Source organism: Pseudomonas abieticivorans (assembly GCF_023509015.1).
Classification (GTDB): Bacteria; Pseudomonadota; Gammaproteobacteria; order Pseudomonadales; family Pseudomonadaceae; genus Aquipseudomonas; species Aquipseudomonas abieticivorans.
The window spans coordinates 1,145,505-1,259,727 of the sequence record NZ_CP094975.1 but is presented as its reverse complement, the minus strand read 5'-3'; the positions used below and the strand labels follow the sequence as shown (position 1 = coordinate 1,259,727).

Annotated in this window: 101 protein-coding genes, 4 tRNA genes and 2 pseudogenes (2 of these 107 only partly in view); 60 read left to right on the top strand and 47 right to left on the bottom strand. The window is 61.5% G+C overall.

The window, feature by feature from the left end; genetic code table 11:
• Positions 1-1,055 carry the 5' portion of a TrkH family potassium uptake protein gene (locus L9B60_RS05595; protein ID WP_249677065.1) on the bottom strand. Its footprint begins 400 nt before the window's first position, so 1,055 of the gene's 1,455 nt are visible here — the first part of the coding sequence; its start codon is at positions 1,053-1,055; its stop codon lies beyond the left edge, outside the window.
• A gap of 121 nt (positions 1,056-1,176) precedes the next feature.
• On the opposite strand from L9B60_RS05595, the gene L9B60_RS05590 reads away from it, so the two are divergent.
• A complete protein-coding gene (locus L9B60_RS05590; protein ID WP_249677063.1) occupies positions 1,177-1,734 on the top strand; it encodes a nitroreductase family protein in 558 nt (185 codons plus the stop codon).
• Positions 1,735-1,745: 11 nt separating this feature from the next.
• On the opposite strand, the gene L9B60_RS05585 is transcribed toward L9B60_RS05590, so the two are convergent.
• Together L9B60_RS05585 and L9B60_RS05580 are read right to left on the bottom strand one after the other, a co-directional pair.
• On the bottom strand, positions 1,746-2,930 hold the full coding sequence (locus tag L9B60_RS05585; RefSeq protein ID WP_249677062.1) for a catalase family protein: 1,185 nt from the start codon (positions 2,928-2,930) through the stop codon (positions 1,746-1,748).
• Entirely contained in the window at positions 2,927-4,732 is a 1,806-nt protein-coding gene (locus L9B60_RS05580) for a di-heme-cytochrome C peroxidase (RefSeq protein WP_249677061.1), read from the bottom strand. Before L9B60_RS05580 ends, L9B60_RS05585 begins: the two co-directional genes overlap by 4 nt.
• A gap of 372 nt (positions 4,733-5,104) precedes the next feature.
• Between L9B60_RS05580 and L9B60_RS05575 the strand changes: the two genes are divergently transcribed.
• From L9B60_RS05575 to nirD, 3 genes are all read left to right on the top strand, one after another.
• Positions 5,105-9,136 (top strand): bifunctional nitrate reductase/sulfite reductase flavoprotein subunit alpha, encoded by a 4,032-nt coding sequence (locus L9B60_RS05575; protein WP_249677059.1) that lies wholly within the window; start codon positions 5,105-5,107, stop codon positions 9,134-9,136.
• Positions 9,137-9,472: 336 nt separating this feature from the next.
• Positions 9,473-12,031, top strand: a complete 2,559-nt coding sequence (gene nirB, locus L9B60_RS05570; protein WP_249677057.1) for a nitrite reductase large subunit NirB — start codon at positions 9,473-9,475, stop codon at positions 12,029-12,031.
• Entirely contained in the window at positions 12,031-12,390 is a 360-nt protein-coding gene (nirD, locus tag L9B60_RS05565) for a nitrite reductase small subunit NirD (RefSeq protein ID WP_249677056.1), read from the top strand. Before nirB ends, nirD begins: the two co-directional genes overlap by 1 nt.
• A 78-nt stretch (positions 12,391-12,468) precedes the next feature.
• Here the strand turns inward: nirD and L9B60_RS05560 are convergent, their stop codons facing one another.
• The 4 genes from L9B60_RS05560 to L9B60_RS05545 form a co-directional block, all read right to left on the bottom strand.
• Positions 12,469-13,764: a virulence factor family protein gene (locus L9B60_RS05560; RefSeq protein WP_249677055.1), complete on the bottom strand. Its 1,296-nt coding sequence runs from the start codon at positions 13,762-13,764 to the stop codon at positions 12,469-12,471.
• Complete coding sequence (mprF, locus tag L9B60_RS05555) at positions 13,764-16,406, bottom strand: bifunctional lysylphosphatidylglycerol flippase/synthetase MprF (RefSeq protein ID WP_249677053.1); 2,643 nt, start codon at positions 16,404-16,406, stop codon at positions 13,764-13,766. Before mprF ends, L9B60_RS05560 begins: the two co-directional genes overlap by 1 nt.
• Before the next feature lie 258 nt (positions 16,407-16,664).
• Positions 16,665-16,741 (bottom strand) — tRNA-Met (locus L9B60_RS05550).
• Between the two features lie 174 nt (positions 16,742-16,915).
• Positions 16,916-16,992 (bottom strand) — tRNA-Met (locus L9B60_RS05545).
• Between the two features lie 258 nt (positions 16,993-17,250).
• Here L9B60_RS05545 and dinB point away from each other — a divergent pair.
• A complete protein-coding gene (gene dinB / locus L9B60_RS05540) occupies positions 17,251-18,309 on the top strand; it encodes a DNA polymerase IV (RefSeq protein WP_249677052.1) in 1,059 nt (352 codons plus the stop codon).
• Between the two features lie 61 nt (positions 18,310-18,370).
• Here the strand turns inward: dinB and L9B60_RS05535 are convergent, their stop codons facing one another.
• The 3 genes from L9B60_RS05535 to L9B60_RS05525 all read right to left on the bottom strand — a co-directional run bounded on the left by L9B60_RS05535 (position 18,371) and on the right by L9B60_RS05525 (position 22,580).
• A complete protein-coding gene (locus L9B60_RS05535; RefSeq protein ID WP_249677051.1) occupies positions 18,371-19,321 on the bottom strand; it encodes a hypothetical protein in 951 nt (316 codons plus the stop codon).
• Positions 19,322-19,334: 13 nt separating this feature from the next.
• A complete protein-coding gene (locus L9B60_RS05530; protein ID WP_249677049.1) occupies positions 19,335-21,050 on the bottom strand; it encodes a proline--tRNA ligase in 1,716 nt (571 codons plus the stop codon).
• 174 nt (positions 21,051-21,224) lie between these two features.
• Positions 21,225-22,580 carry an OprD family porin gene (locus L9B60_RS05525; protein WP_249677048.1) on the bottom strand — a complete coding sequence of 452 codons (1,356 nt, stop codon included), beginning with the start codon at positions 22,578-22,580 and terminating at the stop codon, positions 21,225-21,227.
• Positions 22,581-23,528: 948 nt separating this feature from the next.
• Between L9B60_RS05525 and L9B60_RS05520 the strand changes: the two genes are divergently transcribed.
• Both L9B60_RS05520 and L9B60_RS05515 read left to right on the top strand, forming a co-directional pair.
• Positions 23,529-23,960, top strand: a complete 432-nt coding sequence (locus L9B60_RS05520) for an HIT domain-containing protein (protein ID WP_249677047.1) — start codon at positions 23,529-23,531, stop codon at positions 23,958-23,960.
• On the top strand, positions 23,957-24,163 hold the full coding sequence (locus L9B60_RS05515) for a SlyX family protein (RefSeq protein WP_249677044.1): 207 nt from the start codon (positions 23,957-23,959) through the stop codon (positions 24,161-24,163). The genes L9B60_RS05520 and L9B60_RS05515 overlap by 4 nt, the downstream gene beginning before the upstream one ends.
• Before the next feature lie 53 nt (positions 24,164-24,216).
• Here the strand turns inward: L9B60_RS05515 and L9B60_RS30455 are convergent, their stop codons facing one another.
• Positions 24,217-24,822: a cold-shock protein gene (locus L9B60_RS30455; protein ID WP_283780569.1), complete on the bottom strand. Its 606-nt coding sequence runs from the start codon at positions 24,820-24,822 to the stop codon at positions 24,217-24,219.
• 338 nt (positions 24,823-25,160) lie between these two features.
• Between L9B60_RS30455 and L9B60_RS05505 the strand changes: the two genes are divergently transcribed.
• The 18 genes from L9B60_RS05505 (at position 25,161) to L9B60_RS05420 (ending at position 39,044) form a co-directional block, all read left to right on the top strand.
• Entirely contained in the window at positions 25,161-25,634 is a 474-nt protein-coding gene (locus L9B60_RS05505) for a Dps family protein (protein ID WP_249677042.1), read from the top strand.
• A 309-nt stretch (positions 25,635-25,943) separates the two neighbouring features.
• On the top strand, positions 25,944-26,264 hold the full coding sequence (locus tag L9B60_RS05500; protein WP_249677040.1) for a ribbon-helix-helix domain-containing protein: 321 nt from the start codon (positions 25,944-25,946) through the stop codon (positions 26,262-26,264).
• Between the two features lie 168 nt (positions 26,265-26,432).
• A complete protein-coding gene (locus L9B60_RS05495; protein ID WP_249679667.1) occupies positions 26,433-26,654 on the top strand; it encodes an FmdB family zinc ribbon protein in 222 nt (73 codons plus the stop codon).
• A 95-nt stretch (positions 26,655-26,749) separates the two neighbouring features.
• Positions 26,750-28,525 carry an aspartate--tRNA ligase gene (aspS, locus tag L9B60_RS05490; RefSeq protein WP_249677037.1) on the top strand — a complete coding sequence of 592 codons (1,776 nt, stop codon included), beginning with the start codon at positions 26,750-26,752 and terminating at the stop codon, positions 28,523-28,525.
• A gap of 153 nt (positions 28,526-28,678) precedes the next feature.
• Positions 28,679-29,425 carry a YebC/PmpR family DNA-binding transcriptional regulator gene (locus L9B60_RS05485; protein ID WP_249677035.1) on the top strand — a complete coding sequence of 249 codons (747 nt, stop codon included), beginning with the start codon at positions 28,679-28,681 and terminating at the stop codon, positions 29,423-29,425.
• A gap of 119 nt (positions 29,426-29,544) precedes the next feature.
• Positions 29,545-30,069 carry a crossover junction endodeoxyribonuclease RuvC gene (gene ruvC, locus L9B60_RS05480; RefSeq protein ID WP_249677033.1) on the top strand — a complete coding sequence of 175 codons (525 nt, stop codon included), beginning with the start codon at positions 29,545-29,547 and terminating at the stop codon, positions 30,067-30,069.
• A gap of 74 nt (positions 30,070-30,143) precedes the next feature.
• The gene (gene ruvA, locus L9B60_RS05475; protein WP_249677031.1) at positions 30,144-30,752 is read left to right on the top strand and encodes a Holliday junction branch migration protein RuvA; all 609 of its coding nucleotides are present in this window, start codon (positions 30,144-30,146) and stop codon (positions 30,750-30,752) included.
• Complete coding sequence (gene ruvB / locus L9B60_RS05470; RefSeq protein ID WP_249677030.1) at positions 30,753-31,799, top strand: Holliday junction branch migration DNA helicase RuvB; 1,047 nt, start codon at positions 30,753-30,755, stop codon at positions 31,797-31,799. It begins immediately after the preceding gene.
• Between the two features lie 145 nt (positions 31,800-31,944).
• Entirely contained in the window at positions 31,945-32,400 is a 456-nt protein-coding gene (ybgC, locus tag L9B60_RS05465) for a tol-pal system-associated acyl-CoA thioesterase (RefSeq protein WP_249677028.1), read from the top strand.
• A gap of 2 nt (positions 32,401-32,402) precedes the next feature.
• Positions 32,403-33,098 carry a protein TolQ gene (gene tolQ, locus L9B60_RS05460; protein WP_249677026.1) on the top strand — a complete coding sequence of 232 codons (696 nt, stop codon included), beginning with the start codon at positions 32,403-32,405 and terminating at the stop codon, positions 33,096-33,098.
• 13 nt (positions 33,099-33,111) lie between these two features.
• The gene (tolR, locus tag L9B60_RS05455) at positions 33,112-33,564 is read left to right on the top strand and encodes a protein TolR (RefSeq protein ID WP_249677024.1); all 453 of its coding nucleotides are present in this window, start codon (positions 33,112-33,114) and stop codon (positions 33,562-33,564) included.
• Entirely contained in the window at positions 33,561-34,640 is a 1,080-nt protein-coding gene (tolA, locus tag L9B60_RS05450) for a cell envelope integrity protein TolA (RefSeq protein ID WP_249679666.1), read from the top strand. Before tolR ends, tolA begins: the two co-directional genes overlap by 4 nt.
• Complete coding sequence (gene tolB, locus L9B60_RS05445) at positions 34,637-35,938, top strand: Tol-Pal system beta propeller repeat protein TolB (RefSeq protein ID WP_249677021.1); 1,302 nt, start codon at positions 34,637-34,639, stop codon at positions 35,936-35,938. Before tolA ends, tolB begins: the two co-directional genes overlap by 4 nt.
• 52 nt (positions 35,939-35,990) lie before the next feature.
• Positions 35,991-36,488 (top strand): peptidoglycan-associated lipoprotein Pal, encoded by a 498-nt coding sequence (gene pal / locus L9B60_RS05440; protein ID WP_249677019.1) that lies wholly within the window; start codon positions 35,991-35,993, stop codon positions 36,486-36,488.
• Positions 36,489-36,494: 6 nt separating this feature from the next.
• Entirely contained in the window at positions 36,495-37,316 is an 822-nt protein-coding gene (ybgF, locus tag L9B60_RS05435; RefSeq protein ID WP_249677017.1) for a tol-pal system protein YbgF, read from the top strand.
• Between the two features lie 163 nt (positions 37,317-37,479).
• On the top strand, positions 37,480-38,127 hold the full coding sequence (gene queE / locus L9B60_RS05430) for a 7-carboxy-7-deazaguanine synthase QueE (protein WP_249677015.1): 648 nt from the start codon (positions 37,480-37,482) through the stop codon (positions 38,125-38,127).
• Positions 38,128-38,230: 103 nt separating this feature from the next.
• Entirely contained in the window at positions 38,231-38,905 is a 675-nt protein-coding gene (gene queC / locus L9B60_RS05425) for a 7-cyano-7-deazaguanine synthase QueC (RefSeq protein WP_249677013.1), read from the top strand.
• A 63-nt stretch (positions 38,906-38,968) separates the two neighbouring features.
• Positions 38,969-39,044, top strand: a tRNA-Lys gene (locus L9B60_RS05420).
• Between the two features lie 139 nt (positions 39,045-39,183).
• Here L9B60_RS05420 and L9B60_RS05415 read toward each other — a convergent pair.
• Positions 39,184-41,388, bottom strand: coding sequence for a TonB-dependent receptor (locus L9B60_RS05415; protein ID WP_249677011.1), 2,205 nt, complete (start codon positions 41,386-41,388; stop codon positions 39,184-39,186).
• 218 nt (positions 41,389-41,606) lie between these two features.
• On the opposite strand from L9B60_RS05415, the gene cydP reads away from it, so the two are divergent.
• The 5 genes and pseudogenes from cydP (at position 41,607) to L9B60_RS05390 (ending at position 44,938) form a co-directional block, all read left to right on the top strand.
• Positions 41,607-41,804, top strand: coding sequence for a cytochrome oxidase putative small subunit CydP (gene cydP, locus L9B60_RS05410; protein WP_249677008.1), 198 nt, complete (start codon positions 41,607-41,609; stop codon positions 41,802-41,804).
• Positions 41,801-43,391: pseudogene (locus L9B60_RS05405) on the top strand (cytochrome ubiquinol oxidase subunit I). Before cydP ends, L9B60_RS05405 begins: the two are co-directional and overlap by 4 nt.
• The gene (gene cydB, locus L9B60_RS05400) at positions 43,391-44,533 is read left to right on the top strand and encodes a cytochrome d ubiquinol oxidase subunit II (RefSeq protein WP_249677006.1); all 1,143 of its coding nucleotides are present in this window, start codon (positions 43,391-43,393) and stop codon (positions 44,531-44,533) included. The pseudogene L9B60_RS05405 and the gene cydB overlap by 1 nt, the downstream one beginning before the upstream one ends.
• 11 nt (positions 44,534-44,544) lie before the next feature.
• The gene (cydX, locus tag L9B60_RS05395) at positions 44,545-44,661 is read left to right on the top strand and encodes a cytochrome bd-I oxidase subunit CydX (RefSeq protein WP_249677005.1); all 117 of its coding nucleotides are present in this window, start codon (positions 44,545-44,547) and stop codon (positions 44,659-44,661) included.
• A complete protein-coding gene (locus L9B60_RS05390) occupies positions 44,651-44,938 on the top strand; it encodes a cyd operon YbgE family protein (protein ID WP_283780567.1) in 288 nt (95 codons plus the stop codon). The genes cydX and L9B60_RS05390 overlap by 11 nt, the downstream gene beginning before the upstream one ends.
• On the opposite strand, the gene L9B60_RS05385 is transcribed toward L9B60_RS05390, so the two are convergent.
• The gene (locus L9B60_RS05385) at positions 44,928-45,830 is read right to left on the bottom strand and encodes a glycosyltransferase family 2 protein (protein WP_249677004.1); all 903 of its coding nucleotides are present in this window, start codon (positions 45,828-45,830) and stop codon (positions 44,928-44,930) included. The genes L9B60_RS05390 and L9B60_RS05385 overlap by 11 nt on opposite strands.
• A gap of 329 nt (positions 45,831-46,159) precedes the next feature.
• Here L9B60_RS05385 and nadA point away from each other — a divergent pair, with 329 nt between their 5' ends.
• Positions 46,160-47,218, top strand: coding sequence for a quinolinate synthase NadA (gene nadA / locus L9B60_RS05380; RefSeq protein WP_249677002.1), 1,059 nt, complete (start codon positions 46,160-46,162; stop codon positions 47,216-47,218).
• On the opposite strand, the gene L9B60_RS05375 is transcribed toward nadA, so the two are convergent.
• From L9B60_RS05375 to L9B60_RS05360, 4 genes are all read right to left on the bottom strand, one after another.
• On the bottom strand, positions 47,204-48,352 hold the full coding sequence (locus tag L9B60_RS05375) for an OpgC family protein (RefSeq protein WP_249677001.1): 1,149 nt from the start codon (positions 48,350-48,352) through the stop codon (positions 47,204-47,206). The two genes, nadA and L9B60_RS05375, sit on opposite strands and share 15 nt — an antisense overlap.
• A gap of 304 nt (positions 48,353-48,656) precedes the next feature.
• Complete coding sequence (locus L9B60_RS05370; protein WP_249677000.1) at positions 48,657-48,968, bottom strand: DUF3077 domain-containing protein; 312 nt, start codon at positions 48,966-48,968, stop codon at positions 48,657-48,659.
• Positions 48,969-49,481: 513 nt separating this feature from the next.
• The gene (locus L9B60_RS05365; RefSeq protein ID WP_249676999.1) at positions 49,482-51,101 is read right to left on the bottom strand and encodes an FMN-binding glutamate synthase family protein; all 1,620 of its coding nucleotides are present in this window, start codon (positions 51,099-51,101) and stop codon (positions 49,482-49,484) included.
• A 247-nt stretch (positions 51,102-51,348) separates the two neighbouring features.
• Entirely contained in the window at positions 51,349-55,614 is a 4,266-nt protein-coding gene (locus tag L9B60_RS05360; protein WP_249676998.1) for a DEAD/DEAH box helicase, read from the bottom strand.
• A gap of 73 nt (positions 55,615-55,687) precedes the next feature.
• Between L9B60_RS05360 and L9B60_RS05355 the strand changes: the two genes are divergently transcribed.
• Entirely contained in the window at positions 55,688-56,086 is a 399-nt protein-coding gene (locus L9B60_RS05355; RefSeq protein ID WP_249676997.1) for an NUDIX hydrolase, read from the top strand.
• Positions 56,087-56,198: 112 nt separating this feature from the next.
• Here the strand turns inward: L9B60_RS05355 and metR are convergent, their stop codons facing one another.
• A complete protein-coding gene (metR, locus tag L9B60_RS05350; RefSeq protein ID WP_249676996.1) occupies positions 56,199-57,116 on the bottom strand; it encodes a transcriptional regulator MetR in 918 nt (305 codons plus the stop codon).
• A 108-nt stretch (positions 57,117-57,224) separates the two neighbouring features.
• Here metR and metE point away from each other — a divergent pair, with 108 nt between their 5' ends.
• Positions 57,225-59,534, top strand: coding sequence for a 5-methyltetrahydropteroyltriglutamate--homocysteine S-methyltransferase (gene metE / locus L9B60_RS05345; RefSeq protein WP_249676994.1), 2,310 nt, complete (start codon positions 57,225-57,227; stop codon positions 59,532-59,534).
• 126 nt (positions 59,535-59,660) lie between these two features.
• A complete protein-coding gene (locus tag L9B60_RS05340; protein ID WP_249676993.1) occupies positions 59,661-60,653 on the top strand; it encodes an alpha/beta fold hydrolase in 993 nt (330 codons plus the stop codon).
• A gap of 26 nt (positions 60,654-60,679) precedes the next feature.
• Here the strand turns inward: L9B60_RS05340 and L9B60_RS05335 are convergent, their stop codons facing one another.
• From L9B60_RS05335 to L9B60_RS05315, 5 genes are read right to left on the bottom strand one after another with little or no spacing between them, the layout of a single operon-like run.
• Positions 60,680-62,059: a sigma-54-dependent transcriptional regulator gene (locus tag L9B60_RS05335; protein WP_249676992.1), complete on the bottom strand. Its 1,380-nt coding sequence runs from the start codon at positions 62,057-62,059 to the stop codon at positions 60,680-60,682.
• Positions 62,056-63,813, bottom strand: coding sequence for a sensor histidine kinase (locus tag L9B60_RS05330; protein WP_249676991.1), 1,758 nt, complete (start codon positions 63,811-63,813; stop codon positions 62,056-62,058). Before L9B60_RS05330 ends, L9B60_RS05335 begins: the two co-directional genes overlap by 4 nt.
• Positions 63,814-63,847: 34 nt before the next feature.
• On the bottom strand, positions 63,848-64,669 hold the full coding sequence (locus L9B60_RS05325) for an alpha/beta hydrolase (protein ID WP_438866127.1): 822 nt from the start codon (positions 64,667-64,669) through the stop codon (positions 63,848-63,850).
• Positions 64,670-64,686: 17 nt separating this feature from the next.
• Entirely contained in the window at positions 64,687-66,084 is a 1,398-nt protein-coding gene (locus L9B60_RS05320) for an aspartate aminotransferase family protein (protein WP_249676989.1), read from the bottom strand.
• Positions 66,077-66,787 carry an MtnX-like HAD-IB family phosphatase gene (locus L9B60_RS05315; RefSeq protein ID WP_249676988.1) on the bottom strand — a complete coding sequence of 237 codons (711 nt, stop codon included), beginning with the start codon at positions 66,785-66,787 and terminating at the stop codon, positions 66,077-66,079. The genes L9B60_RS05320 and L9B60_RS05315 overlap by 8 nt, the downstream gene beginning before the upstream one ends.
• Before the next feature lie 235 nt (positions 66,788-67,022).
• On the opposite strand from L9B60_RS05315, the gene L9B60_RS05310 reads away from it, so the two are divergent.
• Positions 67,023-67,757: a MipA/OmpV family protein gene (locus L9B60_RS05310; protein WP_249676987.1), complete on the top strand. Its 735-nt coding sequence runs from the start codon at positions 67,023-67,025 to the stop codon at positions 67,755-67,757.
• Positions 67,758-67,807: 50 nt separating this feature from the next.
• Here the strand turns inward: L9B60_RS05310 and aauR are convergent, their stop codons facing one another.
• The 10 genes from aauR to L9B60_RS05260 all read right to left on the bottom strand — a co-directional run bounded on the left by aauR (position 67,808) and on the right by L9B60_RS05260 (position 79,561).
• Entirely contained in the window at positions 67,808-69,130 is a 1,323-nt protein-coding gene (aauR, locus tag L9B60_RS05305) for a two-component response regulator AauR (RefSeq protein WP_283780566.1), read from the bottom strand.
• On the bottom strand, positions 69,127-71,037 hold the full coding sequence (aauS, locus tag L9B60_RS05300; RefSeq protein ID WP_249676986.1) for a two-component sensor histidine kinase AauS: 1,911 nt from the start codon (positions 71,035-71,037) through the stop codon (positions 69,127-69,129). Before aauS ends, aauR begins: the two co-directional genes overlap by 4 nt.
• A gap of 63 nt (positions 71,038-71,100) precedes the next feature.
• Complete coding sequence (locus tag L9B60_RS05295; protein ID WP_249676984.1) at positions 71,101-71,835, bottom strand: amino acid ABC transporter ATP-binding protein; 735 nt, start codon at positions 71,833-71,835, stop codon at positions 71,101-71,103.
• A complete protein-coding gene (locus tag L9B60_RS05290) occupies positions 71,832-72,500 on the bottom strand; it encodes an amino acid ABC transporter permease (RefSeq protein WP_249679663.1) in 669 nt (222 codons plus the stop codon). The genes L9B60_RS05295 and L9B60_RS05290 overlap by 4 nt, the downstream gene beginning before the upstream one ends.
• On the bottom strand, positions 72,497-73,243 hold the full coding sequence (locus tag L9B60_RS05285) for an amino acid ABC transporter permease (RefSeq protein ID WP_249676983.1): 747 nt from the start codon (positions 73,241-73,243) through the stop codon (positions 72,497-72,499). Before L9B60_RS05285 ends, L9B60_RS05290 begins: the two co-directional genes overlap by 4 nt.
• Positions 73,244-73,337: 94 nt before the next feature.
• Positions 73,338-74,243, bottom strand: a complete 906-nt coding sequence (locus tag L9B60_RS05280; RefSeq protein ID WP_249676982.1) for a glutamate/aspartate ABC transporter substrate-binding protein — start codon at positions 74,241-74,243, stop codon at positions 73,338-73,340.
• 281 nt (positions 74,244-74,524) lie between these two features.
• Positions 74,525-76,063 (bottom strand): glycerol-3-phosphate dehydrogenase, encoded by a 1,539-nt coding sequence (gene glpD, locus L9B60_RS05275; RefSeq protein ID WP_249676981.1) that lies wholly within the window; start codon positions 76,061-76,063, stop codon positions 74,525-74,527.
• Between the two features lie 252 nt (positions 76,064-76,315).
• The gene (locus L9B60_RS05270) at positions 76,316-77,071 is read right to left on the bottom strand and encodes a DeoR/GlpR family transcriptional regulator (protein WP_249676980.1); all 756 of its coding nucleotides are present in this window, start codon (positions 77,069-77,071) and stop codon (positions 76,316-76,318) included.
• A gap of 78 nt (positions 77,072-77,149) precedes the next feature.
• Positions 77,150-78,652 carry a glycerol kinase GlpK gene (gene glpK / locus L9B60_RS05265; RefSeq protein ID WP_249676979.1) on the bottom strand — a complete coding sequence of 501 codons (1,503 nt, stop codon included), beginning with the start codon at positions 78,650-78,652 and terminating at the stop codon, positions 77,150-77,152.
• A gap of 60 nt (positions 78,653-78,712) precedes the next feature.
• Positions 78,713-79,561, bottom strand: coding sequence for an MIP/aquaporin family protein (locus L9B60_RS05260; RefSeq protein ID WP_249676978.1), 849 nt, complete (start codon positions 79,559-79,561; stop codon positions 78,713-78,715).
• A 376-nt stretch (positions 79,562-79,937) separates the two neighbouring features.
• On the opposite strand from L9B60_RS05260, the gene ybaK reads away from it, so the two are divergent.
• Positions 79,938-80,408 carry a Cys-tRNA(Pro) deacylase gene (ybaK, locus tag L9B60_RS05255; protein ID WP_249676977.1) on the top strand — a complete coding sequence of 157 codons (471 nt, stop codon included), beginning with the start codon at positions 79,938-79,940 and terminating at the stop codon, positions 80,406-80,408.
• Positions 80,409-80,435: 27 nt separating this feature from the next.
• Positions 80,436-81,218 carry a PhzF family phenazine biosynthesis protein gene (locus tag L9B60_RS05250; RefSeq protein WP_249676976.1) on the top strand — a complete coding sequence of 261 codons (783 nt, stop codon included), beginning with the start codon at positions 80,436-80,438 and terminating at the stop codon, positions 81,216-81,218.
• A gap of 35 nt (positions 81,219-81,253) precedes the next feature.
• Here the strand turns inward: L9B60_RS05250 and L9B60_RS05245 are convergent, their stop codons facing one another.
• A complete protein-coding gene (locus tag L9B60_RS05245; protein ID WP_249676975.1) occupies positions 81,254-82,300 on the bottom strand; it encodes an ABC transporter ATP-binding protein in 1,047 nt (348 codons plus the stop codon).
• Positions 82,297-83,217: an ornithine carbamoyltransferase gene (gene argF / locus L9B60_RS05240; RefSeq protein WP_249676974.1), complete on the bottom strand. Its 921-nt coding sequence runs from the start codon at positions 83,215-83,217 to the stop codon at positions 82,297-82,299. Before argF ends, L9B60_RS05245 begins: the two co-directional genes overlap by 4 nt.
• Positions 83,218-83,507: 290 nt before the next feature.
• Here argF and plzR point away from each other — a divergent pair, with 290 nt between their 5' ends.
• The 3 genes from plzR (at position 83,508) to grxD (ending at position 86,485) form a co-directional block, all read left to right on the top strand.
• Positions 83,508-83,801, top strand: coding sequence for a PlzR type 4 pili assembly inhibitor (plzR, locus tag L9B60_RS05235; RefSeq protein ID WP_249676972.1), 294 nt, complete (start codon positions 83,508-83,510; stop codon positions 83,799-83,801).
• Between the two features lie 137 nt (positions 83,802-83,938).
• Positions 83,939-86,053, top strand: coding sequence for a molybdopterin oxidoreductase family protein (locus L9B60_RS05230; RefSeq protein WP_249676970.1), 2,115 nt, complete (start codon positions 83,939-83,941; stop codon positions 86,051-86,053).
• Positions 86,054-86,146: 93 nt separating this feature from the next.
• Positions 86,147-86,485 carry a Grx4 family monothiol glutaredoxin gene (grxD, locus tag L9B60_RS05225; protein ID WP_249676969.1) on the top strand — a complete coding sequence of 113 codons (339 nt, stop codon included), beginning with the start codon at positions 86,147-86,149 and terminating at the stop codon, positions 86,483-86,485.
• A gap of 67 nt (positions 86,486-86,552) precedes the next feature.
• Here grxD and bfr read toward each other — a convergent pair whose 3' ends face one another.
• Together bfr and L9B60_RS05215 are read right to left on the bottom strand one after the other, a co-directional pair.
• The gene (gene bfr / locus L9B60_RS05220) at positions 86,553-87,029 is read right to left on the bottom strand and encodes a bacterioferritin (protein WP_249676968.1); all 477 of its coding nucleotides are present in this window, start codon (positions 87,027-87,029) and stop codon (positions 86,553-86,555) included.
• A gap of 201 nt (positions 87,030-87,230) precedes the next feature.
• Entirely contained in the window at positions 87,231-87,449 is a 219-nt protein-coding gene (locus L9B60_RS05215) for a bacterioferritin-associated ferredoxin (protein ID WP_249676966.1), read from the bottom strand.
• A gap of 169 nt (positions 87,450-87,618) precedes the next feature.
• Between L9B60_RS05215 and L9B60_RS05210 the strand changes: the two genes are divergently transcribed.
• The gene (locus L9B60_RS05210) at positions 87,619-88,221 is read left to right on the top strand and encodes a peroxiredoxin (protein ID WP_249676965.1); all 603 of its coding nucleotides are present in this window, start codon (positions 87,619-87,621) and stop codon (positions 88,219-88,221) included.
• A gap of 59 nt (positions 88,222-88,280) precedes the next feature.
• On the opposite strand, the gene rnt is transcribed toward L9B60_RS05210, so the two are convergent.
• The gene (rnt, locus tag L9B60_RS05205; RefSeq protein WP_249676964.1) at positions 88,281-88,955 is read right to left on the bottom strand and encodes a ribonuclease T; all 675 of its coding nucleotides are present in this window, start codon (positions 88,953-88,955) and stop codon (positions 88,281-88,283) included.
• Complete coding sequence (gene pyrC, locus L9B60_RS05200) at positions 88,952-89,998, bottom strand: dihydroorotase (RefSeq protein ID WP_249676963.1); 1,047 nt, start codon at positions 89,996-89,998, stop codon at positions 88,952-88,954. Before pyrC ends, rnt begins: the two co-directional genes overlap by 4 nt.
• A 128-nt stretch (positions 89,999-90,126) precedes the next feature.
• Between pyrC and L9B60_RS05195 the strand changes: the two genes are divergently transcribed.
• Complete coding sequence (locus tag L9B60_RS05195; protein WP_249676962.1) at positions 90,127-91,068, top strand: flagellar protein MotY; 942 nt, start codon at positions 90,127-90,129, stop codon at positions 91,066-91,068.
• Positions 91,069-91,197: 129 nt separating this feature from the next.
• Positions 91,198-92,415 (top strand): argininosuccinate synthase, encoded by a 1,218-nt coding sequence (locus L9B60_RS05190; RefSeq protein WP_249676961.1) that lies wholly within the window; start codon positions 91,198-91,200, stop codon positions 92,413-92,415.
• A 539-nt stretch (positions 92,416-92,954) separates the two neighbouring features.
• Here the strand turns inward: L9B60_RS05190 and L9B60_RS05185 are convergent.
• A pseudogene (locus L9B60_RS05185) lies at positions 92,955-93,168 on the bottom strand (hypothetical protein); the annotation flags it as partial.
• 496 nt (positions 93,169-93,664) lie between these two features.
• On the opposite strand from L9B60_RS05185, the gene L9B60_RS05180 reads away from it, so the two are divergent.
• Positions 93,665-94,300 (top strand): response regulator transcription factor, encoded by a 636-nt coding sequence (locus tag L9B60_RS05180; protein ID WP_249676960.1) that lies wholly within the window; start codon positions 93,665-93,667, stop codon positions 94,298-94,300.
• A 124-nt stretch (positions 94,301-94,424) separates the two neighbouring features.
• Here the strand turns inward: L9B60_RS05180 and L9B60_RS05175 are convergent, their stop codons facing one another.
• On the bottom strand, positions 94,425-94,751 hold the full coding sequence (locus tag L9B60_RS05175; RefSeq protein WP_249676959.1) for an Arc family DNA-binding protein: 327 nt from the start codon (positions 94,749-94,751) through the stop codon (positions 94,425-94,427).
• 375 nt (positions 94,752-95,126) lie between these two features.
• Between L9B60_RS05175 and phnN the strand changes: the two genes are divergently transcribed.
• The gene (phnN, locus tag L9B60_RS05165; protein ID WP_249676958.1) at positions 95,127-95,717 is read left to right on the top strand and encodes a phosphonate metabolism protein/1,5-bisphosphokinase (PRPP-forming) PhnN; all 591 of its coding nucleotides are present in this window, start codon (positions 95,127-95,129) and stop codon (positions 95,715-95,717) included.
• Here the strand turns inward: phnN and L9B60_RS05160 are convergent.
• The gene (locus L9B60_RS05160; protein ID WP_249676957.1) at positions 95,692-95,877 is read right to left on the bottom strand and encodes a PA3371 family protein; all 186 of its coding nucleotides are present in this window, start codon (positions 95,875-95,877) and stop codon (positions 95,692-95,694) included. The genes phnN and L9B60_RS05160 overlap by 26 nt on opposite strands.
• Positions 95,878-95,893: 16 nt before the next feature.
• On the bottom strand, positions 95,894-96,133 hold the full coding sequence (locus L9B60_RS05155; RefSeq protein WP_249676956.1) for a hypothetical protein: 240 nt from the start codon (positions 96,131-96,133) through the stop codon (positions 95,894-95,896).
• A gap of 325 nt (positions 96,134-96,458) precedes the next feature.
• Between L9B60_RS05155 and L9B60_RS05150 the strand changes: the two genes are divergently transcribed.
• Both L9B60_RS05150 and L9B60_RS05145 read left to right on the top strand, forming a co-directional pair.
• Positions 96,459-96,535: transfer RNA gene (locus L9B60_RS05150), tRNA-Arg, on the top strand.
• A gap of 297 nt (positions 96,536-96,832) precedes the next feature.
• Entirely contained in the window at positions 96,833-98,200 is a 1,368-nt protein-coding gene (locus L9B60_RS05145; RefSeq protein ID WP_249676955.1) for an MFS transporter, read from the top strand.
• 52 nt (positions 98,201-98,252) lie between these two features.
• Here the strand turns inward: L9B60_RS05145 and L9B60_RS05140 are convergent, their stop codons facing one another.
• The 4 genes from L9B60_RS05140 to flgA form a co-directional block, all read right to left on the bottom strand.
• On the bottom strand, positions 98,253-99,002 hold the full coding sequence (locus L9B60_RS05140) for a flagellar brake protein (RefSeq protein ID WP_249676954.1): 750 nt from the start codon (positions 99,000-99,002) through the stop codon (positions 98,253-98,255).
• An 80-nt stretch (positions 99,003-99,082) separates the two neighbouring features.
• Positions 99,083-99,550 (bottom strand): flagella synthesis protein FlgN, encoded by a 468-nt coding sequence (locus tag L9B60_RS05135; protein WP_249676952.1) that lies wholly within the window; start codon positions 99,548-99,550, stop codon positions 99,083-99,085.
• Between the two features lie 49 nt (positions 99,551-99,599).
• Entirely contained in the window at positions 99,600-99,917 is a 318-nt protein-coding gene (gene flgM, locus L9B60_RS05130) for a flagellar biosynthesis anti-sigma factor FlgM (RefSeq protein WP_249676951.1), read from the bottom strand.
• Positions 99,918-100,065: 148 nt separating this feature from the next.
• The gene (gene flgA, locus L9B60_RS05125; RefSeq protein ID WP_249676950.1) at positions 100,066-100,818 is read right to left on the bottom strand and encodes a flagellar basal body P-ring formation chaperone FlgA; all 753 of its coding nucleotides are present in this window, start codon (positions 100,816-100,818) and stop codon (positions 100,066-100,068) included.
• Positions 100,819-100,894: 76 nt separating this feature from the next.
• On the opposite strand from flgA, the gene L9B60_RS05120 reads away from it, so the two are divergent.
• The 13 genes from L9B60_RS05120 to L9B60_RS05060 form a co-directional block, all read left to right on the top strand.
• Positions 100,895-101,827: a chemotaxis protein CheV gene (locus L9B60_RS05120; protein ID WP_249676949.1), complete on the top strand. Its 933-nt coding sequence runs from the start codon at positions 100,895-100,897 to the stop codon at positions 101,825-101,827.
• A gap of 45 nt (positions 101,828-101,872) precedes the next feature.
• Entirely contained in the window at positions 101,873-102,700 is an 828-nt protein-coding gene (cheR, locus tag L9B60_RS05115) for a protein-glutamate O-methyltransferase CheR (protein WP_249676948.1), read from the top strand.
• Between the two features lie 220 nt (positions 102,701-102,920).
• Positions 102,921-103,328 (top strand): flagellar basal body rod protein FlgB, encoded by a 408-nt coding sequence (gene flgB, locus L9B60_RS05110; protein WP_249676947.1) that lies wholly within the window; start codon positions 102,921-102,923, stop codon positions 103,326-103,328.
• 3 nt (positions 103,329-103,331) lie between these two features.
• The gene (gene flgC / locus L9B60_RS05105) at positions 103,332-103,781 is read left to right on the top strand and encodes a flagellar basal body rod protein FlgC (protein WP_249676946.1); all 450 of its coding nucleotides are present in this window, start codon (positions 103,332-103,334) and stop codon (positions 103,779-103,781) included.
• A 15-nt stretch (positions 103,782-103,796) separates the two neighbouring features.
• Positions 103,797-104,498, top strand: coding sequence for a flagellar hook assembly protein FlgD (locus L9B60_RS05100; RefSeq protein ID WP_249676945.1), 702 nt, complete (start codon positions 103,797-103,799; stop codon positions 104,496-104,498).
• A gap of 27 nt (positions 104,499-104,525) precedes the next feature.
• Positions 104,526-105,869, top strand: coding sequence for a flagellar hook protein FlgE (gene flgE, locus L9B60_RS05095; RefSeq protein ID WP_249676944.1), 1,344 nt, complete (start codon positions 104,526-104,528; stop codon positions 105,867-105,869).
• A gap of 259 nt (positions 105,870-106,128) precedes the next feature.
• Positions 106,129-106,869 (top strand): flagellar basal body rod protein FlgF, encoded by a 741-nt coding sequence (locus tag L9B60_RS05090; RefSeq protein ID WP_249676943.1) that lies wholly within the window; start codon positions 106,129-106,131, stop codon positions 106,867-106,869.
• Positions 106,870-106,918: 49 nt separating this feature from the next.
• The gene (gene flgG, locus L9B60_RS05085) at positions 106,919-107,704 is read left to right on the top strand and encodes a flagellar basal-body rod protein FlgG (RefSeq protein ID WP_249676941.1); all 786 of its coding nucleotides are present in this window, start codon (positions 106,919-106,921) and stop codon (positions 107,702-107,704) included.
• 49 nt (positions 107,705-107,753) lie between these two features.
• Entirely contained in the window at positions 107,754-108,431 is a 678-nt protein-coding gene (gene flgH, locus L9B60_RS05080; RefSeq protein WP_249676940.1) for a flagellar basal body L-ring protein FlgH, read from the top strand.
• Between the two features lie 12 nt (positions 108,432-108,443).
• A complete protein-coding gene (locus L9B60_RS05075; RefSeq protein ID WP_249676939.1) occupies positions 108,444-109,553 on the top strand; it encodes a flagellar basal body P-ring protein FlgI in 1,110 nt (369 codons plus the stop codon).
• Positions 109,554-109,563: 10 nt separating this feature from the next.
• Positions 109,564-110,787 (top strand): flagellar assembly peptidoglycan hydrolase FlgJ, encoded by a 1,224-nt coding sequence (flgJ, locus tag L9B60_RS05070; protein ID WP_249676938.1) that lies wholly within the window; start codon positions 109,564-109,566, stop codon positions 110,785-110,787.
• 10 nt (positions 110,788-110,797) lie between these two features.
• The gene (gene flgK, locus L9B60_RS05065; RefSeq protein ID WP_249676937.1) at positions 110,798-112,843 is read left to right on the top strand and encodes a flagellar hook-associated protein FlgK; all 2,046 of its coding nucleotides are present in this window, start codon (positions 110,798-110,800) and stop codon (positions 112,841-112,843) included.
• 13 nt (positions 112,844-112,856) lie between these two features.
• On the top strand, positions 112,857-114,223 hold the 5' portion of the coding sequence (locus L9B60_RS05060; protein ID WP_249676936.1) for a flagellar hook-associated protein 3. The gene runs 196 nt beyond the window's last position; 1,367 of the gene's 1,563 nt are visible here — the first part of the coding sequence; its start codon is at positions 112,857-112,859; its stop codon lies beyond the right edge, outside the window.

Below are 114,223 nucleotides of genomic sequence, written 5' to 3'. Positions count from 1 at the left end.
ATGCCGCCCGCCGTAGACCCGGAACAGCCACCGACAAACCCCAGGTAGAAAAACAGCATCAGCGAGAAGTTGCCCCACAGGCTGTAGTCACCCAGGGCGAAGCCGGTGGTGGTGACCACCGACGTCACGTTCAAGGCCACGTGGCGTATTGCGTCCCACCAGGGCAGTTGCGTGGTCCACCAGTACCAGGTGCCCAACACCAACCAGGTCACCACCAGCATGCCGAGCAACCCCTGCACCTGTTGGTCCTTGAACAATGCCCGACGGTTGCCGCGCAGGGTGGCCACGTACAAGGTGAATGGCAGGCTGCCGAGGATCATCACTACCACTGCCACCCAGTGCACGGCCGGTTGCGTCCACTTGGCCAGGGATTGATCAGAGGTGGAAAACCCCCCGGTGGAAATCGCCGACATCGCGTGGTTGATCGCATCGAACAGGTTCATGCCAGCGGCCCAGAACGCCAGGCTGCCCAGCGTGGTAATGCCCACGTAGACCAGCACGATGGACTTGGCGACCATGTGCGAGCGCGGCATGACTTTCTCTGAGCGGTCCGAGGATTCGGTCTGGAACAGGCGCATGCCGCCGATGCGCAGCAACGGCAAGATGGCCACGGCCATGCCGATAAAACCGATGCCACCCAGCCAGTGCAGCAGCGAGCGCCACATCAAAATGCCCGGGGACATGCTGTCCAGGCCGCTGAGCACCGTGGAGCCGGTGGCGGTGATGCCCGACATGCTTTCGAAAAAGGCGTCGGTGTAGCTGATGTGCTGGGTGAGCAGGAAGGGCAGGGCGGCGAACACGCACACCACCATCCAACTGCTGACGGTCAGCAGGTACATGTCCCGGGGGCGCAATTGCACCTGTTCCGGGCGGCCAGGGATCACCAAGGCCAGGCCCGCGATAAAGGTGATCAGGCTGGCCCAGAGAAACGACGGCAGGTCGCCGGTGCGTTCGAAAATCACCAGGGTCACCATCGGGATGACCATGCTGACCGCCAGGGTGATCAGGAAGATGCCGAGAATGAAACCGATGATGCGCAGGGTCGGCAACGCCATTGAGTCAGCTCTAGCTTAAAATGAAGGGCGCCATTCTACCTGCGGGGGGTGGCATGTAAACCCGGCAAGGTTTTACGGGTTAGGTCTAGAATAGCCGCACATACTTATCAGGAGAGAGCCGATGCAGGCGATCGAAGCGTTGCTCAACCGTGTTTCCGTCCCCCGTCTGGTCGAACCGGCCCCTACTGCAGAGCAGCGCGAAGTGCTGTTCCAGGCGGCGCTGCGTGCGCCCGATCATGGCCAATTGCGGCCTTGGCGGTTCATCACGGTGGAAGGCGAAGCCCGTGGGCAGTTGGGCGAGGTATTGGCCCAAGCGGTTCGGCTCAAGGGTGATGCTACGGACGGTGCCCTGGAAAAAGCCCGCGGCATGCCCCTGCGCGCCCCGCTGGTGGTGGTGGTTGTGGCCCGCTTGCAGGACCACTTCAAGGTACCCAAAAGCGAACAACTGCTGGCCGCTGGCTGCGCGGCGCAAAACATTTTGCTGGCCTCGTTTGCCCAAGGTGTCGGTGCGGTCTGGCGCACGGGCGAACTGGCCTATGCGCCACACGTCGCCCAAAGCCTGGGCTTGAGCGAAGGCGAGGAAGTGATTGCCTTCCTCTACCTGGGCACCCCGTTGAACCCGCCGCGCGAGGCGCCGGTGGTGGCAACTGCCGACTACGTCAGTGCCTGGTCTGCCTGAGCGCGGCCCCGCTATGGGGCCTCGGTTGCACCATTGCGCGCGTGCCGATAGCCGCTGACTGCTTCGTACACCGCCTTGCGTAAGCGGTTGATCCCGCCGATCGGCCGGTGGGCCTCGATGCCGTGCCAGGGGCTGAACGCCAGGTTGTCGCACATCAGGTTCTGCTCCGGGGTGTCGAAGTCCTGGGCCGGTACGCGCACGCTGGCGACGGTCTGGAACGGCGCATCGCTTTGCTTCCATTCAATGCTGGTGTCTTCGATCGGCATGTACTTGCGCGCGTCCTGCTGCTGGATCTGCAAGGCGAAGCAAGCCGGCTGGCGATCGGTGGACAACTGTTGGTTGAGCGCGCTGCGCAGGAAGTTTGGCAATTCGCGGTTCTGTTTGGGCGGGGTGTAGGGCGGGCAACTGGCCGGGTCCGGCACCACGCGGAACTTGGCATTGCCAGCGCCGAACTTGTACGGCGACACGGAGTAATAGGTGGTCTGCAGTGGGCTGGGCGGCGCCTGGGCCAGGGTGGCGTTGGCGATCATCAGGTGGCGCAGTTGCCAGGTGCGTGGGTCCCAACTGGGAAAGAACGCCATCACGGTCTTGCCGTCTGCCTGGGCGCTGATGTTCTGGCGATACTCGGCCACGTCGCTGACAAAGAAATTGGCATGGTTGAACATCACGAAGTCTTGCTCGTGTCGCGCCTGCTGGCTGGGCATCAGTTGCGTGCCGGGTACATCGAGCAGCTTGAGCGCCATGCCTCGGGCGTCGGTGGTGCTGTCGAACTGCGGGTAGGCGTTGCCATTGGACAGGCGCATCCAGGCTTGCCAGGTTTTGCCGGGCGTGGCGAACACCCCCTGGCGCAATGCCTCGGGCAGGTCTTGCAGCACGTTGACCTCGGCCTTCACGCAGCCATGGGCCTTGGCGTGGGCGTCGCGCAGGTAGCGGGTGCCTTCGCGGTGCTGGTCGACGATGCGCACTGCAGTCTGGATGATGTCCTGGGTCATGCCGGCTTCATCGGCCGGGATCTGTTCCTGGGCTGGCACGGGGCCGGAAAACTTCCAGGCGTACCAGGCGCTGCTCAATGCCCAACCCAGCAGCGCCAGGCAGGCACTCACCCAAAGGATTCGCCACAGCAAGCGGCCCAGGCCGAGCCAGAGCCGGCCGGCCAGGCGGGGTTTTTCAGCGGTGAAGAGTCGACGTTGGTTCATTGCAATTGGCTCTCCAGCGGGCCGCCCAGTACTTTCAGATATTCCAGCAAGGCCCAGCGCTCTTCGGGCTGCAGCATGCGCCCGATGACCCCGCGGCCGCGCGGGCCGTCACGGAACTCGTGACCGCTGTTGCGGTTGCCGGTGATGCGTGTGTCGTAGAGGAAACCGCCGGGGAACTGGCCGGTCTGGTAACCCAGGCGTTGCGGGTCGTATTCCAGGTTGCCGCGGTAGAACGCCGTGCTGCGCTCATCCTGGGGCGACAGCAACTGGTACAGCGTGGGCACCGAGCCGTTGTGCAAGTACGGCGCGGTGGCCCAGATGCCCTCCAGCGGTCGCGCCTTGTAGGCGCGTTTCTCCAGTACGCTGATGCCCAGGCCGAAGCCGTCCATGCGCGCGCGCTCGGCCGGATCGATCTTGGCGTCGCGGTAGGCGCGGTCTTCGACGAACGCGGTGACGTAGGCCAGGCCCTTGGCCACGGAGATTTGCTTGAGGTCCACGGTGGCCGGTGGCGGCAGCAGGCGCACGTCCAGTTTCGACAGTTCGGCCTGGGTCCACTGCAGCGCGCTGACGTCAAAGCGGTTGTTGGCGATATTGTCGGCGGCGGTAGGGTCGGTGCCCACGTAGTCGACGTCCACCAGGTGCATCTCGCGCTCCGGGCGCCCGTCGGCCTGCTTGATGGTCGGCACGTGGCACACCTGGCAGTTCTCGGCGAACAGTGCCCGGCCCTTTGCCGCCTTGGCCAGGTCGACCTTGCCCAGGATCTCTTGTGGCCAGGCGGGCGGCTTGAGCCGTTGCAGGGTTTGTTCGATGTGATACAGGTCGCGCAGGCGGGCGCTGGAGGGGTAGCGATCGGTGCCGGTCAGCGGTTGCCCGTGCTCGTCGAAGAAACTCAGCGTGGCGCCCACGCCCAGCGACTCGCCGATGTTGCGGGCCATGGGCTGGCGCGCCGAACCGGTCCACTGCACCCAGTCGAAGGTCCAGATGTCCCACAACTGCGGGTAATCCACCGGGGCGTTGCCGACGCGGTAGTTGGCTGGCGAGATGGCATCGCCAAAGGTGGCATTGGCAATCCGCCCGAACGCATCGGTACGGCCCGGGCCTTCCAGGGTGGGGTACAGGCCGCGGTGGGTGTCGTTCCAGGCCACTTTGATGAAGGTGTACATCGAGGCCTTGAACTGCGCACGCAAGGCGTCCTTGTCGGTGTCGTAGCGCTCGCCCAGCACGACGTGGGCAAAGCGGTTGAATTTCCATGGCAGGTAGTACGTGGACACCAGGCTTGCGACCAGTGCCTGGCCAAAGCTGCCACCGCGCAAGGTCGGTACGCTGGAGGGCAGCACGTGCTGGGCGGTGCCGCCGTCGATGCGGATGCCCTGGCCCTTGTAGTGCAATTCGCCGCTGTGGCAAGCCGAGCAGGTGATGTCCAGATACTGGGCCGGGTCGCCGGCATTGGCGTGGCGGGTGAAACCGACCGGCAAGTTGCCGGGGTTCAGCGCGCTGGGCTGCTGCTGGGGGTCGAACAGGAAGCCGAAGCGCGACAGGTTGCCCTGGGTGGCGAAGCGTTCGCTGGAGAAGGGCATCTCCAGCGCGGTGAACCAGTCGTAATGCAAGCCCTTCACCTGGGTGCCCTGGGGCGTGTAGTAATACGCCTCGCGATCGGCCTGGCTCCACTGGTCAAGGTAGTGCAGCCGTTCGATGGCCGGTGGGCGCGGCAGGTTGGGGTTGGCCACGAAATACAGCACCACGGCCAGGAGCACGGCCACGATGGCGGCGAGAAGCCAGAGCAGGGGGCGAACGAAGCGCAAGTTGAACATCCTTGTCTAGTTGAGGCGTGATTTATGCCTGAATCTGCTGAATGATGGCAAGTGGCTAGATCTGAAGATACATCGACCTGCTTCCGACAAAATTGAGAGAAAAAGTTGAACGTCCTACAGGCCATGCCTTGGCTTGGTGCGCTTGAGCCCCGGCGCAGTGCACGCCAGCGCTTACACTTGCGTGTAGGACTACCGCGCCTCAATGAATACGGGGCTTTCGCCAAGCTGGCGCGTGACTTGCAGTCTTCAGGCCATTCGCAGTCAACGCTGATTGCACCGTTCACGACAAAGGCGCCGTGTTGCCCCCCTCGATTCTTGAGGCGGGCAGCCGGCGCCTTTTTGTATTTTTGGCGAGGTAGGCAAATGACCAGCACCACGGTTCGCAGCGTGTGCCCCTATTGCGGCGTGGGTTGCGGCATCGTCATGAGCGTGGCCGACAACCGCGTGGTCAAGGTCAGTGGCGACAAACTGCACCCCAGCAACTTCGGCCGGCTGTGCACCAAGGGCAGCAGCTGCCACCAGCCGATCGGCGAGGGGCGCATGGCCCATGCCTACGTGCGCAGCGAGCGTGCCCGGGACCCGGCGCAAACCAGTCTGAACGAAGCGATCAGCGCCACGGCCAACCGCCTCAAGGCTTTGCTCGACCAGCATGGGCCCGATGCCCTGGCGTTCTATGTGTCGGGGCAGATGTCGCTGGAGGCGCAATACCTGGCCAATAAACTGGCCAAGGGGTTTGTGCGTACCCGGCACATCGAGTCCAACTCACGGCTGTGCATGGCCAGCGCGGGCAGCGGTTACAAGCTGTCGCTGGGGGCGGACGGGCCGCCGGGCTCCTATCAGGATTTCGACCACAGCGACCTGTTTTTTGTCACAGGGGCGAACATGGCCGACTGCCACCCGATCCTGTTCCTGCGCATGATGGACCGGGTCAAGGCGGGTGCCCGGCTGATCGTCGTCGACCCACGGCGCAGCGCCACGGCTGAGAAGGCTGGGCTGTTTCTACAGGTCCGCCCCGGTACCGACCTGGCGCTGCTCAACGGCTTGTTGCATCTGTTGTGGGAAAACGGCCATTGCAACCGCGAATTTATCGAGCGGCACACCGAAGGCTGGGCGGCGATGCCGGCGTTCCTGCAGGACTATTCACCCGCCCATGTGGCGCACATCACCGGGCTGCCGGAGGCTGACATTCGCCAGGCTGCCGAATGGATTGGCCAGGCGCCGAACTGGATGAGCTGCTGGACCATGGGCCTGAACCAGAGCACCCACGGCACCTGGAACACCAATGCCTTGTGCAACCTGCACCTGGCCACGGGGGCGATCTGTCGACGTGGCAGCGGGCCGTTCTCGCTCACGGGCCAGCCCAATGCCATGGGTGGCCGCGAAATGGGCTACATGGGGCCTGGGTTGCCGGGCCAGCGTTCGCTGCAGGTGGCTGCCGATCGCGCCTTCGTCGAACAGCTCTGGCAACTGCCCAGCGGTAGCCTGCGCAACGAAGCCACGGGCGGCACCATCGATATGTTCGAGCAGATGCGCGCAGGCACCATCAAGGCCTGCTGGATCATTTGCACCAACCCGGTGGCCAGCGTGCCCAACCGCAGCCGGGTGATCGAGGCGTTGCAGGCCGCCGAGTTGGTGATCACCCAGGACGCCTACCTGGACACCGAAACCAACCGCTACGCCGACATCCTGCTGCCCGGTGCACTGTGGGCCGAGGCCGAAGGGGTGATGATCAACTCCGAGCGCAACCTGACCCTGATGCAGAAGGCCGTCGATGCCCCCGGCGAAGCCATGGCCGACTGGCAGATCATCGCCCGGGTTGCCTGTGAAATGGGCTATGGGCAGGCCTTCAGCTATGACTCGGCCGAAGCGGTGTTCGAGGAGATCAAGGGCGCCTGGAACCCGCAGACTGGCTACGACATCCGCGGTGCCAGCTATGCCAGCCTACGCGAACAGCCGCGCCAATGGCCCTGCGCACCGGGCCGCCAGGAGCACCGCAGCCCTGTTCGCTACTGCCCCGAAGACGCCAGCGGGCCGGTGTTCCCCACGGCCAGTGGCAAGGCCACGTTCTTTGCGCGCCCGCACATGGCCCCGGCGCAAATGCCCGACGAGGACTTTCCCCTGGTGCTCAACACCGGCCGGCTGCAGCACCAGTGGCACACCCTGACCAAGACCGGCAAGGTGGCGACGCTGAACAAACTCAACCCCGGCCCCTTTATCGAATTGCACCCCGATGACGCCCGGCAATTGGGCATTGCCCCGCGCGACCAGGTGCAGGTGCGTTCACGCAATGGCGTGGCGGTGCTGCCGGCGCAGGTCAGTGACCGGGTGCTGGCGGGTAATTGTTTTGCGCCGTTTCACTGGAATGACGTGTTCGGCGAACAGTTGGCGGTCAACGCCGTGACCAGCGATGCCGTCGACCCGATTTCGCAACAACCGGAATTCAAGTATTGCGCCGTCGAGCTGACCCGCGTCGGTGGCGAACGCATTGCTGCGGTCAACGTAAGCACCCCGGCAACCCCCTCCCAGGAGTTCGACAGCATGCCTATCGCGGCTTTGGCGCGCTCGTTGGGGTTGACGGCGCAGGCGCCGTTGGCCCTGGCGGCGGATGAACAACGCTACCTGCAGGGCTTTCTGCTGGGGTTGGGCAGTGCCGCGCCGGTACCTGGCCAGGGTGTGCCGGTGCTGCCCGCCGACGCTCCGCTGGCCGTGGCCAACCGGTTGCTGGTGGATGGCCTGCTGGCGGGCATGTTTTCCCGTACAGCCGTGGCCACGCCCGCCGTCGCCGTGGCGGCGCCGCAACTGGTGCTGTGGGCGTCGCAGACCGGCAATGCCGAAGGCCTGGCGAGCCAGTGCGCGGCCCAGTTGCGCAGCGCCGGGCATGCGGTGCAGTTAAGCAGCATGGATGAGGTTACCCTGGCGCAGCTGTCGTTGGCCGCCAGCGTGCTGCTGATCGCCAGTACCTTCGGCGATGGCGACGCACCGGACAATGGCAATGGCTTGTGGCAAGCCCTGCAAGGTGAGGGCGCCGATTGTTGCAAGGGCTTGCGCTATGCGGTACTGGCGCTGGGTGATTCCAGTTACGAGCAGTTTTGCGGTTTTGGCCGCAAACTCGATGAGCGTCTGCATGGCCTGGGGGCTCAGCGCCTGGCGGCGCGGGTGGATTGCGAACCAGAGTTTCAAGGCGCCGCCCAGGCTTGGCTAAGCCAGGTATGCGAGGCCCTGGGCAACGAAACGCCCGCTGCCGTACCTGCCCCCCAAGGCGAAGCCGACTACAGCGGCTACAGCAAGCAGCGGCCTTGCCTGGTGCGGCTCAAGCACAACCGTCTGCTTAATGGCGAGGGGGCCGAAAAGGAAACCCGGCAGATCGTTTTCGACCTCAGTGACACCGGGCTGCACTATGAGGCCGGCGATGCCTTAGGCGTCTGGCCGAGCAATTGCCTGACCCTGGTCGAAGAACTGCTGGCCGAACTGGGCCTGGACAGCGGCCAGCACGTCAGCCTCATGGGCCACGGCGAGATGGCCTTGGCTGTCGCCCTGCACAAGCATCTGGAGATCACCCGCATCAGTGCCGACTGGCTGGCCTTCGTCGCCCAGCGCAGTGGTAGCGAACGCCTCAAGCGTTTGCTGGAACCGACGCACAAGGCTGAACTGAAAGCGTGGTTGTGGGGCCGGCAACTGCTCGACCTGGTCGACGAGTTCCCGGTGCGGCTCACCGTCGAAGAGCTGCTGGGCCTGCTCAAGCCCCTGCAGCCGCGGCTTTACTCCATCAGCTCCAGTGCGCGGGTGACCCCCAACGAGGTGCACCTGACGATTTCCACGGTGCGCTACCGTCACAATGATCGGGCCCGCAGCGGCGTGTGCTCGGCTTTCCTGGCCGACCGTGCAGCGAACCATTTGGTGCCGATTTTCGTGCACAAGTCGGCGCATTTTCGTGTACCGCAAAACCCGCAGGCGCCGATGATCATGGTCGGGCCGGGCACGGGCGTGGCGCCATTCCGGGCTTTCTTGCAGGAGCGCCAGGCATTGGCTGCCAGCGGCCCGAACTGGCTGCTGTTTGGCGAGCAGCGCCAGGCCTGTGACTTTTACTACCACGAGCAACTGAACAGCTGGCAGGCCAGCGGGCATTTGCAGCGCCTGGACACGGCGTTTTCCCGCGACCAGGCCGACAAGATCTACGTGCAGCAGCGCATGCTCGAACACGGCGCCCAGCTCTGGGCCTGGCTTGAGCAAGGTGCGTATTTTTATGTGTGCGGCGACGCCAGCCGCATGGCCAAGGACGTCGACGCGGCGCTCAAGGCGATCGTTAGTGAGCACGGCGCGCTTGATGCCGAGGCCGCCGAGGCTTACGTCGCCCGGTTGAGCCGGGACAAGCGCTACCTGCGCGATGTGTACTGAAAAGGAGCGCAACGTCGGGGCTTGCACCGTGGTGAACCCTTTTTTCGGACAAGCCGCAGCACCCAACCCCCTGTAGGCGCGGATTCATCCGCGAAAACCGCCTCTCCCAGCCACCTGGCACACAACCTGCTTAAATCTTCACAGGCCAACCCAAACGCAGGGTTCGGCAGCCCTCGGTGGTCAACGTCGATCACCCCTTGGGGCATTTGGTTCGGGCACGCTCCCGGATCACTTCACATAACTGAATACCAGGCAAAGGCGCCTGGAGCTTAACGGCTCCAGGCGTCTTTTTTTGCGTTTTTTTTGACCGTGAACCGGCGGCAACGAGGAACCCCTATGAACGCGCCAGCAACCATCGAGCACCGAGAAAAACTGATCATCGTCGGCAACGGCATGGTGGGGCATCACTGCGTCGAGCAACTGATCGAACGCGGTGCCCTGGCACGCTTCCAGGTGCGGGTGTTTGGCGAAGAGCGCCAACGGGCCTATGACCGCGTGCACCTGTCCGAATACTTTGCGGGCAAGGACGCCGAGGCCTTGGCCCTGGGCGATGCGCAATTGTATGGTCGGCATGGGGTTGCCTTGCACCTGCACGAATGCGTGCTTGAGATCGACCGTGAGCGCCAGGAGGTGGTCACAGCCCTTGGCCGCTATGGTTATGATCGCCTGGTACTGGCCACCGGCTCTTATCCGTTCGTGCCGCCGATTGCCGGTTCCGAAGGCGACGCGCGGCTGGTGTATCGCACCCTGGATGACCTGGATGCGATACGTGCCGCTGCCGGCAACGCGCGCCGTGGCGTGGTGGTGGGCGGTGGCCTGCTGGGGCTGGAGGCGGCCAACGCCCTCAAGTCACTGGGCCTTGAAGCCCACGTAGTCGAATTCGCTCCACGGCTGATGCCCGTGCAGTTGGACGCCGATGGTGGTGCCGCCCTGCGCGCGCAGATCCAGGCCTTGGGCGTGGGCGTACACCTGTCCCGTGCCACCCAGGCCATCGTCGCCGGGGAGAGCTATCGCTACCGGATGAATTTCGACGGTGGTGAGTTCCTCGAAACCGACCTGGTGGTGTTTTCTGCCGGTATCCGCCCGCAGGATGCCCTGGGGCGTAGCAGCGGTCTGGAAGTGGCGGCACGTGGCGGCATCGTCATTGATCAAGCCTGCCGCACCAGCGACCCACGGATTTTCGCCATCGGCGAGTGCGCTTCGTTCAATGGCTTCGTATTCGGCCTGGTGGCGCCGGGCTACAGCATGGCCCGCAACGTGGCAGCGGAGTTGGCCGGTGAGGTGGCGGCCACCTTTGGCGGTGCTGACATGTCGACCAAGCTCAAGCTGCTGGGGGTGGACGTCGGCTCCATTGGTGATGCCCACGCCGCCACCCCTGGCGCTAAGAGTTACCGCTTTATCGACGAAGCCAACGCCAGTTACCGGCGCCTGGTGGTGTCGGCGTGCGGGAAAAAGGTTTTAGGCGCGGTATTGGTGGGCGACAACAGCTACTACGACGCGCTGCTGCAATATGTGCAGAACGGCATTAACCTGCCAGCCGATCCGGCCAGCCTGATTTTGCCACTGTCCGAAGGCGCACCAGCCCTGGGCGCCGATGCACTGCCCGACACCGCAACCATTTGCTCTTGCCACAACGTGACCAAGGGCGCCATCTGTTCGGCCATTGATGGCGGCTGCAGCGACCTGCCGATGCTCAAGGCCCAAACCAAGGCCTGCACCGGTTGCGGCGGTTGCGCAGCGCTGCTCAAACAAGTGTTCGAGCATGAACTGGTGGCCCGTGGCGTGGCGGTGGACAAAAGCCTGTGCGAGCACTTTGCCTACACCCGGCAGGAGCTTTACGCACTGGCGCGCGTGGAAGGCATCAGCACCTTCGACGAGATGCTCGCCAAGCATGGTCGCGGTCATGTGGGCTGCGACATCTGCAAACCAACCGTAGGCAACATCCTCGCTTCGTGCTGGAACCAGCCCATCATGGACCCGTCCCTGGTGCCGCTGCAGGACACCAACGACACCTTCATGGCCAACATGCAGAAGAACGGTACCTATTCGGTGGTGCCGCGCATTCCCGGCGGCGAAATCACCCCGGACAAACTGATCGCCATTGGCGCGGTGGCCAAGAAATACGACCTGTACACCAAGATCACCGGCGGCCAGCGCATCGACCTGTTCGGCGCGCAGTTGCACGAATTGCCAGACATCTGGGGCGAACTGATCGAGGCGGGCTTTGAAACCGGGCACGCCTACGGCAAGTCCACCCGCACGGTGAAGTCGTGCGTGGGCAGCACCTGGTGCCGCTACGGCGTGCAGGACAGCGTGAAGATGGCACTGCTGATCGAGGACCGTTACAAGGGCCTGCGCTCGCCGCACAAGCTCAAGTTCGCGGTGTCGGGCTGCACTCGCGAATGTGCCGAAGCGCAGAGTAAGGATGTGGGCGTGATCGCCACCGAAAAGGGTTGGAACCTGTATATCAGTGGCAACGGCGGCATGCGCCCGCGCCACGCCGAACTGTTTGCCACCGACCTGGATGACGCCACGCTGATCCGCTACATCGATCGCTTTTTGATGTTCTACATCCGCACCGCCGACAAATTGCAGCGCACCTCCGTCTGGCGGGAAGGCCTGGAGGGCGGCCTGGATTTTCTCAAACAGGTGGTCATCGAAGACAGCCTGGGCTTGGGCGCCGAGTTGGAAGCGCAGATGCAACTGGTGGTCGACCGCTACGAATGCGAGTGGGCCAATGCCCTCAAAGATCCGGAAAAGCTCAAGCGCTTCCGCACCTTCGTCAATGACAAGCGCGCCGACCCGGATATTCATTTTGTCAGGGAGCGTGGCCAGCGCCGGCCTATTGCGGCGGCCGAACTGCACTTGATCCCAACCGTCGAGGAGGTGGTTTGATGACCCCCAATAATGCTCATGCCCTGGCCAGCCCCGTGTGGCAGGCTGTGTGTTCGCGTCACGACCTGATTGCCCAGTCTGGTGTGGTTGTGTGGCTGGACGGCGCCCAAGTGGCGGTGTTCTATGTGCCGGCTACCGACCAGCAGGTGTATGCCATCGACAACCACGACCCCGAGTCTGGCGCCAACGTGATGGGGCGCGCCATTGTTGGCCATCTGAAAGGGCACCTGGTGGTGGCCGCACCGTTGTACAAGCAGCATTACGCGTTGGCCGATGGGCATTGCCTGGAGAACCCGGCGCAAAAGTTGAAGGTGTGGGCGGTGCGGTTGGTAGGGGATGAGGTGCAGATCGCCGTTTGACGCCGGCGCCTCAATTTATCTGCGAAAAAAAGCCCCCGACACCAACCGGTGCGGGGGCTTTTTCGTGGGGCCTGTGAATCAGTTGCTCTTGGCCACTTCGGGCTTGCCCTGACGCTTTTCGATGGCATCGATCAAGCGCTTGGCAAGGGCTGGGTAGTCCTCGTCGAAGTGGTGGCCGCCAGGCAGTTTCATCGCCTCGCCCACCGCGGTCTTGTCGGTGCAGCCGCTTTCGTCTGCCTCTTCGGCGCCATAGATGCAGAGCATCTTGGCCGGTGGCATCTTGGCCATTTCCGGGCCCGTGGGTGCTTCCTTACCGGCATTGCCCAGCCAACCTTCCACTTCGATCTCGAAGCTGCCACTGCGGGCGAACGCCAGCAGGATCACGGCGTCGATGCGGTTTTGATCCTCTGCCGGCAAGCGGTTGTAAATGGCCGGCAGCACGTCGGCGCCAAACGAGTAGCCGGTCAGCACGAAGCGCTTGGTGCCCCACTTCTGACGGTAGTGCTGCATGATCTCGGCAAGATCGTCTGCGCTCTGCTCAGGGGTCTTGTGCTGCCAGTAGTAGCGCAGCATGTCGATGCCTACCACCGGATAACCGAGCTTGGCCATCTCACCGGCCACGTCGCGGTCCAGGTCACGCCAGCCGCCATCGCCGGACAGGAACAGGGTCACGGTGTCGGTGGTCTGGCCAGCCGGCACTTCAACCACAGGCATGCTCAAGGCGGTGCCGTCGCTGCCCACCAGGATCTTGGTCAGCTCGTTTTTCAGGACCTGCGGCAGGTGCACGTCATAGTCGCTGATGCTGGTTTCGGCATTCGGCTGGTCGCGCACGAACGAGGCGCTGGCGTCATCCGGGTTGTCGTTCCAGGCCACTACCCAGTGGCCGTGGGCGGCTTTTTTCGGCAGCGGGGTGGCGCAGCCGGGTTGTTCCAGGCTGAAGCCCACCGACACGGCCTGGGCCTTGTCGTCGGTTTGCCTGGCCAGCCAAGCCCAGCCTTCGGCGGCGCCCGAGCCGATGCCACCGAACAACGTCGCAGGGCCGCTCAGGTGCGCCTGGGCCGCCTGCAGGTCTTGCTCCTGCTCGTCGCAATCGGTCTTGGCCAGCAACACTTGAACGATCTGTGCAGAACCGTCCTTGCTCAGGTCCAGCAGTTGCTTGTCAGTCATCGCCTGCTCGGCCGGCACCGAGAGGATCACCCGGGCCTTGGCCTTGGTGCCTGGGTTGACCAGGGTCAGGGTATTGCCAGAAGGCAGTTTCACGTGGTCCAGGCTGGCAGGGGGGGCAGGGCGGTTGACGTACCAGTAGGCCACTCCAGCCAGCACTGCCAGCACCACAATTACTGCCAGCAAAAATCGCCAGTTGCGTCGAATCATCAGCGTTTCACCAATCCTGTCAGGCCGCCCGCGATCAGGGCGGCAGTATCGGCCAGTGCCACCAGCGGATCAAGTCCAGCGGGCACGGCCATGTAACGGGGTTCCCAGTCGGGCTGGAATTTGTCTTTGAAGCGGCGCAGGCCCTGGAAGTTGTAGAGCTGCTCACCACGACGGAACACCATCGAACCCAGGCGCTGGGTCAATGGCGCGCCACGGCGCGGTTGCAGGCCGGACAACGGCACCATGCCCAGGCTGAAGCGTGTATATCCATGTTTTTTATAATGCTGGATCAGGCCGACCATCATGAATTCCATGGTCAGCTTCGGCGCTTCGGGGTGTGCGCGCATCAGGTCGAGGCTGGCCAGTTCGTGGCTGTGGGTCTCGAGCAAATTTGCAAACGCCACGGGGCGGCCTTCGAAATGGACAATCGCAATACGAAAATGCTGCAGGTACTCGGGGCTGAAGCGGCCCAGCGAGAAGCCTTTTTCACGGACGTTCTTGCCGGTGAGCCAGGCATCGGAGATCACCTTGAGTTCATCCAGCGGTGCTTCACCCGGCTCGTGGATCTCCAGCGACAGGCCGTCGCGGGTGCCGCGGTTCCAGGTGTAGCGCAAATCCTTCATCTCTTTGCCCTTGGCTTCCAGGTCGAACTTGCCAAGGTCCACCCGCGCCTCCTCGCCCAGCTTGATCGCGGTCAGGCCGATGTCCATGTAGAACGGCAAGTTCTCGGCACGCACCTGGTAGAACACCGGGCGGGCGTGATGGAAGTCGCACAGGTCGCGGAACTGCCAAATCATCTCGGCGCGTTGCTGGGTTGAGCCAATCGGGTCATACAGCGCCACCAGGCTGCGGCCACGGCGGGCGTACATCATGAAGGCATCGTTGTTGGTATGGAACAGCAAGGCCTTGTCACCCGTCAGGGCGAGGCCGCCGTCCGGCTGATCGGAGGTCATCAGGATCTTCGCGGCCTTGGCCAGGTCTTCCTGGCTAGGCAGGGTGATCACCGGGCGCGCGGTGCGCAGCAGCCAAGTCAGGGCCACGATCACCAGCAAGATCGCACTGCCCAACGCCGAGCGCAGGCCACGCGGGGCATCGGCGTCCAGGGTGAACTGCCACCACAGCTGATGCTTGTAGGGCACGTCCTGATAGGCAAACAGCAACAGCCAGATCGAGGCACCCACTACGCACGCACTGGCCACCAGGTAGAACGGCGAGAAGGGCAGTTCCAGCAGCCGGCTTGGGCGATAGAAGGAGCGACGGAACACGGCCAGCAGGGCGGCGGTGAAGATCAGTATGCTCGCTTCTTCCCAGTCGAAACCTTTTAGCAGTGAGAGCAGGGCACCCACCAGCAGCAAGATGGTGGTCAGCATCCACGCCGCCGACAGGCGCCGGCGCAGGCCTTGGGCCAACAACAGGCAAAGCACGCCGATCAGGCTGGCGCCGAAGTGCGAGGCATCGATCAGGCGGTGCGGAATCAGAAAACCCAAGTGCTCCAGGCGCGTATCGATTTCCGGGGTGGCGCCCGAGAACAGCAGCACCACGCCGGACAGGAACACCAATACCGCGAGGATCGGCGCGGCCAGGCCCGAAGCCACGCGAATGGCCTGCTGGGCAAAGAAGAAGCGCTTGGCTTCAGTGGCCAGCAACAGGATGCACGCCAGGATCAGCGGCAACATCACGTAGATCAGCCGGTACAGCAGCAGTGCCGCAGCCAGGGGCGCGGCCCCCAGTTCATTGGCAAAGGCTGCCAGCAGGATGGCTTCGAACACGCCGACCCCGCCCGGCACATGGCTGAGCACGCCAGCGGCCAGGGCCAGCAGGTACACCAGCACGAAAGCGCCAAAGGGCGGCGCTTCGGGCAATAACAGGTACAGCACGGTAGCCGCCGCCAGCACGTCCAGGGCGGTGATCAGCAGTTGCAGCAGGGTCAGGCGCAGGCCCGGCAGGCGCAACGTCCGACGGCCTACCTTGACCAGCAAATTATGCGCAATCGGTTGCTCACCGAGGCGACGGCGATAAATGCCCACGGCCAATAACAGCGTCAGGCCCAGGATGACGCCCGCCACGGTGCCTAACAGGGCTTGCGACAAATGCAGGGCGGCGGAGGCGGCGGGTAGGTTGCTCAGCGTCGCCAAGGCGGCCAACGGCGGCAGCGCGCAGCCCAGCGAAAGGCTGGCGAACAGGGTCATGCGTGCCACTTCGGCGGCACCGATACCATGGCGGGCGTACAGGCGATAACGCACCGAGCCCCCCGACAGCAGCGACAAGCCGATGGCGTTGCCAATGGCGAAGGCGGTGAAACCGCCCAATACCAAGGTGCGCGCGGGCAGCTTCACGCTGGCGTAGCGGCTGGCCGACCATTCATAGCCCAACAACACGACAAAGCCCAGCGCAGCCGCCACCAAGGCGCCGATCAAGGACGCACGCGGGGTGCTCAGCACCGAATCATGCAGCGCATAGATATCCAGTTCGCTAAGCAAGTGCCGACAGGCGATCAAGGCAATGCCGAACAGCAGCAATGTCACAGCCAGGCCGATCGGTTGGCGGTATTTGCTCAGCAGGTCCAGCCATTGCATGCGGCTGGGGTTCAGCGGGTGTTGGGCAGGCACGGCATCAGGCAGTTCGGGCGAGTCGGGGCGCATCAATGACCTCGTGGATTGTGCGCAACAGGATCAATGTATCCAGTCAAGTTACCAATCCTTATGGACAAAATAATTCGGAGCATATTAACCCGTTTGGCCATTTTTCGGGCCGAACGCGCTCAGCGACAGGGGAAGTTTCATCTAGGCATCAAGCATAGACGCCGTGAAGTGTGGACTACAATAAGTCAGAAATGTGTCAAACGTATTATTTTACACATACAAAAAAGGCCACTCTTTCGAGTGGCCTTCTTTGATATTTGGTTGCGGGAGCCGGATTTGAACCGACGACCTTCGGGTTATGAGCCCGACGAGCTACCAGACTGCTCCATCCCGCGTCTGTGGGGGCGGATTCTACAGGCCACAGCGCAGGTGTCAATCTTTAAATTCAAGGTTTTGCAAATTTAATAGGAAGCGGCCAACTCATTGTCTATTCGAGCTTTTTTGCCAAAGCTAGACAAAATAGACAGACACAAAAAAGGCCACTCTTTCGAGTAGCCTTTTTTGATGTTTGGTTGCGGGAGCCGGATTTGAACCGACGACCTTCGGGTTATGAGCCCGACGAGCTACCAGACTGCTCCATCCCGCGTCTGTGGAGTGAATTCTACAGAATCTCCGGGGCATGTCAAATGCTCTTTTCAAGAAAACACTTGTCGTTCAATCGCTTAGCTCGGCATGAGGGGGCTGCGAGGCAGGCGGGGCGGGGGTTGTAGGCCTATCAGGGGTGCTTTTTCGATTGAGAAAATAAATCCGTGAGCGGCTGTCGCGTAGGCAAATACGGCCGATGCTGTGCGAGAAAAGGCGCCAATGCGATACTGTCGGCTCCTTTATAGTGATTGCACCGGTCATGACGCAGCGCAAAATCATCCATGTCGACTGTGATTGCTTCTATGCAGCGATCGAGATGCGCGACGACCCACGCCTGGCTGGCAAGCCATTGGCGGTGGGTGGCTCGGCGGACCGGCGCGGGGTGATCGCCACCTGCAACTACGAAGCGCGGGCCTATGGCGTGCGCTCGGCGATGTCGTCGCACCAAGCGCTCAAGCTGTGCCCGGACCTGACCATCGTCAAGCCGCGCATGGATGCTTATAAAGAAGCCTCGCGCGAGATCCAGGGCATCTTTCGCGAGTACACCGAGTTGATCGAGCCGCTGTCTTTGGACGAGGCCTATCTGGATGTATCCGACTGCGTGCATTTTGCCGGTAGCGCCACGCGTATTGCCCAGGACATCCGGCGCAAGGTTTCCCAGCGTCTGCACATCACCGTGTCGGCAGGGGTGGCGCCCAACAAGTTTCTGGCCAAGATTGCCAGCGACTGGCGCAAGCCCAATGGGTTGTTTGTGATCACCCCTAAAGAGGTCGAGGATTTTGTCTCGGTGCTGCCGGTTAACAAGCTGCACGGGGTGGGCAAAGTCACCGCCGACAAGCTGGCGCGCCTGGGCATCGTCAGTTGCGAAGACCTGCGCGACTGGAAAAAACTGGCGTTGGTGCGCGAGTTCGGCAGCTTTGGCGAGCGCCTGTTCAACCTGGCGCGCGGCATCGACGAGCGGCCGGTGCAGAATGACAGCCGGCGCCAGTCGGTGAGTGTCGAGAATACCTATGATGCCGACCTGCCAGACCTGGCCAGTTGCCTGGCCAAACTGCCGGAGCTGATGGACACCCTGGCCACGCGCATGGCCCGCCTGGACAGCAGCTACCGGCCGGGCAAGCCGTTTGTGAAGGTCAAGTTCCACGATTTCAGCCAAACCACCCTGGAACAGGCGGGCGCAGCGCGCGATCGGGAGAGCTACGAGCAGCTTTTGACCCAGGCGATTGCGCGGGGTGGCAAGCCGGTGCGGCTATTGGGGATTGGCGTGCGGTTGCAGGATTTGCGCGGGGCGCACGAGCAGCTGGAGTTGTTCAGCTGACCCTCCTTTGTGTAGGCGCGGCGGTCCGGGACACCGGACCGCCGCGCCTACAGGGTTGGCCTCAGGCGCCGGGGTCGGCGACCAGGCGGCCGGCATCCTTGACCAGCGACTTGAGGAATTGCTGTTGCAGTTCCGGGTCGTTGCGGGTCAGTTCGATCAGGCTTTGTTCCAGCTCGCTGGCTTCTTCTTCAAGGCCCAGGTCTGACAGGCGCTTGACCCGGTGCACCCACTGATTGACCTCCTGGCCTTCCAGGTCATCGAAGATCAAGCCATGGGCCTCCACCAGCTTGCCGCGCAAACTCGGGCTCAAGGCCAAGGTGGCATCGGCGCGCACGCTGTCATCGGCATCTTCCACGGCCAGCTTGAGTTGGCTGATGCGGTTCAAATCCTGTTCGGCGAACGGGCTGTCCAGCAGGTTCAGGCGCAGTACACCATTGCGGTCGGTGGTCAGGTCGTAGTTCTGCTTGCCCGACTGCACTTCAACCGGGCGCTCGCTCCAGGGCAGGCTGGTGTGCTCCAGGCGCTTGTCCTTTTGCACATCGTCCACCCCGGCCAGGTTCTGTTGCGCCCGGCCGTTGGATTGCACGTTCATGAACGGGTTGAGCCCGGCCACGCCGTAGTTGATCCAGTCCTTGGTGACGCTGTCCGGCAGGCGCCCGAGCATGATCACGTTGAGCACGTTAGCCCCCACGCCTGCGACCACGGCCACGGCGCCCAGCGGGATTTCATACACTTCGCGCCAGGGTTGGTACGGCGTATAGCGATCGTAGTGGCGGGTAACCTCGAACTCGGTGATTTCGAAGGTCTTTTGCTCGCGAATCCGGATGCGCCGCTGAGGCAATTCCAGGGCCTGGGGTTCGCCCACGTCGATCTGCAAGCTGTGGTCGAGCAACTTGCGCTCGACCCGCTCCTCGTGTTCGCTGCGCTGGGACATGTGGTTGGCACAGCCGCTGACCAGCAGGGCGGCGCACAGTGCGCCGCCCTGAAGGCTGATGGTACTTCGCTTGAACATGGTATCTCTGGTATCAGCGACGCACGCGCGCCTGGATAAACGACAGCACGTCGGCCACTGGCAGTGCCTGAGCTTCACCTTCGGTGCGGCTCTTGTACTCCAGGTTGCCTTCGGCCAGGCCGCGATCACTGACCACGATGCGATGCGGGATGCCGATCAGTTCCATGTCGGCGAACTTGATGCCCGGGCTGGTTTTTTTGTCACGGTCATCCAGCAGCACTTCGTAACCGGCAGCGGTCAGTTCGGCGTACAGCTTGTCGGTCGCCTCGCGAACCTGCTCGGTTTCGTAGCGCAGCGGTACCAGGGCGATCTGGAACGGCGCCAGGGTGTCGCTCCAGATGATGCCGCCGGCATCGTAGTTCTGCTCGATAGCTGCAGCCACCACGCGGGACACGCCAATGCCGTAGCAACCCATGGTCAGGGTGACGGGCTTGCCGTTCTCGCCCAGCACCTGGCACTTCATCGCTTCGCTGTACTTGGTGCCCAGCTGGAAGATGTGCCCCACTTCGATGCCGCGCTTGATGCTCAGGGTGCCTTGGCCGTCCGGGCTTGGGTCACCGTTGACCACGTTGCGCAGGTCGGCGATCTCCGGTACCGGCAGGTCGCGTTCCCAGTTCACGCCAAAGTAGTGTTTGTCGTCGATGTTCGCGCCCACGCCAAAGTCGCTCATCAGCGCCACGGAACGGTCGATGATGCACGGCAGCGGCAGGTTCAGCGGGCCCAGGGAACCGGCACCGGCGCCAATGGCGTCGCGCAGTTCGGCTTCGTTGGCCATGACCAGCGGGCTTGCCACCAGCGGGTGGTTGGCGGCCTTGATTTCGTTCAACTCGTGGTCGCCACGGATCACCAGGGCGATCAGCTTGCCTTCTTCGGCCGCGTGCACGATCAGGGTCTTGACGGTTTTTTCGATGGCCAGGCCAAAGTTTTCCACAAGGTCTGCGATGGTCTTGGCGTTCGGCGTATCGACCAGGCGCAGTTCTTGGGTGGCAGCGCCACGGGCTTTCTCACGTGGTACCGCTTCGGCCTTCTCGATGTTGGCAGCGTAGTCGGAGGTGTCGCTGAAGACGATATCGTCTTCACCGGACTCAGCCAGCACGTGGAACTCGTGGGAGCCTGCGCCACCGATCGAACCGTTGTCGGCTTCCACCGGGCGGAACTTGAGGCCCAGGCGGGTGAAAATGTTGCAGTACGCCAGGTGCATGCGGTCGTAGGTCTGCTGCAGCGAGGCCTGGTCGGCATGGAAGGAGTAGGCGTCCTTCATGATGAACTCGCGGCCGCGCATCAAGCCGAAGCGTGGGCGGATTTCATCGCGGAATTTGGTCTGGATCTGGTACATGTTGATGGGCAGCTGTTTATAGCTGTTCAACTCGTTGCGCGCGATGTCGGTGATCACTTCTTCGTGCGTGGGGCCTGCACAGAATTCGCGGTCGTGACGGTCTTTGAGGCGCAGCAATTCAGGCCCGTACTGTTCCCAACGGCCCGATTCCTGCCACAGCTCGGCGGGCTGGATGCCTGGCATCAGCACTTCCAGGGCGCCAGCGGCGTCCATTTCTTCGCGCACGATGGCTTCAACCTTGCGCATCACACGAAGACCCATCGGCAGCCAGGTGTACAGGCCCGAGGCAAGCTTGCGGATCATGCCGGCACGCAGCATCAGCTGGTGGCTGATCACGACGGCGTCAGAAGGGGTTTCTTTGAGTGTGGCGAGCAAATATTGACTGGTGCGCATGGTAGGCCGTTGTCTGTTGCTGAATTTTATCGAAGCTGGGCATTGTACGGTGCGGGGTCTGCGACGTACAGGGCAAGCCCGGCTGTGGCGATGGCGGGGCGTTTGTGGCACCTATAAATAGAAAAAGCCCGGCATGAGCCGGGCTTCTTTATACCGCTGGCGAGTGCCCTGTGATTACAGGATCGACAGAGGGTAGTCGACGATCAGGCGGAACTCGTCGATGTTGCCTTCGGCCTGGTCAGCATTGCCACGGTGCCATGCTTGGCGAATACGGAAGGACAGGTCTTTGGCTGGGCCTTCCTGTACGACGTATTTAGCCTCGACGTTGGTTTCGTGGTGCTTGCCATCTTCACCGTAACCGTATGCACGGTATGGGCTATCGGCAGCCATTTTGGTGCCGTCGATGCCGTCACCGTGTGCGTAGCGAGCCATGAAGCTGAGGCCCGGCACGCCGAAGGTCGCCATGTTCAGGTCATAACGAGCCTGGAACGATTTCTCGCCTGGGCCGTTGAAGTCAGAGTACTGAATGGAGTTGGCGAGGAAAATCGAGTCGCCGCCGTTGTTCTTGTCACCCACACCGATGTAGTCGAATGGCGTGTCGCCGTTCACTTTCTGGAACGCGACGGTCACGGTGTGTGCAGCCAGGAACGAGTAGGCCGCCGACAGCGAGAAGGTATTGTTGTCGATGGCGCCAGCGTTCGAAGCGCCGGTGTCAGTGGTGCGGTAGTAGTTGAAGTCGAAGGTCAGCGACTGATCGGTGGCCAGCGGCAACACGTAGTTCAGGTTGGTGTAGTACTGGTTCCAGATGTCTTCCAGCTTGGCGCCATACAGGGAAGCTGTGAAGTTATCGTTGAACGCGTACTTGCCACCGGCATAGTCAGCCGTCTTGGTCGGGATGCCGGCATAGGTAGCCCACAGGTCGCCATCACGGTTGGTGGTGTTCGGGCCGGTACCGGAGTAGAAGTGACCGCCTTCCAGGTCCAGGTTTTTGACTTCGCTGCTCATCAGGCTGATGCCGCTGACGGTTTGCGGGGTCAGGCGGGAACCGCCGACGGCAAACACAGGGGCTGTGCTTGGCTGCTGGTCGCCGATTTTCAGCATGGTCTTGGAGATGCGGAACTTGATCGCAGCGCCGGCCTTGCTGTAGCTGTCGTGGTTCGCGCCTGGGCTGGTGGTGCCATCGTCGTTCTGGATGGTTTCGGTGGTCAGGTTGTTGGAACCGGAGCTGCCTGCGCCGCCGTCCAGTTTCAAGCCCAGGTAACCGAATGCATCAACACCGACCCCGATGGTGCCTTGGGTGAAGCCCGAGCTGTACACGCCCTGGATGCCTTGGCTCCAGTCTTTGTCGTCAGCCGCGCCGTCCTTCTTGTTACGGTTGAAGTAGTAGTTGCGAAGCAGCAGGTTCAGGGTGCTGTCTTCGACAAAGCCCTTGGAGTCTGCCTGATCGCTGACGAAGGCTGCTGCGGTTGCCAGTTGCGACGATGCCGCGGTGACTGCCAGTGCGATTGCGCTCCACTTAATCACTTTCATCGTGATTTGCTCCTTTGGTTTTTAGGAAGAGTACTGCCGTCCCACCTGATTTATTATCTGGGCGGCTCTTTCTTTTTGTGTCGGCGCAAACTTATATCACGCAGACTGTAATGGCGATACTTGCAAGCTCAACCTTTCTGCTTCTTTACGGCCCTGTCGCAAAAAGTTTCGTCCATGTCGCAAATCACAGCCCGATTTTACGGGCTGTACAACTACAGCGCTGTTTTCGAAGGCTTGAGCATAGGTAGAAACGTTCTAAGCTCCTGCAGTGAAAACTCCATGGTACGTCCATGCAACTGTTGTTATTTGTCGCCTGTCACTCACGTCCCGCAAGCGCCGGCTGACTTGGATGTGTATGAATGCAACAAGCGTGCTCAAACGTGCCACGCGATGACAAAATTTTCACTTTTTTGCGTTTGTGCGCGCTACGCCTCATGAAATCGGGCCTTCGGCCGCCCCACAATCCTTGCTTGACGGCCGCCCGGCATTCGGGCTGGCGCAAACGTTTTTTGCAAAGCGTTACCGGCTTCCCTGAAAAGTGGGAAGTTCACGCATGGCTGGCGCACTGACATTACTCACAATGTTCCTTTTTGGTGCGAAAAGTAGCGTTCGGCCCACAGAGGGTAGCCGAGCCCCGACGTTTGGCAAATCTGCCCTGCAAGACAGGTTTGGCGGGGCCTTGTAGATTTTTGCAGCGGGCCGGTTAGAAAGGTAGCTAACGAACTTTTCACATTTGGACGCAAAATTGGCAGCGCAGTGGCAGGTTGAAACCTGTTGGTGCGTCGAGCACCAAAATCGAGCCGATTGCTGTGCCGATTCCAGTAAGGTCGATGCCCAAATTCCATTCCCCGTGATCCCTTAGGCGAAGCCGGGTATCCTGTGGGCCTGTGGGCCGCTGCCTGTGCTTGCGGCTTAACGAAAAATTCACGAACGCTCGGAGAAATCACCGTGTTTTCTTTAGATTCGCGCCTGGCGCAAGACACTGTGGTCATCGGGGATTTCCCGTTGAGCCGGCTGCTGTTATCCAATGATTGCAACTACCCCTGGTTTATCCTGGTGCCTCGTATCGAGGATATCAGTGAGGTGTTTCAGCTCAGTGACAAGGACCAACTTCAACTGTGGCAGGAAACTACCGCGCTGTCGGCAAGCCTAAAAAGTGCTTTCGTCGCCGACAAACTTAATGTCGCTGCGCTGGGTAATGTAGTCAGTCAGTTGCACATGCACGTGATTGTGCGGTATCGCGACGACGCGGCATGGCCGGCACCGGTATGGGGTAAACATCCGGCAAAGCCTTACACGGCAGAGCAACTTTCAAGGCTGCTGGATAAGTTTAAAAGTGCGTTGCCCGTTGGCCTCGTGTTGGCGCAGGTGGCGTCATGAGTCTGGAAGCGCGTGTGATGGAGCTGGAAACTCGCCAGGCCTTTCAGGATGACACCATCCAGGCGTTGAACGACGTGTTGGTGCAACAGCAGCGCGTGGTTGAGCGGCTGCAACTGCAGATGGCCGCCTTGCTCAAACGCCATGAAGAAATGGTCGGGCAATTCGAAAGCAGCGAAGAAGAAGCGCCGCCGCCTCATTATTAATGAAGGCATAAAAAAACCCGCGAGGTCTTCGCGGGTTTTTTTGTGGGCGCTGATCAGCGGCGGGGGGAGGCTGCGATCACGTCTTCGGCCTGCAGGCCTTTGTCGCGGTTCATCACCGAGAACTCCACGCGCTGGCCTTCGACCAGTACGCGATGGCCTTCGCCGCGGATGGCGCGGAAGTGAACGAAGATATCGTCACCCGAATCGCGCGAGATGAAACCGAAGCCCTTGGAGGTGTTGAACCACTTCACGGTGCCGGTATCGCGGTTGCTCATGTCGTAGGACGCCGACGGAGCGCTGGTTGGTGAGGAGCGATAAAAGCTCACGGCCAGGTGCAGCAGCACCGCGATCACGGCGCAAGCAAGGCTGAGCAGGATGGTCGGCTGGCCGGCCACCACTGGCAAAGGTGCCAGCAACGCGAGGACTTGCAGGATGACGGCCAGTACCAGCAGGGCGCTGACCAGGTTTTGCAATTGGTGACGAGGACCTTTGTTCCAGTACGGGATGACCGGGGCAAGGATCAGGTTGAGCAGGCCGAAGAACGCCAGGTAAACGGCGTCGGGTTGTTGCAGGTAGGGAGTCGCTTCGGCTCGCAGGCTGGGTATAAAGGACAGCAGCAAGGCTGCCGCGCCCGTTAACAGATGGACAATCTTCAACATTTTATTGGCTCACATTCAGACGGATCACAAGGAAGAGCTGATTTCCCACGGTGCGCTTCGACAATAAAATGAAGCACCGGTCACGTGGTCGGTTCAGCCTATGCGCCCACCGCCACGGTAAACGGCGCGGACGACACACGGCTATTTAACAGCAAAGCCGTTAGCGACTCAAATCAGCGCGGTGAGCGGTGTCATGCAGGGTGTGTCGGGGGGCGCCGCGCGTGGATTTGCGCGGATCTGCCGCATGGCGGCGGTGCGACAAAGGCTGCGTACGGCTAATACTCTTGCTAAAGTGGGCCGGTAACGCTTGGCTACACCATCATTTAATGGAGAGTTAGATGGCTATTGATATCGGTATTAGTGCACAAGATCGTAAGTCGATCGCGGACGGTCTGTCGCACTTGTTGGCGGACACCTACATTCTTTATCTGAAAACCCATAACTTTCACTGGAACGTCACCGGGCCGGCTTTCCGCACCCTGCACCTGATGTTCGAAGAGCAGTACAACGAACTGGCCCTGGCCGTCGATTCGATCGCCGAACGTATTCGTGCGCTGGGTTTCCCGGCGCCAGGTGCCTATTCGATCTACGCGCGCTTGTCTTCTATCAAGGAAGAAGAAGGCGTGCCGGCGTCCGACGACATGATCAAGCAACTGGTCGAAGGCCAGGAAGCGGTCACCCGTACCGCGCGCGGTCTGTTCCCGTTGCTGGATAAAGTCAGCGATGAGCCCACCGCTGACCTGTTGACCCAGCGTATGCAGGCCCACGAGAAAACCGCGTGGATGCTGCGCTCGTTGCTGGAAGGCAAATAAGCCCCTGCAGTTCAGCGCCTTGCCTGCAATGGGCAGGGCGCCTCCCGGCCCCTGCAACTTAAGGGCTATATTGTGATAAAAGAATATCACCCCGAGGCTACAAGAGCCGGGTGTTAAATCTTCCAAAGTACCCCATTGAAGTGTTTTAACGACGGTATTTACTATCGCTGGCTGTTTGGCGTTAGGTCCTACGTCAATAGGGAAGTGTTCTGCTGGTTAACAGTGGGGTGGTTAAGGTTTTATAGGCTTTCGGCATTATTGTCTCTGCCGGCATCTATGCCCGTGGAGCACTTGAAAGGAAGCCTGATCATGACCAAGGAAGTTGTTTGCTCCCATCGATCGCTGGCCAAGTACGGCGCGATCAAGGTGGATCCTTTTGTTGAGGATTTCAACATGGGCCTCGCCCAGCCGCTTTCCAAATCGGTGCGGCTCAATGGTTTTGCCACTTGCCTGCGGCTAGAGCAGGTGTACTGGCGGATTCTGGAGCGCATCGCCAAAATCAACGAATGTTCGGTAAACGCGATCCTGTCCTATATTGATCGCGAGGTTCACCTGCGCCATGGTGGCGTGAAGAATTTCAGCGGGCTGATCCGCGTGGTGTGCGTGGTACACCTGCTGGAGCGCTTATAGCAGCAGCGACGGTGCCGACGGTGGGCGAGCCCTGGGTCGGGGTTCTGCTGCCGCCGGTGCAATCGGTGCCGCGCCACGGCTGCACAGCATCCATTAACCGGATATAATCCCGCTCTTTACTGCGTGGCCTGGCCCGCGCTGTGGTTAATTGGTTGCCGAGACACTCCCATGCCGATGTATGACTATCAATGCGCCTCCTGCGGTCACCAAATGGAAGCCATTCAGAAAATCAGTGCGCCGCCTTTGACGGACTGCCCAGCCTGCCAGGCGCCGGAGCTGAAAAAAATGCTCTCCATGCCGGGTTTTCGCCTGAGTGGCACCGGCTGGTACGAAACCGACTTCAAGACCGGCAGCAAAAAGAATCTGGCGGGCGGCGACAAAGCCGATTGAGTTGAACCGCACCCGCAGGGTCTTGCACTATATAAGGTCACCGAGCCTGGCAAGGCCTCCAACGAACGACGAATGACGAGAAGCGAACGACTATCATGATGCGCAGCCATTATTGCGGCCAACTGAACGAGAGCCTGGAAGGCCAGGAAGTCACCCTGTGCGGTTGGGTCCACCGCCGCCGCGATCACGGCGGGGTGATCTTCCTTGACATCCGCGACCGTGAAGGCCTGGCCCAAGTGGTCTTCGACCCGGATCGCGCCGACTCCTTCGCCGCCGCCGACCGCGTGCGCAGCGAATATGTGGTCAAGGTGACCGGCAAGGTGCGCCTGCGTCCGGCCGGTGCCGGCAACGCCAACATGGCCTCGGGCGCCATCGAAGTGCTGGGCTACGAGTTGGAAGTGCTGAACGAAGCCGAAACCCCGCCGTTCCCGCTCAACGAATATTCCGACGTGGGCGAAGAGACTCGCCTGCGCTATCGCTTCATCGACCTGCGTCGCCCAGAAATGGCCGAGAAGCTGCGCCTGCGTTCGCGCATGACCACCAGCATCCGTCGCTACCTGGACGAAAATGGCTTCCTGGACGTCGAGACGCCGATCCTCACCCGTGCCACCCCTGAAGGCGCGCGTGACTACCTGGTGCCAAGCCGTACCCACGCCGGTAGCTTCTTCGCCCTGCCGCAATCGCCGCAGCTGTTCAAGCAACTGCTGATGGTGGCCGGTTTCGACCGTTACTACCAGATCGCCAAGTGCTTTCGCGATGAAGACCTGCGTGCCGACCGTCAGCCTGAGTTCACTCAGATCGACATCGAGACCAGCTTCCTCAACGAGGAAGACATCATGGGCCTGACCGAAGGCATGATCCGCAACCTGTTCAAGGAAGTGCTGGGTCTGGAATTCGGTGAATTCCCGCACATGACCTGGGAAGAGGCCATGCGCCGTTACGGCTCCGACAAACCAGACCTGCGTAACCCGCTGGAACTGGTGGACGTTGCCGACCAACTCAAAGAAGTTGAGTTCAAGGTGTTCAGCGGCCCGGCCAACGACCCTAAAAGCCGCGTGGCCGCCTTGCGCGTACCCGGCGGGGCGAGCATGCCGCGCAGCAAGATCGACGACTACACCAAGTTCGTCGGCATCTACGGTGCCCGTGGCCTGGCGTACATCAAGGTCAACGAACGCGCCAAGGGCGTCGAAGGCCTGCAATCGCCAATCGTCAAGAACATCCCCGAAGCCAACCTGAACGTGATCCTGGATCGCGTTGGCGCAGTCGACGGCGACATCGTGTTCTTTGGCGCCGACAAGGCCAAGATCGTCAGCGAAGCCCTGGGTGCCCTGCGCATCAAGGTCGGTAACGACCTGAGTCTGTTGACCAGTGAGTGGGCGCCAATGTGGGTCGTCGACTTCCCGATGTTCGAAGAGAACGACGACGGCAGCTTCACCGCCTTGCACCACCCGTTCACCGCGCCCAAGTGCTCGCCTGAAGAACTGGCCGCCAACCCGGCCACCGCTTTGTCGCGCGCCTACGACATGGTCCTGAACGGCACTGAGCTCGGTGGTGGTTCGATCCGTATCCACCGCAAGGAAATGCAGCAAGCCGTGTTCCGCCTGCTGGGTATCAGCGAAGCCGAACAAGAAGAGAAGTTCGGCTTCCTGCTCGACGCCCTGAAATACGGCGCACCACCCCACGGTGGCCTGGCTTTCGGCCTGGACCGCCTGGTGATGCTGATGACCGGCGCCCAGTCGATCCGCGAAGTGATCGCGTTCCCGAAAACCCAGAGCGCGGCCTGCGTCATGACCCAGGCACCGGGCCTGGTCGACGCCAAGGCGTTGCGTGAGCTGCACATTCGCCTGCGCGAACAGCCAAAGGCTGAGTAAGGGCTGAACAAGAGCGCATCCCAGGATGCGCTTTTTGTTGCGGCGCCTGGTTCGCGGATAAATCCGCTCCTACAACAGCACACCCCGTAGGAGCGGATTTATCCGCAAACCAGTTACCGCAAATGTCTGAAAAAAAGAACGACGGAGTTAGTTATGGCGGGTCATTCCAAGTGGGCGAACATCAAGCACCGCAAAGAACGTCAGGATGCCAAGCGCGGCAAGATCTTCACCAAGTGGATTCGTGAACTGACCGTCGCCGCCCGTGCCGGCGGCGGTGATCCAGGCTCCAACCCACGGCTGCGTCTGGCCCTGGACAAGGCGCTGGGCGCCAACATGAGCCGTGACATCATCGACCGTGCGGTGGCGCGTGGTACTGGCGCTGCCGGCAGCGATGACGTTGAAGAGCTCAGCTACGAAGGCTATGGCCCGGGTGGCGTGGCGGTCATGGTCGAGTGCATGACCGACAACCGCAACCGTACCGCCGCAGCCGTGCGCCATGCGTTCAGCAAGTGTGGCGGCAACCTGGGCACCGATGGTTCGGTGGCGTACCTGTTCGAGCGCAAGGGCCAAATCTCTTTCGCCCCGGGCGTGGACGAAGACGCGCTGATGGAAGCGGCCATGGAGGCCGATGCCGATGACGTGGTCACCAACGAAGACGGCTCGATCGACGTGTTTACCTCGTTTGCCGGCTTTTATGCGGTAGGCAATGCCCTGGAGGCGGCCGGTTTCAAGGCCAGCGACGCCGAGATCGTGATGTTGCCGACCACCAGCGCCGAACTGGACCTTGAAGGTGCGGAAAAAGTCCTCAAGCTGATCGACATGCTCGAAGACCTGGACGACGTGCAAAACGTCTACTCCAACGCCGATATCCCGCAGGAGGTGATGGAGCAGCTCGGCTGACCCATTGCCTGTTTCACGCTTGAAGCCGAAGCCGGTAGGTTGCGATGATGCAGCCCACCGGCTTCGGCTTCTGCCATTCAGCGGGCGTGCAGATGCGCCCTTAGCGAGCAACACGATTTATGACGCTTATTCTTGGGATCGACCCAGGCTCCCGGATCACCGGTTACGGCATCGTTCGCGATACCGGCCGTGGCTGCGAGTACGTGGCGTCTGGTTGTATCCGCACCGGCGCGGGCGAGTTGCACGATCGCCTGCAAATCGTGTTTCGCGGCGTGCGCGAGGTCATCCAGACCTACAAGCCGGTGACCATGGGCATCGAGCGGGTGTTCATGGCACGCAACGCCGACTCTGCGCTCAAGCTCGGCCAGGCCCGTGGTGCGGCCATCGTCGCGGCCGCGGAAGAGGGGTTGGAGATTGCCGAGTACAGTGCCACCCAGGTCAAGCAGGCGGTGGTCGGCACCGGTGGTGCCAACAAAGAGCAGGTACAGATGATGGTCATGCACTTGCTCAAGCTTACGCAAAAGCCGCAGATCGACGCCTCCGACGCCTTGGCGATTGCCCTCACGCATGCCCACACCCGTTCCAGCCTGATCCCACATGGGCTGACGACAGCGCGTAGTCGGGGCGGGCGCCTGCGACTCTGATAGCATCATGGGCTAATACTTTTTTACTGGCAGGTCGGCTCAGACCTGCTTTTATGGCGATAAAGGATCTGAACGTGATTGGACGCTTGCGCGGTACCCTGGCTGAGAAGCAGCCGCCGCACCTGATTCTGGATGTCAACGGCCTGGGCTATGAGCTGGAAGTGCCCATGACCACGCTGTATCGTTTGCCGCCGGTCGGGCAGCCGGTCACCTTGCACACCCACTTGGTCGTGCGTGAGGATGCTCAGTTACTCTACGGCTTCTTCGAACGGCGTGAGCGCGAGTTCTTCCGAGAGCTGATCCGCCTCAATGGCGTGGGCCCGAAACTGGCCCTGGCGTTGATGTCCAGCCTGGAAGTAGACGAACTGGTGCGCTGCGTGGCGGCCCAGGACACCTCGGCCCTGGTCAAGGTGCCAGGCGTTGGCAAGAAAACCGCCGAGCGCTTGCTGGTCGAGCTCAAGGACCGCTTCAAGTCGTGGGAAGCGGCGCCGAGCATGTTTGAACTGATGCCGACCGGGCCGAACACCGCGCCACCGGTGGCGACCGCCGAGAACGACGCGGTCAGTGCACTGATTTCCCTGGGCTACAAGCCCCAGGAAGCAAGCAAGGCCGTCGGCGCGATCAATGCCAAGGGCCTGAGCAGTGAAGATTTGATTCGCCGAGCCCTGAAGGGAATGATTTAAGTGATTGAAGCCGACCGACTGATTGCCGCCACCACCGGGCGCGACCGCGAAGAGCAGCAAGACCGCGCGATTCGCCCGTTGAGCCTGGCCGATTACATCGGCCAGCCCACGGTGCGCGAACAGATGGAGTTGTTCATCCAGGCCGCCCGCGGGCGCAGCGAATCCCTGGACCACACCCTGATCTTCGGCCCGCCGGGGCTGGGCAAAACCACCCTGGCCAACATCATCGCCCAGGAAATGGGCGTGTCGATCAAGAGCACCTCGGGCCCGGTGCTGGAACGCCCCGGCGACCTGGCGGCGATGCTGACCAACCTTGAGCCGCACGATGTGCTGTTCATCGATGAGATTCATCGCCTGTCGCCCATCGTCGAGGAAGTGCTGTACCCGGCCATGGAAGACTTCCAGCTGGACATCATGATCGGCGAAGGCCCGGCCGCCCGCTCCATCAAGCTCGACCTGCCGCCGTTCACCCTGGTCGGTGCCACCACCCGGGCTGGCATGCTCACCAACCCGCTGCGTGATCGCTTCGGTATCGTCCAGCGCCTGGAGTTCTACAGCACGGCGGATTTGGCGACCATCGTCATCCGTTCGGCCGGCATTCTGGGCTTGCCGATCGAAGACGAAGGCGCCTTCGAAATCGCTCGTCGTGCACGCGGTACGCCGCGTATCGCCAACCGCCTGTTGCGTCGGGTGCGCGATTTTGCCGAAGTGCGTGGCAAGGGCCACATCACCAAGCCCATCGCCGACCTTGCGCTGAACCTGCTGGACGTCGACGAGCGCGGTTTCGACCACTCCGACCGGCGCCTGTTGTTGACCATGATCGAGAAGTTCGACGGAGGCCCGGTGGGCGTCGACAGCCTGGCTGCGGCCATCAGTGAAGAGCGGCACACCATCGAGGACGTACTGGAACCCTATCTGATCCAGCAAGGCTATATCATGCGCACACCGCGGGGGCGGGTGGTCACGCGCCATGCCTACCTGCACTTTGGCTTGAACATCCCGGGCCGCCTGGGCGACAATGGCCGCGGGCGATCTGTCGGGAAGTGATTAAAAAGCCAGCATGTGGCTGATTTATTCGGGGTTTTTGTGGTCACAGGGCAGATCAAGTTCGGTGACGGCGTAAAAAGTGACAAAAACCATGCAAAAACAGTTGCCTGGGCGGATTGGCAACCTGAGGAGTAAGCACTAGAGTATGCGCGCGCAAAATGGGGTTGGGCCGTTCGCACATCGCTGTCGCGTCTATTACGAGGACACCGATGCCGGCGGCGTCGTTTACTACGTCAATTACCTCAAGTTCATGGAGCGGGCTCGCACCGAAAGGCTGCGGGCGCTGGGCTTTGTCCAGTCGGCTCTGGTGCATGAGAACCTGTTGTTCGTCGTGCACTCCAGTGAGGCGCGTTACCACGTGCCGGCGCGCCTGGACGACGAGTTGTCGGTCAGTGCGCAAGTAATTGAATTGAACCGTGCCAGCCTGCGCTTCAAACAGCAGGTCAGGCGGGTAGCGGATGATGTGCTGCTCTGCGAAGGGCAGTTTTTGGTGGCCTGCGTGCGCGCCGATAATTTCAAACCCCGGGCCATCCCAGAAGCCTTGCGGGCGGCCTTCGCCGACGCAAGCGGCCCGGGTACACACTCAATAGCAGGAGATTAAGCGTGGAAGCTAACGCCGTCGACCATTCCTCCATGTGGAGCTTGGTCAGCAATGCCAGTATCGTCGTACAGCTGGTGATGCTGATTCTGATTGCTGCATCGGTGACATCGTGGGTCATGATTTTTCAGCGCAGCACCATGATTCGCGCTGGCCGCCGTGCCCTGGAGGCTTTCGAAGAGCGCTTCTGGTCGGGCATCGACCTGTCCAAGCTGTACCGCCAGGCAGGCAGCAACCCGGACCCGGATTCGGGCGTGGAACAAGTGTTCCGTGCCGGCTTCAAGGAATTCTCCCGTCTGCGCCAGCAACCGGGCGTGGACCCGGACGCGGTCATGGAAGGCGTGGGCCGTGCCATGCGCGTTGCCGTCTCGCGTGAAGAAGAGAAGCTGGAGCAAAGCCTGCCGTTTCTCGCCACCGTCGGTTCGGTCAGCCCCTACATCGGCCTGTTCGGTACCGTGTGGGGCATCATGAACTCCTTCCGCGGCCTGGCGACTGCCCAGCAAGCCACCCTGGCCACCGTTGCCCCTGGTATTTCCGAAGCACTGGTGGCCACCGCCATCGGCCTGTTCGCGGCGATCCCGGCGGTTATCGCGTACAACCGTTTCACCGCTCGCAGCGAAACCTTGATCAGCCGTTACTACACGTTCGCTGACGAGTTCCAGGCCATTTTGCACCGTAAAGTGCACACCAGCGAAGAGTGAGCAGGTAAACCCCATGGCCCGAGTTCGCCACAAACGCAAGCCGGTCGCCGAGATGAACGTGGTGCCTTACATCGACGTGATGTTGGTACTGCTGGTTATCTTCATGGTGACCGCACCGATGCTCAACCAGGGCGTGAAAGTCGACCTGCCCAAGGTTTCCAGCGAAGCCTTGCCGCAGGACAACAACACTCAGGTCCTGACCATTTCGATCAAGGCTGACAAGACCTACTACTGGAACCTTGGCAGCGAAGTCGACACCGACAAGCAGCAAGACCGCGCCATGACCCTGCCGCAGATGACCGATGCGGTGACCAAGATCATCCGTGCCGGCAACGAAGGCGGCAAGCGCACCCAGGTGTTCATCCGCGGCGACAAGACCGTGGACTACGGTGCCGTGATGGGTGCCATGGGCGGGTTGCAAAAGGCGGGTGTCGGTAACGTTGGCTTGATCACCGAGGCGCCCTGATGCGACAACGAGAGCCCTCCGCCTCGGAAAGCTACTTCTGGCCCAGTGTCTGGGCCGTTGCTTTGCACGTCCTGATCTTTGGCATGCTGTTCGTCAGCTTTGCCTTTGCTCCAGACCTGCCGCCGGCCAAGCCGATCGTCCAGGCGACCCTGTACCAGCTCAAATCGAAAAGCCAGGCCACCACCCAGACCAATCAGAAGATTGCCGGGGAGGCGAAGAAGACCGCCGCGCGCCAGACCGAAGTCGAGCAGATGGAACAGAAAAAGGTCGAGCAGGAGAAGCAGGAAGAAGCCGAGAAGGCTGCGGAACAAAAGAAAGAGGAAACCGCTCAAAAGGCCCAGGAAGCCAAAAAGGCTGACGACGCCAAGAAGGCCGAGCAAGAAGCCAAAAAGGCCGACGACGCGAAAAAAGCCGACGACGCCAAGAAAGCCGCCGACGCCAAAAAAGCCGAGCAGGCCGACATAGCGAAGAAAAAGGCCGAGGAAGACGCGAAGGAAAAAGCTGAGGAAGACGCCAAAAAAGCGGCTGCCGACGCCAAGAAAGCCGCCGAAGACGCGAAGAAGAAAGTCGCGGACGACGCCAAGAAAGCTGAAATCGCGCAAGAGGCGAAAAAGAAAGCCGCCGAAGACGCGAAAAAAGCCGCTGCTGCCGATGCTGCCAAGAAGAAGTCCCAGGACGCGGCACGCAAGGCACTGGAAGACAAGAAGGCGCAGGCACTGGCCGACCTGCTCTCCGACAAGCCCGAGCGTCAACAGGCTTTGGCGGACGAGAAGGGTGATCAAACCGCAGGCGATTTCGACGACCTGATCCGTTCCCGCGCAGCCGAAGGCTGGGCGCGTCCACCTTCAGCTCGCAAGAACATGACTGTGGTGCTGCAGATCAACATGTTGCCCGATGGCACCGTTACGAATGTGAGTGTCGCCAAGTCCAGCGGTGATGGACCTTTCGATGCCTCGGCCATGGCCGCCGTCAAGAACATTGGTCGGTTAACGGAAATGCAGGGTTTGAAGCCAGCTGATTTCAACCCCTATCGCTCATTCAAGATGACATTTACACCTGAGGACCTAGCCTTGTGATTAACCTTCTTCGAGGACTGCTGGTCGCGCTGTGCTGCTTTACAGCCATTGCGCAGGCAGATGAAAAGAACATCCTGGTCACCAGCGGCAGCGACCGGGCAACCCCAATCGCAGTCGTGCCGTTTGGCTTGCAGGGCGGCTCCGTGCTGCCCGAAGACATGGCACTGATCATCGGCAACGACCTGCGCAACTCCGGCTACTACTCGCCGATCGACAAGCAGAACATGATCAGCTCGCCTTCCCAGGCCAGCGAAGTGGTGTGGCGCGATTGGCAGGCACTCGGTGCCCAATACGTGATGGTTGGTAGCATCACGCCTAGCGGTGGCCGCCTGCAGGTGCAATACGCACTGCTGAACGTCAACACCCAGCAGCCGGTCTTGACCGGCAGCGTGTCGGGTAGCGTCGATCAACTGCGCGACATGTCGCACTACATCGCCGACCAGTCGTTTGAAAAACTCACCGGCATCAAGGGCGCTTTCTCCACTCGCCTCCTTTATGTAACGGCCGAGCGCTTCAGCACCAACAACACCCGCTACACCCTGCAGCGTTCGGACTACGACGGTGCGCGCGCGGTTACCCTGCTGCAATCGCGCGAGCCGATCCTGTCGCCGCGTTATGCACCAGATGCCAAGCGCATTGCCTACGTGTCGTTCGAGCAGAAGCGTCCGCGCATCTTCATCCAGAACATCGACACCGGTCGCCGTGAGCAGATCACCAACTTCGAAGGCCTGAACGGCGCGCCGGCGTTCTCGCCGGACGGCACCCGCCTGGCATTCGTGCTGTCCAAGGACGGCAACCCGGAGATCTACGTGATGAACCTGGCCTCGCGACAATTGACCCGCGTGACCAACAGCCCGGCCATCGACACCGAACCGTTCTGGGGTAAAGACGGTTCCACCATCTACTTCACGTCTGACCGTGGCGGCAAACCACAGATCTACAAAACCAGCGTGAACGGTGGCAATGCCGAGCGTGTAACCTTCATCGGTAACTACAACGCCAACCCTAAATTGTCGGCCGATGAAAAGACCCTGGTGATGATCCACCGTCAAGATGGCTTCACCAACTTCAAGGTGGCCGCACAAGATCTTGAACGCGGCAGTGTAAAGATCCTAACTGATTCAAGTCTTGATGAGTCGCCTACTGTTGCGCCCAACGGCACCATGGTAATCTACGCCACCCGCCAGCAGGGCCGGGGAGTCTTGATGCTCGTGTCGCTAAACGGCCGCGTGAGGCTCCCGCTTCCTACCGCTCAAGGCGAAGTCAGAGAACCGTCCTGGTCCCCTTACCTGAACTGACGCGGCGCTATACGTTGTACTTAACACACTGGGGTTCATTAGGAGTTTCACGATGGAAATGCTGAAGTTTGGTAAGTTTGCTGCGCTGGCTCTGGCCATGGCTGTAGCTGTAGGTTGCTCCTCGAAAGGCGGCGACAACGCAGGTCAAGGCGCTGTTGACCCTAACGCTGGTTACGGCGCTAACACCGGTGCCGTTGATGGCAGCCTGAGCGAAGAAGCTGCTCTGCGCGCAATCACCACCTTCTACTTCGAATACGACAGCTCGGACCTGAAGCCAGAAGCCATGCGCGCTCTGGATGTTCACGCTAAAGACCTGAAAGCCAACGGCGCTCGCGTCGTACTGGAAGGCAACACCGACGAACGTGGTACTCGTGAGTACAACATGGCTCTGGGCGAGCGTCGTGCTAAAGCCGTTCAGCGCTACCTGGTTCTGCAAGGCGTTTCGCCTGCACAGCTGGAAATCGTTTCCTACGGCGAAGAGCGTCCAGTTGCTACCGGCAACGACGAGCAGTCCTGGGCTCAAAACCGTCGCGTCGAACTGCGTAAGTAATTCGTCATGCGAACGTGCCGTCGTGTAGTAACTATTCTGGCTCTCACCCTGCCACTCGTGGCATGGGCTGAGGTTCCTGTGGTCGATAACAACGCCGTGAATAACGGCAGCAGTTATCCGCCTGCGGGTTACGGCACGAACGGCGCCTATGCCGGGGGGGGCGCTTCGGCTCCCGTCTCGGCACAGGGCGAGCTGTTCATGCAGCTGCAGCAAATGCAGGAAGACATCGCGCGTTTGCGCGGTCAGGTTGAAGTCCAGCAAAACGATATCCAGCAGCTTAAACAGCAAGGTCTGGAGCGTTATCAGGATCTCGACCGTCGTATCGGAGCTGGCACCGCCCCTGCGGCCGCCGCGCCTACCGAGAATTCTCCAGCCAGTGGCGATGTAAATGCCGCAGGTACGCCTTCTGCCCCAGCCGCGCAAGCGCCGGCGGCCAGCAGCGAGCCGGGTGATCCGGCCAAGGAAAAACTGTACTACGATGCCGCTTTCGACCTGATCAAGGCGAAAGACTTCGACAAAGCCAGCCAGGCCTTCACCGCCTTCCTGCGCAAATATCCCAACAGCCAATACGCGGGTAACGCCCAGTACTGGTTGGGTGAAGTGAACCTGGCCAAGGGTGACCTGCAAGGCGCCGGGCAAGCGTTCGCCAAAGTCAGCCAGCTGTACCCCAAGCATGCCAAGGTTCCGGATTCACTCTACAAGCTGGCTGATGTAGAGCGTCGCCTGGGCCATACCGACAAGGTCAAAGGCATCTTGCAGCAAGTCGTGACCCAATACCCGGGTACCTCGGCAGCTCAACTGGCACAGCGCGACTTGCAAAAAATGTAAGGCAGCACTGCCAGGCTCAAGAAACCCGCGCTTGTCGCGGGTTTTTTCGTTAGAATTGTCGCCCTTTTATTCGAATACGCTTTTTGGAACACCGTGTTTGCGGGTTCCCTGAAGTGCCCAACGGAGGCGGTCAGCCTGTTTAGCTGTCATGCCCGTGGACCCTATGCAAGACACATTACGTATCACCGAAGTCTTCTACTCGTTGCAGGGTGAGACTCGCACCGCCGGCTTGCCGACAGTTTTTGTTCGCCTTACCGGCTGCCCATTGCGCTGCCAATATTGCGACAGCGCCTACGCCTTCAGTGGCGGCACGCTTCGCACCCTGGACTCCTTGCTTGAGCAAGTGGCCGAATTCCGTCCGCGCTACGTGTGCGTCACCGGCGGCGAGCCGCTGGCCCAGCCCAATGCCATCCCGTTGATCCAGCGCCTGCTGGATGCCGGCTACGAAGTGTCCGTGGAAACCAGCGGCGCCCTGGACATCTCCAAGGTCGACGCCCGCGCCAGCCGCGTACTGGACCTGAAAACACCAGGCTCCCTGGAAGCGCACCGCAACCGCTACGAAAACATCGAGCTGTTGACCGCTAACGACCAGGTCAAATTCGTGCTGTGCTCGCGGGAAGACTACGATTGGGCGGTGTCCAAGCTGATCCAGTTCGGCCTCGACCGGCGTGCCGGCGAAGTACTGTTTTCGCCCAGCAAAGACCAACTCAGCGCCCGCGACCTGGCCGACTGGATCGTCGCCGACAACCTGCCCGTGCGCTTGCAGATGCAGCTGCATAAAATCCTTTGGGACGACGAGCCGGGCCGCTGACCGAAACCGCGTTGACTGGTTCGCGGATAAATCCGCTCCTACCGAACCCTCGTAGGAGCGGAATTATCCGCGAAGGCCTCACCCCCTATCGAGATCAAACGACATGACCGAAAAAAGAGCAGTCATCCTCCTGTCCGGCGGCCTGGATTCGGCCACCGTGGTGGCCATGGCCCAAGCCGATGGCTACAGCTGCTACACCATGAGCTTCGACTACGGCCAGCGCCACCGCGCTGAACTCGACGCCGCCGCCCGCGTGGCCCGCGAGCGTAACGTGGTCGAGCACAAGGTGATCGGCCTGAACCTGAACGGCATCGGCGGCTCGGCCCTGACCGACAGCAGCATCGACGTACCGGAAACCCTGGGCGAAGGCATCCCTGTCACTTATGTCCCTGCACGCAACACCGTGTTCCTGTCCTTGGCGCTGGGCTGGGCCGAAGTATTGGGTGCGCGCGACATCTTCATCGGCGTGAACGCCGTGGACTACTCCGGCTACCCGGACTGCCGCCCCGAGTTCGTCGAAGCCTTCGAGCGCATGGCCAACCTGGCCACCAAAGCCGGCGTGGAAGGCCAGGGCTTCACCATCCAGGCCCCGCTGCAAATGCTCAGCAAGGCCGACATCGTCAAGGCTGGCGTGCGCCTGGGCGTGGACTACAGCCAAACCGTGTCGTGCTACCAGGCCGACGACGAAGGCCGTGCCTGTGGCAAATGTGACAGCTGCCGCCTGCGTGCCGAAGGCTTTGCCGCGGCCGGTGTGAGCGACCCAACCCGTTATTTCTGATTTTTTTCATTCAGGGTGTTGAATTCCTGTTAAAAATCAGTATTATACGCACCACAACGAAGCGGGTCGTTAGCTCAGTTGGTAGAGCAGTTGGCTTTTAACCAATTGGTCGTAGGTTCGAATCCCACACGACCCACCATATGCAGTAAGAAAAAAGCCGGAGAGCACATAGTGCGATCCGGCTTTTTTTCGTCTGCAGATAAAGAATTATCATGGACTTCCAAGTCTAGACCCACAAAAAAGCCACTCAACCGAGTGGCTTTTTCATCACCGCCTAATCAGTAATGGAAATTCAACGTCACCTGCGCCGAACGCCCCTCAGCCCACGTCGCATAAATCGGATACGCCGAAGCAAAATACTTGCGATCAAACAGGTTCTTCAAATTCAACTGCACGTCCATCGACTGGGAGATTTTGTACGACGTCATGGCGTCGAACTCCGAGTAGCCCGGGGTCCATTTGCGGGTGGTGGCGGTGACTGAAGCGTAGGTCAGGCTCGAGGCTTTCATGCCGGTGCCCACGGTCCATTTCGGGGTGATGTCGTAGTAGGTCCACAGGGTCAGGTTGTGCTTGGGCACCATGACCATCGGCAGGCCAGAGGCCGAGGCGTTGGCTGCGCCGGCATCGGTGGTGACGGCGTCCAGGTAGGAGTAGCCGCCGAACACGCGCCAGTTACTGGTCAGGTCGCCCGCAGCACCCAACTCCACGCCGCGCACGCGCTGGGAGCCGGCGTTGATGATGCCGCCCAGGCCGTCGCTGACGCGGGCGTTGGTTTTATCGGTCTGGAACACCGCCGAGGTTAGCGACAGGCGGCTGTCCAGCACGTCCCACTTGGCGCCTGCCTCGATGTTGCGGCTGCGCTCGGGGGACAGGTCGCTGTTGGTCGCGGTCAGTTGATCGGTGCCGCCACCCAGGCCGCCGTTGGCGCCGGGCGGGTTGGCCGAGGTGCCGTAAGAGGTGTACAGGCTCAGGTTGGTGATGGGCTTGTAGACCAGGCCGACCTGGTAGCTGAACAGGTTGGCGATGTTTTCCAGGTCGGCGGCGCCCGACTGTTCGGCCTGGATGTTGTAGTAGTCCAGGCGCACGCCGCTGTTGAGCAACCACTGCTCTGACAGCTTCAGGCTGTCAAAGGCGTAGGCCGATGCGGTGTTGGTGGTGGTATAGGTCGGTTTGCCCGGGAACGCGTCGCCGTTCAGGGTGGAGCTGCCAGTCCAATCCATGCCGGGGTCCCAGTCACCGATGGTGGTGCAGTTGCCTACCACCGTGCAGGAACCGCCGGTGCGGATGTTCTTGCCGGTGCTGTCGGTGACCAGGTAGCCCTCGTACTGGCTCTTTTCGTGGCTCAGTTCGATGCCGGTGGTCACGGTGTTGTCCAGGCCGAACAGCGCGGTTTGCCCTGTCAGTTCGGTCTGGTTGGCCACGGTGTTGGTGGCGTACTTGCCGCTTTTGGCCTGCAGTTGCAGCACGTTGGACGTGGCGTTGAGGAACTGTGGGTTGGTGGCGATGTAATCCAGGGTCGATCGGCCGTAGGTGGTGGTGTTCTTCACCTTCCAGTTGTCATCCAGCTCGTGTTCTATGCGTACTTGGCCGGTGTCGGTCTGGCCTCGGCGGTAGTCCCGGTCCTTCAGCCCGTAGAACTGCGAGCGGCTGATTTCCGATGCCGGGGTGCCACCTGCGGCATGGAACGGCACGCTGAAGTCCGGCATGTCGTCGGTGGACAGGTGGTAATAACTGAGCGTGACCGTGGTCGGCTCGCCCAGGCCGAACGCGATCGACGGGGCGATGCCCCAACGCTTGCTGAACACGTCGGTACGGCCCGGTTGATCAGCGTCGTGGCCCATTACGTTGAGACGGAACGCGGTGTTGTCGTCGATGACCCGGTTCACGTCCAGGGTAGTGCGTTTGTAGGAATCAGTACCCATGCCCACGCTGGCATCCAGGGAGTCTTCCAGTTTCGGCGTCTTGGTTTGGATGTCGATACTGCCACCCACCGCCCCGCGGCCTGCATACACTGAGTCTGGCCCCTTGATCACGCTGATGTTCTCGACATCGAAGGTTTCGCGGTTCTGCACGCCGGTGTCGCGCATGCCGTCGACGAAAATCGAGTTGCGCGATTCGAAACCACGAATCACTGGGCGGTCAGCCGATGGATTGGCCGCCGCGTCACCCCCCAAAAAGGTGATGCCTGGCACCGTCCGCAGGGCGTCGGTAAAGGTGGTGGCGCCACTTTTCTTGATCACTTCCTGCGGGATCACCGTGATGGAGCGGGGGGTGTCGATCAGCGGTGCCGTCAGCTTGTAGGACGGCAATTCCTTGGTTTGAGTCTTTGGCTCGGCGATGGCGTCCACTGCCGTCGATGGCAAGGTGATGCCCGAACTACTGGAAACAGCACTGTCGGCGGCGTGCGCCACAGGCATCAGGGAAACACTGGCCGCCGCGCAAAACAGGGCGATGTGCAGGCGTGATGGGGTGAAGGTGGACATTGAATTTCCGCAGAAGGGGAGAAACGGGACGCGGAAGATAGTGTAAGTGTAACAAAATGTAAATTAAACAAATTCGCATTTGCATTAAGCTTTGCGACGCATTCAAAGGCTGCCATGTGGCTCTTTGCCACACCAGCGCCATCATCGAAAATTGACTCAGATCAATAGCTGCCAGCCCGCCCAAGCCGACCATTGCGCATCCCCACCGAGAAGCGCTCATGCCCGGCCATTTCGACTTTCTTAAAAAACCGCTGGCCAAAGAGATCGCCCTGATCCTGCTGATCAAGCTGGTGCTGTTGGTGGGGATCCGCCTGGTATGGTTCGACCCGGCGGCAAGCCTCAAGGATGACGGCTCGAACATTGGCCAGCACGTGCTGGGCACCCCCACCGTACCTCTTGAGAAGAGCCCGAAATGATTTCCGAATCAGTCGTCGACCTGTCTCGGCTGCAGTTTGCCATGACGGCGTTGTATCACTTTCTGTTCGTGCCCCTGACCATTGGCCTGACGTTTTTGTTGGCCATCATGGAGTCGGTCTATGTGATGACCGGCAAGCAGGTATACAAGGACATGACCCGGTTCTGGGGCAAGCTGTTCGGCATCAACTTTGCCTTGGGCGTTACCACCGGGCTGACCATGGAGTTCCAGTTCGGTACCAACTGGGCGTACTACAGCCACTACGTGGGTGACATTTTTGGCGCGCCGTTGGCCATCGAAGGATTGATGGCGTTCTTTCTGGAATCGACCTTTATCGGCCTGTTCTTCTTTGGCTGGGACCGCCTGTCGCGCCTGCAGCACTTGGGCGTGACCTGGCTGGTGGCGATCGGCTCGAACATGTCGGCGTTGTGGATTCTGATCGCCAACGGTTGGATGCAGAACCCGGTTGGCGCGCAGTTTAACTTCACCACCATGCGCATGGAGCTGACCAGTTTCAGCGAATTGCTGTTCAACCCAGTGGCCCAGGTCAAGTTCGTGCACACCGTGGCCGCCGGGTACGTGACCGGCGCGGTATTCATCCTGGCCATCTCCAGCTGGTATCTGCTCAAGGGCCGCGATGTCGGTTTTGCCCGCCGCTCGTTTGCGATTGCCGCGGCATTTGGCCTGGCGTCGGTGCTGTCGGTAATCGTGTTGGGCGATGAGTCCGGCTACGAGATCGGCGATGTGCAAAAGACCAAGCTGGCCGCCATCGAAGCCGAGTGGGAAACCGAAGCTGCGCCAGCCGCGTTCACCCTGTTCGGGTTGCCCAACCAGGCGGAACAGCGCACCGACTACGCGGTGAAAATCCCCTATCTGATGGGCATCATCGCCACTCGCTCGGTGGACACCCAGGTCACTGGCATCAAGGACCTGGTGGCCGAGCACGAAGGCCGCATCCGCAATGGCATGTGTCGCTTACGGGCTACTGGCCAAGTTGCGCGGTGGTGAGCATGACGATGCCACCGTGCAGGCCTTCAACCAGGTCAAGAAAGACCTGGGCTACGGCTTGCTGCTCAAAAAGTACACCGAGCATGTCACCGATGCCAGCGAGGCGCAGATCAAGCAGGCAGCGTTGGATTCGATCCCGGGCGTGGCGTCGATTTTCTGGACGTTCCGTTTGATGGTGCTCAGCGGCTTTTTGATGCTGGTGCTGTTTGTGTGTGCGTTCTGGGCCTCGGCCCGCAAGAACGAAACCAGCAAACCCTGGTTGCTCAAGTTTGCGCTGTTCAGCCTGCCGCTGCCGTGGGTGGCGACCCAGACCGGTTGGTACGTGGCCGAGCACGGTCGCCAGCCCTGGTCGATCGGTGAAGTGCTGCCCACGCACCTGTCGGTGTCCAGCCTTGCGGCCAGCGATATCTGGGCGTCATTGCTGGCCTTGGTGGCGTTCTACAGCGTACTGCTGGTGATCGAGATGTACCTGATGATCAAGTTCGCCAGGCTTGGCCCCAGCAGCTTGCACACCGGCCGCTACCACTTCGAGCGCGATACCGCCCAAGCCCCGACTGCCCTGCTTCAAGGAGCGCACTGATGTTGGATTATGAAAGCCTCAAGTTGATCTGGTGGGTGCTGGTGGGGGTGTTGCTGATCGGGTTCGCCCTGACCGATGGTTTTGACCTGGGGGCCGCGGCGCTGATGCCGTTCGTGGGCCGCAATGACACCGAGCGGCGGGTGGTGATCAATACCATCGCCCCCCATTGGGATGGCAACCAGGTGTGGTTGATCACTGCCGGTGGCGCTTTGTTCGCCGCGTGGCCGTTGGTGTATGCGGCGGCGTTCTCAGGTTTGTACGGGGCCTTGCTGCTGGTGCTGTTTGCGCTGTTCGTGCGGCCGGTGGGCTTCGATTACCGCAGTAAGTTGAGCAACACGCGCTGGCGGCAAAGCTGGGACTGGGCGTTGTTCGTGGGGGCACTGGTGCCGTCATTGGTGTTTGGCGTGGCGTTCGGCAACCTGTTGCTGGGCTTGCCGTTCGAGTTCGATGACAGCTTGCGCAGCACCTACCACGGCTCGTTCTGGCAATTGCTCAGCCCCTTCGGCCTGTTGGCCGGGTTGGTGAGCCTGAGCATGCTCGCTTTGCATGGCGGCACCTGGCTAATGATGCGCACCGAGGGCGCGATCGCCAGCCGTTCCCGCCACGCTTCGCAAGTATTGGCGTTGGCCTACGTGGTGGCCTTCGCCGGTGCCGGTGCGTGGCTGGTGTTGGGTGGCATTCAGGGCTTGGTGATCACCTCAAGCTTGGACCCAGGCGTGGCGCTGAACCCGCTGGCCAAGACGGTGAGTGCCGGCAACCCCGGTTGGCTGGGCAACTATGTGCTGCACCCACTCACCGCCATAGCTCCAGTATTGGGCTTGCTGGGTGGCCTGCTGGCATTGCTCGCGGCCAGTTGCCGCGCCCCGCGCATTGCCTTCCTGGGCAGCAGCCTGGCGATCGTCGGCACCTTGTGCACGGCGGGGTTCGCGCTGTTCCCCTTCGTGATGCCCTCAAGCCTGGACCCGGCGTCCAGCCTGACCGTGTGGGACGCGGTGTCGAGCCGCACCACGCTGATCATCATGCTGGTGGCGGCAACGATTTTCGTGCCGCTGATTCTCTGCTACACGCTGTGGTGCTACGCCAAAATGTGGGGCAAGGTCACCACCGCGCACATCGACAGCAACACTCACAGCCTTTACTGAGGAGTCACGATATGTGGTATTTCGCCTGGATTCTGGGGGTGTTGCTGGCGTGCAGCTTGGGCATCATCAATGCGTTGTGGCTGGAGGCATCCGGTGCCCTGGACGAGAAGCCTGCTGGTGAACGCTGAAACCCTGGGGCCGCTGCGGCGGCCTATCAGCCGTTGGGTGTCGTTGCTGCTGGCGATGCCCATGAGCCTGGTGTTGCTGGTGCACCCGGCGGCCATGCTGGACGAGCAGGGCGGCTACAGCCACAACCTGCTGATGCTGATCATGTGGGGCGTGGCGGCCGGTTACGTCCACGGCGTGGGCTTTGACCCGCGCCCGTGGGCCTGGCGCCTGCTGTTTCACCCCTTGCTGGCCTGGGCCTTGATGGGCCTGGGTTACGCCATGTTGCTCAGGCGCTGAAGGCCTTGCGCCACGAGGTCAGTAAACGCCAGATACCGCGCAGGGTTTTCTTGTTCCAGTAACTGAAAGGGATGTCACGCAGGATTTGCACGGCCAGCTTTTTGTTGCGCCCGGCAGTCTTCATTAGCATCGAGTTGCGAAAGGCCATGATCACCTGCTCGTAGGCCGGGTGGTCGCAGAATACCGCGTAGGTGCGCAGCACGTTGTCGAGCATGAAGCGGCCGTTCTTGAAGGTGTTGGTGGGGTGGTCGCGGTATTGCGCCAGCACCTCGCCTAGCACGTCGATGGTGTAGCCCTCGCGCAGGATGCTCAGCTCGATATACACGTCTTCCAGGCGGATGGCCGGGTCGAAGCAGCCCACCTTCAGCAAGGCTTCGCGGCGCAGCATCAAGGTGGGCGCAGCGGGGCCGGGCTTGCGGTTGAGGAACAGGTCGTCGAAGTCCAGGCGACGGAACGGTTGGTGGCGGTTGCGCTGCTCGCGGGCGCCCATCACCTGGCCGTGCTGGTCGATGGTTTCGATGTTGCCCGCGCAAATGCCCACCTCGGGTTTGCCGGCCATGTAGGCCACCTGGATGGCGATGCGCTCGGGCAGCATGATGTCGTCCGAACCGAACGGCGCGACCAGGCTGCCATTGGAGCGGGCGATGGCTTCGTTCAGGGTGGTGGACAGGCCCTTGTTGGCCTGCACGCGCAGGTCGAAGCCATGCTCGGCTTGCAGGCGTTGCAACAACGCCACGCTGTTGTCACTGGAACCGTCGTCGATCACCAACAGTTCGATGTTCGGGTAGGTCTGGTTGAGCACGCTGTTCACGCTGGCCTCGATGTAGGCGGCGTGGTTGTAGGAAGCGATGATGACCGTGACCAGGGGTTGGTCATCTTGTTGATCGAGCATGCGAAAACCCGTGAAAAGAGGAAGCGATTCAGATGATGGCGAATGCTGGCATGAAATGCACTGTCACGCCATTTGTATGGGGATGTATTGAATTGCAAGGCGTTTAAAATGCGAATGGTTTACATGTACCCCAGGCGCCCGCCTCAATCAATGACCGTTGGGCCACGCCCGCCGTTCCACCTGTAAAAAAATCTTTAGAATTCATCCGATTATCTGTAGCCTTCGGCAGTCCTGCAGGCCGTGCCGCCTGTGGGTTTCACGCTGCGGCTCGTGTCAGCCTCGGTGATATACTCGACTTTCGCGCACAAGCGCCTGCAGGTCTTGCCAACATGACGCAGATTTCCGAACGCCTTCTGGTACAAGCCCACCTCGACGCCAAGCGGCCGCGAGTGCTGAGCCCGGCCGAAGAGGCCGAATACCGTACCGCCATCGCCGCCGAGCTCAAGGCTCAGGACGCGGTGCTGGTGGCGCATTTCTATTGCGACCCGGTGATCCAGGCGCTGGCCGAAGAAACCGGCGGCTGCGTGTCCGACTCCCTGGAAATGGCCCGGTTCGGCAGCCAGCACCCGGCCAAGACCGTGCTGGTGGCCGGCGTGCGCTTCATGGGCGAGACCGCCAAGATCCTCACCCCGCACAAACGCATCCTGATGCCTACCCTGGAGGCGACCTGCTCGCTGGACCTGGGTTGCCCGGTGGACGAGTTCTCGGCGTTCTGCGACCAGCACCCCGAGCGCACCGTGGTGGTGTATGCCAACACTTCGGCAGCGGTCAAGGCACGTGCCGACTGGGTGGTTACTTCCAGCTGCGCGCTGGAAATCGTTGAAAGCCTGATGGACAACGGCGAGAAGATCATCTGGGCACCCGATAAGCACCTGGGCCGCTACATCCAGAAGCAGACCGGCGCCGACATGCTGCTGTGGGACGGTGCCTGCATCGTTCACGAAGAATTCAAGTCGCGCCAATTGGAAGACCTCAAGGCGCTGTACCCGGACGCCGCGATCCTGGTGCACCCCGAGTCGCCGGAAGCGGTCATCGACCTGGCCGACGCGGTGGGTTCCACCAGCCAGTTGATCGCCGCAGCCCAGCGCTTGCCGAACAAGAAGTTCATCGTGGCCACAGACCGCGGCATCTTCTACAAGATGCAGCAGTTGTGCCCGGACAAGGAATTCATCGAGGCCCCCACCGCCGGTAACGGCGGCTCGTGCCGCAGCTGTGCGCACTGCCCGTGGATGGCCATGAACACCCTGGAACGCACCCTGCAGTGCCTGCGCGAAGGCAGCAACGAGATCTTCGTCGACCCGGCGCTGGTACCCAACGCCGTGCGCCCGCTCAAGCGCATGTTGGACTTCACCCAGGCCGCGCGCCTGAAGCTGTCAGGCAACGCCTGACTTGGCCACGGCCGGCGCGACCTGCGCCGGCTGTTGGTCCAGCCGCTTGTTCAAATCCAGCCACGCCGCCATCGCCAGCATCAGGGCCACGCCCAGCAGGGCGGTGCACAACTGCATGGCCAAGGCATCGTCGGCCAAGGCGTTGGCCATGTCCGCCAGCGGCGCCAGCAGCACGCTAAGGCAGAATACCTCCAGCGAGTAACGCCCCATCATGCCGATGTTTCGCGCTAGCCAATGCTGCACCCACGGCCCGCGCGGGATCAGCTTGGCGGTGCAGTAGGCCAGTGCCAGGAAATGCAACAGGCGTGCCGGGGCCAGGTTAGTCTTGCTGATGGGGTACAGGCGCTCGCTGATCCAATGTGGCACCACCAGGTCGTGCAGGGTTGGCCACTTCCACAGCAGGGCGATCGGCACACTGATCAGCACCAGGCTGGCGCAGGCGATAAACAACGGTTGCCGCGTCAACGGCCGTGAGTCCACCACGGTGTTGCGCGAGGCCTGCAGCGCCGCCGCGCCACCCAGCACGAACAACGCCTGCCAGGCCAACGGGTTGAAGTACCACAGGCCGCCATCGTGGGCGGGGATGTTCCAGCCGTACCAGTTGGTCAGCAGGTACAAGCCTACCGACAACGCCACGGCGTGGGCGGTGTGGCGGATCAGCAGCGGCAACAGCAGGGGCAGGCCCGCCAGCAGCACGATGTACAGCGGCAATGGGTCCATCAAGTTGGGCTTGAAGCGCAGCAGCAACTCATCCACCAGCGCCTGCTGGGGGTTGATCAGGAAGTAGTTGAGGTTCATCTCCTGGATCATGTCGCGGGTTTCGACGTGGTTGTTGGCGACGAAAATAATGCCCATCAGCAGCACCATCAAAAAGATATGCACCACGTACAGCACCCAGGCGCGCCGCAAGATCCGCGCGGTAGCGATCAGGTAACCGCTGCGCAGGGCGATCTTGCCATAGGCCAGCACCGCCGCGTAGCCGGCCAGGAACACGAAAATCTCCGCGGCATCGCTGAAGCCGAAATTACGCAGGGTCAATAGCCCCAAGGGGTTCTGCGGGATGTGGTCCCAGAGGATGAAGATCAGCGCCAGGCCTCGATAGAAATCAATCCGGTGGTCGCGACTGTGGTTCATGGCGTGTGGCCTTGAGCGAAAGGTAGTGAAGTAAGGATAGGTCTGAACGGCGGGTGGTTCCGACGCATCGGGGCGGACCGATCAGCGGCGCGGAGGGTGGCTTTTTTTCGCGAGAAATGCAAAAGCTTGGGTATTACTGAATGTCTCAGGTCAACGCCACGGTTTGTCTGACAGACCGCAGTGTTCGTTTCGCGGATGAATCCGCTCCTACTGGGACCTGACCGCCTGTAGGAGCATCCGCGAAAAGGCCACAGGGGTGTGTCAGGCATACCGCGGCGCCGAATCGCCGTTCAGGACGACGCCTCTAGGCCCGCCGCCCCTGGGCGCCCTCCAACACCGCGTCCACCAACGCCTGCGCACTCGACACCAATTGCAGGATCGAGCCCACGAGGCCAGGCCGGTCCTGCTGGGTGTCAGTGAGTTCAAATGTGGTTTCGTAGGCGCAGTTCAGCAGGTGGGAGGCTTGGGTCAGGGCGTCTTCAGCTTTCACGCCCGCCGGTACCTGGAATAACGCTTGATAATTGGCATCCCGAACACCAAACACCTTTTCAAGGGTGGTGTGGTTGGCGTCGATGAAGGCGTTTGAAGCGGGTGGGTCGGGTATCAGCTTGTCCATCGGGTACATCTCCTTGGTAGTGGAGCTGCTACGTCCCGCTGTCAAACAGGATGGGTGGCAGCTGTACGCGGGTTGACAGACCAGGACCAAGGAAGCCCGGCGCACACGAGTGTGCCCCACGCACAGCTGCCATAACACGGCACGGCGGACACAAAAAAAGCGCCTGCCGATAGGTTATGAGCGCCTGTGCGCCTTGGTTGGCGGTCTGTCAAAACCGGTCGCTGAATTGGCAGCGACGGCAGGAGACTATAACCGCGACAGGGCATGCACAAGCGGCTGCATACCTTACAGAGCAAAATCAGAAACGTCCTACTTTCGGATGAAAAAACATGAACACCAGCAACCCTGTGTAGGAGCGGATTCATCCGCGAAAAGGCCACAGGGGTGTGTCAGGCATACCGCCGCGTGGCTGATATTCGCGACCAAGGTCGCTCCCACACCGATCGCGGCAGTTTAGCCAGTGATGCAAAGCGGTCCGCTCTTGGGGATGGGCCTGGGTTGCACGGCCAGCCATCAAGCCGCGATAATTTCTGCCGCATCAAAACTGTCCGCCCGCGCCATCGCCCACATCCGTTGATAAAACTCGCCACTGACTTCGCCCGTCAACAATTCCCCAGGCTTGAGGAACACGTGCAGCTGCGAGAACAGCTTGATTTCGGTGGCTGACACGCGCCGTACCAAGTGCTTGGCCTGCAGTTGCGAGGGGTGTTCAAGGCCGGCCGCCGCCAGCATCTCCGCCAGGGCCTTGAGGGTGTTGCGGTGGAAGCTGAACACCCGTTGGGCCTTGTCGGGTACCACTAGGGCGCGCTGGCGCAGGCTGTCTTGGGTGGCGACGCCGGTGGGGCATTTGTTGGTGTGGCAGCTTTGCGACTGGATGCAGCCGATGGCGAACATAAAGCCGCGGGCCGCATTGCACCAGTCGGCACCGATGGCCAGCACGCTGGCGATGTCGAAGGCGCTGACGATTTTACCGCTGGCGCCCAGCTTGATCTTGTCGCGCAGGTTAAGACCGACCAGCGTGTTGTGCACGAACAGCAAGCCTTCACGCATCGGCGAGCCCATGTGGTCGGTGAACTCCACGGGCGCCGCGCCAGTGCCGCCTTCCTTGCCGTCGACCACGATGAAGTCCGGCAGTATGCCGGTTTGCAGCATGGCCTTGGCGATGCCCATGAACTCCCACGGGTGGCCCAGGCAGAACTTGAAGCCCACCGGCTTGCCGCCCGACAGTTCGCGCAACTGGGCGATGAACTGCATCATCTCGATGGGGGTGGAAAACGCCGAGTGCCGCGAAGGCGAGATGCAATCCTCGCCCATCATGATGCCACGGGTGTCGGCGATTTCTTGGGTGACTTTGCCCTTGGGCAGAATGCCGCCGTGGCCGGGCTTGGCGCCCTGGCTCATCTTGATCTCGATCATGCGCACTTGCGGGTCTTGCGCCTGTTTGGCGAAGCGCTCGGGGTCGAACAAGCCGCTGCTGGTGCGGCAGCCGAAATAGCCGCTGCCCAGCTCCCAGGTCAGGTCGCCACCGTGCTCGCGGTGGTAGGGGCTGATGCTGCCCTCGCCGGTGTCATGGGCGAAATTGCCCAGCTTGGCGCCCTGGTTCAACGCACGGATGGCGTTGGCGCTCAGCGAGCCGAAGCTCATGGCCGAAATGTTGAACACCGACGCCGAGTACGGCTGCTTGCACTGCGGCCCGCCGATGATCACCCGGAAACTGGAGGGGTCGCTCAGGGGCGCCGGGCGCATGGAGTGGCCGATGTACTCGAAGCCCGATTGGTACACGTCGATCAGTGTGCCGAAGGGCTTGTCTGCCGATTCATTCTTGGCCCGCGAATACACCAGCGAGCGCTGGGCGCGGGAGAAGGGCAGGGCGTCGCTGTCGGACTCCAGCAGGTACTGGCGGATTTCCGGGCGAATGGTTTCCACCAGGTAGCGGATATTGCCCAGGATGGGGTAGTTGCGGCGTACCGCGTGGGGCTTTTGCAGCAGGTCGAAGATGCCGAGCAGGCTCAATGCGGCGGCCGCGAAAGCGAATGGCCACAGCCAGTCGTGCCCCATGAAAGGGATACAGGCCAAGGTAAAAATGACACAGGCGGCAAAGAAGGCGTAACGGCTGAGTAGCGACAGGCTCATACGGTTTTCCTATGCGGGCTTCAGGCATTTGGCGCCTGGAGGAATATCGAAAATAGCTCGGGTTGCGAGTTGATGCCCAGGCACCAATGCAACAGTTGTACTGCATTTCGTCGGCCATCACATTCAGTCGAAAGTAGCGGAACTCAAGCAGTTGGCAATTTAGTAACGGCCCAACCTGTAGGATTCATCCGCTAAAAGGACGCCGCAATGTATCAGGCAGACTGGGGGGCGTTCTTCGCGGATGCTCCTACACGGTGGTGTGGTAGGTCAGGGCGCTGCGCAGTTCCGGATATTCGGGCAGCCAATACTGCGCCTTGCCGCCGATCAGTGCGGCGGCGGGGAGGCCATCGCAATACACCAGCCGGTTGCCGCTCAGCGCCGGCACTTTGCTGCCGGGCAGCAGGGTGCCGACCAGGTTCAGGGGGTCACTGGCGCTGATCGCGGTCAGGCTTTCATCCAGCGGCCGTTTGCGCACTTCGCGTAGCACCGGAATGGCTTCGGGCAAGGCGAATTGCTCACCGGCCAGGCCGCTGACAAATCGCCCACCGCGAATCTCGCCCCGAGCCTCCAGGCGGTGGAAGGTGCGCAGCAGTTCCCGCCAACTGGGCAACCAGTCGGCCTCACGCTCCAGCAGGCGCCAAAACACCACCCCGTAGCGGCGCAGCAAGGTCATGGCGACATGCTCCAGGGTTTCGGCGGGTTGCGCGCTGCCTTGGCGCAACAAGGCCCAGCGGCCGGCATCGTCCATGCCGCCGATGAACGCACCCCGCCCGCGCCGGGCGCTGCGTTGGGTGCGCTTGCTGGCCGGGGTGATCAGTGCGCGCAGGCCGGCAAAACTGTCGGCGTTAACCAGGCCCGCAGCGACCAGTTCCTGCAAGGTCGCCTCCAGTTCGCTGCGCAGCAGGTGCGCTTCGCTGACCAGTTCGTCGAAAAACAGCGCGCCCTGGCTGCTCAAAGCCTGATGGACTTTCTGCGCCTTGGGCGACAGTTGATCGACGGCCACCGGCACCGACAGGCCGCGCCACAGGTTCAGCCGTGCCCTGGGCAGCAACACGATCGGCGTGCCGCGCAGCGTGGTACTCAGGCCTTTGCCTGGGCCCAGGCGCGTCCATACGGTCTTGCCGTTGCGGCAGGCGTCGTCCAGCCAAGTACCGGCGTAATCTTTCAGGCGGGCGGGCAACAGGTCACTTTCCCAGGCGCTGGCGGGTGCACTGTAGCCTTCGAATTGCTCCAGCAGTTGGTTCAGCGCCGCCGGCCCCTGCAAGCGCGCCTGGGGCGCCAAGTGCTGCCAGTCAAACAGGAACCGCATGAAATCCTGCAACGACACCGGCTCGATTTCCCGGCGCAAGCGCTTGAGGGTGTAGCGATGGATACGTGCCAGCAAGTGCCGCTCGCACCACTGGGTATCGCGCACGTTGGGGCGAAACTGGCCACGCAATACATAGCCTTCGCCCTCAAGCTGCGCTAATGCTTGCTCCACCTGCACAGGCGGCAGGTTCAAAGGCCCACTGATGTCACCCAACAGTTGCGGGCCAAAACCACTGAGCCGGCCCCTTACCAATTCCAGGCGCGCCTCGTCGGCGCTCCATTGCTCGTCGAAACCGGGCAGCGGCTTGAGCAACGGCGCCATGCGCGCGTCCGGGTACACCGCTTGCAGGCAGCTCAGGCGCTCGCGTGCCAGCCACAGTGCCTGGCCGTTACCCATTTGCAGCAGGGTGGCCCGGCCGCTGGCCGCGAGCGCGTCCAGCCAAGGTTGCCAGTGTGGGTGTGCGTCGGCCTCGACCTGGGTGATGCCGCCCAGAGTCATCAGCGCTTCGTGCATTTCATCGCGCTGGTTGGGCGCAGGCCAGGCTTCGGCCGCCACGGCTGCAATCGCCTCGGCATCCAGCGCGCCTAGGTCGTCGGCGGCCCGGGGCTCGCTCCAGCGTCGGTTCAGCACTGCCTGGGTGCGGCGCTCCTCTAGCGGTGCATCATCAAGAAACGCATACGGCCGCGCATTCAAAATGGCTGCCGCCAGCGGTGAAGGGGCCGGCAGGTCGCAGCTCAGCAGGCGCACTTCGCCGCGCTCCATGCGCCGCAGCAAGGCCAGCCAACCTTCGCAGTCCATGGCCTCGTGCAGGCAGTCGTCCAGGGTTTGTTCCACCAGCGGGTGGTCGGGGATCTCGCGCTCGCCGGCGAGGTTTTCCAGGCAGGCGATCTGGTCGGGGAACACCGTGGCGATCAGGTCTTCGCTTTTCATCCGCTGCACCTGCGGGGCCACCTTGCGCCCGCCGCTGTATCGCGGCATGGCCAGGGCGACACCGGCGTTCCAACGCCAGCGCACGCCAAACAGCGGGGCGTCGAGCACGGCTTGGATCAGCAGGTGCTCGGCGCTGTTGGAGTTGAGATAACGCCACACCTCGTCCAGTTCGAAACTGTGGCTGGTAGACAGCGACAGCACGATCGCGTCTTCGCTGGCTGCCGCCTGCAATTCGAAGTTGAAGGTGCGGCAAAAGCGCTTGCGCAACGCCAGCCCCCACGCACGGTTCAGGCGGCTGCCAAAGGGGGTGTGGATGATCAACTGGGTGCCGCCGCTCTCATCGAAAAACCGCTCCATCACCAGGGTGTCCTGGGACGGCAGAGCGCCCAGTGCGTTGCGGGTGCGGGCCAGGTAGTCGATCAGTTGCTCGGCGCTGTCCGGGTGCAGGCCCAACACCTGTTGCAGCCAGCTCAAGGCCGGTTGCAGTTGGCCGGGGCTCTGGCCCAGCAGGTTGTCGATCTGTGCTTGCAGGCGCGCCACGGCAAACGACAACTCGTCGCTGCGCCCCGGTGCCTCGCCCAGCCAGAACGGAATGTTCGGCGGCATGCCCTGGGCGTCTTCGACGCGCACCTTGCCGGTTTCCACCCGCAGGATGCGGTAAGAGGTGTTGCCCAGTTGGAAGACGTCACCGGCGATGCTTTCCACGGCGAAGTCTTCGTTCACGCTGCCGATGTTCAGGCCCTGTGGGTCGAGGATCACGCTGTAGTCGGCGTTGTCGGGGATGGTGCCGCCGCTGGTCACCGCGGTGAGTTGGCTGCCGCGCCGGCCGCGCAGGGTGGCGCTGACCGCATCGCGATGGACATAAGCGCCGCGCACGCCTTGGCGGCCGCTGTAGCCTTCGGCGAGCATCTGCAACAGCGCCTGGTAATGGGCAGGGTCAAGCGAGGCGTAGGGCATGGCTTGGCGAAAGCAGTCGTACAGCGCCTGCTCGTGCCACTCCTGGCAGCTGACTTCGGCGATGATCTGCTGGGCCAACACGTCCAGCGGCGCGCGGGGGATGTGCAGGATGTCCAACTCGCCGCGGCGCACGCAGTCGAGCAGGGCGGCGCACTCGATCAGGTCATCGCGCGAGGTTGCGAACAAGCGCCCCTTGGGCGTGCCGCCGACCTGGTGCCCGGAGCGACCCACCCGCTGCAAAAACGCCGAGATGGAACCCGGCGAGGCGATCTGGCACACCAGGTCGACCTCGCCGATGTCGATGCCCAGTTCCAACGAGGCGGTGGCCACCAGCACTTGCAACTCGCCGCGCTTGAGCCGCTGTTCGGCCTCAAGGCGTTGCTCCTTGGCCAGGCTGCCATGGTGCGCGGCCACCGCCGTGCGGCCCAGGCGCTCGCTCAGGTGCCGCGCCACCCGCTCGGCCAGGCGCCGGGTGTTGACGAACACCAGGGTGGTGCGGTGTTCGCGGGCCAATGTCGCCAGGCGCTCGTACACCAGCTCCCACACATCGTTGGCCATCACCGCGCCCAGCGGCACCTGTGGCACCTCTATGCCCAAGTCGCGCGGCCGGGCGTGGCCGATATCGACGATGGCGCAAGGGCGCTGCTGGCCTACCAGAAAGCGTGACACTGCCTCGATCGGCTTCTGCGTGGCCGACAGGCCGATACGCCGCAATGGTGCGGCGCACAATGCCTGCAAACGCTCCAGGGTCAGGGCCAGGTGGCTGCCGCGCTTGCTGGCGGCGATGGCATGGATTTCGTCGACAATCACCGTGCGCGTGCTGGCCAGCATCGTACGGCCCGAGGCCGAGCCCAGCAGCACGTACAAGGATTCCGGGGTGGTGACCAGGATGTGCGGGGCCTTCTTGCGCATCGCCGCGCGGTCTTTTTGCGGGGTGTCGCCGGTACGCACGGCGGTGCGGATCGGCACCGCCGGCAGGTCCATGGCCAGCAGTTGTTCGGTGATGCCGCCCAGCGGATTTTGCAGGTTGATCTGGATGTCGTTGGACAGCGCCTTGAGCGGCGACACGTACACCACCAGCGTTGCCTGGGGCAGCTCGGTGCCCAGGTGCACCAGCTCGTCGAGCACGGCCAGAAAAGCGGTCAGGGTTTTGCCCGAGCCGGTGGGCGCGGCCACCAGTACCGACTGGCCGTCCTTGATCAGCGGCCAGGCGCGTGCCTGGGCCGGGGTAGCGGCGGGAAAGTGATGCTGGAACCAGGCGCGCACGGCGGGGTGAAAACCGTGCAGGGCCGGGTCGTCCTGGGCGGGTAGGTTCATACCTTATTGATGGCGCCACCGGCTGCAAGTTGCAAGGTGGTTCGTCGGCCAGTGCGCGTGTATCCTGCGCGCCATGAACAACACAATCCACATCGCAGTGGCACTGTTGATCGGCCCCACCGGCCAGACGTTGCTGGTGCGCAAGCGTAATACCCTGGCCTTCATGCAACCGGGCGGCAAGATCGAGCACGGCGAGTTGCCGGTGAACGCGCTGATCCGCGAGCTGCACGAAGAACTCAACGTGCTGATCGAGCCTGCACAGGCCGCCTACCTGGGCGCCTTCAGTGCACCGGCGGCCAACGAGCCAGGTTTCCAGGTGCACTGCGAGCTGTTTCGCGTGCAGTTCGACGGGCCGGTGGTGCCTGCCGCCGAGATCGAGGAAGCGGTGTGGGTGGATGCCCATAGCCATGGTTCGCTAGAGCTTGCGCCGTTGACCCGCGATTACATCCTGCCGATATATCTGTTGCCCTGAACGGCCTCTTCGCAAGCAAGCTTGCTCCCACAGGTGGGGTAAGCTTGCCTGCAAAAAGGCTTGCTGCCACCTGTGGGAGCAAGCTTGCTTGCGATGAGGCCATGGGCCGCCATCAACGTACCGCGCTGACCCCATCCAGGGTCGAGAACGAGGTGTCCTTGGCTGTCAGCAAGAAGTCGCGCATGTACGGCGCATCCAGCATGTCGGTGCGCACGCCAGCATAGAGCGTGGCGAACAAGCCTTTCTCACCCAGGCGCTTGCCCTTCACGTAGCCGCGCGAGCTGTATTCATGCAACGCCCAGTGCGGCATGCCGCACACGCCTCGGCCGCTGGCCACCAACTGCATCATCATCACCGTCAGTTCCGAGGTGCGCACTTGCGCAGGCTCGATATCGGCCGGCTCCAAAAAGCGGGTAAAGATGTCCAGACGGTCGCGTTCCACCGGGTAGGTGATCAGGGTTTCCTTGATCAGGTCTTCGGGCACGATGAACGGCTTGCTGGCCAGCGCGTGCTGGTTGGCTACCGCCAGCATGGCTTCGTAGGTGAACAGCGGCACGTAGGTAATGCCGGCCAGCTCCAGCGGGTCGGAGGTTACCACCAGGTCCAGGTCGCCACGGGCCAGGGCTGGCAGGGGGGCGAAGGCAAAGCCTGACGCCAGGTCCAGTTCCACCTCGGGCCAGGCATCGCGAAACTGATCGATGGTAGGCATCAGCCACTGGAAGCAGCTGTGGCATTCGATAGCCATATGCAGACGCCCGGCAGTGCCGCCGGCCAGGCGCGCCAGGTCGCGCTCGGCGCCGCGCAGCAAGGGCAGGGTGGCGTCTGCCAGTTGCAGCAGGCGCAGGCCTGCGCTGGTAAAGCGCAGCGGTTTGGTCTTGCGCACGAACAACTGCATACCCAAGCGCTCTTCCAACTCCTTGAACTGGTGCGACAGCGCCGACTGGGTCAGGTGCAGGCGCTCGGCTGCCTCCACCAGGCTGTCGGCCTCGCGCAAGGCGTGCAGGGTTTTCAAGTGGCGGATTTCGAGCATGGGGTTCTCTATGAGTAAATCTTGTGATCAACACGAATATATTGAGTTTGTCTCATGTTGCGTGGAATGTCGACAATGGCGCCATCATTTACACGGAGCGACATTCCCATGGCATTGGCCCACAACCTCGGTTTCCCACGCATCGGCGCCGATCGCGAACTGAAAAAAGCCCTGGAAGCCTATTGGAAGGGTGATCTGGACCAAGCCGGCCTGCGCCAAGTGGGCCGTGAACTGCGTGCCCGGCACTGGCAAGTGCAAAAGGACGCCGGCATCGAGCTGCTGCCCGTCGGCGACTTCGCCTGGTACGACCAGGTATTGGCCCATTCGGTGGCCTTCGGCGCCATCCCCGCGCGCTTCCAGCCGGCCAACGGCAGCAATGGCTTGCCGACCCTGGACACACTGTTCGCCATGGCCCGTGGTGCCAGCGCCTGCTGCGGCGGTGCCCACGGTGAAGCGCAATATGCCCAGGAGCTGACCAAATGGTTCGACACCAACTACCACTACCTGGTCCCGGAATTTACCGCTGACCAGCGCTTTCTGCTCAGCTGGGACCAACTGTTCGAAGAGGTCGACGAAGCCCATGCCCTGGGCCACAAGGTCAAGCCGGTGCTGATCGGCCCGCTGACTTACCTGTGGCTGGGCAAGGCCAAGGGCGAGGGCTTCGACACGCTCGACCTGCTGGAGCGCCTGCTGCCGGTGTACGGTGAAATCCTCGGTCGCCTGGCGCGCCAGGGGGTTGAATGGGTGCAGATCGACGAGCCGATCCTGACCCTGGACCTGCCGCAGGCGTGGAAAAACGCCTTCGAGCGTGCCTACCACATCTTGCAGTACTCGCCGCTGAAAAAGCTGGTGGCCACCTACTTCGGCGGCCTGGAAGACAACCTCGGCCTGGCCACGGGCCTGCCGGTGGATGGCCTGCACATCGATCTGGTACGCGCCCCCGAGCAATTGGCCGCGGTGCTGGATCGCCTGCCCACCTACAAGGTGTTGTCGGTGGGCGTGGTCAACGGCCGCAACGTCTGGCGTTGCGAATTGGAGGCGGCGCTCGAGCGTTTGAAGCCCGCCCAGCAACGTTTCGGTGCCAACCTCTGGGTGGCCGGTTCCTGCTCGTTGCTGCACAGCCCGGTCGACCTGCGCCGCGAAGACCGCCTGGATGCCGAGCTTAAAAGCTGGCTGGCCTTTGCCGTGCAAAAGTGCGACGAGATCGCCGTGCTCGGTGCCGCGCTGGACCACCCGCAAGCGCCACAGGTGCAGGCCGCGCTCAACCAGAGCCGTGCGGTGCAGGCTAGCCGCCAGGCCTCGTCGCGCATTCACAAGCCGCAGGTTCAGGCCCGTCTGCAGGCGATCAAGCCCGCCGACAGCCAGCGCCATGCGCCTTTCGCCCAGCGCATCGAGGCCCAGCGTGCACGCCTGCAATTGCCTGCGTTCCCGACGACAACCATCGGTTCGTTCCCGCAAACCTCGGCCATTCGCCTGGCGCGCCAGGCCTTCAAGCAGGGCAAGTTGTCGGCCAACGACTACCTTGATGCGATGAACAGCGAGATCCGCCATGCGGTGAAAATCCAGGAGCGCCTGGGCCTGGATGTGCTGGTGCACGGTGAAGCCGAGCGCAATGACATGGTCGAGTATTTCGCCGAACAACTGGACGGCTACCTGTTCACCCGCTTCGGCTGGGTGCAGAGCTACGGCTCGCGTTGCGTGAAACCGGCAGTGATCTACGGTGACCTGAGCCGGCCCAAGGCAATGACCGTGGAGTGGATTCGCTACGCCCAGGGCCTGACCGACAAGGTGATGAAGGGCATGCTCACCGGCCCCGTGACCATGCTGATGTGGTCCTTCGCGCGCGAAGACGTGTCGCGCAGGGTGCAGGCCCAGCAACTGGCGCTGGCGATTCGCGACGAAGTGCTGGACCTGGAAGCAGCCGGCATCAAGATCGTGCAGATAGACGAAGCCGCCTTCCGCGAAGGCCTGCCGCTGCGCAGGGCCGACTGGCAGGCCTACCTGGACTGGGCCGTGGAAGCCTTCCGCCTGTGCGCCAGCGGCGTGCGCGACGAAACCCAGATCCACACCCACATGTGCTACAGCGAATTCAACGACGTGATCCAGGCCATCGCGGCCATGGATGCCGACGTGATCACCATCGAAACCTCGCGCTCGGACATGGAGTTGCTGGAAGCCTTCAAGGCGTTCGACTACCCCAACGACATCGGCCCAGGCGTGTATGACATCCACTCGCCACGGGTGCCGGACACGGCCGAGATGGTCAAGCTGATGAGCAAGGCAGTGCAGCGCATCCCCTCCGAGCGGTTGTGGGTGAACCCCGACTGCGGCTTGAAGACCCGCGGCTGGGCCGAGACCGAGGCGGCGTTGGTGAACATGGTGGCGGCGGCGCGGCAGTTGCGCTCCCAACTGGCCTGAGGGTCGTATTGTTTTCAAACGACCACTCGGCGCCCTTCATCAAACTGTCACGCAACTGTGGCAGCGCGCTTGAACAAACATCATCACACTCGCGCTCTACTGGGGTTCTGCGTTTTGGTGTTTTTCATGCGTTTATTCATTCTGCTGGCCGCACTGCTGTGCGGCCTGCCTGTTTTTGCCGCGTCGCAGTGCGATGCCAATGTACCCACCGAACACGCCCAGTTGAGCGACGTCAACCTGGCCTACCAAAGCATCGGCCGGGCCACGGACCCAGCCTTGCTGCTGGTGATGGGCCTTGGTGGCCAGTTGATTCACTGGCCCGACGAGGTGGTGGTGGCGCTGTGCGAGCAGGGCTTTCGGGTGATCCGCTACGACAACCGTGACGTGGGGCTGTCGACCTGGACGCAGCCACCGACCAGCGCCAACCTGACGTTCGAAGTGTTGCGCTACAAGTTGGGCCTGCCGGTGTCGGCGCCCTACAGCCTCACCGACATGGCGCAAGACGGCCTGGGCCTGATGGACGCCCTGCACGTTCAGCGCTTTCATGTGTTGGGTGCGAGCATGGGCGGCATGATCGCCCAGCACCTGGCCGACATGGCGCCCCGGCGGGTGGAAAGCCTGACCTTGATCATGACCAGCTCTGGCGCCCCAGGCTTGCCGATGCCCAGCCCTGCGCTGATGCAGTTGCTGGCCCGGCGTGGCGCGCCGAACCGGGAGGTGGCCATCGAGCAACAGGCCGACCTGTTGGCGGCGTTGGGCAGCCCCGAGGTGGTGGATGACCGCAAGAGCCTGTTGAACCAGGCGGCGGTGTCCTATGACCGGGCGTTCAACCCTGAAGGGGTGAAGCGCCAGATATTGGCCATCCTGGCCGAACCCAGCCGCGTGGCGCTGCTTGATCGCCTGCGGGTGCCGACCCTGGTGGTGCATGGCACGGCCGACCCGTTGTTGCCGGTGATGCACGGGGTGCACCTGGCGGCGCATATCCAGGGCAGCCAGTTGAAGTTGATCCCGGGGTTGGCGCATCGTTTTCAGGAGGCGTTCAAGGCGCCGTTGTTGGCGGCGGTGTTGCCTTATCTGGACGCGCAGCGGTTGGATGATGCCCATGTGGCGGGGTTGTAGACCGCGCTGCCACAAAAGCGAAGGCCTTAACGTGCGATCTTGTCCACCTGGATCTGCAACTTCTTCAACCGATACCATAAACTGCGTTCGGAAACGCCCAACAACTGCGCCGCCGCCGCTTGCACGCCATTGGTTTGCTGCAAGGCCGCCAGAATCCAATTCTTTTCGGCCAGCGCCAGGGCGCCATCCAGGTCTTCAGGCACGCCGCTCACCGGCAGGTCGCTGTCGGCAGGCCGATCCAGCAAGTAGCCGGGCAAGTCGCCCGCCTCGATGGTGCTGCCCTTGGCCACGATGGTCGCCCGCTCCACGCAGTTCTGCAGTTCGCGAATGTTGCCCGGCCACGGGTAATTGGCCATGCTCTGCAAGGCCTGGGCGCTGAAACCGGTGATGCGTTTGCCGGCGGCCAAGCCCAGGCTGTGGGCAAAATGCCGGGCCAGCGGGGCAATGTCTTCGGCCCGCTCGCGCAAGGCGGGCAGGGGGATGGGGAACACGTTCAGGCGGTAGTACAGGTCTTCGCGAAACTCTTTGTTGGCCACCGCGTCCAGCAGGTTGCGGTGGGTGGCGGCGATTACCCGCACGTCCACCTTGCGCTCGCGGCCATCACCCACCGGCTCGATCACCCGCTCCTGCAAGGCGCGCAATATCTTCGCCTGCAAGGCCAGCGGCATGTCGCCGATTTCATCGAGGAACAGCGTGCCTTTGTCGGCCTGCTGGAAGCGCCCGATGCGATCACTGAGCGCACCCGTGAAGGCGCCCTTGCGGTGGCCGAACATCTCGCTTTCCAGCAAGCCTTCGGGGATGGCCGCGCAGTTGACCGCCACGAACGGTTGGGCGGCGCGGTTGCCGTGTTTGTGGATGGCGCGGGCGACCATTTCCTTGCCGGTGCCGCTCTCGCCGGTCAGCAGGATGGTGGCGTTGCTTTCGCGCACCGAATCCACAGCCTGCAGCACGCGCTTGAAGGCTGCGCTGTCGCCCACCAGGTTGTCGAACTGCTGGTGTTCGTCGAGCTCGGCGCGCAGGCGCGCGTTGTCGCGCACGATGTCGCGAAACTGCAGGGCCTTGTGCACGGTGATGTCCAGCTCGTCGATGTCGAACGGCTTGGCGATGTAATCGAAGGCGCCGTTGCGCATCGACTGCACGGCGTTTTTCACCGTGCTGTAGGCGGTCATCACGATCACCGGGATCTGCGGGAAACGCAGCTTGATCTCGGCCAGCAGTTGCGGCCCGTCCATGCCGGGCATGCGCCAGTCACTGATCACCAGGTCCACCGCTTCCTTGTCCAGCAGCGCCAAGGCTTGCAGGCCATTGCCAGCGCTGAGCACCTGCACGCTGTCGCTGCTCAGGGCCGAGACCAGCAGGTCGCAGAGTTTCGGTTCGTCGTCGACCACCAGCACGGTATGGCTCATGCGTGCTCTCCTTCGCGGGCTGGCATGTAAAGGTTGAAGGTGGCGCCGGCACCGGGGGTGCTCAGGCACTCTACCCGTCCATCGTGGTTTTCCACGATCGAGAACACTTTGGCAAGCCCAAGGCCGGTGCCCGAGGCCTTGGTGGTGACGAAGGGGGTAAAGATACGCTCCATCAGCTCGGGGGCGATGCCTTCGCCGTTGTCGGCCACGCTGATCAGCGTGGTTGGCCCCAGGCTGCTGATGCCCAGGTTGAGCTTGCCGCCATGGGGCATGGCGTCGATGGCATTGAGGATCAGGTTCAGGCAGGCCTGCTTCAACTGGCTGCCGTCGGCATAGAGCATGGCGCCGGGCGCCTGGTCGTTAATGTGCGCGAGGATCTGGTGGGTAGCCAGCTCCGGGGCACAAAAGCCCAGCAGCTCTTCCAGCAAGGGCCGCGCCGGCATCAGGGTGCGCTGCGGCGGGGCAGGCTTGGCAAACTCGAGGAACTCGGTGATCAACTCATTGATGCGGGTGACCTCGGAAATCACGTATTCCAGGTGGCGCATGTCGGTTTCCGGCAGCGCCGCGCGGCGGTGCAGCAGCTGCGTCGCGGTCTTGATGATGCCCAGCGGGTTGCGGATCTCGTGGGCCAGGCCCATCGCCACTTCGCCCAAGGTGTGCAGCCGATCACGGCGGCGCAACTGCGCCTCCAGGTGCTGTAGTTCGCGCAAGCCGGCGGTCATGTGGTTGAAGGTGGCGCTCAGCTCTGCCAACTCATCGCTGCCTACCACCGCTATTTGCTGGCTGTAGTCGCCGGCAGTCACCGCCCGTACGCCTTCGGACAGGGCCCGCAGCGGCTTGGTCAGCCGGCGCGACACCAGCGAGCCGACCCCCAGCGAGAGTGCCGAGCCCAGCAGGAAAATCAGCATGAACAGGTTGGTCTGGTTAACCAGGCCCATCAGGCTGTTGTGCCGCAGCAGGCCGCTGAACACCACGCCTTGCAGGTCGCCCTTGTCATTGAGCAACGGCCGGTACACGCCGCTGTAGCGGTTGGTGAACTGCTCGGTTGGCTCCTTGGTGTCACGCATGGTGCGTTCGATGTCGGGCGGCAATTGCGGCGGGTGGTCTTCGAAGCGCTGGCTGGAAAACACCTCGGAGAACGCCTGGCCGGTGGACAGGTACAGGCGCAAGTCCAGCGAGTGCACGTCTGCCACGCTGGTCAGGAAGCTGTTGTCCAGGTAGGTGGCCACCACCAGTTGGTAGTCTTCGCCTTGCTGCTGGGTGGCGAAGGTGGACACCACCGTGCCCGTCGGCGTGCCGCCGTTTTGCAGGGTTTGCAGCACTGCGTTGGGGGCCAGGCTGATCTGCCGGGTCACGTCGTCCGGCACGGTGGAGTACATCACCTTGTGGTCCCGGTCACGTACCAGCGCCACCACGTCGATGCCCATGGCGTCGGCGATGTCGGCGGTCAGCGCGTCATTCTTGGCCGAGATCAACGCGTCGGGTTGGGCATGGCGCAAAAACAGTTGGGCGACCCGGGCGTTGTCGCGCAGGATTTCGCTGATCTCGTCCTCGACGATCTTGGTCGACTCGCGCAGCCAGATGCGCACGTTGCTGTCGAAAATTTCCGAAAGCGTGGTGGCCGCCAGTTCCGCGGCAATCATGGTCGGGATCACGCTGACCAGCCAGAACGCCAGCACCAGGCGGCGTTGCAGGCTCCAGCGCGACAGTCGAAAACCTTGCGGGGTGACCTTTGGGGCGGGAGGGCGGGTCATCGACGCTCGCTTATGGCCGTGGCACAGGCGCCCATTATGCCTGTGCGCGTTGTTCTATGAAGCCGTCAATAAAGTCGGCACTCAGGTTGACCACCTCGCGGTATTGCAGGTCCACGGTGATCATGTGGTAGCAGTTGTCGAGCAGCACTTTTGTCACCGGCGCGCCCAGGTGCCGTTCAATGTAGTCGGCATTCCAGCGGCTGGTGATGTCATCTTCACTGGAGTGCAGCACCAGTGCCGGGGCGTTGACCTTCGGCATGCCGCGCTTGACCACCGCCACCAGGCGATGCAGCTCGCGCACGCTGGTACCGGACATGGTCAACAGGCCTGCGTTGCTGCTTTCACCGGCCATCATCTGTTTCTCGACGATGCTGCGCAGGCGCGGGTTCTTGATGCCATAGGGCGGCTTTTCGTTGAACCGGCACAGGTGCACGCCAAACGGCACCGCCATGATCAACGGTGTCAGGCGGGCCACCCACGGCATGTTCCAGCCGTCGTAGCGCAGGGTGGTCGAGTACAACAACAACCCCGCCACTTCACCCGGCCGTTGCGCGGCTAGGTGCATGGACATCACCGCGCCCATCGACAGCCCGCCCACGAATACCTGGGCGTGCTGGCGGCGGATGCCCTCGAACGCCGCCAGGGCACTGGCGTACCAGTCTTCCCAGCCGGTGGCTTGCAAGTCGGCGTTGTCGCCGCAGTGCCCGGCCAGGGTGGGCACGTACACCGTGCACCCCCGCTGGGCCAGGCCTTGGGCAACACGCCGCAGTTCGGTAGGCGTGCCGGTCAGGCCATGTATCAACAGCACGGCCACGGGGCCGGTACCGAGGATAAAGCCTGCTTCACCGGCACCCATATCGATCTGCGCCGCACTCACTTTTTAGTGACCCGATGCAGCAGGCGATCAAGCAAGGCGATTGCCAGGTCGATTTCCGGGTAGCTGATTTCCAGCGACGGCGCCAAGGTGATCACGTTCTTGTAGTAGCCGCCCACGTCCAGGATCAGGCCCAGGCGCTTGCCGTCGATCTCGATGTCGCCCTTCATGCCTTCCTCGACCATTTCATCGAGCTTGGCCTTGTCCGGGGTGAAGCCGTCTTCGCCGCAGATTTCCATGCGCAGGGCCAGGCCCAGGCCGTCGACGTCGCCGATGATCTTGTAGCGCTTCTGCAAATCCTGCAGGCCGGCCAGGAAGTATTTGCCCTTGGCCATGACCATGGCGCCGTAGTCCACTTCGCTGGTCATCTTGAACATTTCCAGGCCCACGGCAGTGCCCAGCGGGTTGGAGGCGAAGGTGGAGTGGGTGGAACCTGGTGGGAAGATCTTCGGGTTGATCAGCTCTTCACGGGCCCAGATGCCGCCCAGTGGGTTCAGGCCATTGGTCAGTGCCTTGCCGAACACCAGCACGTCGGGTTTCACGTCGAAGTGCTCGATGGACCACAGTTTGCCGGTGCGGTAGAAACCCATCTGGATTTCGTCGACCACCATCAGGATGCCGTGCTGGTCCAGGACCTGCTTGAGCTCGCTGTAGAAGTTCATCGGCGGGATCACGTAGCCGCCGGTGCCCTGGATCGGTTCCACATAGAAGGCGGCGTATTCGCACTGGCCGACTTTCGGGTCCCACACGCCGTTGTATTCGGTCTCGAACAGGCGGGCGAATTGTTTCACGCAGTAGCTGCCGTACTCTTCCTTGCTCATGCCTTTGGGGCCGCGGAAGTGGTAGGGGAACGGGATGAACTGCGCGCGCTCGCCGAAGTGGCCGTAGCGGCGACGGTAGCGGTAGCTGGAGGTGATCGAGGACGCGCCCAGGGTACGGCCGTGGTAGCCGCCTTCGAAGGCGAACATCATGCTTTTGCCGTTGGAGGCGTTACGCACCACTTTGAGCGAGTCTTCGATGGACTGCGAGCCGCCGACGTTGAAGTGCACGCGACCGTCCAGGCCGAATTTTTTCTTGGCGTCGACCGCGATCATTTCCGACAGCTCGATCTTGCCCTTGTGCAGGTACTGGCTGGCGATTTGCGGCAGGGTGTCGATCTGTTGCTTCAGAGCGTTGTTCAGGCGCGGGTTGGCGTAGCCGAAGTTCACGGCCGAGTACCACATCTGCAGGTCGAGGTAGGCCTGGTCGTTGGTGTCGTAAACGTAGCTGCCTTCGCAGCGGCTGAAAATGCGCGGTGGTTCGATGTAGTGAACAGTGTCGCCAAAGGAGCAGTAGCGTGCTTCCTTGTCGAGCAGAATCTGATCTTCTTCGCTGGTGATACGCGGCGTGTTAGACATGGTGGAAACGTTCCTGCTGTTCTGAAGTAGGGAGTGGCGCCGGGGCGCTGTTGTGTTGCGGCAGGGCGGCCAGCAGTGCGGGCAGCTCGGCGAAGGATTCGAAGCGGGCGTGGGCGATGCCATTGCGTTCGCAGTGGGCGGCCAGGCTGCCCTTTGCAAACACGAAATCGGCGCTGCCGGCCACGCACATGTCGGACTTGCCGTCACCGATCACCAGGATGCGTTTGTTGCTTTTTTGCGGGCCGGGGCTGGACTTGCATTTGCAGTTGCCGGAGGCCGCGCGGCAGGCGTCGCTGGCGTGGGGGAACACGATGCGCCAGCTGTGTTGGTCGACCTGGCGCAGCTGGTTGGCGATGATCGGCAGCAGTGGGCTGCCGTTGCGCGACAGGATGCGGGCGATGGCCTGCTCCAGGCCGTCGCTGACCACGTCCAGGGTGGCGCCGCGCTCCAGCACCTGCTCGACGAAGGCCGGGAAGGCCGGGTCGATGGTGACGCTGTCGAAGTACTCGAGCAGTTGCGCAGGCGTGGCCTTGACCAGCGACAGCTGACGGCTCAGGCATTCACGCGAGCCGATCTCGCCGGCCAGCCATTGCTGTTCAATGGTTTCCCAGCTGGGGTCGGCGAACCGCTGGAGGACGTTGTCGATGACATCGCTGGGGGTGATGGTCCCATCGAAATCGCACACGATATGCCATTGCATCATCTGCTGTTACCTATGAGTCGGGCGCGCTTTTCGCGCAATCGAAAGGGGTAGAGCAGGGACTGTGCCAACTGGCTTTGGCCCCGTATCCATGGGGCTTTGGCCTGGGCAGTGGGGTGGCGGGCTACAATTTTTGTAGGTCGCTACAAACAACATGAGTGCTTGCCAGGCCAGTGGGCTTTGCGCGTTCATGCGCGCATATGTCCTTGAGAGTGAGTGTGCGATGCGCAGGATTTGCATGATGCTGCTGCTGGCCTTGAGCGGCTGGGCGCAGGCCGATGACCTGAAGGGCGAGGCAGGGCTTGGGCTGTCCTACCAACCGCGCGACCCCAGTGCCAGCCGCTACGAAACCAAACCCATGCCGTACCTGGACCTGAGCTGGAATGACTTCACGCTGGACTCGGACGAGGGCCTGTCGTGGAACGCAATCAAGGGCACGGGCTGGAGTGCCGGGCCGTTTATCAACTACGTGGATGGGCGCACGGCCAATGGCCCGTTGCGTGGCCTGCGCGATGTGTCGAGCATGGCCCAGGTTGGGGGCTTCGTGCAGTACAGCCCTGAAGAGTGGTGGCGGGTGTTTGCCCAGGTCGGCCGGGCGGTCGGCGGTGCCAACGGCCAGGGCGGCATGCTCGGCCGGGTGGGTGGCGAACTGGATTACCCGGTGGGTTTCGGGATGTTTGGCAGCACGGGGTTGCAGGCGCACTTTGCCGACCAGCGCCAGAGCCAAACGTTTTTTGGCGTGAGCCGCGAAGAGTCACAGGCCTCGGGGATCGGCGAGTATCACGCCGCTGGCGGGTTGCAAAGCTGGAACCTCAGCCAGGGCGTGGAAGTGCCCTTGGGGCCGCATTGGTCGCTGTTGGGCAACGTGAGTTGGATACACCTGGAAAACTCGGCGGCGGGCAGCACGCTGGTCAAGGACAAGGGCCGGGTGAACCAGGGTGAGGCGCAGACGGCGGTGGCGTATAAGTTTTAATCGGGCATGTGTAGGCGCGCAGGGTTGTTGCCGATTGTTCGGGTTGGAAGTTACGACAAACCGTACTTTTTCACCTTGTCGAACAGGGTGGTCTTGGCCAGTCCCAGTTCCAGGCTGGCCTGGCTGAGGTTGCCGCCACTGCGTTGCAGGGCTTCGGTCAGCAGGTGGCGCTCGAAGGCTTCTACCGCTTCGGCAAAGCCCAGCCCATTGTTGACGCTGGCGTCGGCTTTCTTGAAGGCCGGCAGGCCCAGGGCGAAGCGCTCGGCCACGTTGCGCAATTCACGCACGTTGCCCGGCCAGTCGTGGCTCATCAGGCGTGACAGGGTCTGGTTGTCCAGCAGCGGCGGCTCGCGGTCAAAGCGCAACGACGACAACTGCAGGAAGTGTTCGAACAGTTGCAGGATGTCTTCGCGCCGCTCGCGCAGTGGCGGCAGTTCCAGGGTCACCACGTTGAGCCGATAGTACAGGTCGCTGCGAAATTCCTTTTTGCGGCTCAGGTCCTCCAGGTCCGCCTTGGTGGCGGCAATCACCCGGCAGTCCACTGCGATGCTCTGGTTGGAGCCCAGGCGTTCCAGGGTGCGCTCTTGCAACACCCTCAGCAGTTTGATCTGCAGCGCGATGGGCATGCTCTCCACTTCGTCGAGGAACAGCGTGCCGCCATTGGCGTGTTCGATCTTGCCGATGCGGCGCTTGCCGGCACCGGTGAAGGCATTGGCTTCGTGGCCGAAGATCTCGCTCTCGAACAGGTTCTCTGGCAGGCCGCCGCAATTAAGCGCGACGAAGGGCTGTGGCTGGCGCCGGCTGAAGTCGTGCAGGCAGCGCGCGACCAGTTCCTTGCCGGTGCCGGTCTCACCCTCGATCAGCACGTTGGCCGAGGTATCGCCGACATTGGCGATCAGTTCGCGCAAATGCTGCATGGCCGGCGAACGGCCGATGATGCGCCCCTCCAGGGAGTTGCGCTCGGCCAGTTGCCGGCGCAGCGACGACACCTCGCGGGCCAGGCCGCGTTGCTCCAGGGCGCGGCGTACGACGTCGACCAGGCGCTCGGGGGAAAAGGGCTTTTCCATGAAGTCGTAGGCGCCGTTGCGCATCGCACCCACGGCCATGTTGATGTCGCCGTGGCCGGTGATCAACACCACCGGCAGGCTGGCGTCGCGGGCCTTGAGGCGTGTCAGCAGTTCCAGCCCGTCGATGCCGGGCAGGCGGATGTCGCTGACCACGATGCCGGCGAAATCATCGCCGATGCGCGCCAGGGCTTCTTCGGCGCTGCCCACGCCTTCGCTGGCGATGTCTTCCAGGGCCAGGGCCTGTTGGCAGCCCATCAGCACGTGGGGGTCGTCTTCAACGATCAGAACGGTAAGCGGCAGGTTCATGACGGCTCGGCTGTATTGAGGGGCGGGTTGAGCAGCGGCAGGCTGATCACGAAGGCTGTGCCACCGGCGGTAGGGTGTTCGACGTTCAGGCTGCCACCGGCAGCGGCGGCCAGGCTGGCCGACAGGGTCAGCCCAAGGCCCAGGCCGTGTTCGCCAGGCTTGGTGGTAAAGAACGGTTCGAACAGGTGCTTGCGCGCCTCGGCATCGATGCCATGGCCATTATCGCGCACCCGCAGGCAGTAGCGCGCTTCGCGGATCTCGCTTTCCAGCCAGAGCACCGGCAGCGGTTGTTGCGCCATGGCGTCCAGGGCGTTGCCGATCAGGTTCACCAGGATCTGCTCCAGGCGGGTTTGGTCGATGGCCACGGCTGCATCGGTGAAGTCGCGGTGCACCTGCAGGCAGGTGGTGTCCAGGCGTGTGGCCAGCACTTGGAGGGCGGCTTCCACGGCCTTGCCTGCCATGGCCTGGCCTTGGTCATCGCCGCGCTTTGCGAACGAGCGCAGGCTGGCGGTGATGCGGCCCATGCGGTCGATCAAGTCGTTCATGGTGCGCAGGTTGGTGCTGGCGGTGTCCAGCGCGCCACGCTCAAGGAAGCGCACGGTGTTGCCCGACAGGGTGCGCAAAGCGGCCAGCGGTTGGTTCAACTCGTGGGCGATGCTGGTAGACATCTGCCCGATGGCCGCCAACTTGCCGGCCTGCACCAGTTCATCCTGGGCGCGGCGCAGGGTTTCTTCGGCCTGGCGGCGCTCGCGGATCTGGCTCTTGAGCCGGTCGTTGCTGGCGCGCAGGTTTTCGGTGCGTTCGGCAATACGCCGCTCCAACTGGTTGTTGGCTTCTTCCAGCGCTTCGCGGGCGGCCAGGCGCACGGCGATCACTTTGCGTCGCTCGTTCCAGGCAATCAGCAGGAACGCCAGCAAGGCGAATGCCACGGCCACCAAAATGCCCTGGATCATGGCTTCGCGGCGCAAGTCCTGCAACGAGGTGAGCAAGGTGAAGTGCCAGGGTGTGTCATTGAGCGAGCGGGTCTGGGCCAGGTAGCTGATTGCGTGGGGGCCCTGTTTCTGGTCGGCGGGGGCGGGGAAGGTCAGCTTCTCAACGCCTTCGGCCAAGGTTTCCCGGTCCAGCGGCACCAGTTCGTTGAGCGGGAACCAGTAATATTGCAGGCTGCGGGCCAGGCGCTCCTTGATCTGGGGGGTGAGCGGCCGTACCGATTTGAGCCGGCGTGCCGGGTCGCTGGACAAGATGATGATGCCGTTCTCGTCGCTGACGAAGGCTTCCAGCCGGGCTTTCTGCCAGCGCTCTTCAAGGGACTCCATGCGTACCTTGATCACCGCCACGCCAATGATTTTGCCGTGCTCTTCCAGGCCGTGGGCCAGGTAGTAGCCAGGTTCTCCGGTGGTGGTGCCAATGCCATAGAAGCGCCCGTCCTGGCCGCGCACGGCGTCCTGGAAGTAGGCGCGAAAGCTCAAGTCTTCGCCCAGGTAGCTGTCGCTGTCGCGCCAGTTGCTGGTGGCCTGCACTCGCCCGCTGGTGTCCAGCACGTAGATCGCCCGGCTCTTGCTGCGCCGGTTCAGGCCCTCCAGGTACTGGTTCACGGCCTCGCGATGGCCTTGGGCTTCGGTGTCGTTGAGCAACGCCGACACGCTGTCTTCCAGCTCCAGCAGGCTGGGCAGGTAGGTGTATTTGTTGATCTCGCTTTCCACGGCGCGGCCGTTGAGCTCCAGTTGCCGCTCACCGGTTTCACCCAAGGCGCGGATGCCGTTGTATTCGCTGACGCGATAGCCGGCATAGCCCAGGCCGAAGGTCAGCAACAGGATCAGGGGCAGCAATAGCACTTGGCGGATCAGGCGGGGTTTCACGGCGAAGGGCAGCTTGGCAGCGCGGTCAGGGGCGGGTGAGCATTTCATCACAGTAGGCCAGGGCCGACCAGCCGCCGGCGTCCGGAAAACCGGACGCCGGGCAGCCGAGCCTTAATGTTGCAGGATCTTGGCCAGGAAGTGCTGGGCACGTTCCGAGCGCGCGCTGACGTCACCGAAGAACTCTTCCTTCTGGCAGTCCTCGACGATCTGGCCCTTGTCCATGAAAATCACCCGGTTGGCGACCTTACGGGCAAAGCCCATTTCGTGAGTTACGCACATCATGGTCATGCCCTCGTGGGCCAGTTGCACCATCACGTCGAGCACCTCGTTGACCATCTCTGGGTCCAGGGCCGAGGTGGGTTCGTCGAACAGCATCACGATCGGGTCCATGGCCAGGGCGCGGGCAATCGCCACGCGCTGTTGCTGGCCGCCCGACAATTGCCCCGGGTGCTTGTGCGCGTGTTCCGACAGGCCGACCCGCTCCAGCAGCGCCAGGCCCTTGGTGGTGGCCTCTTCCTTGCTACGGCCCAGTACCTTGATCTGCGCGATGGTCAGGTTTTCGGTGATGGTCAGGTGCGGGAACAACTCGAAATGCTGGAACACCATGCCCACCCGCGAGCGCAGTTTGGGCAGGTTGGTCTTGGGGTCGGCGATGGAGGTGCCGTCCACGGTGATGTCACCCTTCTGGAACGGCTCCAGCGCGTTGACGCACTTGATCAGCGTGGACTTGCCCGAACCCGAGGGCCCGCACACCACCACCACTTCACCTTTTTTGACCTCGGTGCTGCAATCGGTCAGCACCTGGAAGTCCCCATACCACTTGTCGACATTCTTGATAGAAATCATACGGCTAACCTTTTATGCAGACGCTTGACCAGCAACGAGGCGCAGAAGCTGATGACGAAGTAGACGAGGCCGGCGAACAGCAGGAACTCGTTGGACTGGCCGATGATGTCGCCATTGGCCCGTGCCGCGTTCAGGAAGTCCACAAGGCCCACGGTGTACACCAGCGAAGTGTCCTGGAACAGGATGATGCTTTGCTGCAGCAGCAACGGGGTCATCTTGCGAAAGGCCTGGGGCAGGATGATCAGGCGCATGGTCTGGCCGTAGGTCATGCCCAGGGCTTGGGACGCACCCATCTGGCCCTTGGAAATCGACTGCACGCCGGCGCGCACGATTTCGCAGAAGTACGCCGCCTCGAACATCATGAACGCCACGACGCAGGAGGTGAACGCCCCCACCGGCGTGTCTTCGCCGGTGATCCAGCGCAGCACGAAGGGTACCGCCAGGTAGAACCAGGTGATCACCAGCAGCAGCGGGATGGAGCGGAAGTAATTGACGTAGGCGCCGGCGACGCGTGACAGCAGCTTGCTCGACGACAGGCGCATCAACGCCAGCACAGTGCCCAGCACGATGCCGCCGATGATGCCCATGACCATCAGTTGCAAGGTCATCAGCATGCCGTTCCAGAGCCCCGGGATGGCCGGGATGATTCCACTGAAGTCCATTATTTACCCCCCACGGAGATCAGCCCGGGCACCGCGACTTTCTTCTCGATCAGGCGCATCAGCAGCATCAGGCTCATGTTCAGGGTGAAGTAGATCAGCGTGGCCAAGGTGAAGGCTTCGAACAGATTGGCGGAGAACTCGGCGGTCTGCTTGGTCTGCGCGAGCAGCTCCATCAGGCCGATCAGGGACGCCACGGACGAGTTCTTGAACACGTTGAGGAATTCGGAGGTGAGTGGCGGGATGATGATCCGATAAGCTTGCGGCAGCAGTACGTTGGAGTAGATCTGCGGCAGTTTGAAGCCCATCGCCCGTGCGGCCGATTCCTGGCCCTTGGGCAACGCCTGGATGCCGGTGCGCACCTGCTCGCACACGCGGGCAGCGGTGAACAGGCCCAGGCACACGACCACGCTCAGGAACGCCGAGGTGGTGGGGTTCAGGTCTTGCTTGAACCATGTCTGGAAGCTTTCGGGCATCAGGTCCGGCACCACGAAGTACCAGATGAACAGTTGCACCAGCAGCGGTACGTTACGGAAGATTTCCACGTAAGTGGTCGCGATCAGCGCCACCCAGCGGTTCGGCACGGTACGCATCACGCCCAGCACCGAGCCCAGCAGCAGGGCGATGATCCAGGCGATGACAGAAATGCCGATCGTCCAGCCCAGGCCCGTGAGGTACCAGTCCAGGTAGATCTCGCTGCCAATGCCGGTGGACTTGAAAAAGACGCTCCAGTCCCAGTTGTAATTCATCAGGGTCTCCCCTTGGATTGGTGATTCACAGGCACCTTCAACCACCCGGGTGTTGCAAGGCCGGGTGCTTGAAGGTTAGCCGCTACTGGGCAGGTCAGTCTTTGGCAGGCTGGTCGCTGGGGTTGGCGATCAGGGCCTTGAGCTCGTCGCTTTCCGGGAACATCAGGTTCAGGCCTTTGGGTGGGATCGGCTGGGTGAACCACTTGGCGTAGATGTTGTTGATCTCGCCCGACTTGTACACGGCGACGATGGCGTCATCCACGGCCTTCTTGAACGGTGCGTCGCCCTTGCGGATCATGCAGCCGTAGATTTCGTGGGACTGCGCGGTGCCGGTCACGGCCCAGTCGTCAGGCTTCTTGGCCTTGGCCATTTCGCCGGCCAGCAGGGCGTCGTCCATCATGAAGGCAACGGCGCGGCCTGATTCCAGCATCTGGAACGATTCGCCGTGGTCCTTGGCCGAGATCACGTTCATGCCCATCTGCTTGTCGGCGTTCATGGACTTGAGGATGCGCTCGGAGGTGGTGCCGGCAGTGGTCACCACGTTCTTGCCCTTGAGGTCAGCGAAGTCCTTGTAAGGCGAGTCTTTCTTGGACAGCAGACGGGTGCCAATCTCGAAGATACCCACCGAGAAATCGACCTGCTGCTGGCGTTCGGCGTTGTTGGTGGTGGAGCCGCACTCGATGTCCACGGTGCCGTTCTGCACCAGCGGAATACGGGTTTGCGAGGTGACCAGGTTGTACTTGACGTTCAGGTTGGGCATGTCGAGGTCTTTCTTAATGGCTTCGACGATTTTCAACTGGATGTCATGGGAGTAGCCGACCGGCTTGCCGGAGGCGTCCGCGATGTAGGAGAACGGGATGGATGCGTCGCGGTGGCCCAGGGTGATGGTGCCCGAGTCCTTGATTTTTTTCAGGGTGCCGGTTAATTCGGCGGCCATGACAGGGCTGCTGATCAGTGCGGCAGCAATGGCTGCGCCCAGCAAGTGATGAACAATACGCATCAATTTCTCCTCGACCTTGTTTTTTTTATGAGAGCCGTGGATCGGCCCTTTCGTTCAGCGTGTGGGTGCTGATTCGATAAGGAGTGTAGAGCATGAGTCGTGCCAGACATGGCGTATTGCTATAGGGGGTTGATTTTGAAGGGGATTAAGGTTTTTTGACGGGGAAATGTTGCAGGGGGTAGACGGTTGGCCGAATAAGGGGTGGGATTTTTGTTCGGAAATCCGAATGTGAAAGCGCGCACCAGCAAGGCGCCCCACCCTTTGCAGGGCGGGGCAGCGAGTCAAGCCGCCTGAATTTTCGAGCGTTCTACTTCAACTTTGTCGAGGTAGTGCTGCAAGTAATCCTGCTGCGGCGCCGTGGTAAATAACCCCAGTTTGCTGCGGCGCCACAGAATGTCCTCGGCGCTATGCGCCCATTCTTCGCTGCACAGGTAGTCCACCTCGCGGGTATACAAGCCACCGCCGATCAGCTCACCCAGGTCGGCCAGGCTATTGACGCCTTCGAGCATGCGAAAGGTGCGGCTGCCGTAGCTCACCGACCAGCGCTGGGCCAGCTCGGGCGAAAGCCAGCTGTAGCGCGCCAGCAGGGTTTGCACCAGGGCTTGCGGGGTGCTCATGTGTTCCCCGCCCGGCAGGGTGGCGCTGGCGGTCCAGCTACCCGACATGTGCTTGAAGTAGGGGGCCAGTTGCGCCAAGGCCGATTCGGCCAGCTTGCGGTACGTGGTCAACTTGCCGCCGAACACCGACAGCAGCGGGGCTTCGCCTGCGGCGCCCGACAGCGACAGGGTGTAGTCGCGGGTCACGGCCGAAGGGTTGTCGGACTCGTCGTTGCACAGTGGGCGCACCCCCGAGTAACTGTGCAGGATGTCGCCCTTGCTCACTTGCTGCTTGAAGTGTGCGTTGACGACCTTGAGCAGGTAGTCGGTTTCGCCCTCGGTGATCGCGACCTTGGCCGGGTCGCCCGTGTACTCGCGGTCGGTGGTGCCGATCAAGGTAAAACGGTTGAGGTAAGGAATGGTGAAAACGATGCGTTGGTCTTCGTTTTGCAAGATATGCGCGTGCTCGCCCTCGTACAGCTTGGGCACAATCAGGTGGCTGCCCTGGATCAGGCGAATGCCGTAGGGCGAATCAAGTTTCAAGTCGTCGCGGATGAACTTGGCCACCCACGGCCCGGCCGCGTTGACCAAGGCCTTGGCGTGGATGGAAAACAGGCTGCCATCGGCCCGTTCCAGGTGTACATGCCACAGGCCTTTGATGCGGCGGGCGTTCAGGCAGCGGGTGCGGGTGTGCACGTGCGCGCCGCGTTCACGGGCGGCCATGGCATTGAGCACCACCAGGCGTGCGTCATCCACCCAGCAATCGGAATACTCGAAACCGCGGGTGATTTCTGCCTTCAAGGGGCTGTCGGCGCCAAACGTCAGGCTGCGCGAGGCCGCAAGTTTTTCGCGCTTGCCCAGGTGGTCGTAGAGGAACAGCCCGGCACGGATCATCCACGCCGGGCGCAGGTGCGGGCGGTGGGGCAGCACGAAGCGCATGGGTTTGACGATGTGCGGGGCCTTGGCCAGCAGTACTTCGCGTTCGGCCAAGGCTTCGCGCACCAGGCGAAATTCGTAATGTTCGAGGTAGCGCAGGCCACCGTGGATCAGTTTGCTGCTGGCCGAGGAGGTGTGGCTGGCCAGGTCATCCTTTTCGCACAGGAACACCGAGAGCCCACGGCCCGCTGCATCCGCCGCGATCCCGACACCATTGATGCCGCCGCCGATCACGGCAACGTCATAAACCTCGGACAAGGGTGGGGTCGGCAAGGTGGAGTGGGGCATGCGGCCTCCTGCTTTTGTTTTCGAAAGTGAATTCGAACATTAATGTTCATTTCCGAAAATAGTAGCGCAATGAAGGGGCCGCTTCCAGTCGATATCGATTGAAAATATTGATGGGATTGAAAGTAAAAGAAAATAATCGAACATTTCTGCCCGCGTGTACTGTAGATGCGGATTAATCCGCGAAAAGATCGCCGCGGTTCACCTGAAGTGCCGTGGCGCATCCTTTGCGGATGCTCCTACAGAGAAAATGACCTACACGACTTCCAGGCGGATTTTATGCTGGGTGAGCAGTTGCGCCAGCGCCGGCACTGGCGCCTGGTCCGTCACCAGGCAATCGATCAGGCTGATCGGCCCCAGGCGCACCATTGCGTTACGGCCGAACTTGCTCGAGTCCGCCGCCAGGATCACTTGCCGAGCGTTGGCGATGATTGCCTGGCTGACGCGCACTTCCTGGTAGTCGAAGTCCAGCAGGCTGCCGTCTTCGTCGATGCCACTGATGCCCACCAAGGCGTAGTCCACCTTGAACTGGTTGATGAAGTCGACGCTGGCCTGGCCCACCACGCCGCCGTCCCGGCGTACGTTGCCGCCGGCCAGCAGCACTTCGAAGTCATCCTTGGCACTGAGGATAGAAGCCACGTGCAGGTTGTTGGTGATGACTTTGAGCTGGTTGTGGTTGAGCAGGGCGCGGGCGATGGATTCGGTGGTGGTGCCGATGTTGATGAACAGCGAGGCGTGGTCGGGGATCTGTGCGGCGATGGCTTCGGCGATGCGCTGTTTTTCGTCGCGCATCTGGTCGGCGCGCATCGTGTAGGCGGTGTTTTCGATGCTTGAGTCGTACGCCGCGCCACCATGGTAGCGGCGCAGCAAGTTCATTTCTGCCAGTTGATTGATGTCTCGGCGGATGGTCTGCGGGGTGACCACGAACAGCTGAGCCATTTCCTCGATACTGACATAGCCACGTTCACGGACCAGTTCGAGAATTTGTTGTTGGCGGGGGGGCAGATTCATTGGGTTTCCTTTGGGCTGCCGGGCAAATTTCCCCATGATGCCGCAGGAAACTGCCCGGTGCCAGTGTTGCAAACCCTATCAGGCTTCTTCGTGCGGTTCCCAATCGCGGGTGCGGTCCACGGCTTTCTGCCAGCCGGCGTAGAGCTTCTCTTTCGCGGCCTCATCCAGTTGCGGGGCAAATTGGCGTTCAATCACCGCCTTGCCGCGCAGTTCGTCCAGGCTGCTCCAGAAACCGCAGGCCAGGCCCGCCAGGTAAGCTGCACCCAGCGCTGTGGTTTCACGCATTTGCGGGCGCTCCACCTGCGTGCCAAGGATGTCGGCCTGGAATTGCATCAGGAAGTTGTTGGCCACCGCGCCACCGTCCACGCGCAGGGCGCTCAAGCGTTCGCCAGAGTCCTGTTGCATGGCGTCGAGCACATCGCGAGTCTGGTAGGCGATGGACTCCAGCGCCGCGCGGATGATGTGGTCGACCTTGACCCCGCGGGTCAGGCCAAACAGCGCGCCGCGTGCGTAGGGGTCCCAGTAGGGAGCGCCCAGGCCCGTGAAGGCCGGTACCAGGTACACGCCGTTGCTGTCCTTGACCTTGTTGGCGAAGTATTCGGTGTCCAGGGCATCGTTGACGATCTTCAACTCATCGCGCAGCCACTGCACGGTCGAGCCGCCGTTGAATACCGCGCCTTCCAGGGCGTAGGCGACTTCGCCGCGTGGGCCGCAGGCGATGGTGGTGAGCATGCCATGTTTGGACTGCACGGCTTTGTCGCCGGTGTTCATCAACAGGAAGCAACCGGTGCCGTAGGTGTTCTTGGCCTGGCCTGGCTCCACGCACATCTGCCCGAACAGGGCGGCCTGCTGGTCGCCGGCGATACCGGCGATGGCGATGCCGCTCTTGGTGCGCCCGTACACCTCGGAGGAGGATTTGACCTCGGGTAGCATCTCGCGCGGGATGTCGAGGATGTCCAGCATCCGCTCATCCCATTGCAGGGTGTGGATGTTGAACAACAGGGTGCGCGAGGCGTTGGTGTAGTCGGTGACGTGGGTCTTGCCGCCGGTAAATTTCCAGATCAGCCAGCTGTCCACGGTGCCGAACAGTAATTCGCCACGGCGTGCACGCTCACGGCTGCCTTCGACGTTGTCCAGAATCCACTTGAGCTTGGTGCCAGAGAAGTACGGGTCGGTGACAAGGCCGGTGGTTTCGCGGATGTATTGTTCGTGGCCATCGCGCTTGAGTTGGGCACAGATTTCGGTGCTGCGCCGGCACTGCCAGACGATGGCGTTGTAGATGGGCCGGCCACTTTCCTTGTCCCACACCACGGTGGTTTCGCGCTGGTTGGTGATGCCGATGGCTGCCACCTGATCGTGGCTCAGGCCTGCCTGGGCAAGGGCTTCGACCATGGTCGCGCTCTGGGTGGCAAAAATTTCCATGGGGTCGTGTTCAACCCAGCCAGCTTGCGGGTAGTGCTGGGCAAATTCGCGCTGGGAGGTGCCCACCACGTTCGCGTCTTTGTCGAAGATGATGGCGCGTGAGCTGGTGGTGCCTTGGTCAAGCGCGATGATGTAGTTCTTGTTCTGAGTGTCTGTCATGTTGATGGCCTTGCACTAAGAGTTGAAAGTCAGGGGTTGATCAAGGGTGCGGGCGCTGGTCTAGGACGCCTGTACCTTGCCCTGGGGAGTGTCGCGATTGGCTTCGGGCTGCGCGGCGGCAGGCAGGTGCCGGGCAATCAGGCCGCGGTAGGTGGCCGCACCCAGGCAGGCGCCCAGAATAGGGGCGAAGATCGGCACCAGGAAGTAGGGGATGTCGCGGCCACCCGTGAAGGCCATTTCACCCCAACCGGCGAAGAAGGTCATCAGCTTAGGCCCGAAATCCCGCGCCGGGTTCATCGCAAAGCCCGTCAGAGGGCCCATGGAGCTGCCGATCACGGCAATCAACAGGCCGATTAGCAAGGGCGCCATGGCGCCACGGGGCAGCCCGTTGTTGTCGTCGCCCAAGGCCATGATCACACCCATCAGGATGGCCGTGATGATCACTTCCACCAGGAAGGCCTGGCCCACGGTGATGGCAGGGTTAGGATACGTGGTGAACACCGACGCCAGTTCCAGGCTCGCCTGGCTGCCACGGATCAGGTGGTGCGCCTGTTCGTAATCGAAGAACAGGTTTTTATACAGGGTGTACACCAGCGCGGCGGAGCAGAAGGCACCTGCGACCTGGGCGATGATGTAGAACGGCAGTTTGCGTTTTTCAAAGCCGCCGAACAGGCACAGCGCAATGCTGACGGCCGGGTTGAGGTGCGCACCGGACACGCCGGCGGTCAGGTAGATGGCCATGCTCACGCCCACCCCCCAGATGATGCTGATTTCCCACAGGCCAAAACTCGCACCCGCGACCTTGAGCGCCGCGACGCATCCGGTGCCGAAGAAGATCAGCAGGGCCGTACCCAGGAATTCGGCCATGCATTGGCCAGACAACGATGGTTGTTGCAGAGCAGTGGACATCGATATACCCCATTTTTTGTTGTTGTTCGGCGCTGTGGCAGCGCTCGATTTTTTCACCGGAGCCAGGCCCCCCCGAAACCGGTGTGCTGCGATACAACCTTTGAAACGATCGTGCGATATTCAGAAACGAAAAAATATAGACAAGAAACGCTGCTGTCAAAGGTCGAAAATGAACTGTAGTCCACAAACTGACCAGAGTGCGTAGGACCGTTGCTGAAATTGGGTAGGGATCAGTCTTTAAATTCCGGGGAAATGTCTGTGGCGATGGACGAAATTGCTCGCCAGCAGCTGAAGTTGCCGCCTTTTGCCGGCAAATGCCCTAAAGTAGTCAGCCATTACCTATTGCCAGCGTTGGCCCCTTAAACTCGGAAATGCCATGACCCCCGCATTGGATCTGCTGAAAAAGGTTCGCGCCGACCATCGGATACACAGTTACGAGCATGATCCCAAGGCTGCCTCCTATGGCCTGGAAGCTGCCGAAAAGCTGGGGCTGGAACCTGCGCGGGTATTCAAGACCCTGCTGGCCAGCAGTGAGAAGGGCGAGTTGCTGGTCGCCGTGGTGCCCGTCGCAGGCACCCTGGATTTGAAAGGCCTGGCCCAGGCTGCCAAGGTGAAGAAGTGCGAAATGGCCGATCCTGCCGCGGCGCAGCGCTCCACCGGCTACTTGCTGGGGGGCATCAGCCCACTGGGGCAGAAGAAACGCCTGCGCACGTTTATCGACCAATCGGCGCAATCGCAGGCCAGCATTTTTGTCAGCGCCGGCCGCCGTGGGCTGGAAGTGGAGTTGTCGGCCACGGTATTGGCAGAGCATACCGGCGCGCAATTCGCCGATATCGGCCGAGCATAAAACGGCTCCCATTAAGAGAGGTATGCCATGCAGTTGGATTTCTATCAGGTCGACGCCTTCAGCCAGCGCCCCTTCAGCGGCAACCCCGCGATGGTTTATCGGTTGGATGCCTGGCTCGCCGATGGTCTGATGCAGCAGATTGCCGCCGAACACAATCTGGCGGAAACCGCTTTTTTGGTACGCGAGGGCCTGGCGTGGCATATCCGCTGGTTTACCCCCACCACTGAAGTGCCCTTGTGTGGCCACGCCACCCTGGCCAGCGCCTTCGTATTGTACGAGGTGTATGGCGAAACCGGTGAGGCCATCGAGTTCACCAGCAAGTCGGGCCCTTTGAGCGTCAGCCGTGAAGACGGCCGCCTGTTGCTGGATTTCCCGACCTTGGTGCCCACTGAAGTCGGCGTGACCCTGGACGTGGAACGTGCCCTGGGCTGCGAGGTGGTCGATGTGCTGGGCAGTAACGAATTGTTCGTGGTGTTGGCGTCGGAGCAGGCGGTGCGCGAGTGCGCGCCAGACATGGCGGCGCTGGCCAAGTTGCCTTGGCTGGGCGCCATCGTGACGGCGCGCGGCGACCATCATGACTTTGTCTCGCGTTACTTTGCGCCAGCGATCGGTATCCCTGAAGACCCGGTTACTGGCTCCACGCATTGCAGCCTGATCCCGTATTGGTCGCAGCGCCTGAACAAGCTCAGCTTGAGCGCTTATCAGTGCTCGGCACGGGGAGGGGAGTTGTTTTGCCGGCTGGAGGGGGATCGTGTGAAGATCGGTGGTTTCGCGACCCTGGTGGCCAGCGGGCGCCTGACGTTGGGGTGAAGGGCAGGAGCGGCGCGCTGCCGCTCCTGCAGGGTTCAGGTTGCGGCGAACAGTACCAGGTGTTCAGCCGCGACGCGGATGCCCACTTCATCACCCTGGCGGTAGTCCAGGTGGCTGGGGAACACGGCTTCCAGCTGGCTGCCGGTGTTCAGTTGCAGGCGGTACAAGGTGGCGGCACCCTGGAAACTCTTGCCGGCAATGCGTGCCTTCAGCGGGCTGTTGGCATCGTGCACGATGTCATCCGGGCGCAGCAGCACGTCCACCGCGCTGCCGGTGTTCCAGGCGTAGGCACGATTGCCGCGTAGCTCACCCAGCTCGGTGTGCACCGAATCATGGCTGTTCATCTGGCCGCGGATAAAGTAGCCCTGGCCGATAAAGCTGGCGACGAAGGGCGTCTGTGGTTCGTGATAAAGGTTGAAAGGGGTGTCCCATTGCTCCAGCCGGCCTTCCTTGAATACCCCTACCTGGTCGCTGACGGCAAAGGCTTCCTCCTGGTCGTGGGTGACCAGGATTGCGCTGGTGCCGCGGCTCTTTAGGATCTCGCGCACTTCAAAGCTCAATCGCCTGCGCAACTCCACGTCCAGATTGGAAAACGGCTCGTCGAGCAGCAGCAATTGCGGTTCCGGGGCCAAGGCCCGAGCCAGGGCCACGCGTTGTTGCTGGCCGCCCGACAGTTCGTGGGGGAAGCGCTTGCCCAGGCCGCCCAGCTTGACCAGTTCTAGCATCTCTTCGACCACGCGGGCCTGCTGCGGGTGCTTGCGGATGCCAAAGGCGATGTTGTCGGCCACGGTCAGGTGCGGAAACAGCGCGTAGTCCTGGAACACCATGCCGATCCGACGCTTCTCGGGGGCCAGGGTGAAGCCTGGGCGCGAAATCACCTCGCCGCCCAGCTTGACCTCGCCTTCATGCACCGGCTCGAAACCGGCGATGGCGCGCAGGGTAGTGGTTTTGCCACAACCGGAGGAGCCCAACAGGCAGCCTATGTCACCGGCATTGAGATGCAGGTTGAGGTTCTGCACCACGCGCTGGTCCTGGTAGCCGCAGGCCAGGTTGTGCAGGTTCAGCAAAATGGATGAACTCATGCCGGCTGGTACGCCGGGGCCACCAGGAACTCCAGCAGCGCTTTTTGCGCATGCAGGCGGTTTTCGGCCTGGTCCCACGCAACCGAGCGCGGGTCATCCAGCAAGTCCAGGCTGATTTCCTCGCCGCGGTGGGCCGGCAGGCAGTGCATGAACAGCACGTCAGGGGCGCCGGTGTCGAGCAGCGCGCGGGTTACCTGGTAGGGCGCGAACAGTTTCAGGCGGCGCGCGGTTTCTTCTTCCTGGCCCATGGACGTCCACACGTCGGTGCTCACCAGGTGAGCGCCGCGCACGGCTTCTTTTGGATCACGGAACACCTGCACGCGATCGCCGGCCTGGGCCAGGAACGCCGGGTTGGGTTCGAAGCCTTCCGGGCAGGCCACGCGCAATTGGAAGTCGAATTGGATGGCCGCCTCGATGTAACTGTTGCACATGTTGTTGCCGTCGCCGATCCACGCCACGGTCTTGCCGGCAATGGCGCCGCGGTGCTCCAGGAAGGTCTGCATGTCGGCCAGCAACTGGCAGGGGTGCAGGTCGTCGGACAGGCCGTTGATCACCGGTACCCGCGAGTTGGCGGCGAATTCGGTCAATGTGCTGTGGGCAAAGGTACGGATCATCACGGCATCGAGCATGCGTGACATCACGATGGCGCAATCACCGATCGGTTCGCCACGGCCCAGTTGGGTGTCACGCGGCGACAGGAAGATCGCCTGGCCACCCAGTTGAATCATGCCGGCTTCGAAGGACAGGCGGGTACGGGTCGAGGACTTCTCGAAAATCATGCCCAGTACACGGTTCTTCAAAGGTTCGAAAAGCACGCCGCGGTTACGCAGGTCCTTGAGCTCGATGCCTCGACGGATCACGCTGACCAGCTCTTCGGGCGTGCAATCCATCAGGGAGAGAAAGTGCCTTGCGCTCATCATTGACTACCTTTTTGCAACAGACCGCAGATGCTCGATGCCAGGTTTTTCGGAAAAACGAGGGAGACCTGCGGCGAAAGCCGCACGGGGCGACGAAATTAGGGGAAGACGCCATCCTATAATTAAATGTCGCGTCTTGCCAATCAGGGTATTGAATTGTAATAGATTGGAGCAGCTTCAGGCTTCAAGCTGCAAGTCCTCAGCGCGAAGCTTGCAGCGTGCGGTTGCCCCTTCGTAGAATGCCGACTTGAGCTATATAAGTGTCCAAGGCGACACACGGAGAAAGTGGAATGGAATCGAAAGAACAGCAACTGATGGAGTTGCTCGGCTTGACCGCCCGCACTCTGACGCACCTCACGGCATCGATGACGTCCATGTCGTTCGAGCTGTTGCGCAGCGACGATGAGGTCACGCGCGCAGCCGGCAAGCGCATGATCGATCGCATGGCTACCATCAGTGGCGAGTTGGACCAGCACTGGCGGGTAATCGGCGAGCTGACGGGCGTGCATGTGGCCCAGGAAGAGATCGAAACCGTGTCGGAGATCCAGTTGCAGGCCCTGCCACCGGCCATGCCGCTCAATTGAACCTGCCCAAGGGCCATTGCCTGGCCTGATGCTGGCCGATTCATGGGGCGAACCTTTATGGCGCGCTGCCTGTGTTAGTACCATAGTGCTGTCTTCGGGCCCTCAAGGGCACCTGGACAACAATTATGAGGCTGGCCATGACCAAGACCCTCCATCACCGTGCCTGCCACCTCTGCGAAGCCATCTGCGGGTTGAACATCGAAACCACGGTCACCGAGGGCCTGGCGCCGCAGATCACCTCGATCAAGGGCGACCCGCTGGACACCTTCAGCCGCGGGCACATCTGCCCCAAGGCGGTAGCCCTGCAGGATATCCAGAATGACCCGGACCGCCTGCACCAACCGATGCTGCGCAGTGGCAACCAGTGGCAGCCAATCGAGTGGGGCCAGGCGTTCGAACTGGTCGCCGCCAGGCTTTGGGACATCCAGCAGCGCCATGGGCAAAATGCCGTGGCGATTTACCAGGGCAACCCCAGCGTGCACAACTATGGGTTGATGACCCACAGCAATTACTTCCTGGGCCTGCTGAAAACCCGCAACCGCTACTCGGCGACCTCGGTCGATCAACTGCCCCATCACTTGAGCAGCTACCTGATGTACGGCCATGGCCTGCTGTTGCCGATTCCGGACATCGATCACACCGACTTCATGCTGATATTGGGCGCCAACCCCTTGGCGTCCAACGGCAGCATCATGACCGTGCCCGACGTCGAGAAGCGCCTGAAGGCGATCCAGGCGCGAGGCGGCAAAGTCGTGGTGGTAGACCCGCGCCGCAGTGAGACGGCGGCCATGGCTGATCAACACCTGTTCGTGCGCCCGGGTGGTGATGCGGCCTTGTTGTTTGGTGTGCTCAACACGCTGTTCGATGAGGGCCTGACCCGTGCCAGCCACCTGCCGGTGGATGGGCTGGACCGCGTGCGTGAATCGATCAAGGCCTTTACTGCCCAGGCCATGAGCCAGCAGTGCGGCATCGAGCCGGCATTGATCCGCCAATTGGCTCGGGATTTTGCCGCCGCCGACAAGGCCGTCTGCTATGGCCGAATGGGGGTGTCTACCCAGGCATTCGGTACGCTCTGCCATTGGCTGGTGCAGTTGATCAACCTGGTCACCGGCAACCTGGACCGGGTGGGCGGTGCGCTGTGCACTTCGCCGGCCGTGGACCTGGTGGCGACCACCGGCGGCGGGCATTTCAACGTGTGGCAGAGCCGCGTGTCCGGTTTGCCGGAATACGGCGGCGAGTTGCCCGTGTCGGCGTTGGCCGAAGAAATGCTTACCGAAGGCGAAGGGCAGGTGCGGGCGTTGATTACCGTGGCGGGCAATCCGGTGTTGTCCACGCCCAACGGCCGGCAGCTGGAGCAGGGCCTGGATGGCCTGGAGTTCATGGTCAGCATCGACCTGTACATCAACGAAACCACCCGTTACGCCGACCTGATCCTGCCGTCGACCTCGGCCCTGGAAAACGATCATTACGACACCACGTTCAACTTGTTTGCGGTGCGCAACGTCAGCCGCTTCAACCGGGCGATCCTGCCCAAGCCTGCCGGTGCGCTGCATGACTGGGAGATCTTCGTCGGCTTGGCCCAGGCATTCGCGGTCAAGGCTGGCAAGGAGCTGAAAGCCACGATGCCGCCGGCAAGCATGATCGACCTGGGTTTGCGCCACGGCCCGTATGGCGACGCCTCCGAGCACAAGCTGTCAATCCAGACCCTGGCGGACTTCCCCCACGGCATCGACTTGGGCGCCCTGCGGCCCAACCTGGCCGAGCGCCTGAAAACCGCCAATGGGCGCATTCAGGCGGCGCCCCAGGCGATACTCGATGACCTGCAGCGCTTCGCCGGTCAGGCCTTGCCGGTGAGCGGCGAATTGTTGTTGATCGGCAGGCGCCACGTGCGCAGTAACAATTCCTGGATGCACAACTATCACCGGCTGGTCAAAGGCAAGCCGCGCCATCAACTGCTGATGCACCCGGATGATTTGCTCAGTCGTGGCCTTGCGGATGGCCAGCGGGTACGGGTCAGTTCACGGGTTGGCAGTATTGAGGTTGAAGTGGCGCAAAGTTGCGACATGATGCCGGGCGTGGTCAGCCTGCCGCACGGTTGGGGCCACGCACGGGCGGGCGTGCAAATGGAAATTGCCCGCCAGCAGCCGGGTGCCAGCGCCAACGACCTGACCGATGAGCGGGTGATGGATGCGGTGTCTGGCAATGCAGCGCTCAACGGCGTGCCGGTGCAGGTGGCGATGGCCCAAAGATGAAGCTGATCGGCAAGGCCGAGCGCCACGCTCGGGTTTCCGTTACAATGCGCCATCGTGTCGACCTAGAGTCGTAAAGCTAAGCCGAGGTGTTCCATGGATATCATTGAAACGATCAAAGAGCAGATTGCCAACAACACAATCCTGCTTTACATGAAAGGCTCGCCGAATGCCCCGCAGTGCGGCTTCTCGTCCAAAGCCTCTCAGGCTGTGATGCAGTGCGGCGAGAAATTCGCCTACGTAGACATCCTGCAGAACCCGGAAATTCGTGCCAACCTGCCAAAGTACGCCAACTGGCCGACTTTCCCACAGCTGTGGGTAGGCGGCGAGTTGGTTGGCGGTAGCGACATCGTGGCTGAAATGTTCGCCAATGGTGAACTGCAGGCGCTGATCAAGGCTGCTGCTGAAAAAGCCAAGGCCGGCGAAAACGTCTGATTTTCGCGCTGCCAAAAAAAAGCCCCGCCAAGTGCGGGGCTTTTTCATGGCCGGGGGGTTGCGACGATTACTCTTCGTCGCCCATGCCCGACTGCAGGTAGTTCTCGATACCCACTTTGTCGATCAGGCCCAGTTGGGTTTCGAGCCAGTCAATGTGCTCTTCTTCGGATTCGAGGATATCTTCGAGCATTTCCCGGCTGCCGAAGTCGCCTACGGTTTCGCAGTGCGCGATGGCGGCTTTCAGGTCGATCAGCGCTTTTTGCTCGATCTTCAGGTCGCACTCCAGCATCTCTTTGGTGTGCTCGCCGATCAGGATCTTGCCCAGTTCCTGCAGGTTGGGGATGCCTTCGAGAAACAAAATACGCTTGATCAGCTTGTCAGCGTGTTTCATCTCATCGATGGATTCCTTGTACTCGTGCTTGCCGAGCTTGTTCAGGCCCCAGTCTTCGTACATGCGCGCATGCAGGAAGTATTGGTTGATGGCGACCAGCTCGTTCCCGAGGATCTTGTTGAGATGCTGGATGACGCTGATATCGCCTTTCATGGTGGGGTCCTGTCCTGTTCAAAGAGTGCCGATGAACATAAGTCTGAGCCCGAGTTATAGGTCTGTCAAACCTAAGTTATTGAATAATATATGAAAATTAATCGGAATAAGAATGTTTGAGTTCCGCATCCCGTGGCTAACTTGTTGAATTGTGGGCATAAAAAAACCGGACACGGGGTCCGGTTCTTCAAATACTTGGTTTCAGGCGGCCGTAAATTCTACCGGGTAGGGCAGGGCGGCTTGGGCGGTTTGCAGCTTGGTGAGGGTTTCGCGGACCACTTCCTTGGCCAGGCAAGCGCATTTGCCGCATTGGGTGCCGACACCTAGGGTGTTGCGAACGTCCTTGTAGCTGCAGCATCCTTCATAGATCGCGTCGCGGATTTGACCGTCGGTCACACCAGTGCAGAGGCAAACATACATAAGAAAAAACCGTCGCTGTTAAGTCTCGATGCGATGGATCTTAATGTTAATGAGAATGCTTGTCAAAGCAAGGTTGCCTGCTATTTATGACGAGTGATGAACGGTCGAACGCCGGGCATGAACGTGTATGATGACGGCCTTTCATTCCACAGAAATCAGGAAATATCGAATGAGCGTACTCGTAGGTAAGAAAGCCCCGGACTTCGACGTTGCAGCCGTACTGGGCAATGGTGAGATCGTTGATAGCTTCAAGCTGTCCGACGCAATCAAGGGCAAATTCGGCCTGGTGTTTTTCTACCCACTGGACTTCACCTTCGTCTGCCCGTCCGAGCTGATCGCCCTGGACCACCGCATCCCTGACTTCAAGGCCCGCAACGTGGAAGTGATCGGCGTGTCGATCGACTCGCACTTCACCCACAACGCCTGGCGCAACACCCCGATCAACGCCGGCGGCATTGGCCAGGTCCAGTACACCCTGGCTGCCGACACCAAGCACGAGATCTGCAAGGCCTACGACGTCGAGTCCGAAGGCGGCGTGGCCTTCCGTGGCGCGTTCCTGATCGACACCAACGGTGTCGTGCGCTCGCAGATCGTCAACGACCTGCCACTGGGCCGTAACATGGACGAACTGCTGCGCCTGGTCGACGCCCTGCAATTCCACGAAGAGCACGGCGAAGTGTGCCCGGCCAACTGGAAAAAAGGCGACAAAGGCATGACCGCATCGCCAGAAGGCGTTGCCGCCTACCTGAGCGAGAACGCTGGCAAGCTGTAAGCGCCACGCATAAAAAAACCGGCCCAGGTGGCCGGTTTTTTTATGGGCGTGGAAAACGATCAATCGTCGAAATCAGCCCAGCCGCCCATTTCTTTCCAGCGGTTGACGATGCCGCAGAACAGCTCGGCGGTCTTCTCGGTGTCGTAGCGCGCGGAGTGCGCTTCACGGCCGTCGAAGTCGATGTCGGCTGCCTGGCAGGCCTTGGCCAGCACGGTTTGGCCATAGGCCAGGCCTGCCAGGGTGGCGGTGTCGAAACTGGAGAAGGGGTGGAACGGGTTGCGCTTCATGTCATTGCGCGCCACGGCGGCATTGAGGAAGCCCAGGTCGAAGCTGGCGTTGTGGCCCACCAGTACCGCACGCTTGCAGCCGTTGGATTTCAACGATTTGCGGATGCTGCGGAAAATATCGGTCAGGGCGCTTTCTTCACTCACGGCCATGCGCAGCGGATGGTCGAGCTTGATCCCGGTGAACTCAAGGGCGGCTTGTTCGATGTTGGCGCCTTCGAACGGCTCTACTCGAAAGAACAGCGTGTGCTCCGGGAACAGGAAGCCTTTGTCGTCCATGCCAATGGTGGTGGCGGCGATTTCCAGCAGTGCGTCGGTGGCGCTGTTGAAGCCACCGGTCTCGACATCCACGACTACCGGCAGGTAACCGCGAAAGCGGGCTGCCATGGGATGGCGCGAACCGGTGCCACCTTGACCTTCCTGGTCTTCGTCGAAATGATCTTCACTCACGCATTTTGCTCCAGCAGACGCCAGCGCAGTTTTTCACCGGCGCGCAGCGGGATGACGGTCAACTCGCCAAAAGGCAGGGTGGCCGGGGCAGTCCACTCTTCGCGGACCAGGGTGATGCTCTCGGTGCTCACCGGCAGGCCATAGAAGGCCGGGCCGTTGAGGCTGGCGAAACCTTCGAGTTTGTCCAGCGCGTTGCGTTGTTCGAACGCCTCGGCGTACAGCTCGATGGCCGCGTAGGCGGTGTAGCAACCGGCGCAACCGCAGGCCGCTTCCTTGGCATGCTGGGCGTGGGGCGCGGAGTCGGTGCCGAGGAAAAACTTGCTGCTGCCACTGGTGGCCGCATCCAGCAGGGCAACCTGGTGGGTGTTGCGCTTGAGGATCGGCAGGCAGTAGAAGTGCGGGCGAATGCCGCCCACCAGCATGTGGTTGCGGTTGTACAGCAGGTGGTGCGCGGTGATGGTCGCGGCCACGTTGCTCGATGCTTCGTTGACGAACTGCACGGCGTCGGCGGTGGTGATGTGTTCGAACACCACTTTGAGCGTCGGGAAGCGTTCGACCACGCGGCGCATGTGCTCGTCGATGAACAGCTTCTCGCGGTCGAACACGTCGACGTCGCCGCGGGTGACTTCACCGTGTACCAGCAACGGCATGCCGACGTCGGCCATGGCTTCGAGCACCGGGAAGATCTTGTCGATGCTGGTGACGCCCGAGTCCGAGTTAGTGGTCGCGCCGGCCGGGTACAGCTTGGCGGCATGCACGAAGCCACAGGCCTTGGCCGCATGGATGTCGGCAGGCTCGGTGCGATCGGTGAGGTACAGCACCATCAGCGGCTCGAAGCGGCTACCGGCCGGGCGCGCGGCGAGAATGCGCTGGCGATAGGCGTCGGCTTCCTCGGCAGTGCGCACCGGTGGGACCAGGTTGGGCATGATGATTGCGCGGCCAAAGGTACGCGCTACGTCGGCGACGGTGTGCGGCAAAACAGCGCCATCTCGAAGATGGATGTGCCAGTCGTCGGGACGCAGGAGGGTCAGGCGGTCGGACATTGGGGATTCCAGGCGGTTCGAACTCGGGAGAATGCTACCGGAAAAGACTCATCGGGGCACTCGCTATCAAGTTTTGCGACCAGTGACCGATAGCCCGGAGGTATGCCGTAGAACCAGTGGAGCCTCCCGTGCGCCAGCGTTACCTTGCCTTGCTCAGTATGTTTGCCAGCCTTCCCGCCATGGCCCTGACTTTCCAGACCCGTCTGGAGAACGTCGAGTGGAAGGTGGAGGGTGATCAATTCGAGTGCCGGCTGATCCAGCCGATTACCGATTTCGGTTCGGGCGAATTCGTGCGCCGCGCCGGCGAGCAGGCGATTTTCCGTCTCAAATCCCATAGCAACGTGTTGGGTGCCGGCTCCGCGACGCTGTTGGCCGCCGCCGCACCCTGGCAGCCCGGCCGGGCCGACATCAACCTGGGGTCCGTTCGCCTGGCAGGTGGCGGCACCCTGTTCACGACGTCCCAAGGCCAGGCCAGCCGCTTGATCGGCGGCTTGATGGAGGGGCGCAGCACGGTGGTACGCAATTTTTCCGGCGAGATCGGCAGGCCCACCGAGGTCCGCTTGTTGCCGGTTAAGTTCAACCAGGCCTGGAATGACTATCAGGGCTGTGCGGCCAAACTGTTGCCGATGAATTTCGACCAGGTCAGCCAGACCCAGGTCGGGTTCCCGGGTGCAGGTCCAGACCTGGATGCGGCCGCCAAGCGCCGCCTGGACACCGTGCTGGCGTTCATAAAGGCAGATCCTTCGGTCAATCACGTGGAGCTCGACGGCCACTCCGACAACAGTGGCAATCGCCTGACCAACCGCGACATGTCGCGCCGTCGCGCCTTGGCCGTGATGGACTACCTCAAAGCCAATGGCGTGCCCGAGGCGCAGATCACGATGCGCTTCCATGGCGAGCGCTACCCGCTAGTGCCCAATACCACCAAGGCCAATCGCGCCACCAACCGTCGGGTCAATATCCACCTGGAGCGCGTGACAGCGGCGCCGGCACCCACCGCACCGGTGCCCGCGCCTGAACCAGCCGCGGCACCCCAGGCGCCTGCCGGCAAGCCGGCAGCGGTGTCCTGAGTGGCACCTGGCCGTCGCGGGATCGACAATAATTATCGCTTCATCGTCATTCACTGTCGCGCCCCTGTAAATTCGTGGGTTTGAGCGGTAGAATAATCGGCTTTCCGTAGAACCCCGTGGAGTGATGGCATGGCGGACGTAAACAAGGTCGTTCTGGCGTATTCCGGCGGCCTGGACACTTCGGTGATCCTCAAGTGGCTGCAGGATACTTATAACTGTGAAGTGGTGACGTTCACCGCCGATCTGGGGCAGGGCGAAGAGGTCGAGCCTGCACGTGCCAAGGCGCAAGCCATGGGCGTGAAAGAGATTTACATCGATGACCTGCGCGAAGAGTTCGTGCGTGACTTCGTCTTCCCAATGTTCCGCGCCAACACCGTCTACGAAGGCGAGTACCTGCTGGGTACCTCCATCGCACGTCCGTTGATTGCCAAACGCCTGATCGAAATTGCCAACGAAACCGGCGCTGATGCCATTTCCCACGGTGCTACCGGCAAGGGCAACGACCAGGTCCGCTTCGAACTGGGTGCCTACGCACTCAAGCCAGGCGTGAAAGTGATCGCCCCGTGGCGTGAGTGGGACCTGCTGTCGCGCGAGAAACTGATGGACTACGCCGAAAAGCATGCGATCCCGATCGAGCGTCACGGCAAGAAGAAGTCCCCGTACTCGATGGACGCCAACTTGCTGCACATCTCCTATGAAGGCGGCGTGCTGGAAGACACCTGGACTGAGCACGAAGAAGACATGTGGCGTTGGACCGTCTCCCCGGAGAACGCGCCTGACAAACCGCAATACCTGGAATTGACCTACCGCAACGGTGATATCGTCGCGCTGGACGGCGTCGAAATGAGCCCGGCCACCGTTTTGGCGACCCTGAACCGTATCGGTGGTGAACACGGTATCGGCCGCCTCGACATCGTCGAGAACCGTTACGTGGGCATGAAGTCCCGTGGTTGCTACGAAACCCCGGGCGGCACCATCATGCTGCGCGCCCACCGCGCCATCGAGTCCATCACCCTGGACCGCGAAGTGGCTCACCTCAAAGACGAGTTGATGCCCAAGTACGCCAGCCTCATCTACACCGGCTACTGGTGGAGCCCTGAGCGTCTGATGCTGCAACAGATGATCGATGCCTCCCAAGCCAGCGTGAACGGTGTTGTTCGCCTGAAACTGTACAAGGGTAACGTGATCGTGACCGGTCGCAAATCGGACGATTCGCTGTTCGATGCGAACATCGCGACGTTCGAAGAAGACGGCGGTGCCTACAATCAGGCCGACGCAGCGGGCTTTATCAAGTTGAACGCACTGCGCATGCGCATCGCGGCCAACAAGGGCCGCAAGCTGTTCTGATCGCGCTTGAAGTCAAACAGAGCCCCGGCATTGCCGGGGCTTTTGTTTTCAGGGTGTCAGGGTTTTGCGGGTCAGGGAAACCAATGTCCGAGTGTTGAGGTTATAAGCAGAGATAACGTAGTCGGCCAAGTAGGGGCTGCCAGGCGTCAATTGTTGAGTCAGCATGTTTCTAATTCGTTGTTCCGCTTGTTCTCCGGCAATCAATAAAATCAAGGCTTTCGGCAGCGTTGAGTCACTTGTGTGTTTTGCTGATGGTTGTGCAAGAATATATTCGATGACCTCCATCGCCTGCTCTTCTGACTCAACGTTATTGCAATCGAGCAGGTAAGTCTGCGTGGCGATAAATGAGAAGTACGGTTTGTCCTGCGTTGGGGCTTCAATCTGTACAGTCGGCCGCACCGCCGATATCAAAGGGTTTGGTGGGCTATTGATTGGTGGGTCGCTGGCGGTATTCTCTGGTGCCGGTTGATTGTGTTTGGGCGCATCATTGTGCAATGCCTTGTCATAAATAGTCAGGAAGTCTGTTTCATTACTGAAGTCCGACGGTGAATAGAATACTTTGTAGTTGAAGTTTAAGGTGATGAAAAAAAGCAGTGTCAAGAAGGGCGGGAAGCCCACCAGGAACCACGTATAAATGTCCTGGCTTTGCTCTTTGAGGAAGGGCAGGGAGGCCAGCGCCGAAGCTTCTACGATCGCGGCGAAGATGGCGATGATGGTCAGGGGGCTCTTGGTGCTTTTGGGGAGGTCGGGCATGGGGTGATTCCTTTCGCAAGAGGCGCCATTCAGTAACGATAAATTTCAATTGTAAGTTCTTGTTCGTTTCATGATGTATGAATAAATATTTTTACCCTTTGATCGGGGGCATGGCTAAAAGTCGGTCTTTGGGCTGTTCAGATCAATAGGGAACCAATACGTGACGATCCGCTTGCCACCTGCAGGCGCAGCGCCATAATTTATCCGGTGGCTTGTGTGAAACAGGTTGAACGGGTTGAGGCACCCTTCATGTTTGATGTCACTTGTCAGAGTGTGCAATGCTTTGGCGCAGGTAAAGAGTGCAAATGTGGAGCCACCGGTTGTCTGAAATATCTGGTGAAAGGTCCTGAACTGAGGTCTTTGTAGGACTATTCTTGCTTGGTTGTAGGGAAGGTCTTTGCCTGTTGGTGGTTGGAGGGAGCCCAATGCAAAGTGGCCAAGGACTAGGCTATTGTGCGGGCTCTAAAAATTCGAACAGCGAAAATTGGATTTGCCCATGAATAAAGTGCTGATCGTGGATGATCATCCCATCATTCGCCTTGCTGTACGCATGCTGATGGAGCGTCATGGTTATCAGGTGATTGCAGAGACGGACAATGGTGTGGATGCCTTGCAGCTTGCTCGTGAGCATGAACCGGATATCGTCATACTCGATATCAAGATACCCAAGCTTGACGGATTGGAGGTCATCGCCCGGCTGACGGCCAACCAGCATAACCAGCAGCCCATGAAGGTGCTGGTGTTGACGTCGCAGACGCCGGGGCATTTTTCCATGCGCTGCATGCAAGGTGGGGCGGCGGGCTATGTGTGCAAGGAGCAGGACCTGACCGAGTTGCTCAGCGCCATCAAGGCGGTATTGTCCGGCTACAGCTATTTTCCCAACCAGGCGCTGCATTCGGTGCGTACCAGCCTTGGCAATGCCAGCGAGGCCGATATGGTCGAACGCTTGTCAGGTCGCGAGATGATGGTGTTGGAGCAGTTAGCCAGGGGCAAGAGCAACAAGGAAATCGCCGATGGCATGTTTCTCAGTAACAAAACCGTCAGCACTTACAAAACCCGGTTATTACTCAAGCTCAATGCTCGCTCACTGGTCGACCTGATCGAGTTGGCCCAACGCAATGGCTTGGTGTGAACGGCAAGGGCTGCTCCTGACCTGTTCACTGGCTTGAATGGAATTCAAGGCATAAAAAAACGCTCGATGCGGTGCATTGAGCGTTTTTTTGTGCCCGGCCCTGACTCAGGCCGGGTAGCAGAAGTCAGGAAGCGTCGGCTGCCATTTCCGCATCATGGGCGATCAAAGCCACCAAGGCATTCTGTTGCCGATGGGACAACTGACGGAAACGCTGGAGCAACTCGCGTTCGTGCAAAGATAGCTCTGGGCTATCGAGCCGCATGCTCAGGTCATCACCCAGAGCGCCTTCCTGGATCAGGCTTTGCTCAAGGCGTGCGATGATTTCGGAGTTCATGCTGCGGTGATGATTACGAGCTACCTCGGCAATACGCTCACGCATACCGTCTGGAAGACGTACGACGAATTTGTCAGCGGTACGGCTGGAGTAAATAGCCTGTTTCATTGGGCGCATATATATGACCGATTTAGTTCAGGGGGAGCGGTTCTCGAAATTGGCCGCACGATGTGAGTACGACCGTCGCTACGGCAAAATGTTCAACCTGAATTGTGGATAGGGCCCCTATGATGCCTGAAGGTCGCCAGATCCTTGGCGTCAATTCTGTGACAAATATTGAACTGAATACCGGCTTAATGCCAGCACCAATTGTCAGAAATGAGCACTGGTTGGAAAATTTCATCGTTGCCGCCTCACCGCTTTTACCGGTTAACCGGCGGCGGTGCTCTGGTTCGCTCACCGCCAAATGTGCACAATGACCGGCGAATCAACCTACCCACAGCATAGTGGCAATTTGGCAATTTTGCTGACAAGCCGACATGAGGCAATCCCATGCCAGCAAGACTCATCTACCTGATGGGCCCTTCGGGCTCCGGCAAGGACAGTGTGATCGATGCCGCCCGTGACGCGCTTCACCGCCTTGATGTGGACGTGGCGCGGCGGGTGATAACCCGATCGGCCGAGTCGGTGGGTGAGCATGCCATTGGCGTGTCGCCCCAGGCATTCGAGCGTATGCGCCGGGACGCGGAGTTTGCCATGAACTGGCACGCCAATGGATTGCAATATGGTATCCAGCGTGACATCAATCTGCGCCTGGCCCAAGGCGCCTCTGTACTGGTCAATGGCTCCAGGGCCTACTTGCCGCAGGCATTGACACAATATCCGCAACTGCTGCCGATATTACTGACCGTGGACACGCAGGTATTGCGGCTAAGGCTTGAGGCGCGGGGGCGGGAAACCCCAGAGCAAATCGACCAGCGCCTGCAACGCAACGAGCGGCTGCAGAGTGATCCGGCTGTGTGGGAGGAGGGGGCGGTGCGAATCGAGGCGCTGGATAATTCGGCGGATCTGCAAGGTGCCGTGCAGCGCCTGCTGGCACTGCTGGCGCGCCATGGTATCAGCGCAGCAAAGGATCGAATTTGATCTTGCGGCCCTTGAACAGCGCCAGCAGGAACAATGTACCGCTCACGGCACTTAATGTGCCCAGCAAAGCGCTTCCTTGGGCCGCGTCCTGAGGCAGGCTCATGGCGGCCAGAAAACTTGCCAGTGCAACGAACAGCAATGCCCATGCTGATTTCGACATGTCGGGTTCCTTAACCTTAAAAGGTATAGCGATCAGTGTGCACGGCTGTCATGGCAGTGCCGACGTCCTGCTGCGAAGTACGCACCTGCATGCGCCCACTGTCGGCATTCATGACTGCAAGGCGGGCAACGGGCCGTTGCATGAAATGCTCGGCTTGCACATGCACCACCGCCGGGTCGGCGCCCTGGCCCTGGAAATGAAATGCCAGCACGGCCACCAAGGCCAATGCATTAAGTAGGTAGAGGGCGCTGTTCATTCGACTTCTCCGCGGAATCGGCTGCCAAGCCGCTTGTTATGCACAAAGCTATAGCAGGGCTCATGCCAACTCGGAAAGCCCAATAATATCCTTATTTTTCAACGATTTGTAGGCGACTTTAGGCGCTAGAGGGTTGCAAACTGCAAGGGTGGCCATCACGGTGCGTGCAAAATGCACGACCGGCCCCTGTCAGGCGGTTTAGAGCGGTCTCCCCGTGCCGACAACGGCTACAGGGAAAAAGCTCACGGATGACATGACAAACGCGGCCCTGCTGGTTACCATGCTCGCCGTCCATCGCGCAGGCAATCGCCTGGCGCCACTCAGTGTCTCAGTAGCTCAATTGGATAGAGCATCCCCCTCCTAAGGGGAAGGTTGGCAGTTCGAACCTGCCCTGGGACACCACTTTAAGATCTACCCCGTACGCCCTCAATACTTAAACCAGAACCAAAATGCGCCTGTGCGTCAGCGATAGGCCGGGGAACTGTTCCCCCTGCCACTCATCGAAGCCTACGTTGCCATGCTGCCCGCTGCCCCCGATCAATTTTGCTCGACTAAATCCCCTCGATGGATACGGCGCGTAGCGGCCGCTCAGGCATAATGGAAGCGCGGTAGCGTCATCGGTTGACTTGTATGGCGGCCGACCTGCTCCTACCCTTCACCTGCTGTTCAATCTGATGCAAGGAGCCGCTCGGAACGCCGATGCGCCAAATCTGGAAGTCTTTCCGCGGTCTGTATTTTGCCTCGCTGATGATGTTGATCGGCTCGGGTCTGTTGAGCACCTACCTGGCGTTGCGTCTGGCCGCCGAACAGGTCGATGGCCTGTGGGTGGGTGCGCTGATGGCCGCCAACTATTTCGGCCTGGTGCTGGGCGGCAAGATAGGCCATCGGCTGATTGCCCGCGTGGGGCATATTCGCGCCTACACCACCTGTGCCGGGATTGTCTGTGCGGCGGTGCTGGGCCATGGCCTGGTGGATTATTTGCCGGCCTGGCTGTTCCTGCGGATGATCGTGGGCCTTGGCATGATGTGCCAATACATGGTGATCGAGAGTTGGCTTAACGAGCAGGCCGATGCCAAGCAGCGTGGCCTGGTGTTCAGCGGCTACATGATCGCCTCATACCTGGGCCTGGTGCTGGGCCAGCTGATTCTGGTCTTGCACCCGCAACTGGGCTTGGAATTGCTGATGCTGGTGGCGCTGTGCTTTGCCCTGTGCCTGGTGCCGGTGGCCATGACCCGGCGCATTCACCCTGCGCCTTTGCACCCCGCGCCCCTGGAGCCGCGGTTCTTTCTCAAGCGGGTGCCGCAATCGCTGAGCACGGTGCTGGGGTCGGGCTTGATCGTCGGCTCGTTCTACGGCCTGGCGCCCCTGTATGCCGCGCAGCAAGGCTTGAGCACCGAGCAGATCGGTCTGTTCATGGGGTGCTGCATTTTTGCCGGGCTGTTGGTGCAATGGCCGCTGGGTTGGCTGTCCGACCGCTATGACCGCGCGGTGCTGATCCGTAGCGCCGCCATGTGCCTGGCGATTGCCGCCTTGCCGCTGGCGATTTTCCCAAGCGTGCCGCTGGAGGTGTTGTTCGCTGCCGGCTTTATCGTCTCGCTGCTGCAGTTCTGCCTGTACCCGCTGGCCGTCGCGTTTTCCAACGACCACGTCGAGGGTGAGCGCCGCGTTTCCCTCACGGCCATGTTATTGATGACCTACGGCGTGGGCGCCAGCATCGGGCCTTTGGCGGCCGGTGTGCTGATGAAGCAGTTCGGCAGCCAGTCCCTGTATGCGTTTTTCAGTTTCTTTGCATTGGTGCTGGTGTGGCGCATTCGGCCCAAGGCGGTCACCAACCTGCACCAGGTGGACGACGCGCCGCTGCACCACGTGGCCATGCCCGACAGCATGACCAGTTCGCCATTGGTGGCGGCCCTCGACCCGCGCGTGGACGAGCACGTGGTGCACGAGCAGATGCATACCGCCGCGCCCGTGGCGCCAGAAGGCGAGCCGTTGGCTGACGAGGTGGACGAGGCGCTGGAGATGGGTGACGGCAAGACGCCGTTGGGGCGCAGCGAGGAAGAGCAGTAAAACGTGCCGGGCCCGGTCGCGACGGTGTCGCGAGCCGGGCCCGGCTGTTTGGCTAGAAGAAGTCGTCTTTGTCGAACCGGCGAGCTTCGCGCTGCAGGTCGAAGACAAAGCGCTCTACCTGGCGCTGCACCAGCCCGCTCATGTTGTGAAAGCGCACGCCGGCAAAGGTGATGTTCAGGCGCTCTTCGAAGTGCAGGTAGCGCAACTCCACCGGTGCGGTCATTTTCCCGAAGGGTAGGTTGGCCAGGAAGCGATCGTATACCTGGCCCAGTTGCAGGCGCTCGGAAATATCGCCCTCAAAGCGCAGCTTGCAACCGGTGGCGGAGATGTCCAGCAACTTGCCACGGAACTCGCCCTTGAGCTTTTCGCCTGCCAGGTCCACGTCGACCAGTTGCGACAGTTTCAAGGCGGCGCGGAAAGCGTTGCGACGCTGGTGGTACACCACTTCGGTGGGCAGCACGCCGTGATAGACCCGACCGTTGTCGTTGTCATCAATGGTCAGTTTTTGCTCGACATCCCAGGCAATGCGCACGCCATCGTGGAAACCTTCGACACGGAAGGGCTCGCCGGCCTCCAGGAAGCGCTCACCGTCACGGGGGATCATCTCGTCGAACGCCAGCAGGTTGCTGTCGCGATCCAATTCCACCAGGTAGGTCTGGAAGCGTTGGCTGCGCTCGTGAAAGGTGATGATCAATGGATCATGGCTCTCTAGCAGCAAACGCAGGTTGGCGGCGATTTCCAGGGGCGTGGTAAGCACCTTTGGCGGCTGCGGAGCATCTTCCGCGTTTGAGGCATTGAACACGGTCTATTTATCTCCGGGCAAAAAAGACACACGCAGGTGCTGGCATTATGCTGGCATGTTCCGCGCCTTTACAGGGCAGGTCAAGCCTGACTGAGCGGGCGAGGCTTGGCCAGCTTTGAAGTGGAGCCTCGTGCATCATAGAGCGAAGGCGGCTCACCGCCCATGAGGATGCGCATTTGGTTGACGGTGCTCATTTGCTGCACCCGGATCAACCTGCCGTTCTGCTCGTTGATTGCCTGGCATTCGGCCAGAAGCCCGGTGAGCAAGTCACCGCGAGCCAGCAGGTCGTTGCCAAGGCTTGAGTGTTGCGCCAAGGTGACCAGGCCGTTGCGGTCGGCGGTCAGCTTGAGGCCCTGCAGTATCTGGCTGCGTTTGCGGCCATGCTGCTCGAGCAAAACGATCAGCGACTGTTTTTGCGCCAGGATGTTTTCCAGCAGCGGCATGTCGCGGCCATGCAGGGCCAGCGCCTCGTGCTGGAGCAGTTCAAGCAACTGCTGGGCAGGGGCGATATCTTCTTCAATTAACAGCAATAAGCTTCTGTCGTGCATGGCTGGCTCTGATTTTCAGCGTCCAGAAGCCTCTGCGCGGGCGTTGGCCCTAGCGCTGGGCTTCGAAGTTGATCATTTTGCTGGCGACGCGGTTGCTGTCCACTTGATAGCTGCCATCGGCAATCGCCTGTTTCAACTGCGCCACGCGGCTGCTGTCGACAACAGGTTGCTCGTTGAGCTTGTCAGTGATCTTTTGCAACTGCTGAGCCTGGGAACTCAATTGCACGGATTCGCCACTCTGGGTGCTGGCGGTTTGCCCAACAGCGCTGTCAGTGGCCGCCGACGTCTCGGTTTCCTTGGCGCTGGCGGTGCGGGTAGTGCCCGTCACCGTGGGTGAATTGTTCAAACGACTGAAGTCGATAACCATGATTGAAACCTCTGGGTATTTGGACGCTTGCCTTGTTTTCGGCCAAACCCCGAATAACTTTAGGCCAATTGATACAATTGGCCGCACATCAAGGCTGTGACGCGCATCACACCACAGTCTAGGAAAACTTGAACCTGACCGCCAGCATTTACATCGCTACCTCTACCTGGCCTGGCCCTGTGACCCGGGCCTTGACCACCCTTTGGGAGTTGAGGTTGCGCACTCGGATCTGTTCGTTTTCGCTGCCGTTGCTCAAGGCTTCACCGGGCATGCGCACGCTCAGGGTGCCGCTGCGCGCGATGATCACCACGTGGTCACCCTTGATGACCGCCTGGGGCGCCTCCAGGTGGGCCGGGGTGAGCACCTGGTCCATGACCGTTGGTCGCAAGGTCTTGTAGCCGACGGCCTGGTCCAGCGAGATCAGGTAGCCCTGGGTCAGGGTGCTGACATCACGTTCGCGCAGGGCAACATCGTCCGCGCCTACCACCGCCTCGCGCTTCATGGGGCGGGTGACCGTGACCACGTCACGGAACAGTTTGACCTGGGCCGGCACGAATACCGTCCAAGGCGCGGCGCCTTCACAGCGTATCTTGACGATCACCCGGCCCAGCGGCGTGGCCGGGCTTTCCAGCTTGGCTGTCAATTCCTTGTCGCACTGCCCCAGGCGCAGCCGTGGGTCGAGCGGGTTGACCTGGATTTCATAGCGCCCTTCGATTTGGGCGGTGGCCAGATAATCTTCGACGGTAAATTCAAGAAACCCCTGGGTCACACCGATAAGCTGTTCAGGAGCTGTGAATTCTTCGGCCTGGGAGGCAGCGCCGAATCCAAAAATGCACAGAGCAGTGAGTACGCAGCGTAAGCTGCGTGTCATGCGTCGGGAAAATGTCGTTTTTGCGTTCATACACTTAAAAAAGCAAGGGCCGTGCCGACTATGCAGTGTCGGGCACGGATCATTGTGACAGTGAAGGAGTCAGGGCATGGCTGGTGTAATGGATTCGGTGAACCAGCGTACGCAACTGGTGGGGCAGAACCGCCTCGAGCTGCTGCTGTTCCGTCTGAACGGCCCGCAGTTGTACGGGATCAACGTATTCAAGGTCAGGGAGGTGCTGCAATGCCCCAAACTGACGGTGATGCCCAAATCCAACCCGGTGGTACGCGGTGTCGCGAATATTCGTGGGGCAACCATTCCGATCCTGGATCTGGCGATGGCAACCGGTGCGCCGGGCCTGCAAAAAATTGAAAACACCTTCGTGATCATCACGGAATACAACACCAAGATCCAAGGCTTCCTGGTGCACTCGGTGGAGCGCATCGTCAACATGAACTGGGAAGAGATCCATCCGCCACCCAAGGGCACGGGTCGTGATCATTACCTGACGGCCGTGACTCGAGTGGACAATCAGCTCGTCGAAATCATTGACGTGGAGAAAATCCTCGCTGAAGTGGCGCCCACCTCCGAGTCCATTTCGGTGGGCGTGGTCGATCAGGCTACCCAGGACAAGGCGGTTTCACTGCGGGTGCTGACCGTCGACGATTCGTCGGTGGCGCGCAAGCAGGTCACCCGTTGCCTGCAGACGGTTGGCGTGGAAGTGGTGGCATTGAATGATGGGCGACAGGCGCTAGACTACTTGCGCAAGCTGGTCGATGAGGGCAAGAAGCCGGAAGAGGAATTTCTGATGATGATTTCCGACATCGAAATGCCCGAAATGGATGGCTACACCCTGACGGCGGAGATCCGCAGCGACCCGCGCATGCAAAAGTTGCACATCATCCTGCACACGTCCCTGTCGGGCGTGTTCAACCAGGCGATGGTAAAGAAAGTTGGCGCGGACGATTTTCTCGCGAAATTCCGGCCCGATGACCTGGCATCCCGGGTGGTCGACCGGATCAAGGCAACGGATAACGGCTAGGGGCCTGCGCCCCCGGCAGTACTGACGATTAAAGAGGCGGCACCATTGTCTACGGGTAATTTGGATTTCGAACAGTTCCGGGTCTTCCTGGAAAAAGCCTGTGGCATTCTGTTGGGGGAGAACAAGCAGTATCTGGTGTCCAGCCGCCTCAACAAGCTGATGGAGCAGCAGGGCATCAAGTCCTTGAGCGAGTTGGTGCAGCGCATCCAGGCGCAGCCACGCAGCGGTTTGCGCGAGCAGGTAGTGGATGCGATGACCACCAACGAAACCCTGTGGTTTCGCGACACGTACCCCTTCGAAGTGTTGAAGAACAAGGTACTGCCCGAGCAGATCAAGGCCAGCCCCGGCCAGCGCCTGCGCATCTGGTCGGCGGCCTGCTCGTCGGGGCAGGAGCCCTATTCGCTGTCGATGGCCATCGATGAATTCGAGCGTACCAATCTTGGCCAGCTCAAGGGTGGGGCCAGCATCGTGGCCACCGACTTGTCGAGCCTGATGCTGACCAACTGCAAAAGCGGCGAGTACGACAGCCTGGCCATCGGCCGCGGCCTGTCGCCGGAGCGCCTGCAGCGTTATTTCGATCCCAAGGGGCCGGGCCGCTGGGCGATCAAGGCGCCGATCCGCAGCCGGGTGGAGTTCCGCTCCTTTAACTTGCTGGACAGCTACGCGGCGCTGGGCAAGTTCGACATCGTGTTCTGCCGCAACGTGCTGATCTATTTCTCCGCCCAGGTGAAGAAAGACATCCTGCTGCGCATCCACGGCACCCTCAAGCCGGGTGGCTATCTGTTCCTCGGTGCCTCCGAGGCACTCAACGGCTTGCCCGACCACTACCAGATGGTGCAATGCAGCCCTGGGATCATCTACCAGGCGAAATAAAAGAAGAGGCCCTCGCGGCCTCTTTTTTTTACCAGCAGTTCCCCGCCAGTGAAAGGCATTGCCGCTTTCGCGCCAAAAAAGCGGAAGCCCATTGCCGCTTTTCTGGCATTGCCGCCTGCCGCTTCCCCGCAAAGCCCCGTAAATCGGGGATTTTTGAGTTGGCACGGGCCTTGCTATAGCTCTGTCACGAACATCTGGTCTGCCGCCAAAGGTTACCGACATGAGCATCAGTTTCGACAAAGCGCTGGGCATCCACCAGCAAGCCCTGAGCTTTCGCGCAGAGCGGGCCGAGGTATTGGCCAACAACCTGGCCAACGCCGACACCCCGAACTACAAGGCTCGGGACCTGGACTTTGCTGCCGTGCTGGCCAACCAGAGCGACAAGACCAAGAACGGTACGTTCGCCCTGGAGCGAACCAACGCCAAACACATTGAAGCCGATGGCCTGGGGACCGGTGACGAGGAGTTGCTGTACCGCACCCCGTCCCAGCCCTCCCTGGACCAGAACACCGTCGATGCGCAGATCGAACAAGCGAACTACGCGCAGAACTCGGTGAACTTCCAGGCCAGCTTCACCCTGCTCAACAGCAAATTCAAAGGGCTGGTATCAGCCATTCGCGGAGAGTAAGCCATGTCTCTTGCCAACGTTTTCAACATCGCCGGCACCGGCATGAGCGCGCAAACCACGCGTCTGAACACCGTCGCCAGTAACATCGCCAACGCCGAGACGGTCTCCTCGAGCATCGACCAGACCTACCGCGCCCGGCACCCGGTGTTTTCCACCATGTTCGATCAGGCCAGCGCCGCCACCGGCGACAGCGGCTCGCTGTTCCAGGACCAGGACGCTGCCGGCAGCGGCGTGCAGGTGGCTGGCATCGTCGAGGACCAGAGCAACCTGGAAGCCCGCTACGAGCCCAAGAACCCGGCAGCCAACAAGGACGGCTATGTCTATTACCCCAACGTCAACGTCGTTGAGGAAATGGCCGACATGATCTCTGCCAGCCGTTCGTTCCAGACCAACGCGGACATCATGAATACCGCGAAAACCATGATGCAGAAAGTACTGACACTGGGTCAGTGATAGGGGCGCACACGCATGACAACTACAACTGACAGCACTTCTGCTTCGTCCGTCCTCACGGCCCTGCAAAAAACCACCAGCACCACCGACAGCTCCACCGGCACCGCCGGCAGCGCGTTGGGCAAGGACGCGTTCCTGCAATTGCTGGTCACCCAGATGCAGAACCAGAACCCGCTGGACCCCCAGGACAACAGCGAATTCGTTTCGCAGCTGGCGCAGTTCAGCAGCCTGGAGAGCATGCAGAGCCTCAACGACTCGGTGAGCACCATCCTCACCTCGTACCAGTCTTCGCAAGCCCTGCAAGCCTCGTCGCTGGTGGGCCACTCGGTGATCGTCACCGGCACCACCGCCGACGTCGACACCAGCAAGGGCCTGACAGGTTCGGTCAACCTGACCGACTCCAGCACCAGCAACACCGTGGGCGTCTACAACAGTGACGGCACCCTGGTGCGCACGCTGGACATGGGTACCCAGGCTGCCGGCACCTACAGCTTTACCTGGGACGGCAAGGACGGCGATGGCAATGCCGTGGACTCGGGTAACTACACCTTCAAGGCAGTGGCCACGGTCGACGGTACTTCCACGGTCATGACCACCAACCTGCCGACCACGGTCAACAGCGTGACCATGGCGACCACCAGCGGCGGTGAAATGACGCTCAATCTGGCAACGGGTAGCAGTGTCGGCCTGTCGTCTGTGCAAACCATCGGAATTTAATGCCGGCTACGGCGCAGGAGTGAAACTATGTCTTTCAACGTCGGCCTCAGTGGCCTGGCAGCAGCCAACAAAGCACTGGACGTCACCGGCAACAACATTGCCAACGTCGCCACCACCGGTTTCAAGTCGTCGCGCACCGAGTTCGCCGACCAGTACGCGCAATCGATCCGTGGCACTTCGGGCAAGACCACGGTCGGTAGCGGCGTGACCACCGCGGCTGTTTCCCAGCAGTTCACCCAGGGCAACATCGAGTCCACCGGCAACAGCCTGGACATGGCCATCAACGGCAACGGCTTCTTTGTCATGAGTGACAACGGCTCCAAGCTGTATACCCGTGCCGGCGCCTTCTACAGCGACAAGTCGGGCAACATCGTCGACGCCAGCGGCAACAACCTGCAGGGCTACACCACCGACTCCACTGGCAAGCTGACCTCCGGCGTGCTGTCGAACCTGGCCATCGATACCTCGAACCTGGCCCCCAAGGCGACCTCCACGGTCTCGGAAACGGTCAACCTGAACTCCAGCGCCACCGCGCCGACCGTCACGCCGTTCAGCGCCTCCAACGTTGACTCGTACAACTACACCTTCAACACCGACGTCTACGACAGCCAAGGCAATGCCCACCAGCTGAACCAGTATTTCGTCAAGGATTCCGCGTCCAATACCTGGACCATGTACTCGACGATCGATGGCCGCAACCCGCAATCGCCGGCAACCAATATCGATGCCACCACCCAGGTCGATGCCGGTGCCACGCCGCTGGCCAACACCATCAACTTCAATTCCGATGGTTCGTACAGCTACACGGCCGCAGCCGCCACCTCCACCTCGCTTGGTGTGAATGCCGACGGCACGTTCAGCCTGGACAACTGGGTGCCTGCGTCTGAAGCAACCGATGGTACCTGGGCATCCAACGGTTCGTCCGCCACTGCGGCGATCAACCTGGACCTGACCAACATCACCCAATACAACGCCACCTCGGCCACCACCGCCAAGGATCAGGACGGTTATGCCACCGGCGAGCTGACCGCCCTGTCGGTCAGCGACACCGGTCAATTGACTGCCACCTTCAACAACGGCAAGACCAACATCGTTGGCCAGGTGGCCTTGGCCAACTTCGCCAACACCCAGGGCCTGAGCCCGGCCGGCGGTACCGCCTGGCGCGAAACCTACGCCTCGGGTGTACCGGTGATCGGCACGCCAAACAGCGGCACCATGGGTTCGCTGACCGCCTCGTCCCTGGAAGACTCCAACGTCGACCTGACCCAGGAGCTGGTGAACCTGATCAAGGCGCAGTCCAACTACCAGGCCAACGCCAAGACCATCTCCACCGAAAGCACCATCATGCAGACCACTATCCAGATGACGTGATAGTTGTTGCAGGCGTTACCCAAGGCCCTGGTCGCGAGACTGGGGCCTTTGCTTTTCTGGCGCCATTGCCAGGTGTTTGCCGCGCGGCGGCAGATGCGCGCCGTTTTTCCGACTCGCGCATTCGCCGGGCAGGGCGCAAAACGTGGCAAACCCCCTGTAACACCGGGCGTACAAAGGCTTTTGCAACTTTGGCCCGCTTGTTGCTTTCTCCCTGTCAGAACAGCCGCCGGCGGCATTAGCCCGTCATGGGAGACCCAGCTTGGACAAGATGCTTTACGTGGCAATGACCGGCGCCAGCCAAAACGCGCTGGCGCAAAAGTCGCATGCCAACAACCTGGCCAACGTGACCACCAACGGTTTCCAACGGGACCTGGAGCAGGCCCGTTCGATGCCGGTGTTCGGTGACGTATTCCCGTCGCGGGCCTATGCCATGACGGAAAACCCCGGCACCGATTTCACCCCGGGCGCCATGGAAGCGACGGGTCGCGACCTGGACGTGACCGCAGGCCAGGACAGCTACATCGCCGTGCAGGCACCGGACGGCAGCGAAGCCTACGTGCGTACCGCCAGCATGAACGTCGACGCCCTGGGCATCTTGCGTGACGGCAACGGTTTGCCGGTCATGGGCAATGGCGGGCCGATTGCCGTGCCGCCGGATGAAAAAATCGAGATCGGCGCGGACGGCACCATCAGCATTCGCTCTCAGGGCACTGGCCCTTCGGTGATTGCCCAGGTGGACCGCATCAAGCTCGTCAAGCCTGACATCGGCAACCTGACCAAGGGCAGCGATGGCCTGATCCACACCAAGGACGGCCAGCCAGCCGCGGCAGACGCCAACTCCACGCTGAACTCGGGCTTCCTGCAGGCCAGCAACGTCAATGCCGTCGAAGAGATGACCTCGGTGCTGGCACTGTCAAAGCAGTTCGAGTTGCACATCAAGATGATGACCACCGCCAAAGAAGATGATGAGTCCATGGCGCGGGTCTTGCAGAACACCTGATTATCGATTCCGGCGCGGCGTAAAACAGGCGCGCACATAGGAGAACACCATGCTACCTGCACTTTATGTGGCCAAGACCGGTCTTGCGGCTCAGGACATGAACCTGACCACCATTTCCAACAACCTGGCGAACGTGTCCACCACCGGTTTCAAAAGCGACCGCGCCGAGTTCCAGGACTTGCTGTACCAGACCAAACGCCAGCCAGGCGCCAACTCGACCACCGATACCGAGCTGCCCTCCGGGTTGCAACTGGGTACCGGCGTGCGCATCGTCGGCACCCAGAAGAACTTCACCGCCGGCAGCCTGCAAACCACCGATCAGCCGCTGGACCTGGCCGTCAACGGCCGCGGTTTCTTCCAGATCACCCAGGCCGACGGCACTACCGCCTACACCCGTGACGGCACCTTCCACCTGGACTCCACCGGCCAGATCGTGACCGCCAGTGGCCAGGCCCTGGACCCGGCCATCGTGGTGCCGACCGACGCGCAAACCTTCACCGTGGGCACCGACGGCACCGTGTCGATCACCACCGCCGGCAACGCCGCGTCCCAGGTGATCGGCAACCTGCAAACCGCCGACTTCATCAACCCGGCCGGCCTGCAAGCCATCGGCAGCAACCTGTTCCTGGAGACCGCTGCCAGCGGCGCGCCGCAAGTCGGTACCCCTGGCCTGAACGGCTTGGGTACCACGCTGCAGAACACCCTGGAAAACTCCAACGTGAGCACCGTTGAAGAGCTGGTCAACATGATCACCACCCAGCGCGCCTACGAGATGAACTCCAAGGTGATCTCCACCGCGGACCAGATGCTCCAGTACGTAACGCAGAATCTGTAATTCAGCCACACGGCGCCTTGGGCGCCAGCAACACCGTGAGGTCAGTGTCATGAGTCGCTTGTTAAGAGTTCTTGCCCTGGGCGGGGCCGCCCTGTTGTCCGGGTGCCTGGGCCCCGTGGCCAAACCCAACGATCCGTACTACGCGCCGGTATTGCCGCGCACGCCGTTGCCGGCTGCCGCCAATAACGGTTCGATCTACCAGGCCGGTTTCGAACAGGGCCTCTACAGCGACCGCAAGGCCTTTCGCGTAGGTGACATCATCACCATCACGCTGAACGAGAAAACCTCGGCCAGCAAGACGGCGAACTCCAAGGTGTCCAAGACCAGCGATACCACCATGAGCCTGACCTCGTTGTTCGGCAGCAGTGTCACCTCCGGCAACGCCAACCTCAACGCCGGCTACACCGGTGATCGCGCCACCAACGGCGACAGCAAGGCGGCCCAGGGCAACAGCCTGACCGGCTCCATCACCGTGACCGTGGCCGACGTGCTGCCCAACGGCATTATCGCCGTGCGCGGCGAGAAGTGGATGACGCTCAACACCGGCGAAGAGCTGGTGCGCATCGCAGGCCTGGTGCGTGCCGATGACATTGCCACCGACAACACCGTGTCGTCGACCCGTGTCGCCGATGCGCGCATCACGTACTCGGGTACCGGTTCGTTTGCCGATGCGAGTCAGCCGGGTTGGCTGGACCGCTTCTTCCTCAGCCCGTATTGGCCCTTTTAGGTTCGGATGATCATGCTCAAGTTCAAGCACCTGATTGCGGCGACGCTGTTGCTGGCCACGGCGTTCGGCGCCCATGCCGAGCGCCTGAAGGACATCGCCAGCATTTCCGGCGTGCGTACCAACCAGTTGATCGGCTACGGGCTGGTGGTGGGGCTCAACGGCACGGGTGACCAGACCACCCAGACCCCGTTCACCCTGCAAACCTTCAACAACATGCTGTCGCAGTTCGGCATCAAGGTGCCGGCCAACTCCGGCAACGTGCAGCTCAAAAACGTCGCGGCGGTGTCGATACACGCCGACCTGCCGGCGTTCGCCAAGCCCGGCCAGCAGATCGACATAACCGTGTCCTCCATCGGCAACTCCAAGAGCCTGCGCGGCGGCAGTCTGCTGATGACCCCGCTCAAGGGTATCGACGGCAACGTCTACGCCATCGCCCAGGGCAACCTGGTGGTGGGCGGCTTCGATGCCGAGGGCCGTGATGGTTCCAAGATCACCGTCAACGTGCCGTCGGCCGGCCGTATTCCCGGCGGTGCCAGTGTCGAGCGTGCCGTGCCCAGCGGCTTCAACCAAGGCAACAGCCTGACCCTGGACCTCAACCGTTCCGACTTCACCACCGCCAAGCACATCGTCGACAAGATCAACGACCTGCTCGGCCCAGGCGTCGCCCAGGCGCTGGACGGCGGCTCGGTGCGCGTCACCGCGCCCATCGATCCCAGCCAGCGGGTCGACTACGTGTCGCTGCTCGAAAACCTGGAGATCGACCCCGGCCAGGCCGTGGCCAAGGTCATCATCAACTCGCGCACCGGCACCATCGTGATCGGCCAGAACGTCAAGGTGTCGCCTGCCGCCGTCACCCACGGCAGCCTGACCGTAACCATCACCGAAGACCCGATCGTCAGCCAGCCGGGTCCTCTGTCCAACGGCCAGACCGCCGTGGTGCCGCGCTCCAAGATCAACGCGCAGCAAGAAGCCAAGCCAATGTTCAAGTTTGGCCCGGGTACCACGCTTGACGAGATCGTGCGTGCGGTCAATCAGGTGGGCGCAGCCCCAGGTGACCTGATGGCCATCCTGGAAGCCTTGAAGCAGGCCGGCGCGTTGCAAGCCGACCTGATCGTTATTTAAGGACCTGGCCATGGACCTGCCCAAGGGGGGCGTCAGCGCCCCCGCCGACAGTGGTGCGTACACCGACCTCAATCGCCTGAGTGCCTTGAAGGTGGGTGATCGCGACAGTGACGCCAACCTCAAGAAGGTTGCCCAGGAATTCGAGTCGCTGTTCGTTGGCGAGATGCTCAAGTCCATGCGCAAGGCCAACGATGTCCTGGCCAAGGACAACCCGATGAACACCGAGACCACCAAGCAGTACCAGGAAATGTACGACCAGCAGTTGGCCGTGACCCTGTCGCGACGTGGCAACGGCATCGGCCTGCAAGATGTGCTGATGCGCCAACTGTCCAAGACCAAGCCTGCGGTGCACACCCAGGACAACCCGTTTGCCGCCCGGGGCGCCGACACCACCAAGCAGACGTTGGGTGCGCTGCGTTCCGGCGCCGCCGACGCCAAGGCCGAGCAGGCCCAGCCGACATTGCGCAACGACATGGCGATGCTCAACCAGCGTCGCCTGGCGCTGCCCACCAAGCTGGCCGACCGCCTGCTGGCAGGCATCGTGCCGTCCGCAGCCACCGATGCCAGCGTGCAGGTCACTGCGAAAAACCGCCTCAACACGGCGGCCGACAACAGTGATTTGCCGGGCAACTGGAAGTCGGCACTGAGCAGTGGCGTGGTCAATGGCGATACCGGCAACTGGGTGATCCATGGCCGCAGCGTGGCGCAGATCCCGCTGGCGCCGGCGAAAAAAGCCTTCAGTTCGGCGGATGATTTCGTCGCCACCATGCTGCCATTGGCCAAAGATGCGGCGGCGCGTATCGGCGTCGATCCGACCGTGCTGGTGGCCCAGGCCGCGCTGGAAACCGGCTGGGGCAAATCGGTGATGCGTGACGACAACGGCAAGAGCAGCCACAACCTGTTCGGCATCAAGGCCAGCGGCAATTGGCAGGGTGACCAGGCACGCGCCATCACCAGTGAGTTCCGTGACGGCAAGATGGTCAAGGAGACGGCGCAGTTCCGCTCCTACGACTCCTACGCCGACAGTTTCCACGACCTGGTCAGCCTGTTGCAGGGCAACAATCGCTATCAAGATGTGGTCAAGTCCGCCGATAACCCAGAACAGTTTGTAAAAGAATTGCAGAAGGCCGGGTACGCCACCGATCCGGACTATGCCAGCAAGATCTCGCAGATAGCCAAGCAGATGAAGGGCTACCAGAACTATGCCACCGGTAGTTCTTCAACGAATTTATAAGGGCTGAACCATGTCGCTGATTTCAATCGGGCTTTCCGGGCTTAACGCCAGCCAGACGGCCTTGACGGTCACCAGTAACAACATCACCAACGTCTCGACGGCGGGTTACTCGCGCCAGTCGGCCCTGTCCGCGTCCAGCGCGGTGCAGAACATCGGCGTGGGTTTCGTGGGTACCGGCACGACGATTTCCGACGTGCGCCGTATCTACAACAGCTACATGGACAGCCAGTTGCAAACCACCACGGCGCTGAGCTCCGACGCCGCCGCCTACAGCAGCCAGGTCAATACCCTGGACAGCCTGCTGTCGGACAGCGCCACCGGCATCAGCTCCACCCTGACCAGTTTCTTCGCAGCCCTGCAGACCGCGTCGTCGAACCCGACCGACACCTCGTCCCGGCAGTTGCTGCTGACCTCGGCACAAACCCTGAGCAACCGGTTCAATTCGATTTCCACGCAGATCTCGTCGCAGAACACTGGGATCAACTCGCAGCTGAGCACGCTGACCGGCCAAGTCAACGACCTGACCAAGCAGATCGCCTCGCTGAACCAGCAGATCACCACCCTGTCGGCCTCGGGCAACACGCCCAACAGCTTGATGGATACGCGCAACGAAGCGGTGCGCTCGCTCAATGAACTGGTCGGCGTGACCGTTCAGCAAAACGGCAGCGGCGCTTACGACGTGTACCTGGGCACCGGCCAGGCGCTGGTCAGCGGCAATACCTCGAACACCCTGACGGCCGCGCCCGGCACCACCGACAAGAGCCAGTACAACCTCACGGTCAACTACGGCAATTACAGTTCCGATGTCACCTCGGTGGTCTCGGGCGGCACCATCGGTGGCCTGCTGCGCTACCGCAGCGACGTACTGGACCCGGCGCAAAACAGCCTGGGGCAGATCGCCCTGACCGTGTCCGACAGCATCAACAGCCAGTTGGCCCAAGGCGTGGACAACAACGGCAACCTGGGTTCCAACCTGTTCTCCAGCATCAATAGCGCCACGGCTATTGCCCAGCGCAGCCTGGCGTCGTCGAGCAACAGCACCGGCTCCGGCAACCTGGACGTGACCATAGCCGACACCGGTGCGTTGACCAACAACGACTACCAGGTCACCTTCACCAGCCCCACCGCCTACAGCGTCACCCGCTCGGATGGCACCGCGATGGGCAGCTACGACTTGGGCGACGACCCTGCGCCGGTAATCGACGGCTTTACCCTGTCGCTCAACGGCAATGACCTGAGCACCGGCGATACCTTCAAGGTCATCCCGACCCGCAACGCGGCCAGCGCCATCAGCACCACCATGACCGACACCAGCACGCTGGCGTTTTCCGGCCCGTTGACCGGTACCGCCAGTGCCAGCAACTCGGGCACCGCAAGCTTTACCCAGCCATCGCTGACCAGCAGCGTCGACATCTACGACAGTACGTCTAAGGCCACGCTGCAAAGCGGCCTGGAGAACTCGACGCCGGTCAAGCTGGTGTTCGATGCCGCCGCCAGTGGCACCCAGGCCTACACCGTCTACGACGCCAAGGGCAACAACATCGGTAGCGGCAGCATCGTGCCCGGCCAGGACAACAATCTGAGCATCAATGTGCCGATGCTCGACAGCAGCGGCAATGCCGTGACCGACGGTAGTGGCAACGCACTGAGCTTCAGTTTCGCCACCACCGTCAGCGGCAGCCCAGCCACCAACGACAGCTACAGCGTGGCGTTCAACACCACGGGTAAGTCCGACAACCGCAACGCCACCGCGCTGCTGGGCCTGCAAACCTCGGCCACGGTCGGCACCAGTGCCGCCACCGGTGGCGTGAGCTTCACCAGCGCCTATGCCTCGCTGGTCTCCGGCGTGGGCGCCCAGGCGTCCCAGGCCACCACCGACGCCAGCGCTACCTCGGCGGTGCTGGCCACGGCCAAGTCCAACCGCGACTCGGTCTCGGGCGTGAACCTGGACGACGAGGCTGCGGCCCTGGTCAAGTTCCAGCAGTACTACACGGCGTCGTCGCAAATCATCAAGACCGCGCAAGACACGTTCACCACTTTGCTCAACGCCCTCTGAGGATTAGTCGACCATGCGTATTTCCACTTCTCAATATTTCGAGACCAGCGCGTCCAACTATTCCTCGGCCTTCGCCCAAACCGCCAAGACCCAGGAGCAGATCAGCTCGGGCGTGCGCATCAAGACCGCCGGCGATGATCCGGTCGGTGCGGCCAAGCTGTTGCAACTGCAACAGCAGAGCAGCCTGCTGACCCAGTACAGCACCAACATGAGCACCACCACCAACTCGCTGAACAACCAGGAAAGCGTGTTGAGTTCGGTCAACAACGCCCTGCAGCGCGCACAGGAGCTGGCCGTGAACGCTGGTGACGGCTCGCTGACCGACGCCGACCGCCAATCCATCGGCGCCGAGATCAGCCAGCTGCAAGACCAGGTGCTGGGCCTGCTCAACACCAAGGATGCCTCGGGCTACTACATGTTCTCCGGCTCCAAGAGCACTACACCGCCGTACGTCAAGAACAGCGACGGCAGCTACACCTACCAGGGCGACCAGACCGCGCTGAGCCTGCAGGTGTCCGATACGCTCAGCCTGCCCACCGGCGTGACTGGCTACAGCGCCTTCGAGCAGGCCACCAATACCAGTCGCACCCAGTCGACCGTGACGTCGCCGGCGGTGAACGACAACAAGGTCTCCATCTCCCCGGGCCAGATGGACTCCGAGGCGAGCTACAACAAGTCGTTCACCAAGGGCGAACCCTACACCGTCAACTTCACCAGCGACACCACCTACACCATCACCGATACCGGGGGCAACAACATCACCTCCGAGGTCGCGGGCAACGGCACCTTCGACCCCACGGCCGAAGGCGGCAGCACCATCAGCCTGCGTGGCGTGGATTTCACCCTCAAGGTCGACAGCGCGAACACCGGCACCACGGCGGGCCACTCGATCACCCTGCAAAGCACCCCGGACACGTTGACGGCAACGCGCAGCGCGGTGAACGGCTCGACGGCGCAGATCACCAGCAGCTCGATCACCAACCAGGCCGCCTACAACAGTGCCTTCCCAAGCTCGGGTGCGGTGATCAAGTTCACCAGCGACACCGGCGACTACTCGGTGTATGCCCAGCCCTACACCACCGACAGCAAGGCCATCGCCACCGGCAACACCGGCGGCACCGGCGGCACGGTCACGGCGGCCGGCGCCAGCTTCGATATCAGCGGCACGGCCAAGTCCGGCGACACCTTCCAGGTCTCGGTCAACGCGCACAAGACCCAGAGCGTGTTGGACACCCTGTCCCAATTGGCGACGGCGTTGAACACCCCCATCAACGGTGACAATACTCAGTTGCTGGCCATGCAAAACTCGGTCACCTCGGCCATCGCCAACCTGTCCAAGGCCAGCGAGCAGGTGGACAAGGCTCGCGGCGTGATCGGCGC

What these genes read in the sequence shown, in the direction of transcription:
- L9B60_RS05590 (WP_249677063.1), top strand. Translation starts at nt 1,177, where the DNA reads ATGCAGGCGATCGAAGCGTTGCTCAACCGTGTTTCCGTCCCCCGTCTG.
- L9B60_RS05585 (WP_249677062.1), bottom strand. Translation starts at nt 2,930, where the DNA reads ATGAACCAACGTCGACTCTTCACCGCTGAAAAACCCCGCCTGGCCGGC.
- L9B60_RS05575 (WP_249677059.1), top strand. Translation starts at nt 5,105, where the DNA reads ATGACCAGCACCACGGTTCGCAGCGTGTGCCCCTATTGCGGCGTGGGT.
- nirB (WP_249677057.1), top strand. Translation starts at nt 9,473, where the DNA reads ATGAACGCGCCAGCAACCATCGAGCACCGAGAAAAACTGATCATCGTC.
- nirD (WP_249677056.1), top strand. Translation starts at nt 12,031, where the DNA reads ATGACCCCCAATAATGCTCATGCCCTGGCCAGCCCCGTGTGGCAGGCT.
- L9B60_RS05560 (WP_249677055.1), bottom strand. Translation starts at nt 13,764, where the DNA reads ATGATTCGACGCAACTGGCGATTTTTGCTGGCAGTAATTGTGGTGCTG.
- mprF (WP_249677053.1), bottom strand. Translation starts at nt 16,406, where the DNA reads ATGCGCCCCGACTCGCCCGAACTGCCTGATGCCGTGCCTGCCCAACAC.
- dinB (WP_249677052.1), top strand. Translation starts at nt 17,251, where the DNA reads ATGACGCAGCGCAAAATCATCCATGTCGACTGTGATTGCTTCTATGCA.
- L9B60_RS05535 (WP_249677051.1), bottom strand. Translation starts at nt 19,321, where the DNA reads ATGTTCAAGCGAAGTACCATCAGCCTTCAGGGCGGCGCACTGTGCGCC.
- L9B60_RS05530 (WP_249677049.1), bottom strand. Translation starts at nt 21,050, where the DNA reads ATGCGCACCAGTCAATATTTGCTCGCCACACTCAAAGAAACCCCTTCT.
- L9B60_RS05525 (WP_249677048.1), bottom strand. Translation starts at nt 22,580, where the DNA reads ATGAAAGTGATTAAGTGGAGCGCAATCGCACTGGCAGTCACCGCGGCA.
- L9B60_RS05515 (WP_249677044.1), top strand. Translation starts at nt 23,957, where the DNA reads ATGAGTCTGGAAGCGCGTGTGATGGAGCTGGAAACTCGCCAGGCCTTT.
- L9B60_RS30455 (WP_283780569.1), bottom strand. Translation starts at nt 24,822, where the DNA reads ATGTTGAAGATTGTCCATCTGTTAACGGGCGCGGCAGCCTTGCTGCTG.
- L9B60_RS05505 (WP_249677042.1), top strand. Translation starts at nt 25,161, where the DNA reads ATGGCTATTGATATCGGTATTAGTGCACAAGATCGTAAGTCGATCGCG.
- L9B60_RS05500 (WP_249677040.1), top strand. Translation starts at nt 25,944, where the DNA reads ATGACCAAGGAAGTTGTTTGCTCCCATCGATCGCTGGCCAAGTACGGC.
- L9B60_RS05495 (WP_249679667.1), top strand. Translation starts at nt 26,433, where the DNA reads ATGCCGATGTATGACTATCAATGCGCCTCCTGCGGTCACCAAATGGAA.
- aspS (WP_249677037.1), top strand. Translation starts at nt 26,750, where the DNA reads ATGATGCGCAGCCATTATTGCGGCCAACTGAACGAGAGCCTGGAAGGC.
- L9B60_RS05485 (WP_249677035.1), top strand. Translation starts at nt 28,679, where the DNA reads ATGGCGGGTCATTCCAAGTGGGCGAACATCAAGCACCGCAAAGAACGT.
- ruvC (WP_249677033.1), top strand. Translation starts at nt 29,545, where the DNA reads ATGACGCTTATTCTTGGGATCGACCCAGGCTCCCGGATCACCGGTTAC.
- ybgC (WP_249677028.1), top strand. Translation starts at nt 31,945, where the DNA reads ATGCGCGCGCAAAATGGGGTTGGGCCGTTCGCACATCGCTGTCGCGTC.
- tolR (WP_249677024.1), top strand. Translation starts at nt 33,112, where the DNA reads ATGGCCCGAGTTCGCCACAAACGCAAGCCGGTCGCCGAGATGAACGTG.
- pal (WP_249677019.1), top strand. Translation starts at nt 35,991, where the DNA reads ATGGAAATGCTGAAGTTTGGTAAGTTTGCTGCGCTGGCTCTGGCCATG.
- ybgF (WP_249677017.1), top strand. Translation starts at nt 36,495, where the DNA reads ATGCGAACGTGCCGTCGTGTAGTAACTATTCTGGCTCTCACCCTGCCA.
- queE (WP_249677015.1), top strand. Translation starts at nt 37,480, where the DNA reads ATGCAAGACACATTACGTATCACCGAAGTCTTCTACTCGTTGCAGGGT.
- queC (WP_249677013.1), top strand. Translation starts at nt 38,231, where the DNA reads ATGACCGAAAAAAGAGCAGTCATCCTCCTGTCCGGCGGCCTGGATTCG.
- L9B60_RS05415 (WP_249677011.1), bottom strand. Translation starts at nt 41,388, where the DNA reads ATGTCCACCTTCACCCCATCACGCCTGCACATCGCCCTGTTTTGCGCG.
- cydP (WP_249677008.1), top strand. Translation starts at nt 41,607, where the DNA reads ATGCCCGGCCATTTCGACTTTCTTAAAAAACCGCTGGCCAAAGAGATC.
- cydB (WP_249677006.1), top strand. Translation starts at nt 43,391, where the DNA reads ATGTTGGATTATGAAAGCCTCAAGTTGATCTGGTGGGTGCTGGTGGGG.
- cydX (WP_249677005.1), top strand. Translation starts at nt 44,545, where the DNA reads ATGTGGTATTTCGCCTGGATTCTGGGGGTGTTGCTGGCGTGCAGCTTG.
- L9B60_RS05385 (WP_249677004.1), bottom strand. Translation starts at nt 45,830, where the DNA reads ATGCTCGATCAACAAGATGACCAACCCCTGGTCACGGTCATCATCGCT.
- nadA (WP_249677002.1), top strand. Translation starts at nt 46,160, where the DNA reads ATGACGCAGATTTCCGAACGCCTTCTGGTACAAGCCCACCTCGACGCC.
- L9B60_RS05375 (WP_249677001.1), bottom strand. Translation starts at nt 48,352, where the DNA reads ATGAACCACAGTCGCGACCACCGGATTGATTTCTATCGAGGCCTGGCG.
- L9B60_RS05370 (WP_249677000.1), bottom strand. Translation starts at nt 48,968, where the DNA reads ATGGACAAGCTGATACCCGACCCACCCGCTTCAAACGCCTTCATCGAC.
- L9B60_RS05365 (WP_249676999.1), bottom strand. Translation starts at nt 51,101, where the DNA reads ATGAGCCTGTCGCTACTCAGCCGTTACGCCTTCTTTGCCGCCTGTGTC.
- L9B60_RS05360 (WP_249676998.1), bottom strand. Translation starts at nt 55,614, where the DNA reads ATGAACCTACCCGCCCAGGACGACCCGGCCCTGCACGGTTTTCACCCC.
- L9B60_RS05355 (WP_249676997.1), top strand. Translation starts at nt 55,688, where the DNA reads ATGAACAACACAATCCACATCGCAGTGGCACTGTTGATCGGCCCCACC.
- metR (WP_249676996.1), bottom strand. Translation starts at nt 57,116, where the DNA reads ATGCTCGAAATCCGCCACTTGAAAACCCTGCACGCCTTGCGCGAGGCC.
- metE (WP_249676994.1), top strand. Translation starts at nt 57,225, where the DNA reads ATGGCATTGGCCCACAACCTCGGTTTCCCACGCATCGGCGCCGATCGC.
- L9B60_RS05340 (WP_249676993.1), top strand. Translation starts at nt 59,661, where the DNA reads ATGCGTTTATTCATTCTGCTGGCCGCACTGCTGTGCGGCCTGCCTGTT.
- L9B60_RS05335 (WP_249676992.1), bottom strand. Translation starts at nt 62,059, where the DNA reads ATGAGCCATACCGTGCTGGTGGTCGACGACGAACCGAAACTCTGCGAC.
- L9B60_RS05330 (WP_249676991.1), bottom strand. Translation starts at nt 63,813, where the DNA reads ATGACCCGCCCTCCCGCCCCAAAGGTCACCCCGCAAGGTTTTCGACTG.
- L9B60_RS05325 (WP_438866127.1), bottom strand. Translation starts at nt 64,669, where the DNA reads ATGGGTGCCGGTGAAGCAGGCTTTATCCTCGGTACCGGCCCCGTGGCC.
- L9B60_RS05320 (WP_249676989.1), bottom strand. Translation starts at nt 66,084, where the DNA reads ATGTCTAACACGCCGCGTATCACCAGCGAAGAAGATCAGATTCTGCTC.
- L9B60_RS05315 (WP_249676988.1), bottom strand. Translation starts at nt 66,787, where the DNA reads ATGATGCAATGGCATATCGTGTGCGATTTCGATGGGACCATCACCCCC.
- L9B60_RS05310 (WP_249676987.1), top strand. Translation starts at nt 67,023, where the DNA reads ATGATGCTGCTGCTGGCCTTGAGCGGCTGGGCGCAGGCCGATGACCTG.
- aauR (WP_283780566.1), bottom strand. Translation starts at nt 69,130, where the DNA reads ATGAACCTGCCGCTTACCGTTCTGATCGTTGAAGACGACCCCCACGTG.
- aauS (WP_249676986.1), bottom strand. Translation starts at nt 71,037, where the DNA reads ATGAAATGCTCACCCGCCCCTGACCGCGCTGCCAAGCTGCCCTTCGCC.
- L9B60_RS05295 (WP_249676984.1), bottom strand. Translation starts at nt 71,835, where the DNA reads ATGATTTCTATCAAGAATGTCGACAAGTGGTATGGGGACTTCCAGGTG.
- L9B60_RS05285 (WP_249676983.1), bottom strand. Translation starts at nt 73,243, where the DNA reads ATGAATTACAACTGGGACTGGAGCGTCTTTTTCAAGTCCACCGGCATT.
- L9B60_RS05280 (WP_249676982.1), bottom strand. Translation starts at nt 74,243, where the DNA reads ATGCGTATTGTTCATCACTTGCTGGGCGCAGCCATTGCTGCCGCACTG.
- glpD (WP_249676981.1), bottom strand. Translation starts at nt 76,063, where the DNA reads ATGCCCCACTCCACCTTGCCGACCCCACCCTTGTCCGAGGTTTATGAC.
- L9B60_RS05270 (WP_249676980.1), bottom strand. Translation starts at nt 77,071, where the DNA reads ATGAATCTGCCCCCCCGCCAACAACAAATTCTCGAACTGGTCCGTGAA.
- glpK (WP_249676979.1), bottom strand. Translation starts at nt 78,652, where the DNA reads ATGACAGACACTCAGAACAAGAACTACATCATCGCGCTTGACCAAGGC.
- L9B60_RS05260 (WP_249676978.1), bottom strand. Translation starts at nt 79,561, where the DNA reads ATGTCCACTGCTCTGCAACAACCATCGTTGTCTGGCCAATGCATGGCC.
- ybaK (WP_249676977.1), top strand. Translation starts at nt 79,938, where the DNA reads ATGACCCCCGCATTGGATCTGCTGAAAAAGGTTCGCGCCGACCATCGG.
- L9B60_RS05250 (WP_249676976.1), top strand. Translation starts at nt 80,436, where the DNA reads ATGCAGTTGGATTTCTATCAGGTCGACGCCTTCAGCCAGCGCCCCTTC.
- L9B60_RS05245 (WP_249676975.1), bottom strand. Translation starts at nt 82,300, where the DNA reads ATGAGTTCATCCATTTTGCTGAACCTGCACAACCTGGCCTGCGGCTAC.
- argF (WP_249676974.1), bottom strand. Translation starts at nt 83,217, where the DNA reads ATGAGCGCAAGGCACTTTCTCTCCCTGATGGATTGCACGCCCGAAGAG.
- plzR (WP_249676972.1), top strand. Translation starts at nt 83,508, where the DNA reads ATGGAATCGAAAGAACAGCAACTGATGGAGTTGCTCGGCTTGACCGCC.
- L9B60_RS05230 (WP_249676970.1), top strand. Translation starts at nt 83,939, where the DNA reads ATGACCAAGACCCTCCATCACCGTGCCTGCCACCTCTGCGAAGCCATC.
- grxD (WP_249676969.1), top strand. Translation starts at nt 86,147, where the DNA reads ATGGATATCATTGAAACGATCAAAGAGCAGATTGCCAACAACACAATC.
- bfr (WP_249676968.1), bottom strand. Translation starts at nt 87,029, where the DNA reads ATGAAAGGCGATATCAGCGTCATCCAGCATCTCAACAAGATCCTCGGG.
- L9B60_RS05215 (WP_249676966.1), bottom strand. Translation starts at nt 87,449, where the DNA reads ATGTATGTTTGCCTCTGCACTGGTGTGACCGACGGTCAAATCCGCGAC.
- L9B60_RS05210 (WP_249676965.1), top strand. Translation starts at nt 87,619, where the DNA reads ATGAGCGTACTCGTAGGTAAGAAAGCCCCGGACTTCGACGTTGCAGCC.
- pyrC (WP_249676963.1), bottom strand. Translation starts at nt 89,998, where the DNA reads ATGTCCGACCGCCTGACCCTCCTGCGTCCCGACGACTGGCACATCCAT.
- L9B60_RS05190 (WP_249676961.1), top strand. Translation starts at nt 91,198, where the DNA reads ATGGCGGACGTAAACAAGGTCGTTCTGGCGTATTCCGGCGGCCTGGAC.
- L9B60_RS05180 (WP_249676960.1), top strand. Translation starts at nt 93,665, where the DNA reads ATGAATAAAGTGCTGATCGTGGATGATCATCCCATCATTCGCCTTGCT.
- L9B60_RS05175 (WP_249676959.1), bottom strand. Translation starts at nt 94,751, where the DNA reads ATGCGCCCAATGAAACAGGCTATTTACTCCAGCCGTACCGCTGACAAA.
- phnN (WP_249676958.1), top strand. Translation starts at nt 95,127, where the DNA reads ATGCCAGCAAGACTCATCTACCTGATGGGCCCTTCGGGCTCCGGCAAG.
- L9B60_RS05160 (WP_249676957.1), bottom strand. Translation starts at nt 95,877, where the DNA reads ATGTCGAAATCAGCATGGGCATTGCTGTTCGTTGCACTGGCAAGTTTT.
- L9B60_RS05155 (WP_249676956.1), bottom strand. Translation starts at nt 96,133, where the DNA reads ATGAACAGCGCCCTCTACCTACTTAATGCATTGGCCTTGGTGGCCGTG.
- L9B60_RS05145 (WP_249676955.1), top strand. Translation starts at nt 96,833, where the DNA reads ATGCGCCAAATCTGGAAGTCTTTCCGCGGTCTGTATTTTGCCTCGCTG.
- L9B60_RS05135 (WP_249676952.1), bottom strand. Translation starts at nt 99,550, where the DNA reads ATGCACGACAGAAGCTTATTGCTGTTAATTGAAGAAGATATCGCCCCT.
- flgM (WP_249676951.1), bottom strand. Translation starts at nt 99,917, where the DNA reads ATGGTTATCGACTTCAGTCGTTTGAACAATTCACCCACGGTGACGGGC.
- flgA (WP_249676950.1), bottom strand. Translation starts at nt 100,818, where the DNA reads ATGAACGCAAAAACGACATTTTCCCGACGCATGACACGCAGCTTACGC.
- L9B60_RS05120 (WP_249676949.1), top strand. Translation starts at nt 100,895, where the DNA reads ATGGCTGGTGTAATGGATTCGGTGAACCAGCGTACGCAACTGGTGGGG.
- flgB (WP_249676947.1), top strand. Translation starts at nt 102,921, where the DNA reads ATGAGCATCAGTTTCGACAAAGCGCTGGGCATCCACCAGCAAGCCCTG.
- flgC (WP_249676946.1), top strand. Translation starts at nt 103,332, where the DNA reads ATGTCTCTTGCCAACGTTTTCAACATCGCCGGCACCGGCATGAGCGCG.
- L9B60_RS05100 (WP_249676945.1), top strand. Translation starts at nt 103,797, where the DNA reads ATGACAACTACAACTGACAGCACTTCTGCTTCGTCCGTCCTCACGGCC.
- flgE (WP_249676944.1), top strand. Translation starts at nt 104,526, where the DNA reads ATGTCTTTCAACGTCGGCCTCAGTGGCCTGGCAGCAGCCAACAAAGCA.
- flgG (WP_249676941.1), top strand. Translation starts at nt 106,919, where the DNA reads ATGCTACCTGCACTTTATGTGGCCAAGACCGGTCTTGCGGCTCAGGAC.
- flgH (WP_249676940.1), top strand. Translation starts at nt 107,754, where the DNA reads ATGAGTCGCTTGTTAAGAGTTCTTGCCCTGGGCGGGGCCGCCCTGTTG.
- L9B60_RS05075 (WP_249676939.1), top strand. Translation starts at nt 108,444, where the DNA reads ATGCTCAAGTTCAAGCACCTGATTGCGGCGACGCTGTTGCTGGCCACG.
- flgJ (WP_249676938.1), top strand. Translation starts at nt 109,564, where the DNA reads ATGGACCTGCCCAAGGGGGGCGTCAGCGCCCCCGCCGACAGTGGTGCG.
- flgK (WP_249676937.1), top strand. Translation starts at nt 110,798, where the DNA reads ATGTCGCTGATTTCAATCGGGCTTTCCGGGCTTAACGCCAGCCAGACG.